General features: G+C 72.9%; 116 protein-coding genes and 3 pseudogenes (1 of these 119 running past the window's edge). 66 read left to right on the top strand and 53 right to left on the bottom strand.

The features are described from left to right. From D0D28_RS00290 to D0D28_RS00305, 4 genes are all read left to right on the top strand, one after another. Positions 1-61, top strand: the final stretch of a protein-coding gene (locus tag D0D28_RS00290) for a diacylglycerol/lipid kinase family protein (protein ID WP_116109101.1). Its footprint begins 797 nt before the window's first position; 61 of the gene's 858 nt are visible here — the last part of the coding sequence; its start codon lies off the left edge, out of view; the stop codon is at positions 59-61. A gap of 46 nt (positions 62-107) precedes the next feature. Beyond that, complete coding sequence (locus tag D0D28_RS00295; protein WP_116109104.1) at positions 108-2,858, top strand: DEAD/DEAH box helicase; 2,751 nt, start codon at positions 108-110, stop codon at positions 2,856-2,858. A 65-nt stretch (positions 2,859-2,923) separates the two neighbouring features. Next, positions 2,924-3,472 (top strand): DUF4333 domain-containing protein, encoded by a 549-nt coding sequence (locus tag D0D28_RS00300; RefSeq protein WP_116109106.1) that lies wholly within the window; start codon positions 2,924-2,926, stop codon positions 3,470-3,472. Between the two features lie 40 nt (positions 3,473-3,512). Then, a complete protein-coding gene (locus tag D0D28_RS00305) occupies positions 3,513-4,715 on the top strand; it encodes a GNAT family N-acetyltransferase (protein ID WP_116109108.1) in 1,203 nt (400 codons plus the stop codon). Between the two features lie 416 nt (positions 4,716-5,131). Here D0D28_RS00305 and D0D28_RS00315 read toward each other — a convergent pair whose 3' ends face one another. Beyond that, positions 5,132-5,887, bottom strand: a complete 756-nt coding sequence (locus tag D0D28_RS00315; protein ID WP_116109114.1) for a TetR/AcrR family transcriptional regulator — start codon at positions 5,885-5,887, stop codon at positions 5,132-5,134. Between the two features lie 85 nt (positions 5,888-5,972). Between D0D28_RS00315 and D0D28_RS00320 the strand changes: the two genes are divergently transcribed. Both D0D28_RS00320 and D0D28_RS00325 read left to right on the top strand, forming a co-directional pair. Continuing rightward, positions 5,973-6,920 (top strand): ATP-binding cassette domain-containing protein, encoded by a 948-nt coding sequence (locus D0D28_RS00320; protein WP_275895875.1) that lies wholly within the window; start codon positions 5,973-5,975, stop codon positions 6,918-6,920. Further along, the gene (locus tag D0D28_RS00325) at positions 6,917-7,702 is read left to right on the top strand and encodes an ABC transporter permease (RefSeq protein WP_116109119.1); all 786 of its coding nucleotides are present in this window, start codon (positions 6,917-6,919) and stop codon (positions 7,700-7,702) included. Before D0D28_RS00320 ends, D0D28_RS00325 begins: the two co-directional genes overlap by 4 nt. Before the next feature lie 213 nt (positions 7,703-7,915). On the opposite strand, the gene D0D28_RS00330 is transcribed toward D0D28_RS00325, so the two are convergent. Next, complete coding sequence (locus D0D28_RS00330) at positions 7,916-9,109, bottom strand: ABC transporter permease (protein WP_116109121.1); 1,194 nt, start codon at positions 9,107-9,109, stop codon at positions 7,916-7,918. After that, positions 9,106-10,020: an ABC transporter ATP-binding protein gene (locus D0D28_RS00335; protein WP_162830942.1), complete on the bottom strand. Its 915-nt coding sequence runs from the start codon at positions 10,018-10,020 to the stop codon at positions 9,106-9,108. Before D0D28_RS00335 ends, D0D28_RS00330 begins: the two co-directional genes overlap by 4 nt. Before the next feature lie 84 nt (positions 10,021-10,104). On the opposite strand from D0D28_RS00335, the gene D0D28_RS00340 reads away from it, so the two are divergent. Genes D0D28_RS00340 through D0D28_RS00350 form a run of 3 tightly spaced genes read left to right on the top strand, consistent with a single transcriptional unit; the run spans position 10,105 to position 11,839 of the window. Further along, positions 10,105-10,998, top strand: coding sequence for an SPFH domain-containing protein (locus D0D28_RS00340; protein WP_116109123.1), 894 nt, complete (start codon positions 10,105-10,107; stop codon positions 10,996-10,998). Then, positions 10,999-11,214, top strand: a complete 216-nt coding sequence (locus tag D0D28_RS00345) for a hypothetical protein (RefSeq protein ID WP_094002947.1) — start codon at positions 10,999-11,001, stop codon at positions 11,212-11,214. Then, the gene (locus D0D28_RS00350; protein ID WP_094002948.1) at positions 11,201-11,839 is read left to right on the top strand and encodes a GOLPH3/VPS74 family protein; all 639 of its coding nucleotides are present in this window, start codon (positions 11,201-11,203) and stop codon (positions 11,837-11,839) included. The genes D0D28_RS00345 and D0D28_RS00350 overlap by 14 nt, the downstream gene beginning before the upstream one ends. Before the next feature lie 331 nt (positions 11,840-12,170). Here the strand turns inward: D0D28_RS00350 and D0D28_RS00355 are convergent, their stop codons facing one another. Continuing rightward, a complete protein-coding gene (locus D0D28_RS00355) occupies positions 12,171-13,106 on the bottom strand; it encodes a 5'-3' exonuclease H3TH domain-containing protein (protein ID WP_162830943.1) in 936 nt (311 codons plus the stop codon). 52 nt (positions 13,107-13,158) lie between these two features. On the opposite strand from D0D28_RS00355, the gene D0D28_RS00360 reads away from it, so the two are divergent. Genes D0D28_RS00360 through D0D28_RS00375 form a run of 4 tightly spaced genes read left to right on the top strand, consistent with a single transcriptional unit; the run spans position 13,159 to position 15,298 of the window. Continuing rightward, on the top strand, positions 13,159-14,301 hold the full coding sequence (locus D0D28_RS00360) for a M24 family metallopeptidase (protein WP_094002950.1): 1,143 nt from the start codon (positions 13,159-13,161) through the stop codon (positions 14,299-14,301). Then, entirely contained in the window at positions 14,298-14,750 is a 453-nt protein-coding gene (locus D0D28_RS00365) for an Lrp/AsnC family transcriptional regulator (protein ID WP_017982434.1), read from the top strand. Before D0D28_RS00360 ends, D0D28_RS00365 begins: the two co-directional genes overlap by 4 nt. Before the next feature lie 31 nt (positions 14,751-14,781). Continuing rightward, the gene (locus D0D28_RS00370; protein WP_094002951.1) at positions 14,782-15,006 is read left to right on the top strand and encodes a hypothetical protein; all 225 of its coding nucleotides are present in this window, start codon (positions 14,782-14,784) and stop codon (positions 15,004-15,006) included. Beyond that, positions 14,999-15,298: a hypothetical protein gene (locus tag D0D28_RS00375; protein WP_020417852.1), complete on the top strand. Its 300-nt coding sequence runs from the start codon at positions 14,999-15,001 to the stop codon at positions 15,296-15,298. Before D0D28_RS00370 ends, D0D28_RS00375 begins: the two co-directional genes overlap by 8 nt. Here the strand turns inward: D0D28_RS00375 and D0D28_RS00380 are convergent. After that, positions 15,295-16,371 (bottom strand): GDSL-type esterase/lipase family protein, encoded by a 1,077-nt coding sequence (locus D0D28_RS00380; protein ID WP_205413149.1) that lies wholly within the window; start codon positions 16,369-16,371, stop codon positions 15,295-15,297. The genes D0D28_RS00375 and D0D28_RS00380 overlap by 4 nt on opposite strands. A 156-nt stretch (positions 16,372-16,527) precedes the next feature. On the opposite strand from D0D28_RS00380, the gene D0D28_RS00385 reads away from it, so the two are divergent. Beyond that, a complete protein-coding gene (locus tag D0D28_RS00385; RefSeq protein WP_094002952.1) occupies positions 16,528-16,761 on the top strand; it encodes a biotin/lipoyl-containing protein in 234 nt (77 codons plus the stop codon). Positions 16,762-16,800: 39 nt separating this feature from the next. Next, complete coding sequence (locus D0D28_RS00390) at positions 16,801-17,130, top strand: hypothetical protein (protein WP_094002953.1); 330 nt, start codon at positions 16,801-16,803, stop codon at positions 17,128-17,130. Positions 17,131-17,747: 617 nt separating this feature from the next. Here D0D28_RS00390 and D0D28_RS00405 read toward each other — a convergent pair. Beyond that, positions 17,748-19,118: a KamA family radical SAM protein gene (locus tag D0D28_RS00405; protein WP_116109128.1), complete on the bottom strand. Its 1,371-nt coding sequence runs from the start codon at positions 19,116-19,118 to the stop codon at positions 17,748-17,750. A gap of 98 nt (positions 19,119-19,216) precedes the next feature. Here D0D28_RS00405 and D0D28_RS00410 point away from each other — a divergent pair, with 98 nt between their 5' ends. The 3 genes from D0D28_RS00410 to D0D28_RS00420 are packed head-to-tail and all read left to right on the top strand — an operon-like array spanning position 19,217 to position 23,222. Beyond that, a complete protein-coding gene (locus D0D28_RS00410) occupies positions 19,217-20,827 on the top strand; it encodes an amidohydrolase (protein ID WP_116109131.1) in 1,611 nt (536 codons plus the stop codon). Between the two features lie 22 nt (positions 20,828-20,849). Continuing rightward, on the top strand, positions 20,850-22,424 hold the full coding sequence (gene lnt, locus D0D28_RS00415; RefSeq protein WP_116109134.1) for an apolipoprotein N-acyltransferase: 1,575 nt from the start codon (positions 20,850-20,852) through the stop codon (positions 22,422-22,424). Positions 22,425-22,451: 27 nt separating this feature from the next. Next, on the top strand, positions 22,452-23,222 hold the full coding sequence (locus D0D28_RS00420) for a polyprenol monophosphomannose synthase (protein ID WP_116109136.1): 771 nt from the start codon (positions 22,452-22,454) through the stop codon (positions 23,220-23,222). Positions 23,223-23,555: 333 nt separating this feature from the next. Here D0D28_RS00420 and D0D28_RS00430 read toward each other — a convergent pair whose 3' ends face one another. Continuing rightward, positions 23,556-23,903: an RNA polymerase-binding protein RbpA gene (locus D0D28_RS00430; RefSeq protein ID WP_017982421.1), complete on the bottom strand. Its 348-nt coding sequence runs from the start codon at positions 23,901-23,903 to the stop codon at positions 23,556-23,558. A gap of 228 nt (positions 23,904-24,131) precedes the next feature. Continuing rightward, positions 24,132-24,887: a thymidine kinase gene (locus D0D28_RS00435; RefSeq protein WP_094002958.1), complete on the bottom strand. Its 756-nt coding sequence runs from the start codon at positions 24,885-24,887 to the stop codon at positions 24,132-24,134. Between the two features lie 238 nt (positions 24,888-25,125). Between D0D28_RS00435 and D0D28_RS00440 the strand changes: the two genes are divergently transcribed. Continuing rightward, entirely contained in the window at positions 25,126-25,797 is a 672-nt protein-coding gene (locus tag D0D28_RS00440) for a transglycosylase family protein (RefSeq protein ID WP_116109141.1), read from the top strand. Here D0D28_RS00440 and D0D28_RS00445 read toward each other — a convergent pair. Then, the gene (locus D0D28_RS00445) at positions 25,794-26,597 is read right to left on the bottom strand and encodes a glycerophosphodiester phosphodiesterase (RefSeq protein WP_429727773.1); all 804 of its coding nucleotides are present in this window, start codon (positions 26,595-26,597) and stop codon (positions 25,794-25,796) included. The two genes, D0D28_RS00440 and D0D28_RS00445, sit on opposite strands and share 4 nt — an antisense overlap. Positions 26,598-26,645: 48 nt before the next feature. Here D0D28_RS00445 and D0D28_RS00450 point away from each other — a divergent pair, with 48 nt between their 5' ends. The 5 genes from D0D28_RS00450 to D0D28_RS00470 all read left to right on the top strand — a co-directional run bounded on the left by D0D28_RS00450 (position 26,646) and on the right by D0D28_RS00470 (position 30,643). Further along, positions 26,646-27,017, top strand: coding sequence for a hypothetical protein (locus tag D0D28_RS00450; RefSeq protein WP_205413150.1), 372 nt, complete (start codon positions 26,646-26,648; stop codon positions 27,015-27,017). 45 nt (positions 27,018-27,062) lie between these two features. After that, positions 27,063-27,272: a DUF4177 domain-containing protein gene (locus tag D0D28_RS00455; protein ID WP_116109339.1), complete on the top strand. Its 210-nt coding sequence runs from the start codon at positions 27,063-27,065 to the stop codon at positions 27,270-27,272. Positions 27,273-27,381: 109 nt separating this feature from the next. Further along, entirely contained in the window at positions 27,382-27,780 is a 399-nt protein-coding gene (locus D0D28_RS00460) for a helix-turn-helix transcriptional regulator (protein WP_205413157.1), read from the top strand. A gap of 10 nt (positions 27,781-27,790) precedes the next feature. Further along, positions 27,791-28,198 carry a VOC family protein gene (locus D0D28_RS00465; protein WP_116109342.1) on the top strand — a complete coding sequence of 136 codons (408 nt, stop codon included), beginning with the start codon at positions 27,791-27,793 and terminating at the stop codon, positions 28,196-28,198. Between the two features lie 54 nt (positions 28,199-28,252). After that, a complete protein-coding gene (locus tag D0D28_RS00470; RefSeq protein ID WP_116109152.1) occupies positions 28,253-30,643 on the top strand; it encodes an ATP-binding cassette domain-containing protein in 2,391 nt (796 codons plus the stop codon). A 21-nt stretch (positions 30,644-30,664) separates the two neighbouring features. Here D0D28_RS00470 and D0D28_RS00475 read toward each other — a convergent pair whose 3' ends face one another. Next, complete coding sequence (locus tag D0D28_RS00475) at positions 30,665-31,441, bottom strand: GNAT family N-acetyltransferase (protein WP_116109345.1); 777 nt, start codon at positions 31,439-31,441, stop codon at positions 30,665-30,667. Between the two features lie 377 nt (positions 31,442-31,818). Further along, positions 31,819-32,978 (bottom strand): annotated as a pseudogene (locus D0D28_RS00480) (epoxide hydrolase family protein). 81 nt (positions 32,979-33,059) lie between these two features. Between D0D28_RS00480 and D0D28_RS00485 the strand changes: the two are divergent. Beyond that, positions 33,060-33,623, top strand: coding sequence for a CGNR zinc finger domain-containing protein (locus D0D28_RS00485; protein WP_116109154.1), 564 nt, complete (start codon positions 33,060-33,062; stop codon positions 33,621-33,623). A 297-nt stretch (positions 33,624-33,920) separates the two neighbouring features. Further along, on the top strand, positions 33,921-34,100 hold the full coding sequence (locus D0D28_RS35430) for a hypothetical protein (protein ID WP_162830944.1): 180 nt from the start codon (positions 33,921-33,923) through the stop codon (positions 34,098-34,100). Positions 34,101-34,270: 170 nt separating this feature from the next. On the opposite strand, the gene D0D28_RS35435 is transcribed toward D0D28_RS35430, so the two are convergent. After that, positions 34,271-35,011, bottom strand: a complete 741-nt coding sequence (locus tag D0D28_RS35435) for a DUF6196 family protein (protein ID WP_162830945.1) — start codon at positions 35,009-35,011, stop codon at positions 34,271-34,273. Between the two features lie 62 nt (positions 35,012-35,073). Between D0D28_RS35435 and D0D28_RS36445 the strand changes: the two genes are divergently transcribed. Both D0D28_RS36445 and D0D28_RS00505 read left to right on the top strand, forming a co-directional pair. Then, entirely contained in the window at positions 35,074-35,586 is a 513-nt protein-coding gene (locus D0D28_RS36445; protein WP_116109160.1) for a CGNR zinc finger domain-containing protein, read from the top strand. 23 nt (positions 35,587-35,609) lie between these two features. Continuing rightward, positions 35,610-36,185: an AAA family ATPase gene (locus D0D28_RS00505; RefSeq protein WP_167481491.1), complete on the top strand. Its 576-nt coding sequence runs from the start codon at positions 35,610-35,612 to the stop codon at positions 36,183-36,185. Here the strand turns inward: D0D28_RS00505 and D0D28_RS00510 are convergent. After that, on the bottom strand, positions 36,151-36,540 hold the full coding sequence (locus tag D0D28_RS00510) for a VOC family protein (protein WP_094002969.1): 390 nt from the start codon (positions 36,538-36,540) through the stop codon (positions 36,151-36,153). The two genes, D0D28_RS00505 and D0D28_RS00510, sit on opposite strands and share 35 nt — an antisense overlap. Before the next feature lie 183 nt (positions 36,541-36,723). On the opposite strand from D0D28_RS00510, the gene D0D28_RS00515 reads away from it, so the two are divergent. Both D0D28_RS00515 and D0D28_RS00520 read left to right on the top strand, forming a co-directional pair. Then, positions 36,724-37,056, top strand: a complete 333-nt coding sequence (locus tag D0D28_RS00515) for a hypothetical protein (protein WP_094002970.1) — start codon at positions 36,724-36,726, stop codon at positions 37,054-37,056. A gap of 86 nt (positions 37,057-37,142) precedes the next feature. Continuing rightward, on the top strand, positions 37,143-37,823 hold the full coding sequence (locus D0D28_RS00520) for a FadR/GntR family transcriptional regulator (protein WP_116109163.1): 681 nt from the start codon (positions 37,143-37,145) through the stop codon (positions 37,821-37,823). On the opposite strand, the gene D0D28_RS00525 is transcribed toward D0D28_RS00520, so the two are convergent. Further along, positions 37,809-38,594, bottom strand: coding sequence for a putative protein N(5)-glutamine methyltransferase (locus D0D28_RS00525; RefSeq protein ID WP_116109165.1), 786 nt, complete (start codon positions 38,592-38,594; stop codon positions 37,809-37,811). The genes D0D28_RS00520 and D0D28_RS00525 overlap by 15 nt on opposite strands. Positions 38,595-38,797: 203 nt before the next feature. Between D0D28_RS00525 and D0D28_RS00530 the strand changes: the two genes are divergently transcribed. After that, the gene (locus D0D28_RS00530; RefSeq protein ID WP_116109168.1) at positions 38,798-39,724 is read left to right on the top strand and encodes a hypothetical protein; all 927 of its coding nucleotides are present in this window, start codon (positions 38,798-38,800) and stop codon (positions 39,722-39,724) included. A 48-nt stretch (positions 39,725-39,772) separates the two neighbouring features. Here D0D28_RS00530 and D0D28_RS00535 read toward each other — a convergent pair whose 3' ends face one another. Then, positions 39,773-40,129, bottom strand: coding sequence for a YybH family protein (locus D0D28_RS00535; RefSeq protein ID WP_094002974.1), 357 nt, complete (start codon positions 40,127-40,129; stop codon positions 39,773-39,775). Between the two features lie 88 nt (positions 40,130-40,217). Here D0D28_RS00535 and D0D28_RS00540 point away from each other — a divergent pair, with 88 nt between their 5' ends. From D0D28_RS00540 to D0D28_RS00550, 3 genes are read left to right on the top strand one after another with little or no spacing between them, the layout of a single operon-like run. After that, the gene (locus D0D28_RS00540) at positions 40,218-41,096 is read left to right on the top strand and encodes a LysR family transcriptional regulator (RefSeq protein ID WP_116109170.1); all 879 of its coding nucleotides are present in this window, start codon (positions 40,218-40,220) and stop codon (positions 41,094-41,096) included. 53 nt (positions 41,097-41,149) lie between these two features. Then, positions 41,150-41,860 carry a class I SAM-dependent methyltransferase gene (locus D0D28_RS00545; protein ID WP_116109173.1) on the top strand — a complete coding sequence of 237 codons (711 nt, stop codon included), beginning with the start codon at positions 41,150-41,152 and terminating at the stop codon, positions 41,858-41,860. Between the two features lie 11 nt (positions 41,861-41,871). Then, positions 41,872-42,723 (top strand): dihydrodipicolinate synthase family protein, encoded by an 852-nt coding sequence (locus D0D28_RS00550; RefSeq protein WP_094002977.1) that lies wholly within the window; start codon positions 41,872-41,874, stop codon positions 42,721-42,723. Here D0D28_RS00550 and D0D28_RS00555 read toward each other — a convergent pair. Beyond that, positions 42,713-43,282 carry a class I SAM-dependent methyltransferase gene (locus tag D0D28_RS00555; protein ID WP_094003132.1) on the bottom strand — a complete coding sequence of 190 codons (570 nt, stop codon included), beginning with the start codon at positions 43,280-43,282 and terminating at the stop codon, positions 42,713-42,715. The two genes, D0D28_RS00550 and D0D28_RS00555, sit on opposite strands and share 11 nt — an antisense overlap. A 79-nt stretch (positions 43,283-43,361) precedes the next feature. Here D0D28_RS00555 and D0D28_RS00560 point away from each other — a divergent pair, with 79 nt between their 5' ends. Continuing rightward, a complete protein-coding gene (locus tag D0D28_RS00560; protein WP_094002978.1) occupies positions 43,362-43,946 on the top strand; it encodes an XRE family transcriptional regulator in 585 nt (194 codons plus the stop codon). Here D0D28_RS00560 and D0D28_RS00565 read toward each other — a convergent pair. The 4 genes and pseudogenes from D0D28_RS00565 to D0D28_RS37535 all read right to left on the bottom strand — a co-directional run. Then, positions 43,931-44,647 carry a trimeric intracellular cation channel family protein gene (locus tag D0D28_RS00565; protein ID WP_094002979.1) on the bottom strand — a complete coding sequence of 239 codons (717 nt, stop codon included), beginning with the start codon at positions 44,645-44,647 and terminating at the stop codon, positions 43,931-43,933. The genes D0D28_RS00560 and D0D28_RS00565 overlap by 16 nt on opposite strands. Before the next feature lie 32 nt (positions 44,648-44,679). After that, positions 44,680-44,910, bottom strand: coding sequence for a hypothetical protein (locus D0D28_RS00570; RefSeq protein ID WP_094002980.1), 231 nt, complete (start codon positions 44,908-44,910; stop codon positions 44,680-44,682). 74 nt (positions 44,911-44,984) lie between these two features. Continuing rightward, positions 44,985-46,001, bottom strand: coding sequence for an MFS transporter (locus tag D0D28_RS00575; protein ID WP_430732338.1), 1,017 nt, complete (start codon positions 45,999-46,001; stop codon positions 44,985-44,987). Between the two features lie 88 nt (positions 46,002-46,089). After that, a pseudogene (locus D0D28_RS37535) lies at positions 46,090-46,269 on the bottom strand (MFS transporter); the annotation flags it as partial. A gap of 32 nt (positions 46,270-46,301) precedes the next feature. On the opposite strand from D0D28_RS37535, the gene D0D28_RS00580 reads away from it, so the two are divergent. Next, entirely contained in the window at positions 46,302-46,787 is a 486-nt protein-coding gene (locus tag D0D28_RS00580; protein WP_116109176.1) for a winged helix-turn-helix transcriptional regulator, read from the top strand. Between the two features lie 19 nt (positions 46,788-46,806). On the opposite strand, the gene D0D28_RS00585 is transcribed toward D0D28_RS00580, so the two are convergent. Then, positions 46,807-47,448, bottom strand: coding sequence for a GntR family transcriptional regulator (locus D0D28_RS00585; RefSeq protein WP_162830946.1), 642 nt, complete (start codon positions 47,446-47,448; stop codon positions 46,807-46,809). 148 nt (positions 47,449-47,596) lie between these two features. Here D0D28_RS00585 and D0D28_RS00590 point away from each other — a divergent pair, with 148 nt between their 5' ends. The 5 genes from D0D28_RS00590 to D0D28_RS00610 all read left to right on the top strand — a co-directional run bounded on the left by D0D28_RS00590 (position 47,597) and on the right by D0D28_RS00610 (position 52,984). Further along, positions 47,597-49,114, top strand: a complete 1,518-nt coding sequence (locus D0D28_RS00590) for an aldehyde dehydrogenase (protein ID WP_116109182.1) — start codon at positions 47,597-47,599, stop codon at positions 49,112-49,114. A 99-nt stretch (positions 49,115-49,213) separates the two neighbouring features. After that, positions 49,214-49,585 carry an FAD-binding protein gene (locus tag D0D28_RS00595; protein WP_275895877.1) on the top strand — a complete coding sequence of 124 codons (372 nt, stop codon included), beginning with the start codon at positions 49,214-49,216 and terminating at the stop codon, positions 49,583-49,585. 19 nt (positions 49,586-49,604) lie between these two features. Further along, a complete protein-coding gene (locus D0D28_RS00600; protein ID WP_116109187.1) occupies positions 49,605-50,900 on the top strand; it encodes an MFS transporter in 1,296 nt (431 codons plus the stop codon). Then, positions 50,897-52,045, top strand: coding sequence for a pyridoxal phosphate-dependent aminotransferase (locus tag D0D28_RS00605; protein ID WP_116109189.1), 1,149 nt, complete (start codon positions 50,897-50,899; stop codon positions 52,043-52,045). The genes D0D28_RS00600 and D0D28_RS00605 overlap by 4 nt, the downstream gene beginning before the upstream one ends. A 159-nt stretch (positions 52,046-52,204) precedes the next feature. Then, positions 52,205-52,984 carry an MBL fold metallo-hydrolase gene (locus tag D0D28_RS00610; RefSeq protein ID WP_240323028.1) on the top strand — a complete coding sequence of 260 codons (780 nt, stop codon included), beginning with the start codon at positions 52,205-52,207 and terminating at the stop codon, positions 52,982-52,984. Positions 52,985-53,323: 339 nt separating this feature from the next. Here D0D28_RS00610 and D0D28_RS00615 read toward each other — a convergent pair whose 3' ends face one another. Beyond that, positions 53,324-54,400 (bottom strand): hypothetical protein, encoded by a 1,077-nt coding sequence (locus tag D0D28_RS00615; protein WP_116109192.1) that lies wholly within the window; start codon positions 54,398-54,400, stop codon positions 53,324-53,326. A gap of 338 nt (positions 54,401-54,738) precedes the next feature. On the opposite strand from D0D28_RS00615, the gene D0D28_RS00620 reads away from it, so the two are divergent. The 5 genes from D0D28_RS00620 to D0D28_RS00640 all read left to right on the top strand — a co-directional run bounded on the left by D0D28_RS00620 (position 54,739) and on the right by D0D28_RS00640 (position 60,068). Beyond that, positions 54,739-56,148 (top strand): FAD-binding oxidoreductase, encoded by a 1,410-nt coding sequence (locus D0D28_RS00620; protein WP_116109347.1) that lies wholly within the window; start codon positions 54,739-54,741, stop codon positions 56,146-56,148. A 14-nt stretch (positions 56,149-56,162) separates the two neighbouring features. Further along, a complete protein-coding gene (locus tag D0D28_RS00625) occupies positions 56,163-57,263 on the top strand; it encodes a tyrosine-type recombinase/integrase (protein WP_116109195.1) in 1,101 nt (366 codons plus the stop codon). Between the two features lie 71 nt (positions 57,264-57,334). Continuing rightward, positions 57,335-58,204: a helix-turn-helix transcriptional regulator gene (locus tag D0D28_RS00630; protein ID WP_116109197.1), complete on the top strand. Its 870-nt coding sequence runs from the start codon at positions 57,335-57,337 to the stop codon at positions 58,202-58,204. Positions 58,205-58,281: 77 nt separating this feature from the next. Then, positions 58,282-59,136 (top strand): oxidoreductase, encoded by an 855-nt coding sequence (locus D0D28_RS00635; RefSeq protein WP_116109199.1) that lies wholly within the window; start codon positions 58,282-58,284, stop codon positions 59,134-59,136. A 47-nt stretch (positions 59,137-59,183) separates the two neighbouring features. Continuing rightward, positions 59,184-60,068 carry an SMP-30/gluconolactonase/LRE family protein gene (locus tag D0D28_RS00640; protein ID WP_116109202.1) on the top strand — a complete coding sequence of 295 codons (885 nt, stop codon included), beginning with the start codon at positions 59,184-59,186 and terminating at the stop codon, positions 60,066-60,068. 28 nt (positions 60,069-60,096) lie between these two features. Here the strand turns inward: D0D28_RS00640 and D0D28_RS00645 are convergent, their stop codons facing one another. Next, entirely contained in the window at positions 60,097-60,933 is an 837-nt protein-coding gene (locus D0D28_RS00645) for a patatin-like phospholipase family protein (RefSeq protein WP_116109205.1), read from the bottom strand. Further along, a complete protein-coding gene (locus D0D28_RS00650) occupies positions 60,930-61,109 on the bottom strand; it encodes a hypothetical protein (protein ID WP_094002993.1) in 180 nt (59 codons plus the stop codon). The genes D0D28_RS00645 and D0D28_RS00650 overlap by 4 nt, the downstream gene beginning before the upstream one ends. A gap of 25 nt (positions 61,110-61,134) precedes the next feature. On the opposite strand from D0D28_RS00650, the gene D0D28_RS00655 reads away from it, so the two are divergent. From D0D28_RS00655 to D0D28_RS00675, 5 genes are all read left to right on the top strand, one after another. Beyond that, entirely contained in the window at positions 61,135-61,647 is a 513-nt protein-coding gene (locus D0D28_RS00655) for a CGNR zinc finger domain-containing protein (protein WP_116109208.1), read from the top strand. Between the two features lie 87 nt (positions 61,648-61,734). After that, positions 61,735-62,907 (top strand): NAD(P)/FAD-dependent oxidoreductase, encoded by a 1,173-nt coding sequence (locus D0D28_RS00660; protein WP_116109210.1) that lies wholly within the window; start codon positions 61,735-61,737, stop codon positions 62,905-62,907. Next, complete coding sequence (locus D0D28_RS00665; protein ID WP_205413151.1) at positions 62,904-63,806, top strand: RNA polymerase sigma-70 factor; 903 nt, start codon at positions 62,904-62,906, stop codon at positions 63,804-63,806. The genes D0D28_RS00660 and D0D28_RS00665 overlap by 4 nt, the downstream gene beginning before the upstream one ends. A 10-nt stretch (positions 63,807-63,816) precedes the next feature. Then, a complete protein-coding gene (locus D0D28_RS00670; RefSeq protein WP_116109352.1) occupies positions 63,817-64,575 on the top strand; it encodes an SGNH/GDSL hydrolase family protein in 759 nt (252 codons plus the stop codon). Between the two features lie 123 nt (positions 64,576-64,698). Then, entirely contained in the window at positions 64,699-66,042 is a 1,344-nt protein-coding gene (locus tag D0D28_RS00675) for an MFS transporter (protein WP_205413152.1), read from the top strand. Here D0D28_RS00675 and D0D28_RS00680 read toward each other — a convergent pair. From D0D28_RS00680 to D0D28_RS00685, 3 genes are read right to left on the bottom strand one after another with little or no spacing between them, the layout of a single operon-like run. Beyond that, positions 66,014-66,226 (bottom strand): hypothetical protein, encoded by a 213-nt coding sequence (locus D0D28_RS00680; RefSeq protein ID WP_094002997.1) that lies wholly within the window; start codon positions 66,224-66,226, stop codon positions 66,014-66,016. The genes D0D28_RS00675 and D0D28_RS00680 overlap by 29 nt on opposite strands. 37 nt (positions 66,227-66,263) lie before the next feature. Then, positions 66,264-66,419 carry a hypothetical protein gene (locus tag D0D28_RS35440; protein ID WP_158224377.1) on the bottom strand — a complete coding sequence of 52 codons (156 nt, stop codon included), beginning with the start codon at positions 66,417-66,419 and terminating at the stop codon, positions 66,264-66,266. Beyond that, a complete protein-coding gene (locus tag D0D28_RS00685) occupies positions 66,416-67,447 on the bottom strand; it encodes an MFS transporter (protein WP_116109212.1) in 1,032 nt (343 codons plus the stop codon). Before D0D28_RS00685 ends, D0D28_RS35440 begins: the two co-directional genes overlap by 4 nt. Before the next feature lie 252 nt (positions 67,448-67,699). Between D0D28_RS00685 and D0D28_RS00690 the strand changes: the two genes are divergently transcribed. Beyond that, positions 67,700-68,665, top strand: coding sequence for a helix-turn-helix domain-containing protein (locus D0D28_RS00690; RefSeq protein WP_094002999.1), 966 nt, complete (start codon positions 67,700-67,702; stop codon positions 68,663-68,665). Between the two features lie 97 nt (positions 68,666-68,762). Here the strand turns inward: D0D28_RS00690 and D0D28_RS35955 are convergent, their stop codons facing one another. Both D0D28_RS35955 and D0D28_RS37540 read right to left on the bottom strand, forming a co-directional pair. After that, positions 68,763-69,020, bottom strand: coding sequence for a hypothetical protein (locus D0D28_RS35955; protein WP_158224378.1), 258 nt, complete (start codon positions 69,018-69,020; stop codon positions 68,763-68,765). An 82-nt stretch (positions 69,021-69,102) separates the two neighbouring features. Next, positions 69,103-69,150: pseudogene (locus tag D0D28_RS37540) on the bottom strand (hypothetical protein); the annotation flags it as partial. Between D0D28_RS37540 and D0D28_RS35960 the strand changes: the two are divergent. After that, positions 69,130-69,624, top strand: a complete 495-nt coding sequence (locus tag D0D28_RS35960) for a helix-turn-helix domain-containing protein (RefSeq protein WP_205413153.1) — start codon at positions 69,130-69,132, stop codon at positions 69,622-69,624. The pseudogene D0D28_RS37540 and the gene D0D28_RS35960 overlap by 21 nt on opposite strands. On the opposite strand, the gene D0D28_RS00700 is transcribed toward D0D28_RS35960, so the two are convergent. From D0D28_RS00700 to D0D28_RS00715, 4 genes are all read right to left on the bottom strand, one after another. Further along, positions 69,558-70,931, bottom strand: a complete 1,374-nt coding sequence (locus D0D28_RS00700; RefSeq protein ID WP_116109214.1) for an SPFH domain-containing protein — start codon at positions 70,929-70,931, stop codon at positions 69,558-69,560. The genes D0D28_RS35960 and D0D28_RS00700 overlap by 67 nt on opposite strands. 28 nt (positions 70,932-70,959) lie before the next feature. Beyond that, complete coding sequence (locus D0D28_RS00705; protein ID WP_094003002.1) at positions 70,960-71,391, bottom strand: NfeD family protein; 432 nt, start codon at positions 71,389-71,391, stop codon at positions 70,960-70,962. Between the two features lie 75 nt (positions 71,392-71,466). Further along, positions 71,467-72,276 (bottom strand): DUF3097 domain-containing protein, encoded by an 810-nt coding sequence (locus D0D28_RS00710; protein WP_094003003.1) that lies wholly within the window; start codon positions 72,274-72,276, stop codon positions 71,467-71,469. Next, a complete protein-coding gene (locus tag D0D28_RS00715) occupies positions 72,257-73,720 on the bottom strand; it encodes a DHA2 family efflux MFS transporter permease subunit (protein WP_116109358.1) in 1,464 nt (487 codons plus the stop codon). The genes D0D28_RS00710 and D0D28_RS00715 overlap by 20 nt, the downstream gene beginning before the upstream one ends. Before the next feature lie 199 nt (positions 73,721-73,919). Between D0D28_RS00715 and D0D28_RS00720 the strand changes: the two genes are divergently transcribed. Beyond that, complete coding sequence (locus D0D28_RS00720) at positions 73,920-74,300, top strand: winged helix-turn-helix transcriptional regulator (RefSeq protein ID WP_116109217.1); 381 nt, start codon at positions 73,920-73,922, stop codon at positions 74,298-74,300. On the opposite strand, the gene D0D28_RS00725 is transcribed toward D0D28_RS00720, so the two are convergent. From D0D28_RS00725 to D0D28_RS00770, 11 genes are all read right to left on the bottom strand, one after another. Continuing rightward, on the bottom strand, positions 74,297-74,869 hold the full coding sequence (locus D0D28_RS00725) for an alkaline shock response membrane anchor protein AmaP (RefSeq protein WP_116109220.1): 573 nt from the start codon (positions 74,867-74,869) through the stop codon (positions 74,297-74,299). The two genes, D0D28_RS00720 and D0D28_RS00725, sit on opposite strands and share 4 nt — an antisense overlap. Beyond that, complete coding sequence (locus tag D0D28_RS00730) at positions 74,866-75,396, bottom strand: DUF6286 domain-containing protein (RefSeq protein WP_116109223.1); 531 nt, start codon at positions 75,394-75,396, stop codon at positions 74,866-74,868. The genes D0D28_RS00725 and D0D28_RS00730 overlap by 4 nt, the downstream gene beginning before the upstream one ends. Continuing rightward, the gene (locus D0D28_RS00735) at positions 75,393-75,764 is read right to left on the bottom strand and encodes an Asp23/Gls24 family envelope stress response protein (RefSeq protein ID WP_116109225.1); all 372 of its coding nucleotides are present in this window, start codon (positions 75,762-75,764) and stop codon (positions 75,393-75,395) included. Before D0D28_RS00735 ends, D0D28_RS00730 begins: the two co-directional genes overlap by 4 nt. A gap of 4 nt (positions 75,765-75,768) precedes the next feature. Further along, positions 75,769-75,945 carry a hypothetical protein gene (locus D0D28_RS35965; protein ID WP_094003008.1) on the bottom strand — a complete coding sequence of 59 codons (177 nt, stop codon included), beginning with the start codon at positions 75,943-75,945 and terminating at the stop codon, positions 75,769-75,771. Position 75,946: 1 nt separating this feature from the next. Continuing rightward, a complete protein-coding gene (locus D0D28_RS00740; RefSeq protein WP_116109228.1) occupies positions 75,947-76,399 on the bottom strand; it encodes an Asp23/Gls24 family envelope stress response protein in 453 nt (150 codons plus the stop codon). A 58-nt stretch (positions 76,400-76,457) separates the two neighbouring features. Beyond that, positions 76,458-76,754 carry a hypothetical protein gene (locus D0D28_RS00745; protein ID WP_094003010.1) on the bottom strand — a complete coding sequence of 99 codons (297 nt, stop codon included), beginning with the start codon at positions 76,752-76,754 and terminating at the stop codon, positions 76,458-76,460. Next, positions 76,751-77,104, bottom strand: a complete 354-nt coding sequence (locus tag D0D28_RS00750) for an Asp23/Gls24 family envelope stress response protein (protein ID WP_094003011.1) — start codon at positions 77,102-77,104, stop codon at positions 76,751-76,753. Before D0D28_RS00750 ends, D0D28_RS00745 begins: the two co-directional genes overlap by 4 nt. A gap of 12 nt (positions 77,105-77,116) precedes the next feature. Next, positions 77,117-77,671 carry an Asp23/Gls24 family envelope stress response protein gene (locus D0D28_RS00755; protein ID WP_116109230.1) on the bottom strand — a complete coding sequence of 185 codons (555 nt, stop codon included), beginning with the start codon at positions 77,669-77,671 and terminating at the stop codon, positions 77,117-77,119. Next, positions 77,662-78,225: an RNA polymerase sigma factor gene (locus tag D0D28_RS00760; protein ID WP_094003013.1), complete on the bottom strand. Its 564-nt coding sequence runs from the start codon at positions 78,223-78,225 to the stop codon at positions 77,662-77,664. The genes D0D28_RS00755 and D0D28_RS00760 overlap by 10 nt, the downstream gene beginning before the upstream one ends. 132 nt (positions 78,226-78,357) lie before the next feature. Then, the gene (locus tag D0D28_RS00765; protein ID WP_346009470.1) at positions 78,358-79,161 is read right to left on the bottom strand and encodes an SCO1664 family protein; all 804 of its coding nucleotides are present in this window, start codon (positions 79,159-79,161) and stop codon (positions 78,358-78,360) included. 2 nt (positions 79,162-79,163) lie between these two features. Beyond that, the gene (locus D0D28_RS00770) at positions 79,164-79,742 is read right to left on the bottom strand and encodes a DUF3090 domain-containing protein (protein ID WP_020417938.1); all 579 of its coding nucleotides are present in this window, start codon (positions 79,740-79,742) and stop codon (positions 79,164-79,166) included. A 76-nt stretch (positions 79,743-79,818) separates the two neighbouring features. On the opposite strand from D0D28_RS00770, the gene D0D28_RS00775 reads away from it, so the two are divergent. The 4 genes from D0D28_RS00775 to D0D28_RS00790 are packed head-to-tail and all read left to right on the top strand — an operon-like array spanning position 79,819 to position 83,392. Then, complete coding sequence (locus tag D0D28_RS00775; protein WP_116109235.1) at positions 79,819-81,741, top strand: prolyl oligopeptidase family serine peptidase; 1,923 nt, start codon at positions 79,819-79,821, stop codon at positions 81,739-81,741. Further along, positions 81,738-82,595 carry a S66 peptidase family protein gene (locus tag D0D28_RS00780; protein ID WP_116109237.1) on the top strand — a complete coding sequence of 286 codons (858 nt, stop codon included), beginning with the start codon at positions 81,738-81,740 and terminating at the stop codon, positions 82,593-82,595. Before D0D28_RS00775 ends, D0D28_RS00780 begins: the two co-directional genes overlap by 4 nt. Then, on the top strand, positions 82,585-83,013 hold the full coding sequence (locus tag D0D28_RS00785; RefSeq protein WP_094003017.1) for a TIGR03668 family PPOX class F420-dependent oxidoreductase: 429 nt from the start codon (positions 82,585-82,587) through the stop codon (positions 83,011-83,013). The genes D0D28_RS00780 and D0D28_RS00785 overlap by 11 nt, the downstream gene beginning before the upstream one ends. A 16-nt stretch (positions 83,014-83,029) precedes the next feature. Further along, entirely contained in the window at positions 83,030-83,392 is a 363-nt protein-coding gene (locus D0D28_RS00790; RefSeq protein ID WP_143266126.1) for a hypothetical protein, read from the top strand. A gap of 590 nt (positions 83,393-83,982) precedes the next feature. Here D0D28_RS00790 and mptB read toward each other — a convergent pair. The 5 genes from mptB to D0D28_RS00815 form a co-directional block, all read right to left on the bottom strand. Beyond that, positions 83,983-85,536, bottom strand: a complete 1,554-nt coding sequence (gene mptB / locus D0D28_RS00795) for a polyprenol phosphomannose-dependent alpha 1,6 mannosyltransferase MptB (RefSeq protein WP_116109361.1) — start codon at positions 85,534-85,536, stop codon at positions 83,983-83,985. 74 nt (positions 85,537-85,610) lie between these two features. Then, positions 85,611-87,227 (bottom strand): dipeptide ABC transporter ATP-binding protein, encoded by a 1,617-nt coding sequence (locus D0D28_RS00800; protein ID WP_116109239.1) that lies wholly within the window; start codon positions 87,225-87,227, stop codon positions 85,611-85,613. Then, positions 87,224-88,120 carry an ABC transporter permease gene (locus D0D28_RS00805; RefSeq protein WP_094003020.1) on the bottom strand — a complete coding sequence of 299 codons (897 nt, stop codon included), beginning with the start codon at positions 88,118-88,120 and terminating at the stop codon, positions 87,224-87,226. The genes D0D28_RS00800 and D0D28_RS00805 overlap by 4 nt, the downstream gene beginning before the upstream one ends. Beyond that, on the bottom strand, positions 88,117-89,133 hold the full coding sequence (locus tag D0D28_RS00810) for an ABC transporter permease (protein ID WP_116109242.1): 1,017 nt from the start codon (positions 89,131-89,133) through the stop codon (positions 88,117-88,119). Before D0D28_RS00810 ends, D0D28_RS00805 begins: the two co-directional genes overlap by 4 nt. Before the next feature lie 2 nt (positions 89,134-89,135). Beyond that, positions 89,136-90,917: an ABC transporter substrate-binding protein gene (locus D0D28_RS00815; protein WP_116109244.1), complete on the bottom strand. Its 1,782-nt coding sequence runs from the start codon at positions 90,915-90,917 to the stop codon at positions 89,136-89,138. A 140-nt stretch (positions 90,918-91,057) separates the two neighbouring features. Between D0D28_RS00815 and D0D28_RS00820 the strand changes: the two genes are divergently transcribed. The 7 genes from D0D28_RS00820 to D0D28_RS00850 all read left to right on the top strand — a co-directional run bounded on the left by D0D28_RS00820 (position 91,058) and on the right by D0D28_RS00850 (position 104,087). Beyond that, complete coding sequence (locus D0D28_RS00820; protein ID WP_116109247.1) at positions 91,058-91,885, top strand: M55 family metallopeptidase; 828 nt, start codon at positions 91,058-91,060, stop codon at positions 91,883-91,885. Next, positions 91,878-93,167 carry a M20/M25/M40 family metallo-hydrolase gene (locus D0D28_RS00825; RefSeq protein ID WP_094003024.1) on the top strand — a complete coding sequence of 430 codons (1,290 nt, stop codon included), beginning with the start codon at positions 91,878-91,880 and terminating at the stop codon, positions 93,165-93,167. Before D0D28_RS00820 ends, D0D28_RS00825 begins: the two co-directional genes overlap by 8 nt. Positions 93,168-93,221: 54 nt before the next feature. Further along, positions 93,222-93,785, top strand: a complete 564-nt coding sequence (locus tag D0D28_RS00830; RefSeq protein WP_094003025.1) for a DUF3558 family protein — start codon at positions 93,222-93,224, stop codon at positions 93,783-93,785. Between the two features lie 117 nt (positions 93,786-93,902). Next, positions 93,903-97,718: a GH92 family glycosyl hydrolase gene (locus D0D28_RS00835; RefSeq protein WP_116109249.1), complete on the top strand. Its 3,816-nt coding sequence runs from the start codon at positions 93,903-93,905 to the stop codon at positions 97,716-97,718. Positions 97,719-97,849: 131 nt separating this feature from the next. Continuing rightward, complete coding sequence (locus tag D0D28_RS00840) at positions 97,850-100,942, top strand: GH92 family glycosyl hydrolase (RefSeq protein ID WP_116109251.1); 3,093 nt, start codon at positions 97,850-97,852, stop codon at positions 100,940-100,942. Beyond that, positions 100,939-103,101, top strand: coding sequence for an FUSC family protein (locus tag D0D28_RS00845; protein WP_116109254.1), 2,163 nt, complete (start codon positions 100,939-100,941; stop codon positions 103,099-103,101). The genes D0D28_RS00840 and D0D28_RS00845 overlap by 4 nt, the downstream gene beginning before the upstream one ends. Next, positions 103,098-104,087 carry a malate dehydrogenase gene (locus D0D28_RS00850; RefSeq protein ID WP_094003029.1) on the top strand — a complete coding sequence of 330 codons (990 nt, stop codon included), beginning with the start codon at positions 103,098-103,100 and terminating at the stop codon, positions 104,085-104,087. Before D0D28_RS00845 ends, D0D28_RS00850 begins: the two co-directional genes overlap by 4 nt. Before the next feature lie 55 nt (positions 104,088-104,142). On the opposite strand, the gene D0D28_RS00855 is transcribed toward D0D28_RS00850, so the two are convergent. Further along, a complete protein-coding gene (locus D0D28_RS00855) occupies positions 104,143-105,321 on the bottom strand; it encodes an MFS transporter (RefSeq protein WP_198958096.1) in 1,179 nt (392 codons plus the stop codon). Positions 105,322-105,420: 99 nt separating this feature from the next. Between D0D28_RS00855 and D0D28_RS00860 the strand changes: the two genes are divergently transcribed. Then, positions 105,421-105,999 (top strand): TetR/AcrR family transcriptional regulator, encoded by a 579-nt coding sequence (locus tag D0D28_RS00860; protein WP_116109256.1) that lies wholly within the window; start codon positions 105,421-105,423, stop codon positions 105,997-105,999. A 12-nt stretch (positions 106,000-106,011) separates the two neighbouring features. On the opposite strand, the gene D0D28_RS00865 is transcribed toward D0D28_RS00860, so the two are convergent. The 3 genes from D0D28_RS00865 to D0D28_RS00875 are packed head-to-tail and all read right to left on the bottom strand — an operon-like array spanning position 106,012 to position 108,422. Beyond that, positions 106,012-106,917 (bottom strand): NmrA family NAD(P)-binding protein, encoded by a 906-nt coding sequence (locus D0D28_RS00865; RefSeq protein WP_116109259.1) that lies wholly within the window; start codon positions 106,915-106,917, stop codon positions 106,012-106,014. 29 nt (positions 106,918-106,946) lie between these two features. Then, positions 106,947-107,903: a zinc-binding dehydrogenase gene (locus tag D0D28_RS00870; protein WP_116109261.1), complete on the bottom strand. Its 957-nt coding sequence runs from the start codon at positions 107,901-107,903 to the stop codon at positions 106,947-106,949. A gap of 39 nt (positions 107,904-107,942) precedes the next feature. Then, positions 107,943-108,422, bottom strand: a complete 480-nt coding sequence (locus D0D28_RS00875) for a MarR family winged helix-turn-helix transcriptional regulator (protein ID WP_162830947.1) — start codon at positions 108,420-108,422, stop codon at positions 107,943-107,945. Between the last annotated feature and the right edge of the window lie 199 nt (positions 108,423-108,621).

A 108,621-nucleotide genomic window follows, 5' to 3' on the forward strand; every position in this document is an offset into this window, starting at 1 on the left:
GCTGCCCGGCGGCGCGGTCACCGCCCGTTGCCACCGCGGCGCGCTCACCATCCTGGGGTGACACCCACCGCATGCGTCCCGGACACCGCATGTGACACCCTGACGAGGTGGCCCCTCGCCCTTCCGTGTCGCCGGCCGAGGCCTACCAGGCTTCCAAGCGCCGCGCCCAGTACCCCCAGCTGACCCGCTTCGCCGACGAGGCGGACTTCGGGTTCGACGACTTCCAGATCCGCGGCTGCCGCGCCCTGGAGGACGGCCACGGCGTGCTCGTGTGCGCGCCCACCGGCGCCGGCAAGACCGTGGTCGGCGAGTTCGCCGTGCACCTCGCGCTCGCCGAGGGCCGCAAGTGCTTCTACACCACGCCCATCAAGGCGCTGTCCAACCAGAAGTACGGCGACCTCGTGCAGCGCTACGGCGCCGACACCGTCGGCCTGCTCACCGGCGACACCGCGATCAACGGCAACGCCCAGATCGTGGTGATGACCACCGAGGTCCTGCGCAACATGCTCTACGCGGGCTCCTCGGCCATCGACGACCTCGGCTACGTGGTGATGGACGAGATCCACTACCTCGCCGACCGGTTCCGCGGCGCGGTGTGGGAAGAGGTCATCCTGCACCTGCCCGAGTACGTGCGGGTCGTCGGCCTGTCCGCCACCGTCAGCAACGCCGAGGAGTTCGGCGAATGGCTGGTCACCGTCCGCGGCGACACCACCGTGGTGGTCGACGAGCACCGGCCCGTGCCGCTGTGGCAGCACATGATGGTCGGCAACCGGCTGCTCGACCTGTTCGCCGACGACGGCTCCGCCGGTGAGCTGCGGATCAACCCGGGGCTGCTGCGGCGCGTCGAGGAGGTCGGGCGCATGCACGCCCCGGCGGCGCTGCGCCGGGGCCGCGGCGGCCGCCAGTACTCGCGCGGCCCCCGGTTCCGGCCGCCGTCGAGGGTGGACATGATCACCCGCTTGGACGCCGCCGGGCTGCTGCCGGCGATCGTGTTCATCTTCTCCCGCGCCGGCTGCGACGCCGCCGTGGGCCAGGTGGTCCGCTCCGGGCTGCGGCTGAACACCCCGGAGGAGGCCGCCGAGGTGCGCCGCATCGTCGACACGCGCACCAAGGACCTGCCCGAGGGCGACCTGGGCGTGCTCGGGTACTGGGAGTGGCGCGAGGCGCTGGAGAACGGCATCGCCGGGCACCACGCCGGGCTGCTGCCCGCGTTCAAGGAGACCGTCGAGGAACTGTTCGTGCGCGGCCTGGTCAAGGTCGTGTTCGCCACCGAGACGCTGGCGCTGGGCATCAACATGCCCGCCCGCACCGTCGTGCTCGAACGGCTGGTCAAGTACAACGGCGAGGCCCACGTCGACCTGACCCCGGGCGAGTACACCCAGCTCACCGGCCGCGCCGGGCGCCGCGGCATCGACGTCGAGGGCCACGCGGTCGTGGTGTGGCAGCCGGGCGTGGACCCCAAGGCCGTCGCCGGGCTCGCCTCGACCCGCACCTACCCGCTGCGGTCGTCGTTCCGGCCCGGCTACAACATGGCGATCAACCTGGTCGCCCAGCTCGGCCACGAACAGGCCCGTGAGCTGCTGGAGCAGTCCTTCGCCCAGTTCCAGGCCGACCGGTCCGTGGTGGGCCTGTCCCGGCGCATCGAGAAGAACCGCGAGGCGCTCAAGGGCTACGCCGAGGCCGTCACCGGCGACTTCGACGCGATGCTCGACTACGCCGGGCTGCGCAAGAAGATCTCCGACCGGGAGAAGGCGCTGGCGCGGCAGAACACCGCCGCCCGCCGCGCCGACACCGCGGTCTCGCTGGAGAAGCTGCGCAAGGGCGACGTCATCGCCGTCCCCGCCGGGCGCCGCGCCGGGCTCGCGGTGGTGATCGACCCCGGTCTGGACCCGGTGCGCGAGCCGCGCCCGGTCGTGGTGACCGAGGACCGGTGGTCCGGGCCGCTGTCGCTGTCCGACTTCTCCGCGCCCGTGGAGCCGCTGGGCCGGATCAAGCTGCCCCGGCACGTCGAGCTGCGCTCACCCAAGACCCGCCGGGACATCGCCTCCCACCTGCGCGACTCCGGGATCTCCCTGCCCGGCCGCCAGAAGCGGCGGTCCGGCGCCAACGAGGACGGTGAGCTGGCCGCGCTGCGCCGCGCCCTGCGCGCCCACCCCTGCCACGGGCTGGCCGAACGCGAGGCCAACATCCGCTGGGTCGAGCGCTACCACCGGCTGGCCGCCGAAACCGAGCAGCTGGAACGCCGCGTCGCCGCCACCACCCACTCGCTGGCGCGCGCGTTCGACCGCATCCGGGCGCTGCTGGCCGAACGCGGCTACCTCGCCGAGGACGAAGACCGCGTCACCGAGCACGGCGCCCGCCTGGCCCGCCTCTACAGCGAGTCCGACCTGCTCGCCGCCGAATGCATCCGCCACGGCGTGTGGGAGGGCCTGACCCCGCCCGAGCTGGCCGCGGTCGTGTCCACCCTGGTGTTCGAAGCCCGCCGCGACTCGCCCGGCGAGCCGCGGCTGCCCGCCGGCGGCGTGCCCAAGGCGTGGCAGGAGACCGCCAAGATCTGGACCGACCTCGCCGAGGACGAGCGGCGCCACCGCCTGGACCGCACCCGCGAACCCGACGCCGGGTTCGCCTGGCCGGTGTACCGGTGGGCGCGCGGCGAGTCACTCGAAAAGGTGCTCACCGCCGCCGACGCCAACGGGCAGGAACTGTCCGCCGGGGACTTCGTGCGCTGGTCCCGCCAGGTCGTCGACCTGCTCGACCAGATCAAGACGGTGCTCGGGCGGGCCGACCCGGTCGGTGACGCGGCCGCCCAGGCGGTCAAGGCGCTGCGGCGCGGGGTCGTGGCGGCGGGCGCCGAGTAGCGCGCCCCACCCAGCGTTGTGGTTGGATCGCGCTGAGCGAGGGACGATCAGCGGAGGCACGCAGCATGAGCACGCCCCACGGCGGCACCGGGCCCCAGCAGTGGAGCCAGCAGCCCGGCTACGGACAGCAGCAACCCCAGTACGGGCAGGCGCCGGGGTATCCCCAGCCCCAGCAGCCCCAGCCGCAGCAGCCTCAGTACGGGCAGCAGTACCCGCCGCCGCAGTACGGCGCCCAGCAGTACCCGGCAGCGCAGCAGTACCCCGCGCAAGGCGCCTACGGGCAGCAGCCGAAGAAGAAGGGCGCCAAGGGCCTGCTGATCGGGCTCGGCGCGCTGGTCGTCGTGGTGGCGGCGTTCTGCGTCACCGCGTTCCTGGCGCCCGGGTTCCTCAAGACCACCGTGCTGAGCCAGAGCGCCGTGCAGGACGGCGTCAAGCAGATCCTCACCGGCAACTACCAGCTCACCGACGTCAGCGACGTGCAGTGCCCGGCCGATCAGGAGGTCAGGTCGGGGGCCACGTTCGACTGCGCCGCGGTGGTCAACGGCCAGGGCAAGACCGTCACCGTGACGATCAAGGACGACGCCGCCAACTACGAGGTGGCCTACCCCCGGTAATTGGCTGGCGTGCGGCCGTGCCGTCGGCAACGATCGCGTGGTGAGTGACTACACCGTGCGCACGTTGCGACCCGACGAGCACCGCACCGCCGCCGACCTGTTCCGTCTCACCCTCCACCACGTCCCCGCGACCGACGAGACGTGGCGGCGGTTCACCGAACGCATGCTGCAGCCCGGCCGCACCCTGGGCGCCTTCGACACCGAGCTGATCGGCACCGTCCGCTCGTTCGACGCCGAGATCACCCTGCCCGGCGGCGCCCGCGCCGGGGTCGCCGCGGTCACCGGCGTCGGCGTCCGGCCCGACCGGACCCGCCGCGGGATCCTCACCGAGCTCATGCGCGCCCAGCTCACCGACATCGCCTCGCGCGGCCTGCCCTTCGCCGCGCTGCGCGCCAGCGAAGGCGTCATCTACAACCGCTTCGGCTACGGCGTCACCACACGCAGCCGCAGCTACCGGATCGACCGGCGCCGCGCCGTGCTCCGCGCGGACGTCCCGGCCGCCGGGCAGGTCGAGCTGTGGCCGCTGGACACCGCGCTGGAGCGGCTGCCCGAGCTGTACGCGTCCCTGCCGCACACCCGCCCCGGCATGATGACCCGCCCGCCGTACTGGTGGCCCGGCTGGGAACGGCACGCCCGCGAAGCGACCAGCCCGGTCGTGACGGCCGTGCACCACGGCCCGAACGGCCCGGACGGCTACGTCGTCTACACCGTCGAGCGCAAGAACTGGAACGACCCCGCGGTGCTGGAGGTCCTCAGCCTGCACACCGCGACCGGTGAGGCGTTCAACGGGCTGTGGCGCTACCTGGTGGGCGTCGACCTCGTCGACACGCTGCGCGCCGAGGAACGCCCGGTGGACGAGCCGGCCGAGCTGCTGTTCACCGACCTCCGCGCGGTGCAGGACACCGGCGGCGGGGACGAGCTGTGGCTGCGGCTGGTGGACGTGCCGGCCGCGCTCGGCGCGCGCGAGTACGCCGGTGAGCCGGTCGTGCTGGAGGTGGTCGACCCGGTGCTGGAGACCAACTCCGGGCGCTACCAGGTGTCGCCGGACGGCGTCCGCCGCACCGGCGCGGCGGCGGATCTGCGGCTCGGGGTGGACGCGCTGGCCATGATCTACCTCGGCGCGTGGCGGCCCTCGCTGCTGGCCGCCGCCGGGCGGATCCAGCCGGCGGACCCGGCGGTGCTGTTGCGGGCCGACCGGCTGTTCGCCACATCCGTTCCCGCGTGGTGTGGTACCCACTTCTGACCAGCCTGTCCTGGGGGTGATCGGTACGGTGCGCGACGCGGTCTCCCGGTTCCGAGCCGTGACCGGCTTCCTTCCCCGCCGAGCGCCGGTTCGGCGCCTTCGCCGGCGGGAAAACGGTTTCCGCGGCCGCACCATCTACGGCCGCTTCGGCTACGGCATCGCCAGCCGCGGCCGGACCCTGCGCGTCACCGGCGCGCAGGGTCCGCGCCGACGCCCCTTCCGGTGGTGACGTGCGGCTGATCGGCACCGCCTGATCGGCGAACACCAGGTCGCCGTCCACAGTGGACCGCGCGGGGACGATGGTTTCGTGCTGTTCCGCACCGAGGACGTGCGCCAGCGTCTCCGGGCCGGTGCGCAGGTCCGCGGCCGCGGTGGTGGCCCCGGCCCGGCCGGGGGTGATGCGGTAGCGGCCAGAATCAGCTCCGCGACGCGATGAGCGCCTCGACGCCGTCCAGGATGCGCGCCAGGCCGAACTCGAACGCGTGCGGATCGGCCGGTGCCTGGTAGGCCTCGCCGGCGGCGGAGCCCACCCGGGCGGCCACCGGGAACCGCTCCGGGTCGAAGATCCGCTCCAGCAGCGGCGCGTAGGACTCCCACCACTGGACGTCGTTCTGGCCGCTGCGCCGCGCCGCCTGCTCGGTCTCGATCACCCCGCGCATGGCGGTGTGCACGAACCCCAGCACCAGCGCCAGCACCTGGTCCATCTCGACGTCGGTGAGCCCGGTGCCCTCCAGCGCGCGCAACTCGTAGTCGTACTTGGCGATCACGTTCGGGCCCATCGGCGGACGGGCCGTGGCGACCTGCAGCAGCCACGGATGCCGCCGGTACACCGCCGCGTTCTCGCGCGCGACCTGCTCCAGCCGGCCCCGCCAGCCGCCCGGCACGTCCTCCGGGCGCGCGGTCTCGGCCACCACCGCGTCGACCATCAGGTCCAGCAGCTCGGCCTTGCCGGGCACGTAGGTGTAGAGCGACATCGTGCCGACGCCCAGTTCCTCGGCGACCTTGCGCATCGACAGCGCCGCCAGGCCCGCGGCATCGGCGAGTTCGATCGCGACCCGGGTGACCTCCTCGACGGTGAACCTGGCCTTCGGGCCCCTCGACGGCGGCTCCTGCAGACCCCACAGGAGCTCGAGGCTGCGTTTCGGATCGCCGCTCGCGCTGAACTCGGTCATCTCGGGAGCCATTCTGCCGGTAACGAACTCCGTACGGCGTACGATAGTTTGTCCGTACAGCATACGGAGTTGAAGGAGGCGGGTGTTGACCACCGAAAACGCCGTCGTGGCCGAGGGGCTGCGCAAGCGCTACGGCGACAAGACCGTGCTCGCGGACCTGGACCTGACGGTGCCGGCCGGGACCGTGTTCGGCCTGCTCGGCCCCAACGGCGCGGGCAAGACCACCTGCGTGCGCATCCTGGCCACGCTGCTGCGGCCCGACGCCGGGAAGGTCCTGGTCGCCGGGTTCGACGCCCGGCGCCAGGCCGCGCAGGTCCGCTACCGGATCGGGCTGGTCGGGCAGCACGCCGCGGTGGACGAGGTGCTGTCCGGGCGGCAGAACCTGGAGATGTTCGGCCGGCTCTACCACCTCGGCGCACGCCGGGCGCGGCAGCGGGCCGGGGAGCTGCTGGCCCGGATGGGGCTGGCCGAGGCGGGGGACAAGCCGGTGAAGCAGTACTCCGGCGGCATGCGGCGGCGGCTCGACCTCGCCGCCGGGCTGCTGCGCTCGCCCGAGGTGCTGTTCCTCGACGAGCCGACCACCGGCCTGGACCCGCGTGGCCGCAGCGAGGTGTGGGCCGCGGTGCGGGAGCTGGTCGCCGACGGCACCACGGTCCTGCTCACCACGCAGTACCTGGACGAGGCCGACCAGCTCGCCGGGCGCATCGCCGTGCTCGACCGCGGCGGGATCGTCGACGAGGGCACCCCGGCCGAGCTGAAGTCCCGGCTGGGCGGCGACCGGGTCGAGGTCGTGCTGCGGGACGCCGCCGATCTGCCCGCCGCGGCGGCGCTGGCGAGCCGCGTCACCGGGGCGGAAGCCGACCTGAGCGAGGGTGGCCTGAGCGTGCCGGTGTCCGACCGGGTGCGCGGCCTGACCGGGCTCGCCGCCGCCTACGACGAGGCCGGGATCGGCATCGCCGACCTCACCCTGCGCCGCCCCACGCTGGACGAAGTGTTCCTGAAGCTGACCGCACGCGAGGAGGTGCCGGCATGACCACCCTGCGGTGGACGATCGCCGACGGCTGGACCATGACCCGGCGGGAGCTGGCGCACTGGGCGCGCCAGCCCGCGCCGGTGATCGTCGGGCTGCTGTTCCCGGTCCTGACCCTGGTGATGTTCGGATACCTGTTCGGCGGCGCGATGGCCGCGCCGGGGGACTACCGCGAGTTCCTGGTGCCCGGCATGTTCGCGCTGGCCATGGTGTTCGGCATCGAATCCACCTACACCGCGATCGCCACCGACGTGGCGCGTGGCTCCACCGACCGGTTCCGCTCCCTGCCGATGGCCGCGTCCGCCCCGGTGGCCGGGCGCGCGGTGGCCGACCTGCTCAACTCGGTGGCCGGTCTGGTGGTGCTGGCCGGGTTCGGGTGGCTGACCGGGTGGCGCTGGCACCACGGCCTCGGGGCGGCCCTGGCCGCGTTCGGGCTGCTGGTGCTGCTGCGGTTCGGGATCCTGTGGCTGGGGCTCTACCTCGGGCTGGTCGCGAAAGGCCCGGAGAGCGTGGTCGCGCTGCAGATCCTGGTGTGGCCGCTGGGTTTCCTGTCCAACGTGTTCGTCTCACCCGGCACGATGCCCGGCTGGCTCGGCGCGGTGGCCGACGCCAACCCGCTGTCGGCCACCGCGGCCGCGGTGCGGGAACTGTTCGGCAACCCGGGCTGGCACAGCGGCGGCTGGTTCGCCGAGCACGCCCTGCTGCTGGCCGTGCTGTGGCCGGTGGCGCTGATCGCGGTGTTCCTGCCGCTGTCGGTGCGCCGCTACCGGCGGCTGAGCCGCTAGGCCGGGAAGCCGGGCCGCGCCGCCCGCACCGCGGCGGCGCGGCCCTTGGGCTCCTCGCTCCCGCCGTCCCAACCATTCCTCGCGCGACACGATCTTCGGCAGGTTCAACGGGACCCCCTCGTGGTGGAAGGCCGGCCCCGCCCCCAGGCGGGGCCGGCTGGCTTCCGACCCTAGGAGACGACCGGGCCGCCGGTCTTCTCCGTTCTTGCGCTCCTACGCCGCGCGCAGCGCCTCCCGGAAACCGACCTTCGCGCCGGTGCGCAGCACGGCGTTGCGGTAGATCCGCGCCGACAGCCACACCAGCACCGGGATCAGCGCCACGACCAGCCCGACCGACAGGATCGCCTCCCACGGCGCCACCCCGCCCATCGCCAGCCGCATCGGCATCAGCGTCGGCGCGAACACTGGGATCACCGACAGGATCGCGACCAGCCCGCTGCCCGGATCGTTCGGCAGCACCGAGATCCCCACGACGTACCCGGCGATGACGAAGAACAACGCCGGCGTGATCGCGCCACCCACGTCCTCCTGCCGGGACACCAGCGCGCCCAGCCCGGCGAACACGATCGAGTACATCAGGAACCCGAGCAGGTACCACACGATCAGCCACACCACCGTGCCCGCCGCGGCCGACACCGAGATCGTCAGCACCCCGGTGGCCAGCCCGGCGACGATCCCGACCACCCCGATCACCACCATCTGGATCAGCCCCACCGCGCCGATGCCCAGCACCTTGCCGGTCATCAGCTGCCACGGCCGCACCGTCGCCAGCAGCAGCTCGACCACCCGGCTGGTCTTCTCCTCGACCACGCCCTGCGCCACCGACTGCCCGTTGAGCAGCAGCGACAGGTAGATCAGCACCCCGGCGATGATCCCCAGCACCAGCTGCTGCCCGTTGTAGGGGTAGGGCTGTTCCATCGGCCGCACGTCCACCCCGGCACCGGCGACCGCCGCGTTCACCTGCGCCGGATCACCCCCCAGGCCGGTGATCTGCTGGTTGAGGGCCAGCTGGCCGGCCAGCACGTTGAGCGCGGTGCGCAGGTTGCCGTCGAGGTCCTTCTTCACCACGACCTGCACGCGCGAGCCGTCACCGACCAGCAGCGCGTCCAGATCGCCGTCACCGACCTGGGCGCGGCCCGCGGCCTCGTCGGGCACCGTCCGCACGTCGACGGCCTCGCCGACCGCCTGCCCGGCGGCCTGCAGCGGCGCGGCCAGCGCCGACGCCGGCCCGGTCACGCGCACCGTGGCGTCCGCGCCACCACCGCCGATCAGCTTCAGCACCACGGTGAACCCGACGATCACCACCAGCAGCGCCAGCGTGCTCAGCCGGTAGGCCTTCGACCGCAACCGGATGCCGATCTCCCGCGACGCGATGAGCGAGACACCCGCCCAGCCACCCTGGTTCACGCCGCCACCTCCTCGGTCGTGACGACGTCCCGGAACAGCTCGGTCAGCGACTGCCGCCGCCGCGCGAACTCGTGCACCGGCCCGCTCGCCAGCGCCGCGCGCAGCACGGCCTGGTCGTCGGCGCCCTCGGCCAGCTCCAGCTCGGTGCGGCCGTCCGACTGGCCCAGCACCGTCACCCCGGGCAGCCCGTCGGCCCACCCGGGCGGCGCGGCCGGCGCGTCGACCAGCAGCCGCACCACCGAACCGGCCTGCAGCTCGGCCACCGTGCCGCAGGCGACCATCCGGCCGTCCCGCACGATGCCGATCCGGTCGCACAACCGCTCCACCAGGTCCAGCTGGTGGCTGGAGAACACCACCGGCACCCCCTCGGCGGCCTTCTCCCGCAGCACCTGGCTCATCACGTCGACCGCGACCGGGTCCAGCCCGGAGAACGGCTCGTCGAGCACCAGGATCGCCGGGTCGTGCACCAGCGCCGCGGCCAGCTGGACGCGCTGCTGGTTGCCCAGGCTGAGCTTCTGCACCTCGTCGTCGCGGCGGGCGGCCACCCCCAGCCGCTCGGTCCAGGTCTCCACCGACCGGCGCGCCGCCGCGGCCGGCATCCCGTGCAGCCGCGCCAGGTAGACCAGCTGCTCACCGACCTTCATCTTCGGGTAGAGCCCGCGCTCCTCGGGCATGTAACCGATGTGCCGCCGGGTCTCCAGCGTCACCGGCGCGCCGTCCCAGCGCACCTGGCCGTCGTCGGCCGCCAGGACCCCCAGCACGATCCGCATCGTCGTGGTCTTGCCCGCGCCGTTGCTGCCCACGAACCCGAACAGCTCACCGGCGCGCACGTCGAACGTCATGTCCGACAACGCCGTCCGTTCCCCGTACCGCTTCGTCAGGCCGTCGATCTCCAGTTGCCTGTCCGCCACGTCGTCCCCCTTCCGTGCAGCTGAAAAAGTGATATCACTATGCTACATTCGAGCCATCGAGGCAAGGGAGTGAGGGGAGTCCCCATGGAAACGGTCGTGGACATGCCGGCGCCGCGGACGCGGGAACGCCTGGTGCGTGCGGTCAACGGGTTCGTGATGCTGGGCGTCGCGGTGGTCCTGGCGGCCGGCGGGGTGGCGCCGGTGGTCGCCAGCGGCGGCTCGGCGGCGATGATCGCCGGCGGAGTGGTCGCCGTGCTCGCCGGGATCGTGCTGGCCGGCGGGCTGACCCCGGTCGCGCCGGGCGAGGCGCGCGTGGTGCAGCTGCTGGGCCGCTACGTCGGCACGCTGCGCACCGCCGGGCTGCAGTGGGTCAACCCGTTCACCCAGCGGCGCAAGGTCTCCACCCGCATCCGCAACCACGAGACCGGGGTCGCCAAGGTCAACGAGGCCGACGGCAACCCGATCGAGATCGCGGCGGTGGTCGTGTGGCAGGTCGCCGACACCGCGCAGGCCGTGTTCGAGGTCGACGACTTCGTCGAGTTCGTCGCCATCCAGAGCGAGACCGCGGTCCGGCACATCGCCAACGCCTACCCCTACGACAACGCCGACACCACCCGGCTGTCGCTGCGGGACAACGGCGACGAGATCACCGAGAAGCTGTCGGCGGAGATCGCCACCCGCGTCGCCTCGGCCGGGGTGAAGATCATCGAATCCCGCATCACCCACCTGGCCTACGCCCCGGAGATCGCCCAGGCGATGCTGCGGCGCCAGCAGGCCGGGGCCGTGGTGGCCGCGCGCCAGCGCATCGTGGAAGGCGCGGTCGGCATGGTGGAGATGGCGCTGGACCTGCTGGCGCGGCTGGACGTCGTCGAGCTGGACGAGGAACGCAAGGCCACGATGGTGAGCAACCTGCTCGTGGTGCTCGTCGGCGACCGCGACGCGCAGCCGGTCGTCAACACCGGGACGCTGTACCAGTAGATGCCGGCCGAACGGAAGAAGATCCTGCTGCGGCTCGACCCGGCCGTGCACGACGCGCTGGCGCGCTGGGCGGGTGAAGAGCTGCGCAGCACCAACGCGCAGATCGAGTTCCTGCTGCGCAAGGCCCTCGCGGACGCCGGGCGGCTGCCCCGCGAGGTGGGCCGCATGCGCCCCCGGGGGCGCCCGAAGAAGGGGGACGAGGATGGACACGCCTGACTCGCTGGCCGCGCGGCTCTTCCTGCTGGCCTACGACACGACCAAACAGCGCCTGGTGTCGCGGTCCGAACTGGGCTACGCCCTGCGGGCCGCGGCGCTGGCCGACCTGGTGCTCGGCGGCTACCTCGCCGACCACGGCGGCAAGGCGGCCCCGGCCAGTCCCGCGCCCGGGCTGGACCCGGTGCTCGAACTGGTCCTGCTGGAGATCACCGACAGCCCGCCCCGCTCGTGGCGGCGCTGGGTGTCCCGCCGCGCCAGCCGCATCCTGCCCCTGGTGCGCGAGCACCTGGCGGCCGAGCGGGTGATCAAGGTGGACTCGCGGCGCGTGCTCGGCCTGTTCCCGGTGCACCGGATCACGCTGCGCCGGCCGGCCGAGGCCAAGCGGCTGGCCGAGGAGGTGCGGCGCGCGGTGCGCGGCGGGCAGCCGGCCGCCCGGGTGGACCCGCGGCTGGGCGCGCTCTGCGCCCTGGCCGGCACCGCCGAGCTGCGCACGGTCTTCAGCCGCGGGGAACGGCGCCAGTACAAGGCACGGCTGGCCGAGCTGGGCCGCCCGGTCGAGCCGGTGGTGAAGGCACTGCGCAAGACGCTCCAGGCTCAGCGAGCAGCAGCCTCCTCCGGCAGCTGACCGCGAGTCCCACGCTCGGGCGCGCGAGTCCCACGCTCGGAAGCGTGAGTTCTGCGTTCAGGGCCGCGAGTTTCACGCTGGGCCCGGGGAGGGTGGCCTTCGTCGGCTGCAGCACGGCGCGCGCAGTAGGAGCGTGCCTGCGCCGCCCGGCCGGGCGGCGCCGCCTTTGGCTGCGAGTTCCACGCTCAGGAGCGTGAGTTCCACGCTCGGGAGCGTGAGTTCCACGCTCGGGAGCGTGAGTTCCGCGTTCGGAAGCCCAGGTCCGTGGTCGCGAGCGTGCGGTCCGGTCCAGGCCGCGTGCGGCCGCCACCTCCTGCCCGCCGGGGCCGGGTCAGCGGACGTTCGCGGTGAGGGCCTTGACCAGGCGTGTCGCCGAGCTGCCCAGGTTCCACCGCTGCGCCAGCTCGAGCACCCGGTCCGGATCGGCCGGGGACGCCGGCACCGCGTCGGAGCCCGACACCGACACCGGCGGGCCCGCGGCCACCCGGACCACGGTCGGCGCGACCCGCAGGTACTCCTCGGCCTCGGCGAGCTTCGCCCGCGTCTTCGGCGGCACGTCCTTGCTGCCCTCGGCGGCCGCGGCGATCAGCCCGTCGAGCGAGCCGAACTGCGTGATCAGCTTCGCCGCGGTCTTCTCGCCGATCCCGGCGACACCCGGCAACCCGTCGGACGGGTCGCCGCGCAGCACGGCCATCTCTGCGTAGGCGGCGCCGGCCCCGTCGACCGGCACGCCGTAGCGCTCGGCGATCTCCGCCGGGCCCAGCACCTCCGCCTTGGCCCAGCCCTTGCCCACGTAGATCACCGACGCCGGGGTCGGCTCGGTGCGCACCAGCTGGAACAGGTCCCGGTCCCCGGTGATCACCTCGACCGGATCGTCCTTCTCCCGGGCGGTCAGCGCGCCGATCACGTCGTCAGCCTCGTACCCGGCCGCCTCCGCGGTGGCGAACCCGAACGCCTCCAGCACCTCGAGGATGATCGGCACCTGCGGGGTCAGGGTGTCCGGCACCTCCTCCTCGTTCGCGACGGCGTCGGCCACCCGGTGCGCCTTGTAACTGGGCAGCAGGTCGGTGCGGAACTTCGGCCGCCAGTCCGCGTCCAGGCACGCCACCAGCCGCGAGGGCCGCCGGTCGGTGACGATCCGGGCCAGCGTGTCGGTGAACCCGCGCACCGCGTTGACCGGCGTGCCGTCCGGCGCGGTCATCGACTCGGGCAGCGCGTAGAACGAGCGGAAGTACAGGCTCGCGGAGTCCAGCAGGGCAAGTGTCACGGAGCACAGCCTGCCAGACGCGGTCCGGGCCCGGGCCAGATACGCTGCGTGCATGTCCTCCCGTGCACCCGAGATCCCAGCACTGGCCCCGGAAACCCTGCGCGCCCGGCTCGAGCGGGCCCGCGCGGCCACCGCCGACGCCGGCACCGACGCCCTGCTCATCGCGCCGGGCTCGGACCTGCGGTACCTGATCGGCGAGGCCGGCGGCTCCTTCGAGCGGCTGACGACCCTCGTGGTGCCCGCCGAGGGCACCCCGGCGCTGGTCGTGCCGAAGCTGGAGGCTCCCGGTTACGCGGCGGTGCCCACCGAGGAACTCGGCGTCGAGGTGGTCACCTGGGTCGACGGTGAGGACCCCTACCGGATGGTCGCCGACCGGCTCGGCAAGCCCGGCCGGGTCGCGGTCAGCGACGGGCTGATCGCCCTGCACGTGCTCGCCTTCCGCGCCGCGCTCGGCACGGCTGAGCAGACGCTGGCCGGCCCGGTGATCCGCGAGCTGCGGATGCGCAAGGACGCCGCCGAGATCGACGCGCTGCGCCGCGCCGGCGCCGCGATCGACCGCGTGCACGCCCGCGTCGCCGAGTGGCTGCGTCCCGGCCGCACCGAGGCCGAGGTGGGCGCCGACATCGCCGTCGCGATCGTCGAGGAGGGCCACCTGCACGCCGACTTCGTGATCGTCGGCTCCGGCCCCAACGGCGCCAGCCCGCACCACGACGTGTCCGGCCGGGTCGTCGAGCGCGGCGACGTGGTGGTGGTCGACATCGGCGGCCCGATCCCCGAGGGCTACAACTCCGACTCCACCCGCACCTACGCGATCGGCGAGCCGCGCGACGCCGACGTGGCCGAGACCTACGCGGTCCTGCAGCGCGCGCAGCGGGCGGCAGTCGAGGCGGTGCGGCCCGGCGTGGCCGCGCAGTCGGTCGACGCCGCGGCGCGCCGGATCATCGCCGGCGCCGGGTACGGGGAGTTCTTCATCCACCGCACCGGGCACGGCATCGGCCTCGACGTGCACGAGGAGCCCTACATCGTCGAGGGCAACGACCTGGTCCTGGAGCCGGGCATGGCGTTCAGCGTCGAGCCGGGCATCTACCGGCCGGGCCGGTGGGGCGCCCGCATCGAGGACATCGTGGTGGTCACCGCCGACGGGGCCGAAGCACTCAACCAGCGCCCGCACGAGCTCGTCGTGCTCGACTCGTGAGCGGGCCGCTGGAGCCGCTGGACCAGGCGATCGCGCGGGAGCTGGCCGGCGACGGCCGCTGCTCCTTCACCGACCTGGCCGAGCGGGTGGGGCTGTCGGTGTCGGCGGTGCACCAGCGCGTGCGGCGGCTGGAGCAGCGCGGCGTGATCCAGGGGTACGTGGCGCGGCTGGACAGCGAGCAGATCGGGCTGCCGCTGACCGCGCTGATCTCGCTGACGCCGAACGACCCGGCCGCGCCGGACGACTACCCGCAGCGCATCGAGCACATCCGCGAGATCGAGTCGTGTTACTCGGTGGCCGGCGACGAGTCCTACATCCTGCTGGTGCGCGTGGCCTCGCCGCGGGACCTGGAGGACCTGCTGCGCCGGATCCGCGAGGCGGCGAAGGTGTCCACCCGGACGACGGTGGTGCTGTCCACTCCGTTCGAGGGCCGTCCGCCGACGGTGTGACAACCACCGGGCGAAGGGTACGATAAAAGGTATGGCAACTCGTAAGGTCACGCTCTCGCTGGACACGGCGGCCATCGAGTACGCCGAGCGCGCGGCGAAGGCGCACGGGATCTCCCTGTCGGCGTGGTTGTCCCGCGCCGCCCGGCGGGAGGCGGTCCGCACCGGCTACCGGGCCCCGGCCCGGCCCGACGCGGAGGCACTGGCGGCAGCCGACGAGGCGGAACTGGCCGCGGCGGAGAAGGACCTGGGTGCGTAAAGGCGAGATCTGGGCGTACAAGCCGCCCACCCAGCCGTCCCGGGAACGCACGGTGCTGCTGCTGTCCTCCGACGGCGTCAACGAGTCCGAACGGCCGTGGCTCATCGGCACCGAACTGCTGGAGGAGGACCCGCAGGACATCCTCGGCGTCGCCCTGGACAGCCGGTTCTGGATCTCGACGCTGTTCCTGACCCGCCTCTACCGCGGGTGGCTCGTCGAACGCATCGCCGAGATCGACCAGCAGACGCAGGAGCAGGTCGACATCGCCCTGCGCGCCGCCCTCGACCTCTAACCGGCGGTGACCGTCGCGGCCGGGTGGAGGTTGCCGTCCTGTCCCTTCAGGCACGCCGCCGCCGGGGCGTCGGTCGCCAGAAACTCGGTCAGGCAGCGGCCGAACTGGGCGTGCCCGTTGGCGTTGGGGTGGAACGATTCCTGAATGGCATGGCTCGCCCTGTCGGCGTCGGCCAGGTCGTTGAGCTGCAGCGTCAGCCGGCTGAACCACTCCGTGGAGGGGTCGGCGCCGCCGCTGCACGCCTCGTGGCCGAGCCCGGCGCGGGAGAGGTCCAGGAACCGGACCCCGGCCTGCGCCGCCGCCGAAGCCAGGCCGCGCGAGAGCACCGGCACGCCCTCCTCGACCACCCAGCGCAGGTCCTCGGTGCGGAACGGGCACCCGTTGAGGTTCTGCAGGTTCGCCGGGATCCCCGGGCCGATCGGCGCCGCGTAGGACTGCAGCACCAGCTGGTAGTCCCCGGGCTGGTACCCGGCCCGGGCGAGGACCGTCTTGATGTCGCCCAGCGCCGCGACCACCTTCGGCACCATCGCGTCCACCCGTTGCTGCCAGGTCGGGGCGATCGCGGTGCGGCAGGGCGCGTTGCCGGAGACGAACCACGCCTGGAAGCACTGCGAGATCAGCTGGGAGAAGTGCGGGTCGTCGTTGGCGCCCACGGCCACCACGATCGCCGCGACCCGGTGGGTCTTCACCAGCTCCGCCAGCTGCCCGGCCTGCGAGGGCTCGGTCCACTGCCGGGTGTCGCCGAGCCCGACCTGCGCGGCGGGCGCGCCGGAGCAGGCGAGGTTGACCTTCTCCACGATCCCCGGGATGTCGGTCTTCTCCACCGTCGCGTTGGGGGAGCGGTGGCACCAGTCGCCGTTGGTGCCGTTGGTGTCCGGCGTGTAGTCGCCGGCGCCTTCCCCGGACAGGGTGCTGTCGCCCATCGACACGATCGTCAGCGGGCCGGTGCCGGGCGGGCCGGGGCGGTCGACGGGCCCGGGTGGCGCGCTCGGCCCGGTGAACGCGAACATCCCCACCAGCACCAGGACGAAGAGCAGGACGCCCCCGCCGATCCACCACCGAAACCGTCGCACCGGTGGCAGTTTAGAGAAGCCGGGCCAAAGCCCTTGTGAGCCCGGTGCCCATGATCATTCGCGCCGCCCGCCCCGGGGTTCAGGACGGGTGACGCGCTTGCCAGAACCGCGTGGCGCGGCACATCCTGGACGTTCCGGGCAGGAGGTGGTCGCGCCGTGACCGACGTGCTGTTCCCGCTGCTGTCGGAGTCCGATCCCGACGCCGAGGGCGTGGTGGCGACGTGGTTCGTCCACGACGGCGAACGCGTCGCCGAGGGCGATCTGCTCGCCGAGGTCGCCTTGGACAAGGCCGACGTGGAGATCTCCGCGCCCGCGGCCGGGGTCGTGCGGCTGCTGGCGAAGGAGGGCGACGCGCTGGTGCAGGGCGCGTTGATCGCGCGCGTGGAGTGAGCGGGTTTCCCGCCCCGGCCGGCGGGGAAGACTCCGACGATGCGGTGCAGGTTCTGCGACACCCCGCCGGCGGCCGGTGAGCGCCGCGTGCCCGGTCCGTCCGGGCCGATCTGCGCCCGCTGCGTGGAAACCGGGCTCGGCCTCGTCCGCGACGGCCGCCCGCGCACCAGCCGGGGTGGCACGGAGCTGGACCGGGTCCGGGCCGGGGGAGCGCCGTGCGAATTCTGCGACCGCACGGACCGGCGCACCTTCCTCGGCTTCACCCGCGGCCTGCCGCGCATGCGCTGTGCCCAAACCGGCGCCGTGATCTGCCACGACTGCCTCGACCACAGCGGCAACCTGCTCAACCAGGCGCTGCGGCACGTGTGAGGAACCCGGTCTCGCGGCGGACCATCACCGTGCGCGCGGCCGGCGTGTCGTAACCGAGCGCCGAGGCGACCGCCGTCACGGTCGCGCCGGTCGCGAGGAGCCGGATCGCGTGCAGGACGCAGGCCCGCTGGCACCGCCGCTGGAATTCCCCTCAGGGGCGCGCAGCCGCGGTACTCCGGCTCGATGCCGACGGTGCCGAACAACAGTTCCCCGCAGCAGTGGGAAAACCGCGACGACCCGGCACCGGGCGGGAAACCCCGGCACGGCGGCGGGTTCGAGGTAGAGGCTGCGGGTGCTGACGTATCAGGACCTGGTGCGGCCTCCGCGGCGGGATGAGGACCGGCGGCCCCGGGGGCACGGTCCAGGCACCCTCGCCGCTTTCGACCGGTGATGGTGGTGAACTCCCTGGCCGCCACCGTCACCGAGGCCCGCGCCGGCCGTGTGCGCCGGGACCGCGTGTGGCCGCTGATCGCGTCCGCGCGCTCGGCGCCGTCGTCGGCTCACTGGCCGCGACCCGCCTGCCCGGAGGGATCCTGCACGCCGCGTTCGTCGCCTACCCGGCAACCACGTTCGTGGACTGCCTCCCGCGGGGCCGGGATCGCCGCGGCCTGTCCGTCTCAGCCCTGCGCCGCCCACCAGGTGCGGCCCTGCTCGGGCAGCGTGGAGATCGGGTCGTAGAACGGGTAGCGGCGGCGCAGCGCCTCGGGGTCGGCGTGTTCGATTCCGGTGCGGTAGTTCTTCGTCCAGTAGGAGATGCCGCGCTCCCGGTCGTACTCGGCGACCTGGTGCACCCACCGCTTCCCGACGTAGGGCACGTCGCACACGATGCGGGGCGTCGCGTATCCCGGCAGGTAGCCCATGATCGCGTGCTGCAGGTCCTGCGCCTCCCACACCGCCAGCCGCCAGTGCTCGGCGTTGGGGATCATGTCGCACAGGTAGAAGTAGTACGGCAGGATGTTCGCCTCACCCTGCAGCGCGAAGCACAGATCGAGCAGCGCCGCCGGGGTCGCGTTCACCCCGCGCATCAGCACCCCCTGGTTGCGCACGTCCCGCACCCCGACCTCCAGCGCGGTCCGCGCCGCCTCGGCCACCAGCGGCGTCACCGATTGGACGTGGTTGACGTGTGTGTGGATCGCCAGGTTCACCCCGCGCCGCCGCGCGGTGCCGGCCACCCGCTCCAGCCCCTCGACGATCTTGGGCTGCAGCCAGTGCTGCGGCATCCCGGCCAGCGCCTTGGTCGCCAGCCGGATGTCGCGCACCGTCTCGATGTCCAGCAGCCGCATCAGGAACGACTCCAGCTGGTGCCACGGCACGTTCGCCACGTCCCCGCCGGAGACCACCACGTCCCGCACCCCGGGGGTGCGGCGCAGGTAGCCGATCATCGCGTCCTGGCGGTCTGCCGGCTTGAGGTCCAGCTTGTGCTTGACCACCTGCTCGGTCGAGTTGCCCACCAGGTCCATCCGGGTGCAGTGGCCGCAGTACTGGGGGCAGGTCGAGATCAGCTCGGCCAGCACCTTGGTGGGGTAGCGGTGGGTCAGGCCCTCCACCACCCACATCTCGGCCTCGTGGAGCGAGTCGCGCGCCGAGTGCGGGTGGCTGGGCCACTCCGGGTCGCGGTCGCTGCGCACCGGCAGCATGTAGCGGCGGATCGGATCGGCGTAGAACGCCTCGGTCGACTCGACCGACATGGTGTTGAGCATCTGCGGCGGCACCAGCATGGACATCGTCGCCAGCTCGCGCTGGTCGGCGGCCAGGTCGTCGTAGAAGCGGTCCGCGACGAGGTCGCCCAGCACCGCCCGCAGCTGCTTGATGTTGCGCACGCAGTGCACCCGCTGCCACTGGGCGTCCCGCCACTGCGCCTCGGTCACCTCGCGCCACCCGGGGAACCGGCGCCAGTCCGGTTCGGTCAGCTCGGTGCGGCGGTAGGCGTAGGGCTGGTCGGCGACATCGGTGGTGTCGGCGGGGGAGACTTCCTGGATCGCAGTCAACTCTGCTCCTCGTCGGCGCTGTGGCGTCAAAACTTCCGGTGAAAGTGACAATACGACGTAAATGCTTTCGTCGCGACCCATCGTGCACACTCGACACCGTGACCGACGACAGCACCACGCTCCTGCTGGGCGGGCGGATCCATTCGCCCAGCAACCCCGACGCCACCGCGATGGCCGTCAAGGACGGCACGATCGTCTGGATCGGCCAGGACGGCCCCGCGCGCGCCCTCCACCCGGACGCCCGCGTGGAAGACCTCGACGGCGCGTTCGTCGCCCCCGGCTTCGTCGACGCCCACGTGCACGCCACCGCCACCGGCCTCCACCTGGCCGGGGTGGACCTCGGCGGGATCACCGACGCCGCCGGGCTGCTGGCCGCGATCCGCGCCGCCGCCCGCCCCGGCGAGGTCCTCATCGCCCACGGCTGGGACGAAACCACCTGGACCACGCCCCGGCTGCCCAGCCGCGCCGAGATCGACGAGGCCGCCGGCGGCGTGCCCGTCTACCTCAGCCGCGTCGACGTCCACTCCGCGCTGGTGTCCACTGCGCTGGTCGGACTCGCCCCCACCGCCCGCGACGCCGCCGGCTGGTCCGCCGAGGGACCCCTGACCCGCGACGCGCACCACCACGTCCGCGGCGCGGTGCGCGCCGCGCTCACCCGCGAGCAGCGACGCCGCGCCCAGGAAGCGTTCCTCCGGCTGGCCGCGGCCCGCGGCATCGTCAGCGTCCACGAGTGCGCCGGGCCCGACATCTCCGGCGAGGACGACCTCGCCGACCTCCTCGCCCTGGCCGCCGAACCCGGCCACCCCGAGGTCGTCGGCTACTGGGGCGAACTCGAAGCCGCCGGCACCGCCCGCCGCCTCGGCGCGCGCGGCCTCGCCGGGGACCTGTTCGTCGACGGCGCCCTGGGTTCCCGCACCGCCGCGCTGCACGAGCCCTACCTCGACGAACCCTCCTCCACCGGCGCCCGCTACCTCGACGCCGACGCCATCGCCGCCCACCTGATCGCGTGCACCGAAGCCGGGCTGCAGGCCGGCTTCCACGTCATCGGCGACGCCGGGGTGGCCGAGGTCGTCCGCGGCTTCCAGCTCGCCGAGAAGACCGTCGGCCAGCGGGCCCTGGCCGGCGGCCACCACCGGCTGGAACACCTGGAGATGATCGACGCCGAGCAAGCGAAGGCCCTGGCCGGGTGGGGCGTCACCGGCTCCATGCAGCCCCAGTTCGACGCGCTGTGGGGCGGCCCGGAGGGCATGTACGCCCGGCGGCTGGGCGCCGGGCGGGCCGCGGGCATGAACCCGTTCGCGATGCTCGCCGCCGAAGGGGTCCTGCTCGCCTTCGGCTCCGACTGCCCGGTCACCCCGCTGCAGCCGTGGGAGAGCGTGCGTGCCGCCATCCACCACCGCACACCCGGCTCCGGACTGTCCGCCCGCGCCGCCTTCACCGCCCACACCCGCGGCGGCCACCGCGCGGCCGGCGACACCGACGGCCTCACCGGCAGCCTGGTCCCCGGCGCCCCCGCGCACTACGCCGTCTGGGACGCCGCCGACCTCGTCGTCGCCGCACCCGACTCCCGGGTCCAGCGCTGGTCCACCGACCCGCGCTCCCGCGTGCCCGCGCTGCCGCCGCTCGACCCGGACGCGCCGCTGCCGTCCTGCCTGCGCACCGTCCGCGCGGGCGAGGTTCTCTACGACGCGTTCACCTCCGCGGCCTAGAGTTCAGCACGTGGCAGCACCTGTGGCCGAATCCGCCGGACCGTCGGCACCTCCCCGGAAGAAGCGGGCCTGGCGGCCGTGGCTGCTGCGCCTGGCGCTCGCCGCGGCGTCCGGGTTCGTCTTCTACCTCGCCTTCGCGCCCCGCGACCTGTGGTGGCTCGCGCCGCTCGGGTTCGCCGGGCTCGGCCTGGTGCTGCGGGGACGGCGGTTCTGGGGTGGCCTGGGCTACGGCTTCGTGTTCGGGCTCGGCCTGTACCTGCCGCTGCTGTTCTGGCTGCAGGACTTCCTCGGCCGCGGGTTCGGCCCGGCGCCCTGGGCCGGGCTGTCCGCCGCCCTGGCCGCCTACCTCGGGCTCGCGGCCGCCCTGTGCACCGTCGCCGCTCGGCTGCCCGGCGCGCCGGTGTGGATGGCGGCGGTGATCATCGCCAGCGAGACCCCGCGCAGCTGGTGGCCCTTCGGCGGGTTCCCGTGGGGCCGGGTCGCGTTCAGCCAGCCCGAGGGCGCCTTCACCCCGCTCGCCGCGATCGGCGGCGCGCCACTGACCGGGTTCGCCGTCGTGGTGACCGGCTTCGGCCTCGCCGCGCTGCTCGCGCACGCCGCCCGCCGCGACTGGCGCGCCGCGCGGCTGCCCGTGATCGCCACCGTGGTCCCGGTGATCGCCGGGCTGGCGTTGTGGCCCACGATCGGCACCGGCGCGCAGGCCGGTACCCGCACCGTCGCCACCGTGCAGGGCAACGCGCCCGACGTCGGCATCGACCTGATCAACGAGTCACCGGCCCTGCGCGCCAACCACCTCGCCCAGAGCGAAGTGCTGGCCGCGCGCATCCGCTCCGGCGCCGTGCCCGCGCCGGACCTGATCGTGTGGCCGGAGACCGCCACCGACCTCACCACCACCGACCCCGTGCTCGACCAGGTGGTGCGCGACCTCGGCATCCCCACCCTGATCGGCGCCCGCTACCGCGAACCCGGGCAGCGCACCCAGAACATCGAGTTCGTGTGGGACCCGGTCACCGGCCGCGGCGAGAGCTACAGCAAGCAGGAGCTGGTGCCCTTCGCCGAGTTCGTCCCCGCGCGGTCGATCGCGCGCTGGTTCACCCCGTTCGTCGACGACACCAGCGACATGCGGGCCGGGACCGCGCCCGCGGTGCTCGACATCGCCGGGACCAGGGTGGCCGTGCCGATCTGCTACGAGATCGCCTACGACTACGTCTCCCGCGACGCGGTCAACGACGGCGCCCAGCTGATCGTGCTGCCCACCAACAACGCCTGGTACGGGCACAGCGAGATGACCTACCAGCAGCTGGCGATGGCGCGGCTGCGGGCCGTCGAGCACGGCCGCGCGGTCGTGGTGTCGGCCACCAGCGGGGTCAGCGCCCTGGTCGAGCCGGACGGCACCGTGACGCAGTCGACCAGCCAGTTCACCGCCGCCTCCCTGGTCGGGGAGGTGCCGCTGCGCACACAGGCTACGCTGTCGGATCGACTCGGGGCCTCGACGGAGTACGGGCTGGTCGCAGCGGCGATCGCCGCCATCCTGGCCGGGCTCGTGCTCCGCTTCCGCACCCGGGTCACGAGCACGACGGCGACCAGGGCGGAGTGAGGTTCTCCGCGGGGGAGGAACAAGGGGATGGCGCACGCGCCACGGCCGACGCGACCGATCGATCCGGTGCTGGTGGTGATCCCGACCTACAACGAGCGGGACAACCTGCCGGTCGTCCTGGAGCGGCTGCACCGGGCGCTGCCCGCCGTGCACGCGCTGGTCGTCGACGACGGCAGCCCGGACGGCACCGGCGAGCTCGCCGACAAGATCGCCGCCGGTGACGACCGCGTCCACGTGCTGCACCGCACCGAGAAGGCCGGCCTCGGCGCCGCCTACGTGGCCGGGTTCCGGTGGGGCCTGGAACGCGACTACTGCACGATCGTCGAGATGGACGCCGACGGCTCGCACGCCCCCGAGGACCTGCCCCGGATGCTCGACGCCCTCGGCGACGCCGACCTGGTGCTCGGCTCGCGGTACGTGCCCGGCGGCAGCCTGGTGAACTGGCCCAAGCACCGCGAACTGCTCTCCCGCGCGGCCAACCTCTACTCGCGGCTCGCGCTCGGCGTGCGGATCAAGGACGTGACCGCCGGGTTCCGCGCCTACCGGCGGGAGGTGCTGGAGAAGCTGCCGCTGGAGGAGATCGCCTCGCGCGGCTACTGCTTCCAGATCGACCTCGCGTGGCGCACCGTCCGCACCGGGTTCGACGTGGTCGAGGTGCCGATCACCTTCACCGAGCGCGAGATCGGCCAGTCGAAGATGAGCGGCGCCATCATCCGCGAGGCCCTGCTGCGGGTCGGTCTGTGGGGCGCTCGCCACCGGGCCGAGCAGGTGCGGACGCTGCTGCGCCGCTTCGGCTGAGGACGGCGACCGCGATCAGCGGCACCGCCGACGCACCCTGCATCGCGGCGTACCAGACCGGGCAGACACCCGGGATCAGATCGACCGCGACGATCGCGACCGGCAGGACGGCCACCGTCGCCGGCACGACGCCACTCATCACGCCGTAGATCACCAGGCACTTGTGCACTGTCTCGTTCGTCGTTCCGGCGACGCTATGCGGGCCGCCGTGCCCGGCAGTACCGGTCCAGGCCCACACCCCGGTGGGGCTGGACCCACCGGGGCCGGCACAGGCGAAGGCCCCCGTGGCGGGAGGACACGGGGGCCTTCGGTGTGGTGGGAGAGGCAGGAGCGCTACGCCGACTTGGACGTACGCCGTCCCTTCAGCTCAGCGAGACGCTCGTTCAGCAGTTCCTCGAGCTCGGGAATGCTCCGCCGCTCGAGCAGCATGTCCCAGTGCGTGCGCGGCGGCTTGACCTTCTTCTGCTCGGGCTGCGCGCCATCGACGATCTCGGACTCGCTGCCGTGCAGGCGGCACTCCCACACCGAGGGGATCTCGGCGTCGTCGGAGAAGGGCACCTCGAACTCGTGGTTCTTCGGACACGCGTAACGCACCGTCCGGCGCGGGGCCAGATCGTGATTGCGGTCGGTCTCGTAGCTGACCGCTCCCAGCCGGCTTCCACGGAGAACACGGTCGGCCATGATGACGTCCTTTCAGTCGGCTCCGGGTCTAGAGCCAGGGTGATGCTCACCCTATGCAACGGCTACTGGCAACTGGGAATTCCCACCGCACCATGTCGTTACTCACGATGAGCTGCGTCACCCCTCGGCAACAGCTTCCTCTGTTGAGAGGTGATTCGGCGCGCGACGTGACGCGGATGTGGTGCTCTTCTCGGCATATTCCCCCGTGCGGGGGAGCGGCTGATCCGTTCAGGTCAGTCGTAGCTGACCGTGCCGTGGTGTCGCGGGCCCGAGGTCGCCGAGCCGGAAGTGGCGGCGGCATAATACTTGATAACGCAACGTAGCCACTTCCGTCTCCCAGTGTGGTGAACTTGTGTTTTCAACTACCCCCGGAACGGTGTCGGCGACCACCACCGTGTCCCCCTCCCGGAGGACCTCCCCGTCAGCCACCCGGGCGTTGAACCGCCCCGGCGCGCCGCACCAGCACAGCACCTCCACCTGCACCGGCTGCAGCTCGTCGGCCAGCTCGAACAGCCGCCGCGCGCCCGGGAAGAGCCGGCCGCGGAAGTCGGTGGCGATGCCGAAGCAGTACACGTCCAGGGACACCTCGTCGGCCAGCTCGGCCAGCTGCTCGACCTGCTCGGCGGACAGGAACTGCGCCTCGTCCACGATCAGGTAGTCCAGGTGCCGCCCGGCGACCCACTCGCGGCGGACCAGCTGCCGCAGGTCGGTGTCCGCGCCCACCTCGGTCGCCCCGCGCGTGATCCCGATCCGGCTGCTGATCCGCGGCTCGCCCGAGCGGTCGTGCCGCACCAGCAGCATCCCGCGCCGGCCCTGCCGCGCGTGGTTGTGGTCGATTTGCAGCGCCAGCGTGGACTTGCCGCAGTCCATCGGTCCGTAGCAGAACCGCAGCCTGCCCCGCGCCGGCACGCCCGAGCCGTTGCGCGAGGGCAGCGGGGACAGGGCGTCGGTCGGGTCGGGATCGGAGTCGACAGGGGTGGTCACGACCGACGACCCTATCCAGCCCCGCCGACGGCTCCCTTGATCGGGTGAAAACAGCGGAGCCGCCGCCTCCGGGTGCCGATGACAGGGGAGTGGCGCTAAGGGGAGCACTTTGTCCGGTTTTCCGGGGTGTTCGCAGGTCCGCGCGCGAGGCGGGGGCCGGCCGGCGGGTGGTGCCGGTGATGCTGATGGGCTTGTTGTGACAGTTGTGGTTCCTGATGTCCAAACTTACGGTGGCCGCATGAGAAAGCCCCGGTGGAGACCCCCGGCCCGCGCGAGCGCCGGGCTCGTGCTCGCGGTGCTGCTCGCCCTGGGGGTCCAGGTGGTCACCGCCCCGTCCGCGGCGGCCGACCCGAGCGCGGCGACCTGGCTGAAGCTGCGCATGTGCGAGTCCAGCAACCGCTACTCGGTCAACACCGGCAACGGCTACTACGGCGCCTACCAGTTCGACCTGCCCACCTGGCGCAGCGTCGGCGGCAAGGGCCGCCCCGACCTCGCCACCCCCGCCGAGCAGGACTACCGGGCGCTCTACCTCTACCGCATGCGCGGCTGGCAGCCCTGGGAGTGCGCCGGCATGCTCGGGCTGCGCAACGACAAGGACGCCCGCAGCAAACGCGTCCCCAGCTACGCCGAGAGCGCCTACATCGGCGGCGGCGGAGTCCCCGCCCCGGCGCCGGTGACCAAACCCGCCTGGCCCGGAGTCGTCTACGCCTACGGCGACTGCGCCGACGCCCTCAAGACCTTCCAGCTGCGGATGAACGCCTTCGGCTACGGCTTCACCGGCACCGGCTGCTACTACGACAAGACCCGCGACGCCGTCCTGGACCTGCAACGCGCCAACGGCATCAACGACTCCGGGCGCCTGGGCCCCAAGACGTGGAACGCGGCGTGGGAGGGCAAGCCGCCGCGCTAGGTCGCCGGTGGCCAGGCGCCGCGCTCGGTGAGCACCTCGCGCAGCACGTCCGGCCGGTCGGTGACGATGCCGTGCACACCCAGGTCCAGCAGCCGCTCCATGTGGGCGCGGTTGTTGATCGTCCAGGCGTGCACCTCGGCGCCGGCCCGCTCGGCGCTGCGCACGAACCCGCGGTCGATCACCGTCATCGCGCCCTGCCGGGAGGGCACCTGCGCCATCTCGCCCCGGCACAGGAAGCCCAGCCGCGCCCACGGCAGCCACCCGCTGGCCCACAGCACGGCCGCCGACCGCGGCCCCATCGACGTGATCAGCTTCGGCCCCGCCAGCTTGCGGATCGCGGCCAGCCGGGTGTCGGAGAACGCGGCCGCCGCGACCCGGTCGAACGCGCCCATCCGCTCGATCGTCTTCACGAACGGCACGACCGCCCGGCCGCTCTTGATGTCGATGTTGAACCGGGTCTGGGGGAGTTCCTCCAGCACGTCCTCCAGGCGCGGCACCGGTGTGCGGCCGCCGATCTTGGCCTGCCGCACGGCCTTCCACGTCTGCTTCGCGATCGGGCCGTGCGCGTCGGTCGTGCGGTCCAGCAGCGCGTCGTGGTGGACCACGACCACACCGTCGGCCGTGGCGTGCACGTCGGTCTCGACGTAGGCGTAGCCCTCGGCGGCCGCGCGCTGGAACGCGGGAAGCGAGTTCTCCAGCCCGTCCAGCTCGTCCAGGTGCCAGCCGCGGTGGGCGAACGCGCGGGGCAGGGTGCCGCTCAGGTACGGGTGGTTGATCTGCACCCGACCAGTGTGCGGCATCGGCGTGGCCGAGGCATGAGTGCGGAGTGGCCGGTTAGGGTCTGCTGCGTGAGCGGACAGGTGGACCAGATCGAGGCGGTGGCCCCACGCCGGCGGCGGGCGGGCGCCGTCCTGCACTGCGGATGGTGCGGCAGGCCGATCGAACAGGGCAGCACCGGCCGCCGGCGACGGTACTGCGGGCAGTCCTGCCGGCAACGCGCCTACGAACGCCGGGTCGCGGTCCAGCGCACCGGGCTGCCCGAAGACGCCGTCGTGCTGTCCGACACCGAGCTGACCGCGCTGCAGGACCGCCTGTTCCAGCTGCGCTGCGCCGCCGAGGACGTCGTCACCGCTGCCGACGACGGCGCCGACGCCGGTGAGCTGCGCCGCATGGCCCGCGAACTCGCCGAACCGGCCCGCGACCTGGAACGGCTGCGCTGACCCACCGGGTCGACACCACCGCCGCGGGCCGGGATGATCGTCGGCATGGCGGAGCGGTACGAGTACAAGGTGGTCGAGCTGCGCGAGAAGCTCATCGGCGGCAAGATGTCCGGCGCCCGGCTGGAGAAGGTGCTCAACGACCAGGCCGCCCAGGGCTGGCGCCTCAAGGCCATCACCACGGCGGACGTGAAGGGCCGTCTCGGGCCGGGTGGTGTCGAGGGCATCCTGGTGACCTTCGAACGGCCCGTGAGCTGAACCGCGACGGCCGGTGCGCCGATTCCGCCTCCGCGGCGGCGCCCGGTATGGCACGATTCCGCAGGTGACCAGGAGTACCGGCGAGGCCCAGCGCCTCCGCGACCTCGCGATGCTGCGCCGTGTCAAGGACCGGATCGACCGGGAGTACGCGCAGCCGCTGGACGTCGAGGCGCTCGCCCGCGGCGTGAACGTCTCGGCCGGGCACCTCAGCCGGGAGTTCAAGCGCGCCTACGGCGAATCGCCCTACTCCTACCTCATGACCCGGCGCATCGAACGCGCGATGGCGCTGCTGCGCCGGGGCGACCTGAGCGTCACCGAGGTCTGCTTCGCCGTCGGCTGCTCGTCACTGGGCACCTTCAGCACCCGCTTCACCGAACTGGTCGGCATGCCACCCAGCGCCTACCGCGCCCAGGCCGCCGACGCGACGCTGGGCATGCCCGCGTGCATCGCCAAGCAGGTCACCAGACCGGTCAGGAATCGAGAAGCGCCGCCGGCGGCCCGGAAATAGTGTGGCCGCCATGGACATCAGCATTCACGCCACCTACCTCCCGCACAACGACCGGGACGCCGCCGTCGCCTTCTACCGCGACGTCCTCGGCTTCGAGGTCCGCAACGACGTCGGCTTCAACGGCATGCACTGGATCACCGTGGGCCCGCCCGGCCAGGACGTCTCCATCGTGCTGTACCCGCCGGAGGCCACCCCCGGCATCACCGACGACGAGCGCAACGCCATCTCCGAGATGATGGCCAAGGGCACCTTCGCCAGCATCAACCTCGCCACCAAGGACCTCGACGGCGTCTTCGAACGCCTGCAGGCCCGCGACGCCGAGGTCGTCCAGGAGCCGGTCGACCAGCCCTACGGCGTGCGCGACTGCGCCTTCCGCGACCCCGCGGGCAACATGGTCCGCATCCAGCAGCTGAGCTGACCCCATCGCGTGGCCGGCGACCGCCGGCCACGCCCCACCCTCCCAGGAGACCCCATGACCAAGGCCGCCCGGAAGAACACGCAGGGGCCTGCCACGCACGCCGCCGACAGCCACGACCGCATCCGGGTGCACGGCGCGCGCGAGAACAACCTCAAGGACGTCAGCGTCGAGCTGCCCAAGCGCCGGCTGACCGTGTTCACCGGTGTGTCCGGCTCGGGCAAGAGCTCCCTGGTGTTCGGCACGATCGCCGCCGAATCGCAGCGGCTCATCAACGAGACCTACAGCGCCTTCGTGCAGGGCTTCATGCCGACGCTGTCCAGACCCGAGGTCGACGTGCTCGACGGGCTCACCACCGCGATCATCGTCGACCAGGAGCGGATGGGCGCCAACCCGCGCTCCACCGTGGGCACCGCCACCGACGCCAACGCGATGCTGCGCATCCTGTTCAGCCGTCTTGGCAAGCCGCACATCGGCTCGCCCCAGGCGTTCTCCTTCAACGTCGCCTCGATCAGCGGCGCGGGCGCGGTCACCGTGGAACGCGCCGGGCGGACCGTGAAGGAGCGCCGCAGCTTCAACGTCACCGGCGGCATGTGCCTGCGCTGCGAGGGCATGGGCCGGGTCTCCGACATCGACCTCACCCAGCTCTACGACGACAGCAAGTCCCTCAACGAGGGCGCGCTGACCATCCCCGGCTACAGCATGGACGGCTGGTACGGCCGCATCTTCAGCGGCTGCGGCTTCTTCGACCCGGACAAGCCCATCCGCAAGTACACCAAGCGCGAACTCAACGACCTGCTCTACAAGGAACCGACGAAGATCAAGGTCGACGGCATCAACCTCACCTACGAGGGCCTGATCCCGAAGATCCAGAAGTCGATGCTGTCCAAGGACGCCGAAGCGCTGCAGCCGCACATCCGCGCGTTCGTCGAGCGCGCCGTCACCTTCGCCACCTGCCCGGAGTGCGACGGCACCCGCCTGTCCGCGCAGGCCCGGTCGTCGAAGATCGACGGCCTCAGCATCGCCGACGCGTGCGCCATGCAGATCAGCGACCTCGCCGAGTGGGTCAAGGGCCTGGACGAGCCGTCCGTGGCGCCCCTGCTGGAATCCCTGCGGCACACCCTGGACTCGTTCGTCGAGATCGGGCTCGGCTACCTCAGCCTCGACCGGCCCTCCGGCACCCTCTCCGGCGGCGAGGCGCAGCGCACCAAGATGATCCGCCACCTCGGGTCCTCGCTCACCGACGTCACCTACGTCTTCGACGAGCCGACCATCGGGCTGCACCCGCACGACATCCAGCGCATGAACAACCTGCTGCTGCAGCTGCGCGACAAGGGCAACACGGTGCTGGTGGTCGAGCACAAGCCGGAGGCGATCGCGATCGCCGACCACGTCGTCGACCTCGGCCCGCGCGCCGGCACCGAGGGCGGGGAAGTGGTGTTCGAAGGCACCGTCGAGGGGCTGCGGGCCAGCGGCACGCTCACCGGGCGGCACCTGGACGACCGGGCCGCGCTCAAGCCGTCGGTGCGTGAGCCGTCCGGCAAGCTGGAGGTCCGCGGCGCGAACAAGCACAACCTGCGCGACGTGGACGTGGACATCCCGCTCGGCGTGCTGGTCGTCGTGACCGGCGTGGCCGGGTCGGGGAAGAGTTCGCTGATCCACGGCTCGGTGTCCGGCCGGGACGGGGTCGTGACGGTCGACCAGGGCGCGATCAAGGGGTCGCGGCGCAGCAACCCGGCCACCTACACCGGGCTGCTGGAGCCGATCCGCAAGGCGTTCGCCAAGGCCAACGGCGTCAAGCCCGCGCTGTTCAGCGCGAACTCCGAGGGCGCGTGCCCGGCCTGCAACGGTGCCGGCGTGATCTACACCGACCTCGCGATGATGGCCGGCGTGGCCACCACCTGCGAGGAGTGCGAGGGCAAGCGGTTCCAGGCCGAGGTGCTGGAGTACAAGCTGGGCGGGCGCGACATCAGCGAGGTGCTCGCGATGCCGGTGGCCGAGGCGCTCCCGTTCTTCGCGGACGGCGAGTCGAAGGTGCCGGCGGCCCACAAGATCCTCACCCACCTGGCCGACGTCGGGCTCGGGTACCTGACGCTGGGGCAACCGCTGACGACGCTGTCCGGTGGGGAGCGGCAGCGGCTCAAGCTGGCCACCCACATGGGGGAGAAGGGCGGCGTGTACGTCCTCGACGAGCCGACGACGGGCCTGCACCTGGCCGACGTCGAGCAGCTGCTGGCCCTGCTGGACCGGCTCGTGGACGCCGGCAAGTCGGTCATCGTGATCGAACACCACCAGGCCGTGATGGCCCACGCGGACTGGATCATCGACCTGGGCCCCGGCGCGGGCCACGACGGCGGCTCGATCGTGTTCGAGGGCACGCCGGCGGAGCTGGTCAGCAAGCGATCCACGCTGACCGGTGAGCACCTGGCCGAGTACGTGGGTTCCTGAGCGCGGGGGAGCCGGTGCCGGTTACGGCTTGTAGACGTACGGGGTCGTGGTGCCCAGAGCGGTAAAGCCGAGCCGGTGGAGGATCGGCCGGCTCTCGTCGGAGGCGTCCACCTGCACATAGCGGTAGCCGTGCTGGGCGGCGACCTCGACGCGGTGTGCAACCAACGCCCGGTAGATCCCGCGGCCGCGCCAGGCGGGTACGGTGCCACCGCCCCAGAGGCTGGCGAACTCAGTGCCCGGGTGCAGTTCCAGCCGCGGCTCGCCGACCGGCACGTCGCCGGCCATCGCGACGACCATGCTGACGGTCCCCGGGCTCTCGGCCAGCATGTCGAGCAGGCTCGGCCGTAGCCAGTCCGCGGTCGTCTCGAACGCTTCCTCGTGCGCGGACAGCATGAGCTCCACGTCGGCTGGCGTGGTCACCGGATGCAGCCGGACACCCTCGGGCAGTCCGCCGCCATCGGGCAAGTCGGCGATCCGGGCAATCATCAGGGCCTCTCCGGACCCAGCCTCGAACCCGGCCGCCAGCAGCAGCTCGCCGAGATTGTCCGGCTGGTCGTGCGAGTAGTGCTTCCACTCGAACTCGCGGCCAAGCTCAGCGAAGAACTGCACCTGCTCGGCGATCGCCGACCGCGCCGTGGCCGCGTCCAGGCCGGACCAGACGACTGCGCTCCAGCCGCCCTTAACGCCGACCTGCCGCACCACCTTGCCGACCCGCTCGATCCCGGCGCCGGGTGCGTCCGGGAGGGCATCCCGCCGCATCTGACGGTCGAAGAGAGCGAGTACTTCAGAAGCATCCATCGGGCGCATCCCAGCACGGGCGAGAGGGCTCGCCAAGCGGATTACCACCCACTTGGCGGGGAGCCGCCGCCGCAATGGGACATCACGGTCGAGTCCGGCCGCTTTGCTGTCCGACCTCGCCACCGAACCCGAACCTCACCGCGCTGTGCCCCTCTTTCCGACGTTGTCGCGGTCGCCGATAATGCACATTATGTCAAGTAGCTGCATCAGAGGCGGGCGTCGCCCCACACTCACCACCCTCAACACGCTGCGGCGCAGGCGGAATTTGAGTGCTCTGGTGAGTGCTCATCGCGGACGAATCTGGGTGGCAGACCTCTGGCCGGCCGCCCACGACATCCGATGGGAAGCACTCCACGGCTACACCGCTGGATCGGGGTTCAGCGCTGAGCGGCCAGCACTGCCGCGAGACCCTCTCGCAGGTCCTTGACGAAATACCCGGGCATCTCCAGCGATGGGAAGTGTCCCCCGGTTTCGGGTGCCCTCCATCGGACGATCTGGCGGAACCGCTGCTGCGCCCAGGGGCGCGGGTACTTCTCGATGTCGCGGGGATACACCGTGATCGCGGACGGGACGTCGACCCGCAGGTCGGGGTCCAGCGAGTTGTGGCTTTCGTAGTAGATGCGCGCCGATGACGCGCCGGACCACGTCAGCCAATACAGGGTGACGTTGTCGAGCACGCGGTCCCGGGAAATCGTTTCGAACGGGCTGTCTTCGGTGTCCGACCATTCGGCGAACTTGTCCAGGATCCAGGCAAGGAGCCCGACCGGTGAGTCGACGAGCGAGTAGCCGATCGTCTGCGGCCGGGTCGCCTGCTGCTTCGCGTACGCCGCGTGGTGGTGCCAGAAATGGTGGGTTTCCTCGGTCCACGCGCGCTCGACCGCCGTCAGCCCGTCGGCTGTCAGCCCGGGCGGCGCCTGCGCGGTCGTGGTGTGGATGCCGAGAACGTGCTCCGGGAACCGGCCACCGAGGATCGTGGTGATCACGCCTCCCCAGTCGCCGCCGTGGGCCAGGAACTCGCGGTAGCCGAGCCGTCCCATCAGCTCCGCCCAGGCGGCCGCGATCTTTTCGGTGCCCACCCCGTGGTGGCCGGCTTGTCGCTGTAACCGAACCCCGGCAGCGAGGGCACCACGACGTGGAACGCCGGCGCGTCCGCGTCTTCCGGATCCGCCAGCTCGTCCGCCACGTCGATGAACTCGGCAACGCTGCCCGGCCAGCCGTGCGTCACGATCAGCGGAGTGGCATCCGCCCGCGCGGATCGGCGGTGCAGGAAATGGATTCCCACATCGTCGATCGTCGTGCGGAACTGGCCGATCCGGTTGAGCCGCGCTTCGAACGACCGCCAGTCGTACCCGGTGCGCCAGTAGCCCACGAGCTCGGTGAGGTCGGCGAGCGGAACGCCCTGGTCCCACCGCCGCGGATCGGGCGCGGCCCGGTAGACCGTCTCGGCCTCCGGCAGCCGCGCGGCGGCCAGTCGCGCGCGCAGATCGTCGAGGTCGGCGTCGGGTGCGTGGGCTTCGAATGCTTCTACCTCGGGCATGAGACCTCCTCAGCGTCGTGGAACCGGCTAAGACGGTTCTAACAGGTCTTCGTGCCGGGGGCAACCTGCTAAGGTGGTTCCATGCCGGCTGGGTTCCCTGACTTCCGCCTCGGCCCCGTGCTGGCGACCAGCTTCACGGGAACTCTGTCGGAGCGGCACGGCAAGCCGGTGGAGCGCATTCCCGTCCCGCAACGACTCGTCGATTGGCTGGCGGTGAGCGGCCTCGCCGTGGAGTCCTGCACCACAGCCCAGCTCGAACTCGCCCGGGAACTACGGGAATCGATTCACGCCGCCGCGACAGCGGCCGCGCTCCACGACCCTCTCCCCGCGTCCGCTGTCCGAGTCATCAACGACCGCAGCGCTCAGGGCAGGGCCGCGGCTGTCCTGACGCCCGAGGGCAAGCGGCGATGGCAACTCAGCTCGGCAACCCGCGTGGAAGACGCCCTGGGCGTGATCGCCGCCGACGCGATCAGCATCATCGCCGGCGAACGGGACGGCAGGCTGGCCTTGTGCGCATCGGCGACCTGCCGGGCTGCCTTCTTCGACACCAGCCAGAGCCGCACCCGCAAGTGGTGTGACATGAACACGTGCGGGAATCGCCAGAAGAAGGCGCGCTTCAACGCCGCCCATCGCAAAAGCTCCTAGGCGTACCCGGCGGGCGCAAGCGCGGCCGCCCGTTCTGCCCGGTCCAGGATTCCCAGACGACCGGCCGGGGCGGCTCATGCGCCCGGTTTCGCCCGTGGTCGGGTCACCGTGCCCGTCCGTTGATCAGGGGAAATCCGTCTGCTCGGTCCCCTCCCCCGGCCAACCTGCTCGACGAGATGGCGCGGCTCCGGGCGCGGGCCCGGGCGGACCGGCACGCCTACGTCCCGCCGCTGATCCTGTTCGGCGTGCTCGCGCCGCTGGGGACCGCCGCCCGCCCGCCGCTGTTCGTCGTCGCGGGTGTGTGGTTCGGCGAACCTCGCAGTCGGCGGAGCCCTGTCGCTCCGCTCGAAGCTCGATAGCCGGACCGCGCGCGGCGTCACCACCGCCGCCGCGATGGTCTTCGGCCTCGTCGCGGGGCTGGTCCTGCTCGCGGGCGGCGCGGTCGCGGCGTGGCACGAGCGGCGGGCGCGCGCGTGAGCGAGCACCCCGCGGCGGGCCTGGACGAGACCGTGCACCAGCGGCACCGGCTCGGCATCCTCACGATCGCCGCCGAGGCCGGGCAGGTGGACTTCGGATACCTGCGCCGGACCCTCGCCAGGTGCCGGGAACCTGTCCCGGCACCTGGCGATCCTCGAGGAGGCCGGGGGCTACTCCTCGAGCCGGTTGGTTCCCCCACCTTCGCGGGTCGCCCAGGTGAAGTGCTCGGTGAGGCGCCACCGTCCGTCGGGCAACCGGGTCACCTCGCCCTCCGAGTGGCCGCTGTCGACGGTCCCGTCGGTCTGGATCTGCAGGTAGTGGAAGCGGGCCCGGGCGCCGTCGAGGGTGCCGGCCAGCCAGCCGTCGGCGATCCCGCCGCCGCCGTAGCGCGCGGTGATCGCCTCGCCGTTCTGGTCGAAGCAGAAGACGGTCCCGGGGCCGAGCGCCGAGCTCTCCGCCGTCGCGACGGTGCGCAGCACGACGCCGTCCAGGAAACCGGTGCCGGACAGGCGGTCGAGCAGCTCCCGGACGGGCCCGGCCGCGGCCTCGGGAACCCCGTAGTAGTCGAAGATCCCGCCGCGCTCGCTGTTCTGCCCGCAGATCACGAACAAGCCGCTCCCGGTCGAGGCCTTGACGCGAGAGGACAGCCAGCCCACGAACCCGCTGTCGTCGGCGCCCTTCGGGAGCACGACGCGGAACACCGCGAACCGCTCACCAGCTCCGGCGGCCGGGCACAGGGCGCTGGGGCGGCCTTCGTCGCGGACGAGCGCGATCGCGTCCGCACGGCGGACGGCATCCGCACCTTCGACGAAGGACCAGGCCCCGGGCAGCCAGTCGATCGTGCTCGCGCGGAACACCCGGCGCAGCCGGGCTTCGGTCTGGGCGCCCGTTTCCCGGGAGATCGTCACCATGACCAGAGGCTCGCACGAGCCGAACTAATGAGTCAACCCATTAGTTTGGTACGGTGTCGTCGATGACCGAACCCCTGGCACTGGCCTTCGCCAACACCCGGTCCTCGCCCGGGCGGGACCGGATCGCGACCGTCGAGCGGTTCCGGGCGTGGGCCCGGCCCTGGCCCGCCCTGGCCGCGTGCGTAGCCGCGATGCCGCCGGACGCGCTGCCGGAGGTTCTCGCGCGACGGGACGCCACACAGGTCGTTCTGCACCACCTCGCGGCCGGCGAAGCACCGCCGGCCGGAGAACTGGCGTTCGCCACCGCACCCGGGCTCGCCCGCGCGGAGTTCCGCGTGCGGCCCGCGGCCGGCGGTGTCGCGGTGGACGACGCCGGACCGGAGGCCGTCCCGCAGGTGCTCGGCCGCGCGGTGGTGGACTTCCTGCTCGGCCCGCAGATCGCGCACCTGCGGCGATGCCAGGGCGGTGGCTGTCACAAGGTCTTCGTCTCCGCCCGCGCCGACCGCCGCTGGTGCGACAGCAAAGTCTGCGGCAACCGCGCCCGCGTCGCCGCCCACGCACGCCGCAGCCGTTGAGCTGCCCTGTTCCGGAGGTTCTCGTGTCCCTGCCGTCCGAGCCGGCGATCGTCCTGCTCACCGGGATCCAGGCGGCCGGCAAGTCCACCGTCGCGCAGATGCTCGCCGAGCGGCTTCCCCGGTCGGTGCACGTGCGTGGTGACGGGTTCCGCCGGATGATCGTCAACGGGCGCGCCGACATGAGCCCGGACCCCTCCGCCGAAGCGGCGGTCCGGCAGCTCCGCCTGCGTCACCGCCTCACCGCGGCCACCTGCGACGCCTACTTCGACGCCGGGTTCACGGTCGTCGCGCAGGACGTCGTTCTCGGGGAACACCTCGGCGAGATGGTCGAGCTGATCCGGCGGCGGCCCCTGCTGGTGGTCGTGCTCGCGCCGCGGCCCGAAGCCATCGCCGCCCGCGAGGAGGGGCGCGGCAAGACCGCCTACGACGACTGGGCGATCACCCAGCTCGACGCGGTGCTCCGGCGTGACACGCCCCGCCTCGGACTGTGGCTCGACTCCTCGGACCAGTCCCCCGCCGGCGCGGGCGAGGAAATCCTCGCCCGCGCCTGGACCGAGGCGCGCGTCAGCTCTGCGGCAGGTTCTCCCACAGGCCGATGACGTTGCCCTCGGTGTCGGTGAAGTACGCGTAGCACCCCATGCCCGGGATCTCGGTGCGGCCCACCAGTTTGGCGCCGCCGAGCTGCTCGACCTTCCCCAGCGTCTCGTCGATGCTCGCCACGTCGATGGTGATCACCGGGCTCTTCGGGGCCGACTCCTCGCGCGCGAACATGCCGCCGTTGATGAAGCCGGGTTCGCTCGGCATGCCCTGCTCGGAGGTCGGGCCGGTGGCCACGCTGGTGTAGTTCATGTCCGGCATCTCGGTGACGTTCCAGCCGAACGCCTCGCGGTAGAAGCCGCGCGCGCGTTCGCCGTCGTCGAACGGGATTTCGAAGTGGACGATCCTGCCGCTCATCGCCGTCTCCTGCCATGGCTCGATGGGTCACCGACGCTAGGCCCGGCCACGGGGACGCGGCCAGAGGATTTGGTCCCGCTGTCACCCGGTCAGGTCGTTCTGGTGGCCCGGTCGTGTGTCAACGCCGCCGTGGGCTTCGCGGCGGCCGAGCATGGGAGGCCGGAGCGACGAAAGGACCGTGCGATGGCGACCAAGCTGCAGAGCCGCTGGCGGCGGCTCCTCGACCAGCACCCGGCCTGGGAGGACGCGGACGACCTGGACAACCTCGCGTTCGACCCGCCCCGCGAGTCCCTCACCGACCACAGCGACTGCCCCATCGCGCCCACCTGCGACGGCTGCGGCTCGACGGAGGACCTGCGGGTGGCCACGTCGGTGTTCAGCCGCCCCGACGGCTACGACGTGGCCTGCGCGACCGTGTGCGCGCGCTGCGCCGGGCGGCCGTTCCTGTTCCTGCTGACCGAACGGCAACTGCGCTGCGCGTTCGACGCGCACAGCACGCATCTCCCCCGGCCCTGACCTGCCGGATCTGCCGTGGCCGCAGGAGGACCGGGCTGCTGCTCCGCACGTGAGTCCTCAGACGTCTGCAGTGCTACCGTGCGCCCATGACGGAGCTGCGCCGTGGACCGGTCGTGCCCCAGGTCGCGAGCCTGCTGCGGCAGCGGCTCCGGCGCGGTGACTGGCGGCCCGGCGACCGGCTGCCCAACGAGGTCCAGCTCGCCGCGGAGTTCGGGGTCGGGCGCTCGTCGGTGCGGGAGGCGGTTCGCCTGCTGGTCCAGGACGGGCTCCTGGACGTCCGGCACGGCTCCGGCACGTTCGTCGCCGCCGGGACGGCCGACACCGGCGACGTGCGCCGGCTGGTGCGGCGCGCGCGGGTGCTCGAGGTGTACGAGGTCCGCCGTGCGCTCGAGGTCGAGGCGGCGCGGCTCGCCGCACGGCGGGTCCGGCCCGAGGACGTCGAGCGTCTGCGCGCCGGCCTGCGGAAACGGCAGGACGAGCGTGGCGCGGACCCGGCGGTGTTCGTCGACGCCGATCTCGCCTTCCACCGCGGCGTGGTGGAGCTGTCCGGCAACGCGCTGTTGCTCAGCCTGTTCACGGCCGCGGAGCCGGTGCTGCGCGAGATCCTGACCGACCTGGTTCGCCACGAGACGCAGCTGCCGGACTCCTCCGCCGCCCACGCCGACCTCCTGGACGCCCTCGAACGCGGCGACGCGCGTGCGGCCGTCGCCGCCACGGTCGCCAACCTCGAACCCGTGCTCCGCGGCCTCCGCTCAGCTCCCGCCTAGCCCCCGCCCCCGGCGGGCCACGAGCGCCGTGGCGTCCAGCTCGTCGGAGGTCGCCACACGCGGGACCAGTCCGGCGCCGGTGGCGGCGCGGACCAGTGCCGGCGCCTGGCGTTCGCTCGTTTCGATCAGGAGGTGCCCGCCCGGCGCGAGCCAGGCCGGGGCACCGGCTATGACGCGGCGGGCGATGTCCAGGCCGTCGGCGCCGCCGTCGAGTGCCAGCTGGGGTTCGTGCAGGCGTGCTTCCGGCGGCATCAGCGCGACAGCTTCGGTGGGTACGTACGGCACGTTCACGACCAGCAGGTCCACCCGCCCGCGCAGCTCGTCCGGCAGCGCGGCGTACAGGTCGCCTGCGAACACCGCACCGGGCACGTTCCGGCGCGCGCACCGCACCGCGGCCGGGTCGAGGTCGGCGGCGTACAGCTCGGCGAGGTCGAGTTCCGCGGCCAGCGCGGCGCCCAGCGCGCCGGAGCCGCAGCACAGGTCGACGGCCACCGGACGCGCCGGGGCGAGCCGGACCGCCTCCTCGACCAGCAGCTCGGTGCGCCGCCGGGGCACGAACACGCCCGGTTCGACGTGGATGCGCAGGCCGCGGAACCCGGCCCAGCCGAGGACCTGTTCGAGCGGTTCGCCGGCGATCCGGCGGGCGGTCAGGGTCTCCAGCTCGGCCGGGGTGGCCGCGGCGGCCAGCAGCAGCCGGGCCTCGTCTTCGGCGAAGACGCAGCCGGCGGCGCGCAGGCGGCCGGCGACGACGGTTTCGGAATCGACGGACACGAAAGAGCGCCTTTCACGGGGGAAACGGGCGCTCGCGGCTCACTCGTCGCCGGAGGCGAGCACCCGGGTTGGCGGAACGGAAACGGGTCTCACCTCCTCGGTCGGTCGTGGTGATCACCCTAGCGGAGGCGGCGGGGTACAGCACCGCGGCCGCTCTCGCGCCGGCACGGAACGGTCGGCGCGTCTGAGTAAGATCATCGCGCGTGGACGAGAATGCGCGCCTGAACGTCGTCGTTTTCCAGGTGAACGGCGACGAGGACGATCTGTTGCGGGCAGCGGCGCCGGCCCAGGCCGAGGACGCCATCCGGCAGGCCTGGCGCCAAGTCCAGCGGGAGCGGCAGGTCCAGCCGCCCGACATCACCCGCGTGCACAGCGTCTGGCAGCCCTCGCGGGTGGACCGGATCTTCCTCGCCGCGACGTTTCGCGGTGCCGAGATCACGCACGACTTCGACCGCCCCGCCGACGGCGACTGGGACACAGCCTTCGAAGCCGCCCGCGAGGAGAACACGAAGGTGCAGCTCGAGAGCCTGCGCGACGCGTTCGTGCGGGCCGAATCCGAGGGGGAATGGCTGCCCATCCTCCACACCTACGACGGTCCGCTGAAGCTCTACTACTCGCTGCCGCTGGTGGACGACCGGCTGCACCTCGGCTTCGCCAGGGCGACCGCCACGCCCGAGGGCCGGGTCGGCATGTCCCACCTGCTGAGGAACCAAGCCGATGCCTTGAGCGAGGACGAGTTCCACGAGCTGATCGACGAAGCGGTCGGCAACCTCCGGCGCGGGCTCATCGTCAAGGTCGCCCCGGACCCGGACAAGGGCCCCCTGGTCATCCTGGAGCGCGGCGACAACAGCCTGTGCGCCGCGTCCGCGGTCGTGATGGACGACTTCGCCGAGACTATCGGCGCGCACGTCGGCGAGGACCAGCTGCTGGCGGCGCTGGTCAGCCCGGACCACATCTACGTCGCCGGTGTGAGCTCCGGCTGGGCTCCGGAGCTCACCGAGTGGGTGCGCACCTCGCCCGACACGAGCGGCGACCTGGTGCCCACCCTCCTGCGGGTGGACAGCCACGGCATCCGGGAGATCATCGCCGAGCGGCCGACCGGCCGGGTCCCCGCGAGCACTTCCGTGTGATCCGGCGGGTGAGCCTGCCAGCCGGCCGAGGCCGCGGTGCGGACGACCTCACGCCGGGCGGCGGATCTCCGGCCGGTCGATGATCCGCAGCCAGGTGCCGTCCGGCTGCCGCCGCGCGACCTGCACCCGTCCCCCGGTGTCGTCGGCCGGCTTGGTCGAGCACAGCGCCAGGTCGCCGTAGTAGACGGTCGGCATCGGTTCCTCGACCTGGAACTCACCGCCCTGCTCCACCAGGCGCTCCAGCACCTCCCGGATCGCGTCGCGGCCGACCGTCTGCGAGCCGGGCGGGAACGCCAGCACCGCGTCCTCGGCGTACAGCTCGGCCAGCGCCTTCGCGTCCCGCGCGTTGGCGCGCTCCACGAACATCACGGCCAGATCCTCCGGCCTCCGGGCCTTGTCGATCATGTTTCGCTCCCTTCCTCTCCACCCAGCCTCTCGCCGCACGAGCCAGAAGTCCAAGAGCTGGTAGGTCTCGCTACTAGAATCAGCGGTTATGGAACTGCGGCAGCTCGAGTACTTCGTGACGGTCGCCGAGGAGGGCAACTTCACCCGCGCCGCCGAACGCGTGCACGTGGCCCAGCCCGGCGTGTCGGCGCAGGTCCGGCGCCTGGAGCGGGAGCTGGGGCACGAGCTGCTGGACCGCTCCGGCCGCACGGTCCGGCTCACCGAGGTCGGCGCCGCGGTCCTGCCCTACGCCCGCGCGGCGCTGACCGACGTCGCCGGGGCGCGGCTGGTCGCCGACGAGTTCCGCGGCCTGGTCCGGGGCAAGATCGCCTTCGGGATGGTCACCTCGCACAGCTTCGACGTGCCCGGCCTGCTGGCCGCATTCCACGACGAGCACCCCGGTGTGGAGATCACGCTCGTCGAAGGCCGCTCCGAGCAGCTGGCCGAGGACATCCGCGGCGGGCGCCTGGACGCGGGGATCGTCAGCCTCGCCACCGACGAACGACCACCCGGCCTGGACGTCCTGGTCCTCACCGAGCAGGCCATCACCGCGGCGGTCGGCCTGGACGACGAGTGGGCCGGCCGAGCCGAGGTCCCGCTGGCGCACCTGCGGGACCGGCCGCTGATCAGCCTGCCCGCCGGCACCGGCCTGCGCGCCCGCCTCGACGAGGCCTGCGCCGCGCGGGGCCTCACCCCGCGGATCGGGTTCGAGGCCGGGCACCCCGCGGTGCTGGCCGACCTCGCCGCGCGCGGGCTGGGCGTGGCGATCCTGCCGGAGTCGGTGGCCACGACCCGGCCCGACCTGCACGCGATCACGATCACCGATCCCCCGCTGCGCGGCTGCCTGGTCCTCGCCTGGCGGGCGGCGGGCCCGGTGAGCCCGGCGGCGCGGGTGTTCCTCGGCCGCGCCCGCGCCGCACTGCGCTGAGTACCCGCCCGATGCCGGAAAAGGATTCGCCCGGGCTGGCTAGGGTGAGGACCATGCCCGCCGAGCAGCCCGCCGCCTGGCGGCCGAGCGACACCGAGCTCTTCACCACCCACGGCGACGCGTTCGTGCCGCACCGGCGCGAGCAGATCGCGGTCGTCTGCGACCTCCTCGCCGGCATCCCGGAACCGCGCGTGCTCGACCTGTGCTGCGGTGAGGGCCTGCTCTCCGCGGAGTACTTGCGCCGCGACACCCGGGCCCGCGTCATCCTGCTCGACGGCTCACCCGAGATGCTGGACAAGGCGGCTGCCCGCCTCGCGCCGTTCCCGGGCCGGTGGGAACGGGTGCGGGCGGACATCCACGACCGGGACTGGCGGCGCGGCGCGTTCGGTGGCGTGATGACCTCGCTCGCCGTGCACCACCTCGACGGCGCCGGCAAGCGCGAGCTCTACCGCGACCTGCACGGCATGCTCGTGCCCGGCGGGGTGTTCGTCATGGCCGACCTGGTCGAACCCGCGGGCGCCCGGGCCCGCGCGGTGGCCGCCGAGCACTGGGACCGCGCCGTGCGCGACGCGGGCGGCGACGAAGCCGCCCGGGCGTTCGAGCGCGCGGAGTGGAACTACTACCGCCTGCCCGGCCCCGACCCGCTCGACACGCCCTCCTCGGTCGCCGAGCACCTGACCTGGCTCGCCGACGCCGGGTTCGCCGACGCCGACGTGGTCTGGCTGCACGCCGGCCACGCGATCTTCACCGCCACCCGCCCCTGAGAGGAACCTCCATGTTCACCGGCCTGTCCGCCTTCCCGCTCACCCCGATCACCGGCACCGGCCTCGACACCGCCGCCTACGCCCGGCTGGTCGAGCGCCTCGCCGCGGCCGGGGTCGACTCGATCGGCGCGCTCGGCTCCACCGGCTCCTACGCCTACCTGACCCGCGACCAGCGCGCCGAGGCGGCCAAGATCGCCGTCGGCGCGGCGGCGGGCACCCCGGTGATGGTCGGCATCGGCGCGCTGACCACGAGCGAGGTCCTCGCGCTGGCCGAGGACGCCCAGAACGCCGGCGCGGCCGCGGTGCTGCTCGCCCCGGTCAGCTACCAGCCCCTCACCGACGACGAGGTGTTCGGCCTCTACGAAGACGTCACCCGCGAACTGTCGGTCCCGCTGTGCGTCTACGACAACCCGCGCACCACGCACTTCCAGTTCAGCGACGAGCTGCACGGCCGCATCGCCGGACTGCCCGGCGTGGGCTCCATCAAGATCCCCGGCGTGCCCGCCGGCGCCAAGGCCCGGGTGGACGCCCTGCGCGCCCGCATCCCGGACACCGTCACGATCGGGATCAGCGGCGACCCGTTCGCCGCCGCCGGACTCGCCGCCGGCTGCGACGCCTGGTACTCGGCCCTCGCCGGCACGTTCCCGGACGCCGCCCAGGCGATCATGCGCGATCCCGCCGAGTCGGAGCGCCTGCGACCGCTGTGGGACCTGTTCGCCCGCCACGGCGGCATCCGCGTCCTCGCCGCCGCGGCCACCCACCTCGGCCTGACCGGCGATCGCGTCCTGCCCCGCCCGCTGCGCGAACTCGACGGCCCGGCGCGGGAGGAGGTCATCGCCACGCTGGCGGCGCTCAGCCTGTAGCCCGCCGCGCCCGCAGGACGGTGTCCCGCGTGTACCGGCCGGGTGTGGCGCGCGGCCGGATCTCGTCGACCAGCACGGTCCACTCCGCGGCGAGCAGCGCGGCGATGTCGGCCGGGTGGTAGTAGTCGGCCGGGTCGAACCCCTCGCGCGCGGTCAGCTCGGCGGGATCGTGACTGGTCACCAGCAACGTGCCCCCGGGCGCGACCGCGGCGAGCAGTCCGCGCAGCACGCCGGGGTCGGCCTTGGGCAGCGGGACGTAGTGCGCCGACACCAGGTCGAAGCAGCCCGCGGGTGGCGCCATGGCCGTCAGGTCGGCGTGCATCCACGCCACGCGCCCGGTGTCGTCCGCCGCGGCCGCCCGTTCCAGCGCGACGCGGGAGGCGTCGACCGCGGTGACGTGCCAGCCCCGCCGCGCCAGCCACAACGCGTCGGCCCCTTCCCCGCAGCCCGCGTCCAGCGCCTGCCCCGGCGCCAGTCCGGCGGCTTCGGCGACCAGCACCTCGTTGGGTTCGCCGCTGAACACCCGCTCGCGGCTGCGGTACATCTCGTCCCAGTCCATGACCACCACGGTGCCCCGCACGCCCGCCGGCTGACAAAGTTCTTTGCGGAATCGGCAAAGCCGCGGGCACAGTGGAGAGATGAGCGAGGAGTTCGACGCCGTGCTCGGCGCCGTCGGCCCGCGGCTGCGTGAGCTGCGCCGGCGCCGCGGCACCACCCTGACCGCCCTGTCGGAGGCCACCGGCATCCCGGTCAGCACCCTGTCCCGCCTGGAATCCGGGCAGCGCGCCCCGAGCCTGAAACTGCTGCTGCCGCTGGCCAAGGCCCACCAGGTGCCGCTCGACGACCTCGTCGGCGCGCCCGCCACCGGCGACCCGCGCGTCTACCCGCGGCCCCGGACCCACCACGGCATGACCGTCATCCCGCTCACCCGCAAACCCGGCGGGCTGCAGGCCTTCAAACAGATCCTCCCGGCCGGGCCGTCCGGGCTCGACCCCGATCCGCGCTCGCACGAGGGCTACCACTGGCTCTACGTCCTCGACGGACGGCTCCGGCTCGTCCTCGGCGACCAGGACCTCGTCCTGTCCGCCGGCGAGGTCGCCGAGTTCGACACCCACCTGCCGCACTGGTTCGGCAACGCCGACACCGGCCCGGTCGAGTTCCTGAGCATCCTCGGCCCGCAGGGCGAACGCTTCCACATCCGGGCCCGCTACCGGCCCTCCTGACCCTCCGGCGGGTTGCGCCGCACCCGGCGGCTGCGCCACTTGCTCGCCAGGCGGGAGTGCGGCTGCCACTCCAGCCCGTTGGGCAGGTTCCACCCGAACTTCACGGCCGCCAGCCGGAACGACAACGCCCCGACCACCCCGGCCACGACACCCACCAGCGGGGCGCCCAGGTAGTGGCAGATCACCATCGTGGCCGCGACGGCCGCGGCGACCGTGCCGTAGAGCGCGTTGCCGCCGAACACCGCGGGCACGCGCCGCAGCATGATGTCCCGCAGCGCGCCGCCCCCGACCGCGGTGGCCGTGCCCAGCAGGATCGCCGGCAGCCAGCCCAGCCCGGCGGCCAGCGTCTTCTGCGCCCCGGTGACCGCCCAGAACCCGATCACCGCCGCGTCCAGAGCCGTGAACAGCTTGTCCCACGCGCTCTCGCTGATCGAGATCACGAACGACAGCAGCGCACCGGCCAGCGCGGTCGGCAGGTAGGCGTAGTCGGTCAGCGCGACCGGCGTGCCGTGCTGCAGCAGCGTGTCCCGGATGACCCCGCCGCCGAGCCCGGACACGCTGCCCACCACCAGGAACCCGAACAGGTCCAGCCGCTCGCTCCGCGCGATCGCGCCGCCGAGGATCGCGCAGGCGAACACGCCGGCCAGATCGAGGTAACGCGTGACGTGGTTGATCGCCTCGACCGCCGTTCCACCCGCCATACCGGGCACCCTAGTCCGCAGTGGACGGACGATCAGGACACGGCGAGGCACTCCGCGCAGCGCGGCACCCGCTCGCCTCCGGGCACGTGCTCGATCGCCGTCCAGATGCGCCGCCGCTCACCACACCGCGCGATCCGGTAGCCCAGGTAGGGCTGCTCGTCGGCGAACAGGTGGGCCCGCCGCTCGTCGGCGAACGGGGCCGGCACGTCCGGCACGAACCACGGGAGCGCCTCGAACAGGCTGAGCTGGTCCTTCGCCTTCACCGTGGCTCCTCCACGCGTCGTGCTCCTGCGTGGACGGTACCCGCGGGGTCCGACGAGGATGCGCAGCCGGCCCCTCACTTCCCGGCGGATGCGCGGGGCGTGAGACCGAGCGCGGTGACGGCACCGAGGGCCGTGGCACCGGCGATGAACCACCACGCCGCCCGGAAGCCCGCGCCCGACCCGGCGTCGAGCGTGCCGAGCGCGGCGACCAGGACGGCCACCCCGAGCACGTACCCGAGCTGGCGGCCGGTGTTGACCACGGCGCTGCCGGTCGCCGCCCGGGCGGGTGGGAGGCCCGCCGTCGCGGCGGCGAGCATGCTGGGCAGCGCGAGCCCGATGCCGATGCCGGTCACGAGCCAGCCGGGCAGGATGTCCGTCCCGAACCGCGCCTGCGCGGAGGCGTTGCACGCCAGCATCACCGCGCCCACGCAGAACACCAGGTTGCCCACGGCCACGAGCCGGCCCACCGACAGGTACCGGACCAGCCGCTGGCCGACGACGGCGAAGATCGGGACCATCAGCGGCCCCGGCAGGATCGCGACACCGGTGGCGATGGCGCTGTACCCGGCGACGTTCTCCAGCCACAGCACGACGCTGGGGAACAGCGCCCCGAACGCCGTGCAGAACACCAGCACCGTGACGTTCGCCCAGGCGAAGGCCGGCACCCGGAACAGGGCCGGATCCACGACCGGCGCCGGATGCCGCAGCACGCGCGCGACCAGGAACGCGATGCCGAGCACCCCGGCGCCGAACGCGGCCAGCGTCGCCGCCCCGGCCCAGCCCCACTCGTCGCCCTTCACCAGCCCGAGCGCGACCGCGAGCACGACGGCGCCGAGCGGGTCGGGCAGCCGGGTGATCGAGTCGTCGCGGGACTCGGGCACCAGCCGCAGCGCCCCGGCGAAGGCCACCACACCGACCGGCAGGTTGATCAGGAACACCCAGTGCCAGGACAGCTCGACCAGCGCCCCGCCGGCGACCGGGCCGAGCGCGGCGGCGAACGAGCTGGTGGTCGCCCAGATCTTCACCGCGCCCGCGCGCCGCTCGGCGGGCAGGGCGGTGAGCAGGAGCCCGAGGCTGGTCGGCGTCAGCACCGTGGCCCCGGGGGCCTGCAGCACCCGGAACGCGACCAGCCACCAGAGCCCGGGCGCAGCCCACGCTGGCGAGGGTGAAGACGGTGAGCCCGACGAGGAAACCCGCCTTGCGGCCGTGCCGGTCCGCCAGCCGCCCGGCCGGGATCAGCAGCGCCGCGTAGACGATCGTGTAGCCGTTGAGCACCCAGCTCAGGTCCGCCGGCGACGAGCCGTCGAAGCTCGCGCCGATGTCGGTGAAGGCCACGTTGACCACGAAGACATCGAGCATGGCCGTGAACGCGGCCGAGCGAGCCCGCCGTGATGGAAGGTCCGCTCGCGGACCTCAGCTCGTGGAAGACCGACCACTGTTCGCTGGTCAAGGCCCTGGAGATCGTCGGCACGAAGTCGGCGCTGCTGATCCTGCGCGAGGCGTTCTACGGCACCACCCGGTTCAGTGCCTTCGCCTCCCGGGTCGGGATCACCGAGACGGCCGCGGCCCGGCAGCTGCGGCACCTCACCGAGGCCGGCCTGCTCCACAAGCAGCCCTACCGGGACGTGGGCGGCCGCACGCGCGACGAATACGTGCTCACCGACATGGGCCGCGACCTGCTCCCGGTCGTGCTCGGCCTGATGCAGTGGGCGGACAAGTACCTCCAGGACGGCGGGCCCCCGCTGCTCTACGTCGACCACGACACCGGGGCCCCGGCCCGGGTCGGCCTGCGCACCGACGAGGGGCACCCGGTCGAGCTGGACCAACTGGGCGTCCGGCTCAACCCCGCCTGGCGGCGGCCCCGGCCGGGCAGCTGATCCGCCGGCTCGGCGCCGGCTAGGACAACGCCGTCGCCGCCGCGTTGCGGATGTGGTCACGCCACAGGGCGCTCGCCCCATCGGCGTCCCGCGCCGCGCTGCGCTCCACGACCTCTTCGATCTCGGCGATGCTGGACCGCGGACGCCCCTGGTGGGCCAGGGACCGCGCACGCAGCTGCGCCAGGCGGCCGTGCAACAGCCGCGCCTGGGCGTGCAGCACGTCATTGCCCGCGCCCGAGTACAGCACGTCGTAGAACTTGTTCTTCGTGCTGAGCATGCGGGTCACCCGGCCGGACTCGTGCGCCGCCTTGACCTTCGCGAACGCCTCACGCAGGCGGGTCATCACGTCGTCGTCGGCCCGTTCCACGAACAGCCGCACGGCGAAGCACTCGAGCGCCTCACGCACCTCGTAGATCGCCCTGGCCTCGTCGTCGCTCAGCTGCGCGACGGTCGGGCCCTTGTGCGGCGGGATGACCAGGAACCCCTCGGCCTCCAGCTGGCGGCAGGCCTCGCGGATGGTGTTGCGCGAGACGTCGAGCCGTTCGCACAGCTCGCGTTCGACCAGCCGCTGCCCGGGTTTGAGCACACCACTGACGATGTCGGCGCGGATGGCCTCGACCGCCTGGGTGCGGACCGGCGCCGCGGCATGGACCACCTTCACGCCCGCCAGCCTAACGATTGCCCGATTGTAGGTCAAACTCTTCCGATCTACTGTGACCAAAGAAGCAGGTCATAGACTTGTATTTGACCGATTGTGGGACAATCATCTAGCGTCCTGGTCACCCGAAGACGACCAGAAAGGCGCATCCATGCCCCCGTCATCGCCGGACACCTCCGCCGAAGGTGTCACCCGCTACGGCCTGTTCATCGGCAACCAGCAGATCGCCCCGATCGACGGCGAGTACCTCGACGTCGTCAACCCGGCGACCGGCCGCGTGTGGGCCCAGGTGCCCGACGCCTCGGCCAAGGACGTCGACGCCGCGGTGGACAGCGCGCGCCGCGCCTTCGACGACGGCGACTGGCCCGCCTGGCGCGCGGCCGACCGGGCGAAGTTCCTCATCCGGTTCGGCGAGGCGATCGCGGACAACGCCGAGGAGATCGCCCAGCTGCAGGTCAACGAGAACGGCAAGCTGATCCGCGAGATGGCCGGCCAGGCCAAGCTGATGCCCGAGTACTTCAACTACTACGCCGGCCTGGCGCAGATGCCGACCGGCAGCACCAACCCGCTGCACGTGCGGCAGATGATCAACTACACGGTGCGCGAGCCGCTCGGCGTGGTCGCCGCCATCACGCCGTGGAACTCGCCGTTGCTGCTGCTGGTGTGGAAGCTCGGCCCGGCGCTGGCCGCGGGCAACACCGTGATCGCCAAACCGTCCGAGGTCACCCCGGTGTCGGCCATCCGCTTCGCCGAGCTCGCCGCCGAGGCCGGTCTGCCCCCGGGCGTGTTCAACGTCGTCACCGGCCTGGGGCACCCGTCGGGCACCACGCTGACCGGGCACCCCGGCGTGGACAAGATCGCGTTCACCGGCTCGACCGCCACCGGACAGGCCATCGCGTCCCAGGCCGGCAAGACGCTCAAGCGCGTGTCGCTGGAGCTGGGCGGCAAGTCACCCAACATCGTCTTCGACGACGCCGACCTCGACAGCGCGCTCAACGGCCTGGTCGCCGGGATCTTCGGCGCCAGCGGCCAGACCTGCATGGCGGGATCGCGCATCCTGGCGCAGGACAGCGTCTACGACCGCGTCGCCGAGGAGTTGGCGCGCCGCGCCGAGGCGATCCGGGTGGGCGACCCGCAGGACCCGGCCAGCGAGATGGGCACCATCGCCTCCCGCGCCCAGTACGACAAGGTCCTGTCCTACATCGACGTCGCCAAGGACGACGGCGCCCGGCTCGTGGCCGGCGGCGGCCCGGCGCGGGTCGAGGGCCTTCCCGACGGGTTGTTCCTCCGCCCGACCGTGTTCGCCGACGTCACCAACGAAATGCGGATCGCGCAGGAAGAGGTGTTCGGCCCGATCGCCGCCCTCATCCGGTTCACCGACGAGGACGAGGCCGTGCGCATCGCCAACGACACCCAGTTCGGCCTCGCCGCGGGCGTGTGGACCGGCAACGTGCAGCGCGCGCACCGCGTCGCGGGCCGCCTGCGCGCGGGCACGGTGTGGATCAACAACTACCGCAAGACCTCCTACGCCGCCCCGTTCGGCGGCTACAAGCAGAGCGGCCTCGGCCGCGAGAACGGCGCCGACGCGCTGCGCGAGTACACCGAGGAGAAGAGCGTCTGGGTGGACACCGGCCAGGGCGTCAAGGACCCCTTCAACCCGCGCGCCTGACACAGGAGAAGAGCATGACGACATCGGCATCGTCGCCGGACCCGGTGCCGCAAACCGGTCACCGCCGGCGCGCTCGGCGAACTGGCCGCCGCACTGGAACTGCCCGCGGACCGGCTCGCCGAGACCGTCGCCGCGTACAACGCGTCCGTTGTGGACGGTCCCTTCGACTGGCGGCGGCCGGACGGCAAGCACACCGCGGGCCTCACCCCACCCAAGAGCAACTGGGCGCTGACCATCGACGAGGCGCCGCTGCTGGCCTATCCCGTGGCGTGCGCGATCGTGTTCACCTTCGGCGGCCTGGCGACCGACGCGGACGCCCGCGTCGTCGGCGAGCGGGGCACGCCCATTCCCGGCCTGTACGCGGCGGGCGAATGCACCGGCATCTACCACGACAAATATCCCGGCGGCACATCCGTGCTGCGCGGCATGGTGTTCGGGCGGGTGGCCGGCCGCGCGGCCGCCACGGCCTGACCCGTCCGGAGGAGGGCCCATGACGGCTCCCATCTCGGTGCCAGCCACTTCGAAGGCTGGCACCGCACCCGGCACGTTCCGCACCCTGCTCGGCGCCGGCATCGGCAACACGCTTGAGTGGTACGACTGGAGCGTCTACGCCATCTTCGCCCCGTTCTTCGCCAAGCAGTTCTTCGTCGGTGGCGACGCCACGAGCGCACTGCTGTCCACCCTGGCCGTGTTCGCGGTCGGGTTCCTGATGCGCCCGCTCGGCGGATTCCTCTTCGGCTGGCTCGCCGACCGCCGCGGACGGCGGTTTTCGCTGACCACGTCGATGGTCACCATGGCGGTGGGCAGCCTCATCATCGGGATCGCGCCCACCCACGCGGCCATCGGCGTCGGCGCGGCGGTGATCCTGCTGCTCGCCCGGCTGCTGCAGGGCCTGGCCCACGGCGGCGAGATCGCCGCCTCCTACACCTACGTCGCCGAGATCGCGCCCGCCGCGCGCCGCGGACTGTGGTCGACCAGCCTCTACATCTCGGTCACCGCCGGGATCGTGCTCGCCTCGCTCATCGGCGCGGCGGGATCGAGCGTGTTCGGTGAGCAGGCCCTGCGGGACTGGGCCTGGCGCGTGCCGTTCCTCATCGGCGGTGTCCTCGGTTTCGTCGGCCTGTACCTGCGGCGCACCCTCAAGGAAACCGACGCCTACACCGAGGGCGCCACACCACGCAGCACGCGCGAGCTGGTGCGTGCGCTGGCCCGCAACAAGAGGAGCCTGGCCCGGATCCTGGGTCTGACCGCCGGTGTCACCGTCGTCTACTACATCTGGGCAGTCGGTGTGTCGGGGTTCGCCATCAGCGCCAAGGGCGTCGACGCGACGGCGGGACTGTGGGCCACGGTGGCGGCGAACGTGTTCTTCATGATCACGTTGCCGCTGTGGGGATGGCTGTCCGATCGCTTCGGCCGCAAACCGATCTTCATCGCCTACGGTGTCGCGTTCCTGGTGCTGTCGTTTCCGCTGATGACCCTGATCGACGACTCCGCGATCCGGCTCGGCGTCCTCATGGGAGTGGCGCTGTTCTTCCTCGGCGCGTTCGTCGGCATCATGCCGGCCTACTTCGCCGAGCTGTTCCCCACCGAGGTCCGCGCCTCCGGCGTCGGCGTGCCGTACTCGCTGATGGTCGCCGTCTTCGGCGGTACCGCACCCTACGTGCTGACCTGGCTGCACGCGCACCAGCTGGAGTGGGTGTTCTCCGGCTACCTCGTCGTGCTGGTCGCGATCGGACTGATCACCACCCTCCTCACCCCCGAAACCAAGGGCAGGCCCCTGACGTGAAGCGCCTGTCGTCCCGGGCGGACTCGATCCGCCCCTCGCCGACACTCTCGCTCAACGCCCAGCTCACCGCTCGCCGCACCGCCGGGGAGGAGGTGCTCAACCTCTCGGTCGGTGAGCCCGATTTCCCGATGCCCGACCGGGCCCGGGAGTACGCGGCGAAGGCGATCGCCGACGGGCGCAACCGCTACACCGACGTCGCCGGGATCCCCGAACTGCGGGAGCGCATCCGGCGCAAGCTCGCCGAGGACAACGCACTGGAGTACACACCCGACGACGTCGTGGTCGCCAACGGCGCGAAGCACGCCCTGTTCAACGCGTTCCTGGCGCTGTGCGAGGACGGGGACGAGGTCGTGGTGCCCGCGCCGTACTGGGTGACCTACCCGGAGCAGGTCCGGGTCACCGGCGCCCGGCCGGTGATCGTGCCCACCGCGGCCAAACTGACCGCGGAGCAGCTGGCGGCGGCAGTCACGCCGCGGACGAAAGCGGTGGTGCTCAACAGCCCCGGCAACCCGACCGGCGCGACCTACAGCCGGGCGGAGCTGGCGGCCCTCGCCGAGGTGGTCCTGCGGCACGACTTGTTCGTCGTGGAGGACCTGATCTACGAATACTTCCACTACGGGGACGGTGGAGTGCCCAGCATCGCCTCGCTCGGGCCGGAGCTGCAGGCCCGGACGGTGGTGGTGAACGGGGTGTCGAAGAGCTGCGCGATGACCGGCTGGCGCGTCGGTTACACGGCGGCGCCGCCGGAGATCGCCCGGCTCATCCGGCGGTTGCAGGGCCAGGCGACCTCGAACGTGTCCGTGGTCGCGCAGTACGCGGCGCTGGGCGCGATGGACGACGTGCCGTGGGACGCGATCAGGTCCTACCGGTACCGCCGCGACCTCGCCCACCGGAGGCTGACCGCGATCGACGGCGTGCGGTGCCCGTTGCCGACCGGGGCCTTCTACCTGTTCCCGGACGTCTCGGCGCTGCTCGCCGGACGTACGGCGGACGAGTTCTGCAGCGCTCTGCTGACCGAGACCGGGGTCGGCCTGGTGCCGGGCACGGGCTTCGGCGCGCCGGACCACGTGCGCCTCAGCTACGCGGTGGACATCCCCGTGCTGGACGAGGCGCTCGACCGGCTCGCGGCCTTCGCGGCCGCATGATCGTTGTTACTGTTCCGGAGGTGCATGTGAATTCTCTCGCTGATGTCGCCGGCCTCGACCCCCTCCGGCTGCGCACGCCGTCGCGCGTGCGGACCGCCGTGCTGGGGGGGCGTCAGGCTCAGCTACGTCGCCGACGGGTGGATCCAGCTCAACCCGCGGGTGTGGTTTGCCGACAGCGGCCCGGATTTCTGGGACCGCCACCGGGAATACCTCGACGACGAGGGCTTCCTGCGGGTGGGCGCGGGCGGTCTGCTCGTCGAACGCGACGGCCGCGCCCTGCTGATCGACACCGGTTTCGGGCCGCGTGAGGTGGCCGCCGACCCCGCGCAGCCGCGAACGGGGGCGGCCTGCGGTGGCCGGCTGCTCGACAGCCTCGCCGCGCGCGTCCGGGCCCCGGCCGACGTCGACACCGTGGCGATCACGCACATGCACCGCGACCACATCGGCTGGGTCGCCGCGCCGGCACCGGACACCGGGGTGCCGCCGTTCGCGCACGCCCGAGCGGTGCTGACGAAGGCCGAATGGGACCACGGCTGTTCGCGGCGGGAGGCGCCGTTCCCGGAGACGGTGGTGGCGCTGGAACCGCGGCTGGACCTGGCCGACGACGGTGACGAGGTGTTCCCCGGCGTCCGGCTCCTCGCCACGCCCGGCCACACACCCGGTCACGCCGCCTACGAGATCACGGCCGGCGAGGAGACGGTGATCGCGTTCGGGGATCTGTTCCACTCGCCGCTGCAAATCGGGCACCCGGAGTGGTCGCCGCCGGTCGACGTGGATCCCGAGACGACCGCCCGCCACCGGCGCGCCCTCGTCGACCGCCTGGCGACGCCTGGAACGTACGGTTTCGGAATCCACTTCGCCGATGTCGCGTTCGGGCGGGTGCGCCAGGACGAGGGCGGCCGGCGCGCCTGGCAACCGGTGGTCACGGAAGCGCGCTGACCTGGTCCTGGCACCCGCGGGCTCGGACGCCCGGATCCCGAGCCGGGTGCGCTCGCTCTGGGCGGGCGCCGGTGGGTTCACCTCTGATGGCCCCACCGGCCACCGGATCGGGTGGAGCTGGTCCTGGCGCCTGCGGGCTTGGAGGCCGGAGCGGCTTGGGCACTCTCGAACAGAGTCGGCTGCCTCGATCTGGAGCGGGCGCCGGTGGGAGTCACCCCTGATGGCCACCGCCCGCCGAGTCCCGCTGAACTGGTCCGAGCGCACGCGGCCTTGAATGCCCGGAGCGGCTTGGGCTCGATCCGGGGCAGGCACGCCGCCGTCCAGCAGGCACCGGTGGGGTCACCCCTCGTGGCCCTCGCCCCCCACGGGCGCCGCGGTGCCGGCGAGCAGTGCGCGGAGCCGGGCAGAAAGATCAGCCGCCGGCTCGGCCAGGGCCGTGAGCACCCCCTCCCGCAGCGCGCCGAGCCGCGCCGCGGCGGCCTCCGAGGTCCGGGCGGCCGTCCGCGCCTCGGTGGCGGCGGCCTCGGCCCGCGCGGCGGTGGTGACCAGCTCGGTGATCCGGTCGCGGGCGGCGGCCAACGCCGTCTCGTGCTGCTCGCGCAGTGCGGTGATCCGCTGGTCGTGCTCGTCGCGGGCCTGACGGTGCTTCTCGCGTTCCTCGGCCAGGGCCTGGTCGTGCCGGGCGCGCAACTGCTCGAGGTCCTCGTGGTGCTGAGTCGCCAGGTCGCGCAGGTCGGTTTCCAGCTGCCGGGCGCGGGTGTGTGCGGCCTCGGCCTCGGTGGCGCGGGCGGCGGCCGCGGCGGCGAGTTCCTCGATGCGGGCGGCGGCGGTCTCGGCGGCCTGCCGCTGCTCGGTCTCGACCTGGTCCAGGCGTTCGCGCAGCTGGCGGATCTCGCCCTCGGCGGTGAGCCGGTCGGCGATCGCGCGCTGGGCCTGGGTTCGCTCGCTCGCGGCGCGCTCCTCCGCCTCCCGCGCCCGCGCCTCGGCGGCTTCGGCCCGCTCGGCGGCCTCCGCGGCGACCACCTCCGCGGCCGCCGCGGAGGTCTCGGCCGCTGAAGCGCGCGCCTCCGCATCCGCGGCGGCGGCCTCGGCTTCCGCGACCCGGGCGCGGGCCTCCGCCACCTCCGCGCCGAGCCGCTCGTCCAACGCGGTCAGGGTTCGCTGCAGCGGCGTGATCTCCGCCAGCGCCCGGCTCACGTCCCGGCCCACCGCCGCCACGTCCAGCCCCGGCATCGCCGGTCCGTAGGCGGCGAACGAGATCTGGTCGGCCTCGTCCAGCCGCGCGCACGTCACCTCGCGGCCGCGCTCGTCGACCGCCCACACCGTCGTGCAGTACTCCCCCGGGCGCCCGCCCCGCGGGCCCGGCTGTTTGCGGGGGTGCCGCCGGCAGTACCGGCACAGCCCCGGATCGGACACGGGCTCACGACTCCCCGACGCATCCCTGCGCGGCGGTGGTGGGGGTGCTTCCTCCATAACCGCAGCGTATCAGTTCGAGTTGAAGAACCTAAACAGGCAGTTAGATTTAATAAAGTCGAACAAACAAGAGTCCACGATAATCACGGTTATCGCGGATGAGAGATCCGGCTGTCCTGGAGGGCGAAAACTGGGAGGTCGTCACCGTGACGAAACGACCCGGTAGCCCGGGGACCCCGCGACTGCACGTCCGGAAGGCCTACCGAGCTCACCCGGCCGGTGTAACCCCCCGCAGATCGAGTGCGACTTCACGGAAAGCATTCCGGACGAAGGTGATGACCATGACCCAGACGGTCGGCGGCGGAGTGGCGGACCTGCGGGCACTGCTCAACGGCCCGGTGTTCGGCCCGGAGGACTCCGGGTACGACGAAGCCCGGAAGGTGTGGAACGCCGCCAACGACCGGAGACCGGCGATGATCGCCCGCTGCGCCTCCGCCGCCGACGTCGCCGCGGCGATCCGGTTCGCCGGTGACCACGACCTGGAGATCGCCGTCCGCGGCGGCGCGCACAGCCCCTCGGGCAACTCCACAGTCGACGGCGGCGTGGTCATCGACCTCAGCGCCCTCAACCACGTCACCGTCGACCCGGACGCGAAGCTCGCCCGCGCGGGCGGCGGCGCCCTGCTGGGCGACCTGGACGCCGCCACCCAGGCACACGGCCTCGCGGTGCCCGCCGGCATGGTCAGCCACACCGGCATCGGCGGGCTGGTCCTCGGCGGCGGGATGGGCTGGTTCACCCGCAAGGCCGGGCTCAGCATCGACAACCTGGTCTCCGCCGAGGTCGTCACGGCGGACGGCCGGATCCTGCGCGCCTCGGCGACCGACCACCCGGACCTGTTCTGGGCCCTCCGCGGCGGCGGCGGGAACTTCGGCGTGGTCACCGAGTTCGAGTTCCGGCTGCACGAGGCCGGCCCCCTGGTGCAGTACGCGCTCGTGTTCTGGGAACTCGACCAGGGACCAGAAGTGCTGCGGCTGGCGCGCGAGCTGGTGCCCACGCTGCCGCTCGACCTCAGCGTGGTGATCGGCGCCCTCAACGCGCCGCCCGCTCCGTTCGTCCCCGAGCAGTACCACTTCACACCCGGCTACGCGCTTCTCGTGACGGGGTTCGGCGACCCGGGCACCCACGCCGACGTGCTCGCCAGGATCCGGCAGGCGCTGCCGCCCGCGTTCGAGTTCGTGACCCCGATGCCCTACGTGGAACTGCAGCAGCTCATCGACGAGGCCAACGCCTGGGGCCTGTACTACTACGACAAGAGCCTGTACCTGGAGGAACTGTCCGACGAGGTGATCCAGGCGGTCGTCGAGCAGGTGCCGCGGCGCACCTCGCCGATGTCGATCGTGCTGTTCTACCGGCTCGACGGCGCCTACTCGGCGGTGCCCGACGACGCCACGGCCTTCAGCGGCGGCCGCTCACCCCGGTACTGCGCCTTCATGATCGCGGCGACGCAGACCCTGGAGACGTTGCCGGCCGAGACGGCCTGGGTGCGCTCGTGCGCGGAGGCGCTGCGCCCGTACGCCCCGCACGTCGGCACCTACGTCAACGCGATGGACGACACCGGGCAGGACCGGGTCCAGGCAGCCTACGGGCCCGCGAAGTACCAGCGGCTCCGCGACATCAAGCTGCGGTACGACCCGCGCAACGTCTTCCACCGCAACGTCAACATCCCACCGGCCGACAGCGCGCCGTCGTGACATGATCGGCGGTGATGACCGTCGACCTCGCCCCGTACGAGCCCCGGCCGATGCCCGCTCGCGCCCCCGACAAGCCCGCCCTGCGGCGCCTGGTCGAGGACGCGGTGGCCGGGCTCCCGGCCTTGCCGGACGACCCCGCCGGCGCCCGGGGCCCGCGCGGGGTCACCCGCTCGTGGCTGCTGGAGATGAAGAGCCACCAGACCCGCCGCTCCTACTGGCGCGGTCTGGGCCTGTGGCTGTCCTATTGCGACTGGCACCGCGTCGACCCGCTGGCCGCGCGCCTGGCCGACGTCAAGGACTGGATCGCCCTGCTCGACCCCGGCAGCCCGGTCACCCACAACGCCCGCCTGGCCGCCGTCAGCTCCTGGTACACCGAGCTGATCAACAACCGCGTCCACGACGACAACCCGGCGCGCCTGGTCCCTCGCCACAAGCGCGACCAGGAATCCCAGACCCGCGCCCTCACCCACGGCGAACTCCTGGCCCTGCCCGGCCACGCCCGCGGCCGCGCCGAGACCGCCGGCACCGAGGCCGCGCTGCGCAACCTCGCCATCCTGGAGATCATGGCCACCACCGCCGTGCGGTCCGGCGCGATCCTGCACGCCCGCTGCGGCCCGGACGGTGACCTCGGCGTCGACCGCGGCCACCGGATCCTGCGTTACGTCAACAAGGGCGGCCACCGCAAGACCGCCGACATCCTCGGCCTGGCCGACGTCGCCCTGGGCAACTACCTCGCCGCCCGCGCCGCCCGCAAAGGCAAGCCCGTCGCCGAGCTGTCCGGCTGGTTGTTCGCCACCCGCACCGGCACGCCCCTGACCTCCCGCGACCTCGGCAACCTCCTGCGCGACGCGGCCCGCGGCGCCGGCCTGGACGTGCCCGACGACGTCGTCCCGCATTCCCTGCGGCACACCGTCCTGACCCTCGGCTACGAACAGGGCGTCTCCGTGGAGGACCTGGCCGACCTCGCCGGCCACGAAAGCGTCGCCACCACCCTGATCTACGTCCGCCGCAGCCGCCGCCGCCAGACCACCCAGATGCTGGCCGACCTCACCAGCGGCACCACCCCGGAAACCCGGGACGAGCCGCGCCACCTGCGGCTGGTCCGCGACGCCTGACACCCCTGGGTGGCCCTCGCAGGGCCACCTATCCCGTTGGCGGGCGACCACGGCGAGGTCAGACTGGAGGCATGGTCAACAAGGAACTCGGCGACTTCCTCCGCGCCCGCCGCGCCGGGCTCACCCCGGAGGAGATCGGGCTCCCGGTCGAGCCCGGCCGCCGGGTCACCGGCCTGCGGCGCGGCGAGGTCGCCCGGTTGGCCGGGGTGAGCGCCGAGTACTACACCCGGCTCGAACAGGGCCGCGCCGGACAGCCCTCCGAGCAGGTGCTGCACGCCCTGTCCGACGCCCTGCGGCTGGACGACGTCGAGCGGCGGCACCTGTTCACCCTCGCCGGCACCGCGGCCCGGAAGCCGGACCGCGGCGAGCGCTCGACGCGAGTGCGGCCGGCGATGCGCCAGGTGCTGGAGTCGATGCACCTGTGCCCGGCCTACGTCCGCGACGACAACCTCGAGATCGTCGCCGGGAACGCGCTGTGGGCACTGGTTTTCCCCGACATCGCCGCACTGCCGCGCCGGGAACGCAACATGGTCCGCTGGACGCTGCTGGACCCGCGGGCGCGCGCGGTGTGGCGCGACTGGGAGCAGGTGGCCCGCGACTACGTCCACGTGCTGCGGCTGGCCGCCGCGGCCCAGCCCCGCAACCAGCGGATCACCAACCTGATCGGCGAGCTGATGGTGCGGTCACCGGAGTTCCCGGGCTGGTGGTCCGAGCACCGCGTCCACGAACGCAGCGCCGGCCGGAAACGGATCCACCACCACCTGGTCGGTGACCTCGAACTGCACTTCGAGATCTTCACCCCGGTGGCCGACCCGGCCCTGTCGATGCTGGTCTACTCCGCCCCGCCCGGCTCCCCCAGTGAGGAGCGCCTGCGGCTGCTCGCCAGCTGGGGAAGCGAGCCTGCGGCCGCGGCACCCCACAGCGCCGACGCCGGCTCCTGACCGGCGCGGAGCCGACATCGCCCGCGCGCGGCGCTCGATCACGGCCTCGACGGCCGTCACGGAAAGGAAAACCCCTGATGAGCAAGACGTTCCTGGTCACCGGTGTCAGCACCGGGCTCGGACTGGCGATCGCCCGGCGGGCGCTGGCGGCCGGGCCCCGGGTGGCCGGCACGGTGCGCACCGAGCAGGACGCGGCGGCCTTCCAAGCCCTGGACGCCGACCGCGCCCGCGCCTTCATCCTCGACCTGACCGACGCGGACCGGATCGAACCGACCGTGCGTGCCGCCGAGGACGCGCTGGGGCCGATCGAGGTGCTCGTGGCCAACGCCGGCTACGGCGTCGAGGGCACCTTCGAGGAGTCCTCGATGGCCGATCTGCGCCGCCAGTTCGAGGTCAACGTGTTCGGCACGGTGGCGACCATGAAGGCCGTGCTGCCCGGGATGCGCCAGCGGCGGGGCGGTCACATCTTCGTGATCACCTCGATGGGCGGGATGACCACGTTCCCCGGCCTGTCGTTCTACGAGGGCAGCAAGCACGCGATGGAAGGCATCACCGAGGGACTCGCGCAAGAGGTCGCGCAGTTCGGGGTGCGGGTGACCGCGGTGGCCCCCGGCGCGTTCGCGACCGACTGGGCGGGCCGGTCACTGGTCCGCGCGCCCCGCAGCATCCCCGACTACGACGAGCTGTTCGATCCGATCCGCGCCCGCCGGCAGACGCTGGCCGGCCAGGGGATCGGCGATCCCGACCGCGCCGGGCAGGCCATCCTCACCGTGCTCGACTCCGACACGCCACCCGTGCACCTGCTGCTCGGCTCGGACGCGCTGCGCCTGGTCACGGCCGGGCGCAAGCGGGTCCAGGAGGACATCGACACCTGGCAGGAGCTCACCCTGTCCACCGATCGCCCCGATGGCGGAGCCACCGTCTCCTCCTGACGGACCCGCCTTGACACCGCCGGGCGCGGCGTGCCTGACTGTCCACTGTGACCAATGAAGTTCTGGACGGCTTCTCCTACCTCGAATGCCCGCGCTGGCACGAGGGACGCATCTGGTTCGCCGATTTCTACACCCACCGCGTGTACTCCAGCCTGGAGGACGGCGGTGACCTGCGGGTCGAGGCCGAGGTTCCGCAGCAGCCCTCCGGCTTGGGCTGGCTGCCCGACGGCCGCCTGCTCGTGGTGTCGATGCGCGACGCGCGGCTGCTGCGCCGGGAACCCGACGGCAGTCTCGTCACCCACGCCGACCTGTCCGCGTACGTCACGGGGCATCCCAACGACATGGTCGTCGACGCCCAGGGCCGCGCCTACGTCGGCAACTTCGGGTTCGACCTGATGAACGGCGCCGCGGTGGCTCCGGCGAACCTGCTGCGCGTCGACCCGGACGGCACCGTGACGGTCGTGGCGGAGGACCTGTGGTTCCCCAACGGCAGCGTCATCACCGACGACGGCGTGCTGCTGGTCGACGAGACCTTCGGCAACCGGGTCACCGCGTTCGACATCGCCGCCGACGGGTCGCTCACCAACCGGCGCGTGTGGGCGCAGTTCGGGGAGCCGCTCACCGAGCGGGAGCTGGAGAAAGCGCTTCCCGAGATCGCCGTCGCGCCGGACGGGTGCTGCCTGGACGCCGAAGGCGCCCTGTGGGTGGCCGACGGCATCGGCGGCCGGTTGCTGCGGGTCCGCGAGGGCGGGGAGATCACCGACGAGATCCAGCCGGGAACCGGGGTGTTCGCCTGCATGCTCGGCGGCGCCGATGGCCGGACGCTGTTCGCGTGCGCGGCGCCGGACTTCAACGAGCACGCCCGCAAGGACGCCCGCGAGGCGAGCCTGCTCGCCTTCCGGGTCGGCGTGCCGCGCGCCGGCCGCCCCTGAGCGCTGCCGCCGGGGCCGCGGAACTCCGCTACTCCCAGAGAGCCGCGACCTCGGCGGCCGCGCGCACGGCCTGGTCGTACCCGGCGCGTGCGGCCGCCTCGCGGACCGACGGGTCCAGCAGGTTGGGGCCGATCGCCTCGATCGCCGTCGCGTCGGGGGCGATGACCAGCACCTCGGCGCCGTCCCGTCGCAGTGCGGCGACCTGGTCGTCGAGGTCGGTGTTGCCCGGCACCTCGGTGACCCGCAGCACCAGCACCCGGTCGCAGCCCGCGGCCAGGTCGGCGTTCTCCATCGAGCGCACCCCGCCGTCGATGTAGCGGCGGCCGCCGATCGTCACCGGCGGCCAGGTGCCCGGCACCGCACAGCTGGCCGCGACCGCGTCCACGAGCGACACCCCGGACTCCACGGTGAACACCCGCTCGTCGCCGGTCGTGGCCTCCACCGCGACGATCCGCAGCGGCACCGCGGGCCACTCGTGCACGGGCAGGCGCGCCTCGATCACCTTCAGCCGCTCGGACTCCGGCACGGTCTGCGTCGCCAGCGCCAGCTCGCCGATCCGCCGCCGCGCGTCCCGGGCGTCGGTCGCCGCGCTCACCGCCGCGCCGAACATCTCCGCGATGGCCTCGGCGTCGACGTTCGCGGCGATCTCCGGCGTCTGCAGCGCCGGATCGACCTGCCGCCGGAACAGCTCCGCCAGTGCGGTGCCGCTCGTGATCTGGGCCGCCACCGTCGAACCGGCGGAGGTGCCGATGAACCGGTCCGCGCCCAGGATGTCCACTCCGGACTCCGACAAACCGTGCAACAGCCCGGTTTCCCAGGCAATTCCGGCCACCCCGCCACCGCCGAGTACGAGCGCACGCGTCATGCCTCGATCCTAGGCCCCCGCGTGGCGCCGGCGAGTGCGCCGTTGACGAGCAGCAGCCAGGTCCCGCACACGCAGCGGCGGTAGTCGAGGCGGCCGTCCGAGACGGGATGGCTCGACCCGCCGCGAAGCAGCTCGGACAGCGGCCACTGGCAGCGGGGACAACGTTCGTCGGTCATGGCCCCAGCGTGCTGTAATGGGTCAGTGCACTTCAACCCTTACGGCGGCCCGGCCGCGCAGGTCGCCGCCGGCCTGGTGAACATGCCCGGCGCCACGGCCGCCGAGCTGCTGCGGATGATGCGCGCCGCGGGCATGTCGCTGACCCGGCTCACCGCCGCCGAAGCCGCCGCGGCGCAGGCGCGGGACCGGCGGCTGCGGGCGGTGTTCGCCGAACCGGACCCGGACCGGCGGATCGACCTGGTCAACGAGCTGCTCGCGGAGACCGCGTGCCGCCCGTTCATCTCCCGCCACGACGGCCTGCCCGCCCACTTGCACTACGCCGCCGAGGACGACACCCTGACCCGCCGGATCCGGGCCTTCACCGCGGGCGGGCTGGCCCACCTGCTGGTCGAGGACGCCGGGCGGATCGGCGCCTGCGCGCGCGACGGCTGCGAGATCGTCTTCGTGGACACCTCGCGCAACGGCCGCCGCCGGTTCTGCTCCACCCGCTGCGCGACCCGCGTCCACGTCGCCGAACACCGGGCTCGCGCCACGTAGGTGCCGCGCGTCACACCGCGCCATGTCACGAACGGGCCGGCTCCTCCCATCTCGTGGTCGTCAACAGCCGATGAGGAGGCGACAACGATGACCACCCACAAGGTTCTGGTGCTGGGCGCGGGGTACGCGGGCACGGCCGCGGCGATCCAGCTCGCGGCACGCACGAAGGGCCGCGACGACGTCGGGGTGACGCTGGTGAACGCGCACGAGATGTTCACCGAGCGGCTGCGGCTGCACCTGACCGCGACCGGGCAGCCGGTCGCCGAGCTGAGCATCCCCCGGCTCCTGGACGGCACGGGCGCGCGGTTCGTGCGGGGCTGGGTCACCGCGCTCGACCCGGACACCAGGACCGTGCGCGTCGACGACGACCGGGTGCTGCATTACGACACGCTGGTGTACGCCCTCGGCGGCGTGGCCGACACCGTCACCGTGCCGGGCGTCGAGGAGCACGCGCACACCCTGAACAGCCCGGAGGACGCCGAGGCGCTGGCCGGCCGGCTGGCGCGCCTGGAACAGGGCACGGTCGTAGTGGCGGGCAACGGGCTCACCGGCGTCGAGTCGGCCGCGGAGATCGCCGAGCAGTACCCCGCGCTGCGGGTCGTGCTGCTGGGCCGGGGCGAGCCGGGCGCGGCACTGAACACCCGGGCCAGGGCACACCTCCGGGCCGCGCTCGACCACCTGGGCGTCGAGGCGCGCAGCGGCACCGAGGTGGCCAAGGTGCTCCCGGACGCGGTCGAACTGGCCGGCGGCGAGCCCGTCCCCGCGGACGTGGTCCTGTGGACCAGCGGCACCCGCGCCGCACCACTCGTGGCCGCCGCCGGCCTGACCGTCGACGACCGCGGCCGCGTCGTCACGGACCCCATGCTGCGCTCGGTCTCGCACCCCGATGTCTACGCGGTGGGCGACGCGGCCGCGATCCGGCAAGGCCACGGCGTCCTGCACGGCACCTGCCAGAGCGGCATGCCGACCGGCGTGCACGCCGCGGTGTTGATCGTCCGCGCGCGCAACGGCAAGGAGCCCAAGCCGTTCCGCTTCGGCTACTACCACACGCCGGTCAGCCTGGGCCGCCACGACGCGGTCGTGCAGTTCACCCACCCCGACGACAGCCCGCGGCGGATCTGCCTGACCGGCCGCCTGGCCACCCGGTACAAAGAGACGGTGACCGCCTCGCCCTGGCCGACCTACCTGCGCATGAAGAAGATGCCCGCCTCGGGCGCGTTCTGGCCGCGCGGCGGCCGCTTCACCCGGATCGCCCGGTGACCGGGCCCGAGGCGTTCCAGCAGCACCGCAAGCTGCTGTTCGCGGTGGCCTACCGGATCCTCGGCAGCGCCGCCGACGCCGAGGACGCGGTGCAGGACGCGTGGCTGAAGTGGTCCGCCGCCGACCGTTCCCAGGTGGCCGACCCGAAGGCCTACCTGGCGCGGATCGTGTCCAACCTGGCGCTGGAACGGCTGCGGTCGGCCCAGCACCAGCGGGAGACCTACGTGGGTCCGTGGCTGCCGGAACCGATTCTCACCACCGGCGACGGCGCGGATGCCGTCACGGGCGCGGAATCGGTGTCCATGGCGATGCTGGTGGTGCTGGAGACGCTGAGTCCGCTGGAGCGCGCGGTGTTCGTGCTCAAGGACGTCTTCGGGTTCAGCCACGCCGAGATCGCCGAAGCCGTGGACCGCACGGAAGCGGCGGTGCGGCAGGCCGCGCACCGGGCCCGCGAGCACGTGCGGGCCCGCAGGCCGAGGTTCCCGGCCGATCGCGGGAAGCAGCGGGAGGTCACCGAGCGGTTCCTCGCCGCCGCGACCGGGGGTGACGTCAACACCCTGATGGACCTGCTGTCCCCGGACGTCACGCTGTGGACGGACGGCGGCGGCAAGGTCCGCCAGGCCCTGCGCCCGGTGGCCGGCGCCGAGACGGTGGCTGCCTGGTTCGCCGCCATCGGGACCGTCACCTACCAGGGCGTCGCGCCCGCGGACATGGTCGCGGAGCTGACCGGGATCAACGGCGGCCCGGGACTGGTCTTCCGCGGCCCGGACCGGGTGATCGCCACCGTCACCTTCGACTTCGACGCCGACGGCCGCATCACCAGCCTGCACAACGTGGCCAACCCGGACAAACTCGGCGCCGTCGCGCGTGCTCTCGGGGTGCCCGGACCGGTCGCCTAAAGTGCTGAGCATGTACAAGCGTTTCGTGGCCCTCGGCGACTCCTTCACCGAGGGCGTCGGCGACGAAGACCCCGCCCGCCCGAACGGCGTGCGGGGCTGGGCCGACCGGGTGGCCGAGCAGATGGCGGCCGCCGACCCCGAGTTCCGCTACGCCAACCTCGCGATCCGGGGGCGGCTGCTCGACCAGGTCCTCGCCGAGCAGCTCGAACCGGCCCTCGCGCTACGGCCCGACCTGGTCTCGATCTACGCCGGCGGCAACGACCTGCTGCGTCCCAAGGCCGGCATCGACGCGCTGGCCGCGCGGTTCGAGAACGCCGTCGAGCAGCTCGCCAAGACCGGCGCGACCGTGCTGCTGTTCACCGGGGTCGACGGCGCCGAGGACCCGGTGTTCCGCAAGCTGCGCGGCCGCACCGCGATCTACAACGAGCACACCCGCGTGATCGCCGCCCGGCACGGCGCGCTCGTGGTGGACATGTGGGGCATGCGGCAGCTGCGGGACCGGCGCCTGTGGTCGGCCGACCGGCTGCACCTCAACGCGCTCGGCCACGCCGAGGTCGCGATCGCCGTGCTGGACGTGCTCGGCCGCCCGCACGGGCTCTCCCCCGCCGCGCTCGGGCCGCGCGAGCTGGTCGACCGGCGGCGGCAGCTCGCGGAGAACCTGCGCTGGGGCCGCGAGCACGTGCTGCCGTGGATCGGGCGCCGCCTGCGGGGCGAGTCCTCCGGCGACACCCTCTCCGCGAAACGGCCGGTGCTGCTGCCCGTGGAGTGAGCCGCGGGGAACCCTGCCGGAACCGGACAACGGGTGGTGATTCGCCCTCCGGATCTGGACATCGTCACTCCTGTGAGGGATCGTTCACCGGGAAGTGAAGCCGATCACAGGAGGCTCGGCGGCATGGTTCTCGGACGCGACGAAGCGGACACCGTTCTCCAGGCGCAGACCAGCCAGAAGTCCACCCAGGTGCGGCGCGCGGCCTTCGCCAGCGCGATCGGCACCACCATCGAGTGGTACGACTTCTTCCTCTACAACACGGCCGCGGCGCTGATCTTCCCGCAGCTGTTCTTCCCCGCTTCGTCGAGCTACGCCGGGGCGATGCAGTCCTTCGCCACCTACGCGGTCGGCTTCGCGGCACGGCCGATCGGCGCGGCGATCTTCGGGTACTGGGGCGACCGGATCGGCCGCAAGACCACGCTCGTGGTCACGCTGCTGATGATGGGCATCGCCTCCGGGGTGGTCGGCGTGCTGCCCGGCGCGGCGACCATCGGGGTCGCGGCGCCGCTGATCCTGGTGACGCTGCGGCTGATCCAGGGCATCGCGATCGGCGGCGAGTGGAGCGGCTCGGTGCTGCTCGCCATGGAATGGGGCGACCAGCGCAAACGCGGGCTGCTGGGCAGTTTCGCGCAGATCGGGGTGCCGGTCGGGCTCGTGCTCGGCACCGGCGGCATGACCCTGCTGTCCGCGGTGCTGTCGGAGGAGGCGTTCGACTCGTGGGGCTGGCGGCTGCCGTTCCTGGCCAGCCTGCTGCTCGTCGCCGTCGGGCTGCTGATCCGGCTGCGCATCCTGGAGACCCCGATGTTCGCCCAGGTCGTGGCGCAGCGGCGGACCTCCCGCAGCCCGGTGGCCGACGCGGTGAAACACCACTGGCGGGAGATCCTGCTCTCGGCCGGGCTGCGGTTCTCCGAGCAGATGCCGTTCTACCTCTACACCAGCTACGTCCTGGTGTACGTGGTCGCCGAGCACGGCTACTCGAAGACGTTCGTGCTCAACGCCGTCCTGCTCGGCGCGGCGATGGAGCTGGCGCTGATCCTGTGGTTCTCCCAGCTGTCGGACCGGTTCGGCCGCAAACGGGTGTACCTGACCGGGGCGGTGCTGACCGGGGTGCTGGCGTTCCCGTACTTCGCGGTGCTGAAGAACGGCGGCGAGGTACTGATCTTCGTCGCGATCGTGGTGTCGATGATCCCGCACGCCATGCAGTACGGTCCGCAGGCCGCGCTGATCGGCGAGAGCTTCCCGACGCACCTGCGCTACGGCGGGGCCGGGCTGGGCTACCAGCTGGCGTCGGTGTTCGCGGGCGGCCCGGCGCCGCTGCTGGCGACCTGGCTGCTGCACGCCACCGGCACGCCGTACTCGATCGCGGCCTACGTCGTGCTCTCGGCGGTGGTCACGATCGTCTGCGTGGCGCTGCTGAAGGACCGCTCCCGGGCCGACATCACCGACGACGCGGTCTACCGCCGCTGAGCCACTGGTACCAGCCGATCGCGGCCAGCACCGCGAGGGCGATCCCGTAGGGCAGCCAGTTCGACCGCGCCCCCAGCGCGCCGATCAGACCGGGCACGAGGATCGCCAGTGCCACGACGGTCGCCAGCACGGAACCCCACAAGAGGCGGCGCCGCTGCGTGGCGGGCCCGGGCTCTTCGTTCATGGGTCCAGGGTCGCATCCGCCCGCCGCGCCGTCGTCATCAGCAGCTGGGTGCAGCGGAAATGGGCGACCGGGCGCCGGCGCCGCCGGCCGTGACGGTCGCGTCCCACACCTGGGTGGTGCGGCCGGCGGAGGCGCCGACGAGTTCGATCCCCAGGTGCGTGGGCAGCCCCTCGGCGGGTGGCGGCGGGGTCATCGGGGCTCCGTGCGGGTGATCGCCCCGGTCCAGAGCGCCGTCAACGCCGCGAGCACGGCCAGGGCGATCAGGATGTGCGGCAGCGCGACGACCCGGGCCAGCAGCGCGATGAAGAACGGGCTGAGGTACCCCACGTAGGTCGCCGCCTGGTAGATCGCGACCGTGCGGCCGAGGTGCTCGGGCTCGGCGAGCCGCTGGATCTCGGTCAGGCCGCTGACCATCAGCGCGCCGTAGGCGGCGCCGAGCACCAGCGCGCCGGCCACGACGAGCGCGATCGACGACGTGCCCACGGCGGCCGCGCCGATCAGCAGACCGGCCACCACCACGGCGAGCGAGGAGAGGGTCAGCAGGCGCGACCGGTCGTGCAGACGGCGGGCGAGCGGCTGGACCAGCACACCGGCCAGCGCGGGCAACGGCGTGACCAGCCCGCTGAAGAGCATGACGTGATCGCCCAGCAGGTCGCCGACGCTGCCGGGCAGCGTGGCCAGCGCGACCGCGGCCGTGAGGAACACCCACGGCGCCACCGGCAGGACGACCAGCAGGAACCGGCGGTGCCGCCACGCGGGCGTGCACCGCCGCGCGCCCGCCGCGCCGGCAGCCGCGGGGACGCCCGGCGGAGTCCGCCAGGCCAGGACCAGCGCGGCCACCGCGAGCAGGATGTGCGGCACGTACACCGCCACCAGCGGCGCCGGCGCGTACTGGGCGAGCAGCCCGGCGGCCAGCGGCCCGAGACCGAACCCCGAGGTCATCGCGACCGCGGCGCGGCGGGGAACCCGCCCGGCGGCGCCCGCGCTGAGCTCACCGAGCCAGGCGGTGCCGCAGCTGAACGCCGCGCCACTGGCCACCCCGGCGATCAGCCGGCCCGGGTACAGCACCGCGGTGGACCAGGCGCCGGCCGCGAGCACGACGCTGGCGGCCGCCGACAGCGCCAGTGCCCAGAGCATCATGTGCCGCCGCCCGCGCCGGTCCGACAGCGGCCCGCCGAACAGCAGGCCCGGCACCAGCCCGACCGCGTAGAGCACGAACATGCCCTGCGCCTGGGCGGTGCTGACCCCGCCGCGGGGTCTCGTAGAGCGACAGCAGCGGCGCGAACTGGTTGGCGCCCCAGCCGACGGCCGTCATCGCGAAGGCGGCCACCAGCCAGGCCCGGCCGCCCGCGCCGGGAGCGGCGGTGGAACGCGGGGTCGCCGCGGTGGTGGATTTCGTCATGCCGGTGATCGTTTCCGAGCCGCCGTCCGCGCACGAGCGTCCCGAACGACACGTGCCGTACAGTTTGGGACATGACCAGGGTGGGCGTCGTGGTCGTCGAGGGCACCTCGCTGTTCGAGCTGGGGGCGCCGTGTTCGGTCTTCGGCACGCCGCGACCGGAGGTGCACGATCCGTGGTACGAGTTCGTGGTGTGCGCCGAGTCCGGGGCGCACGTCGGTGACGGCTGGCTCCAGGTCAGCGGGTCCGGCACCGCCCCGCTGGAGGGCCTGGTGGATCTCGACACCGTGATCGTGCCGCCGCTGCAGGACTCCTCCGCCCCGTCGTCGCCCGCGCTGGCGTCGCTGCTGCGGGAGGCGCACCGCAACGGCGCGCGGATCGCGTCGATCTGCACGGGGGCGTTCACGCTCGCCGAGGCCGGCCTGCTCGACGGGCTGCGGGCCACCACGCACTGGTTGCACGCCGGGCGCCTGGCGCGCGAGTTTCCCGCGGTCGAGGTCGTGGCCGACGTGCTCTACGTCGACAACGGGCAGATCCTGACGTCGGCGGGCAAGGCCGCCGGGCTCGACCTGTGCCTGCACATGCTGCGCTGCGACCTCGGGTCCGAGGTGGCCAACGCGGTCGCGCGGCGGCTGGTCGCTCCCCCGCACCGGCAGGGCGGCCAGGCCCAGTACATCGAGACGCCGGTGCCCGCCGCGGACGGGCACGGCCTGGGCACGCTGCTGGACTGGGCGCGCGCGAACCTCCACCAGCCGATCACGGTGGCGACCCTCGCCGCGCGGTTCCACGTCAGCCCCCGCCACCTGACGCGGCTGTTCCGCGCGACGACCGGCCTGACGCCGCTGCACTGGCTGCACCTGGAACGGATCCGGCAGGCGCAACGCCTCCTGGAGGACACCGACGCGCCGCTGGAGCACATCGCCGCGCGGGTCGGCACGGGCACCGCGGCCACCCTGCGACGCCACTTCACGCGCACGATCGGCACGACGCCCAGCGCCTACCGGGAGGCGTTCCGCACGCCGTCGGCCGCAGCCGGGTAGGCGGATCAGGCGGTGCGGACCTCGACCGCGGCGAAGGCGCCGCGGTCGAGGTGGGCGAGCGCGGACGGGAGATCGGACAGGGCGTACTCGGCCGCGATCACGGGGCGGAGCGCGAGGTGATCGGCCGCGCGGACGAGGCCCTCCAGCGCCCGCCGATACCCGGCCTGCAGGCCGTCGATGCGCAGCTTCTTGCGCCCCAGGTGGGCGACGGGCCGGAGATCTCGTAGCCGTCCAGGATGGCGATCAGGGAAATGTGCCCGCCGACCGCGGCTGCCTCGATCGAGCGGGCGAGGTGGTGGCAGCCGACGGTCTCCAGGATGTGGTCGGCTCCGCGATCCCGGGTGAGTTCGTACACGGCCTCCACCCAGTCCCCGGATGAGCCGGTTGACCCCGTGGGTGGCGCCCAGGTCCTCGGCGCGGGCGAGCTTGGCGTCGTCGCCGGAGACGACGATGACCTCGGCACCGTGCGCCGCGGCGATCTGCAGGCCGAAGAGCGCGACCCCGCCGGTCCCACAGACGTCGGGATCGCCTCGTACGGGGCGCGGCGCGTTCCCGGGCTCCGCCGGGAGGAACTGGCCCAGCTCGCGGGCGTGAGCGTCACCTGCTACACGCGACTGGAACAAGGGCAGAGCCACCAGGCGTCGGAGGCGGTCCTCGAGCCGCTGGCCAGGGCGCTGGAACTGACCGACGACCAGCGGGACTACCTGCACAACCTCGCCCGGCCCGCCCCGGCTCGCCCGCGCACGGCGGCACCCGCGCGGGCCTGCCACAGCACCCGCCAGCTCATCGGTTCCCTGTCCGTGCCCGCCGTCCTGGTGGGGATGCGCACCCCGGCCGCGACCGAGAAGCGAAAGGGGCCGCACCGGATCCGGTGCGGCCCCTCGGAAAGCGCCTACTGCTGCGGCGCCGCGGGTGGCGGCTGCTGCGGCGGGTACGGGGGCCGTGGCGGGGTGCCGTAGTGCTGGCCCGGGCTGCGGGTCGGCAGCTGGCCCTGCTGTCCGCCGGCCGCGGGGAACTGCGGCGTCGTCGGCGGGGACAGCGCGGGCGGTTCCGGCTGGACGGGCGGTTCGGCCGCCGGGGCCTCCTGCGCCTCCTCGGTCACCGGGGTGCCGCGCAGCGCGCTGGTCGCCTGCGGAGCCGGCGGCTGCGGCTGGTGCGACAGCGGCCCGGGCACCTCCTGGCGCGCCACCGCCTCAGCCTCGCGCACCGCCTCGGCGATCCGCGGGTCCGTGGAGGTGTCGAACCAGCTGGCGACCTCCTCGTCGTCCAGGGTGGGCGGCTCGGCGCCGTCGTTCTCGGCCGGCTCGTACCGGAACACGCCGTCGGCGTCCTGCTTGGCGAACGCGCGGGCGAACTGCTGCAGCGCGTTGCCGTAGTCGCTGGGCACCAGCCACACCTTGTTCGCGTCGCCCTGCGCCATCTGCGGCAGCGTCTGCAGGTACTGGTAAGCCAGCACCTCCGGCGTCGGCTTGCCCGCCTTCACCGCCGCGAACACCTTCTCGATCGCCTTGGCCTGGCCCTGCGCCTGCAGGTACCGGGCCGCGCGTTCACCCTGCGCCCGCAGGATCCGCGACTGCCGCTCCGCCTCGGCCGCCATGATCGTGGCCTGCTTGGCGCCCTCCGCCGCGAGGATCTGCGACTGCTTCTGCCCCTCCGCGGTCTTGATCTGCGCTTCCCGCTGACCTTCGGCGTTGAGGATCATCGCGCGCTTCTCCCGGTCGGCGCGCATCTGCTTCTCCATCGAGTCCTGGATGGACGGCGGCGGGTCGATCGCCTTCAGCTCGACCCGCGCCACCCGGATGCCCCACCGGCCGGTGGCGTCGTCGAGCACGCCACGCAGCTGGTTGTTGATCTGGTCGCGGGAGGTCAGCGCCTGCTCCAGCGTCATGCCGCCGACCACGTTGCGCAGCGTCGTGGTGGTCAGCTGCTCGACACCGACGATGTAGTTGGAGATCTCGTACACCGCGGCGCGCGCGTCGGTCACCTGGAAGTAGACGACCGTGTCGATCGACACCGTCAGGTTGTCCTCGGTGATCACCGGCTGCGGCGGGAACGACACGACCTGCTCGCGCAGGTCGATGCGGGCCCGCACCTTGTCCAGGAACGGCACCAGGAAGTTCAGGCCGGGCGAGGCGACCGACTTGAATCTGCCCAGCCGCTCGATCACCGCGGCCTGGGCCTGCGGGACCACCATGATCGCCTTCGCGATCGTCACGATCACGAACAGGGCGATGACCGCGACAACAATGATCGCTGCGGTTCCCAAGATCGCTCTCCCGGTATGTGGGTTGTGGTTACGGCTCGGGCGCCACCACGGCCGTGGCGCCCGCTATCTCTACCACGGTCACGGTCGTGCCGGGTTCGATTCGCTGACCGTCGGCGACGGACCGTGCGGACCACACGTCGCCGGCCAGCTTGACACGCCCGGAGTCGCCGTCCACAACGGACACGACCACGGCCCTGGCGCCGATCAGGGCCTCGGTGTTGGTGCGGTGACCCGTCCCGGTCAGGAACCGGCGCTTGAGCGCGGGCCGGGCCAGGAGGATCAGCGCCCCGGACGCGACCGCGAACACGACCGCGTCGATGACGATGTTGCCGGTGATCAGGGCCGCGCCGGCCCCGAACAACGCGCCGAGGCCGAGCATCAGCAGGAAGAAGTCGCCGGACAGCACTTCGGCGGCCATCAGGACGATGGCGACGATCAGCCAGACGAGCGCCGGTGTCATGCGCCCATCGTGGCAGAAAGTGACCGCTCGCGACCAGCGGACGACCCGAAGTGATCTCGGTGTGACCTGCCGGATTCAGCCTTCCGGGTCGGTCACGAAGTCGATCAGCCGCTCGACGGCGCCGATCAGCGGCGTCTCCAGGTCGCGGTAGCTGCTCACCGCGGCCAGCACGCGCTGCCAGCCCTCGTAGGTCTCGCCCCAGCCCAGCGCCGCGCACACGCCCTCCTTCCACGGCGTGCCGCGCGGCACCGAGGGCCACTGGCGGATGCCGACCGCGGACGGCTTCACCGCCTGCCACACGTCGACGTAGGGGTGGCCGGTGACCAGCACGTGCTGGTCGCGGATCGCGTTCACCAGGCGGGATTCCTTGCTGCCCGGCACCAGGTGGTCGACCAGGACACCCAGCCGCCGCCCGGGACCGGTGCCGAACTCCTCGATCGCTTCGGCCAGCACGTCCACGCCGTCCAGCGGCTCCACGACGACGCCCTCGACGCGCAGGTCGTGCCCCCACACGCGTTCCACGAGTTCGGCGTCGTGCTTGCCCTCGACCCAGATGCGCGAGTCGCGCGCGGTGCGGGCCCGCAGCCCCCGCACCTTCACCGACCCCGACGCCGAACGCGCCGAAGCCGGTGACGGCGGCGCGGCCTTCGGCCGTACCAGCGTCACCGGCTTGCCTTCGAGCAGGAACCCGGCGGGTGCCAGGGGGAACACGCGGTGGCGGCCGTGGCGGTCCTCCAGCACCACGTTCCCGTGCTCGAACCGGACCACCGCGCCGCAGAAACCGCTTCCCGGTTCCTCGACCACCAGCCCGCGCTCCGCCACGACCTCGGGGATCTTGCGTCTGCGCGGGCCGGCGAGGATGTCGTCATAGCTGTGGGAGCGCACGATCCGCGACGGTAGCGCCGGATTCACCGGTTCGTCGCGCCGCCACGCCGGGGCGCAGCATCAGCGCGGCCGCGGCGAAGGCGGCCGCCACGAGACCGGTGCCCACCCAGAAGGCGAGGTGGTAGCCGGAGGTGAGCGCCTCCTCCGGGCGCACCCCGGTCAGCGACTCGGTGCGGGTCGCGGCGAGCACCGCCAGCACCGACAGCCCCAGCGCGCCCGCCACCTGCTGTGTGGTGTTGAACAGGCCGGAGGCCAGGCCGGTGTCCTCGGCGGCGGCGTCGCGCATGCCCAGTCCCATCAGCGCGGGCATGGCCAGGCCGAACCCGACGCCCATCGCCACGGTCGGCCCGAGCACGTCGGTGGCGTAGCCGCCGTCGGCGGGCACCCGGGCCAGCCAGGCGAGCCCGGCGCCGATCAGCGCCAGCCCGGCCAGCAGCACCTTGTAGTCGCCGAAGCGGGTGGACAGCCGCGGCGAGACCACCAGCGACACCACCGCGATCGATCCCGCGATCGGGACCATCGCCAGCCCGGTCGCCTGCGCGCTCAGGCCCAGCACCTGCCGCATGTAGAGCACGACCAGGAACTGGAACCCGAACATCGCCGACACCAGCAGCGCCATCGTCAGGTTCGCGCCGGACAGGCCACGCGAGGCGAAGATCCGCAGCGGCAGCAGCGGGTCCCGGGTGCGGGCCTGGCGGACGCCGAACGCGGCCAGCAGCACCAGCGACAGGGCGCCGAAGCCGAGCGTGTGCGCCGAGGCCCAGCCGTGGGACTCCACCTCGACGATGGTGTAGACGCCGAGCATCAGCGCGGCGGTCACCAGCGCGGCGCCCAGCCAGTCGGCGCCGGCGCGCAGCCCGAGGCCGCGGTCGTTCTCCAGTACCCGCACCGCGACCGCACCGGCGACCAGGCCGATCGGCAGGTTGATCAGGAAGATCCAGTGCCAGCTCAGCGCCTGGGTGAGCACACCGCCGGCGATGCTGCCGATCGAGCCGCCCGCGGCCTGCACGAAGCTGAACGTGCCCAGCGCCTTCGCGCGTTCCGCCGGTTCCGGGAACAGCCGGACGACCATGCCCAGCGCGACCGCGGTCGAGGCGGCGCCGCCGGCGCCCTGCAGGAACCGCGCGGCCATCAGGGTTTCCGGGTTCCAGGCGAGCCCGGCCAGCAGCGAGGCCAGCGTGAACACGACCATCCCGGCGAGGAAGACGCGGCGGCGGCCGGCCACGCGACAGCGGCGCCCGGCGAGCAGCAGCAGCCCGCCGAAGGGGATCAGGTAGGCGTTGATGACCCAGGACAGGTTCGACGGCGTGAAGCCGAGGTCGTCGCGGATGGCGGGCAGGGCGACGTTCACGATCGTCTGGTCGAGCACGATCATCAGCGTCTGCGCGGACAGCACGGCGAGCGCGAGCCACCGCGACCGTCCTGCGGGCTGATCGAGGGACATGGCCTTGACCTCCAAAGGGGCACGATTTGTTACTGGGGCCATCATGTGAGCCCGTAACCGTGGCCGGAAGAAGGCAGTTCCCTGTGCCAGAGGAACACCGATGTACCACTCCTGGTCCCGCCGGTGGTGCTGTGATGCGGGTCACGATCCCCATGGAGAACGGGTGGTAACCGAGGGGCGGACGTGGAACCATCGGGGTATGGCTGCTGACACCGCTTCCCCGGTCACCGAGGCGTGCCCGATCGTCGAGGTCCTCGATCACGTCGCCGGCAAGTGGGCGATCGGCATCCTGGTCACCGCCGCGCACGGCCCGGTCCGCTTCACCGAGCTGGAGCGCGAGGTGGAGGGCATCAGCCGCCGCATGCTGACGCTGACGCTGCGCAAGCTGGAGCGCGACGGGCTGCTGGTGCGCACCGTGTACCCCACGGTGCCGCCGCGCGTGGAGTACACGCTCACCGACATGGCGCGCGAGCTGCATCAGACGCTGCTCAGCCTGACGTCGTGGGCGGAGAAGTACCGGGTCGAGATCGCCGCGGCCCGCCACGCCTACGACGCCCAGCAACCCGCGGCGATCGCCTAGATCACCCGCGCGGCCGCCTCGGCGGCGATGCGGAACTCGATCACCGTCGGCAGCTCCGTCAGGTCCAGCGCCTGCCGCAACCGCGCCACGCCGTCGGTGACGATGTGCTCCCGCAGTGCCGTCAGGTCCGTGCCCGGCTCGGCGGTCACCGTCACCAGCAGCGTGGGCCGGTCCGGCGTGCCGGACAGCGTCGCGTCCGCCGAGCGCACCTGCGGGTACGCCGCGATCTCCGACTCGAACGGCGCGACCGCCGCGTCCGCCGCCAGCTTCGTGACGCCACGGGCCGGATCGTCCTCCAGCCGCCAGGTCTGCGTCTTCGGGCGGCGCATCACCTGCGCGGCCAGCCACCGCAGGAACAGCAGCCCCAGCACCACCGCGACGACCACGGTCACGTACAGCACCCACGTCGCGGGCCGGTCGTCGCCCGGCACCAGCGGCTGGTCGCGGCCGAGCAGCCGCAGCCAGCCGAGCGAGGTGGCCAGGGCGAACCCGCCCGCGGCGAGCAGGACGAGCCCGGTCAGCGCGAGCAGGGCCCGGTTGAGCCGGGCGGGACGGTTCAGGCTGGTCATGCCGTGCTCCTCACGCGCACCTTCACCCGCGGCCGCCGGGCCGGGGCGATGCGGTCCAGCTGGTCCTCCATCGCCCGCCGCACCTGGGTGGCCACGTCGTCCGCGGCCAGCCGGCTGCCACGCACCTTCGCGGTGACGCTGCGCCACCTCAGCCGCACCTTCGCCGCCTCCACCCCGTCGGCCGACTCGGCCGCCGAGCGCAGGCTGCCGGTGATGCTGCGGCGGCTCGCGCCGGCCTTGACGGGCGCGCTGCCTCCCCCCGACAGGGGCAGCACGAGCGCGCGGCCGGACAGGACCGCCGCCAGCAGCACCACCAGTCCCACCGCGGCCAGCACGCCCCCGCCGATCGCCACGGGAAGCGCTTCCCAGCGGGTGGCGTGCAGCCGGGCGGCGACGGCGTCGTAGTCCAGCACCGGCCGCTCACCCAGCAGGAGCTGCACCGCGCTGGTCGCCACCAGCGCACACGCGATCAGCCCGGCCAGTGCCACCAGCGTGGCCGCGAGGCTGCGCCGGGACCGGCGGATCATGCCACGCTCCTCTCCCGCGACCGGTCGCTGTGCAGGGCGGTCACCGTGATGTCCACCCGCTCCACGACCAGCCCGGTCAGCTCGCCGACCTTCCGGACCAGCCGTTCCCGCGCCGCCCGCGTGGTGCGGGCGATCGGGGCCGGGTAGCCGACCGAGAGTTCCACGGCCAGGCTGACCCGGCCGTCCCGCACCCGCGCGGTGACGTTGGCCGGCTGCTCCGGATCGCCGGTGCCCAGGGCGACCCCGAGCACCCGGCGGGCGGACCCGCCCACGCCCTCCATCCCGCTGATCACCTGCTCGGCGATGCGCTGCACCGCCCGGTCGGCCACGACCGTGGTGCCGCGCCGCTCCGGCGCTTCGACGGTCACCGGCTCACCTCCGCTCGCGGCCGGTCAACTGGGACAGGTCGAGCTTGCCGTCCAGCACCCGGCCCGCCAGCAGGCCCAGCCCGCCCAGCACGGCGACGATCAGGAACGCCCCGAACCCGCCGAACGCGGCCGCCAGGCCGAGCACGAGCCCGGTCAGCAGACCGGCGATCGTGGCGTTCATGTCACTGCACCCGCGCGGCCGCGCCGTCGCCCGGCTCGTCGTCGCCGGGCAGGTGGACGTCGTTGACGGTGATGTTGACCTCGACGACCTCCAGGCCGGTCATCTGCTCGATCGCGCCGATCGCGTTGGCCCGCACCGCCTGCGCCAGGTCGGCGATGGACACCCCGTACTCGACCACGATCTGCAGGTCCACCGCGGCCTGCTTCTCCCCGACCTCGACCGACACGCCCTGGCCGACGCTGCCGCTGGCGCCCGGGATGCGCTCGCGCAGCGCGTTGAACGCCCGCGCCGCGCCGCCGCCCAGGTCGTACACGCCCGGGATCTCCCGCGCCGCCAGCCCGGCGATCTTCTGCACCACCGTGCTCGCGATCGTGGTGGTGCCCTGGCTGGTCACCAGCGAGCTCTCCGGCGCCTTGCGCACCGCGGTGGCCTTCTCCTCGGTTCCACTGCTCATCGTTCGTCCCCTTTCCGGTTGGTGTTCCCACTTCTCCGACACCGCTGCGACGGCAACGTCACGCGCCGAACGCGGATCCGTCCACATCGGTCACCACGAGCCGGATGTCCGCGTCCGCGTACGCACTTCCCACCAGGGCCTTCGCCACCGCGTCCCCGGCCAGCCGCAGCCGCGGCGGCAGCGGCAGCGCGGTGGCGACCAGGCGCACCCGCACGAGTTCCGGGGTCAGGTCGACCGCCAGCGCGGCCGGGTTCCACGACGCCACCGGCCGCACCGCCGGCGCGGCCGGGCGCAGGCCGTCCACTTCGGACAACGCGGTCAGGATCGCCTCGACCCGCTCGGCGCGCGGGGTCATCGTTCGATGTCCAGCACGGTCACCGACACCTGACCGGGCCGCACCCCGGTGTCCCTGGTCAGCCGGGCGCGCACCTCGCGCTGCACCGCCCTGGCGACCGCGGCCGCCTGCGCCCCGGCGCGGGTGGCGATGCCCACCCACACCTCGACGTCGTCCCCGGCGCGCCGGACGCTCACCCCGTCCGCGGGCGCCGGCGTGAGCCCCTTGACCTGCTGCCACCGGGTGCGGCCCCAGCCGCGCACCAGCCCCGCCACACCCGGCTCCAGCCGGGCCACGCCCGGCACCGACCGCGCGGCGTGCGCGGCCACCGACGCCACCACAGCGTCCTCGACGATCCACTCGACGTGCACCAGTTCCCCCTCTCACCGGTCGTAGAAGTCGTCGACCGTCAGATCCAGCCGCACCAGCCGCACCCCGATCCCGGACGAGCACGCGGCGCCGACCCGGTCCCGCAGCCGCGTCAGCACGTCGGCGAGGTCGTCGCGGTAGGCGATGGCGATCGTCAGCTCGGCCTCGATCCGCGTCCGCCCGTCGGCGTCCAGCCCGGCCGTGGTGACCCGGCAGCGGCGGGCGCGGACGCCGTCCATCTCGTCGGCGGCGAACCGCAGCACGGCCGCGACCGCCTGCTCGCTCACCTCGAGCGTGCCGGGCTCCGGCGCGGACAGCGGCACCATGCCGCGGTGGCGCCGCACGTCGGCGCGGACCGCGGACATGATCCGCTCGGTCAGGTCCCGCGAGGGCTCGGTCTCCTCCGCCGCCAGCTCGCGGGTCGCCTCCCGCAGGGCGAGCAGGCTGCCGCGCGCGGTCGAGCAGTGCGGGCAGGTCAGGTCGTGGTCGGTGACCGCGTCGAGGCGGTCCCACACGTCCTCCAGCGACCGGCCGCAGGGCAGGTCGTGGGTGGTCTGGTCTAGCGCCATGGCTGCATCACCTCCGCCAGTTGCGCACGGGCTCGCGCGATGCGCCCGCGGACCGCGGTGGGCGAGGTCGACACGGCCTCCGCGATCTCCTCGTAGGACCGGCCGTGCACCTCGCGCAGCAGCCAGCAGGCCCGCTGCTCCGGCGTCAGCCCGGCCAGCGCGGTGGTCAGGGCGGCCATCTGGGCGCTCACCTCGGCGGCGCGCTCGGGCCGGGCGTCGCCGCGGCGGGTCTCGGTGTCGTCCGGGTCGACGTCGGTGACCGGACGGCGGGCGCGGATGACGTTGAGGCACCGGTTCGTGACCGACCGGTAGAGCCAGCCGACGAACGCCCGGTCGTCGGCGAGCTGCTCCAGCCGCCGCCACACGGTCAGGAACACCTCCTGCACCACGTCCTCGGCGTCCCCGGCGCTGCCCAGCATCCGCAGCGCCAGCCGGTACATGCGGCCCTGGTAGCGGCGCACCAGCTCCTCGTAGGCGCGCACGTCACCGTCGCGCGCCCGCGCGACCAGCGTCGGGTCGTCCAGGACCTCGCCGAGGTGGGTCCCGGCCGTCACCGCGTCCCGCCCATGCACAGCCTCCCCGGGTTCACACTCGCTTCAGTAGCCCAGACACCGGGCAGGGCGGAAGCTCACGCACCGGCCCGTCACGAATTCGGGTGAGGGCGGTCACCGGATTGGTGGCTGCGGTCAGAACAGCGGCCAGGGGATGGCGCGCCAGTCGTCGCCGGGTTCGGGGAACACGCCGGTCGCCACGAGCATCTCGGCGCGTTCGGCGATCGCGCTGATCTCCAGCTTCGTCAGGTGCGGCGCGAGCTGCTCGCCCAGGTCGCCGCGGATCTTCTCCGGGAGGGCGCGCAGCTTGTCCAGGGTCTCGCCGGGCAGCGGGTCGCCCACCCAGCCCCACAGCACCGTGCGCAGCTTGGGCTCGGCGTGCAGGCAGATGCCGTGGTCGACGCCGTACACGGTGCCGTCCGTGCCGACCAGGACGTGGCCGCCCTTGCGGTCGGTGTTGTTGGCGATGATGTCCAGCACCGCCAGGTCCCGCATGCCCGGGTGGTCGGCGTGCGCGAGCACCGCGGGCTCCCCGGACCGGTCGTGGGCGTGCAGCACGATGCGCCAGTCGTCCGGCACGTCCTTCGGGGACCGGACGTCGATCAGCTCCTCGTCGCCGGTCTCCACCCACAGCTGCACCATGCCCTCGCCGAACGGCCCGTCGCGCAGCACGGTCGGCGGCACCCTGCCCAGCCCGGCCGCCTCGGACAGCAGGGTGGTGGCGTGGTCGCGGCCGGCCAGCGTGCCGTCCGGGAAGTCCCACAGCGGCCGCTCCCCGGACACCGGCTTGTACACCGCCTGCGCGGCGAGGCCGTCCAGCTCCACCGAGCAGAACAGGGTGACGTTGGAGGCGTCGACCAGGCGGCCTTCGACGGTCAGGCGGCCGCGGGTCAGCAACTCCCTGGCGTGAGGATCGGCGGGGCCGACCGGTGGGGCCACGTCTAGCTCTCGTCGGCCAGGTCGGTGTTGCGCCGGTAGCCGTTCTGCCGCGGGCAGATGTGGCCCTCCGGGTCCAGCGGCTCGCCGCACAGCGGGCACGGCTTGCGTCCGGCCCGCACCACCCGGTCGGCGCGCTCGGCGAACGCCCGCGCCGCGGCCGGGCTGAGGAACACGCGCACCGCGTCCGGGCCCTCCTCGGTGTCGTCGAGCACGACGGTCTCGTCGACCTCGCCCTCCGTCATCGCGAGCAGCTCGATCACGACCGCGCTGGTTTCGGCGTCCCAGCCCAGGCCCATCGTGCCGACCCGGAACTCCTCCTCGACCGGCACCTCGAGCGGATCGACGTCGACGAGGTCGTCGGGCACGGTCTCGGGCACCTCGGCGCCGAAGCGCGCGACGATCTCCTCCAGCAGCGAGGACAGGCGTTCGGCGAGCACCTGCACCTGCTGCTTCTCGATCGTCACGCTCACCGTGCGGACGTCCTCGGTGGCCTGCAGGTAGAAAGTGCGGTCGCCCGGTTCCCCGACGGTCCCTGCGACGAACCGGTCGGGCTGGCGGAAGACGTGGATTACACGAGCCATGGCACCCCCGACCCTATGCCACTGTTTCATGATCGGCATCCGCCGCCCCCGCTTGCATCTTAGTTAGAGTGCGGCGGTGGCTGAAACCGCGCCGTACGGCACCTGGACCTCCCCCATCTCCGCCGCCGACGTCGCCGCTGCGGCCGATGGCGCGCAGTGGCTCGACGTCGTCGGCGGCACCGTCTGGTGGGCCGAGGCCCGCCCCGCCGAGAGCGGCAGGCTGACGCTGGTCCGCGCTGGTCAGGACGGCGCGGAGGAGATGCTGCCCGCGCCGTGGAACGCGCGGAACCGGGTGCACGAGTACGGCGGGCGGCCGTGGCTGGTGATCGGCCGGACGCTGTTCTTCACCCACTGGGACGACCAGCGGGTCCACGCGCGCGACCTGGACAGCGGCGAGGTGGTTCCGGTCACACCGGAGCCGCACATGCCGCAGGGTGTCCGGTTCGGCGATCTGCGTCCCGGCCCGGACGGTGCGGTGTGGGCGGTGCGGGAGACGAGCACCGGGCCGCGGCGCACCGACATCCGCCGCGATCTGGTGTCGCTGTCCGGCGGCGAGGTCGTGTCACTAGGGGCCAGCCACCACTTCCTGACCGCGCCGCAGCTGTCCCCGGACGGGCGGCACGCGGTGTGGCTGGGCTGGGACCACCCGGACATGCCGTGGGACTCCACGCAGCTGTGCGTGGCCGAGGTGCGGCCCGGCGGGTTCGGCCCGCACCGGGTCCTCGCCGGCGGGCCGGGCGTGTCGGTCTGCCAGGTGGAGTGGGCGGACGCGGGCACGCTGCTCGCGCTGATGGACCCGGACGGCTGGTGGAACCTGCACCGGATCGGGCTCGACGGCACGACGGTGGCGCTCGCCCCGGGCGAGCGCGAGCTGGGCGGGCCGCTGTGGAAGATCGGGGCGAACTGGTTCGTGCCGCTGGGCGGCGGCCGTCACGCGGTGCTCGACTCGGGGCGGCTGGCCGTGCTCGACGAGCACGCCGGGACGGTCACGCCGGTCGCGGAGCACCTGACCAGCTGGACGGCCACGCTGGCCCGGCACGGGAACGGGGTCGCGGGCATCGCCGCCGGACCGCGCCACGAGAGCGCCGTCGTGCACGTGGACCTGGGCAGCGGCACGGTGACCGAGCTGACCGCGCCCACCCACCCGCTGCCGCCGGCGGAGTACCTGCCGGTGCCGCGGGAGCGGACGTTCCTGAGCCCGGACGGTGTGCCGATCCCGGCCTACGTCTACCCGCCCACCAACCCCGGCTTCACCGGCCCCGGCGGCGAACGCCCGCCCTACCTGGTACACGTCCACGGCGGGCCCACCGGCCGCGTGTCCGGCGACCTCGACCTGGACTTCGCCTACTTCACCAGCCGCGGCATCGGGATCGTCGCGGTCAACTACGGCGGCTCGGTCGGCTACGGCCGCGCCTACCGGGAACGGCTGCGCGAACAGTGGGGCGTGGTCGACGTGCGGGACTGCGCCGCCGTCGCCGAAGCACTGGCGGCCGAGGGCACCGCCGATCCGGCGCGGCTCGCGGCGCCCGGCGGCAGCGCGGGCGGCTACACCTCGGCGGCGTCGATGACGAGCGTGACCACCTACCGGGCGGCGACGATCAAGTACCCGATCCTCGACCTGGCCGGGTGGACCGGCGACGGCGGCGAGACCCACGACTTCGAGTCCCGCTACGTGCTCGGCCTGGTCGGGCCGCTGCCGGAGACCCGGGAACGCTACGTCGAGCGGTCCCCACTGCGGCACGCCGACCGCCTGGCCGGGCCGGTGCTGCTACTGCAGGGGCTGGAGGACCAGATCTGCCCGCCCGAGCAGGCCGACCGGTTCGTGGCCGCGCTCGCCGGCAGCGGCATCCCGCACGCCTACCTGACGTTCGAGGGCGAGCAGCACGGGTTCCGCAAGGCGGAGACGATGATCGCCGCGCTGGAGGCCGAGCTGTCCTTCTACGGGCAGGTGTTCGGCTTCCCCACGCCCGGGATGCCGGAACTGGAGCTGCGCTCGTGACGACCGTCGCCCTGGTCGCGCCCGCCGGGCCGGTCGCCCCGGAGCGGCTGGAGCGGGCGCTGGCGGTGCTCGGCTCGTGGGGACTGCGCGTGCACAACCTGGTCACGCCGGGGTCCCGGCCCTTCCGGTACCTGGCCGACACCGACGCGGCGCGGGCGAAGCTGTTCACCGAGGCGTGGCTGGACCCCGAGGTGGACGTGGTGCTCGCCGCGCGCGGCGGGTACGGCACCCAGCGGATGCTGGACCTGCTCGACTGGCCCGCGCTGCGCGGTGCCGGGCCGACGGTGTTCGCCGGGTCCAGTGACGTGACGGCCCTGCACGCGGCGATCCACGAGCACCTGGGGCTGCCGACGCTGTTCTCGCCGATGCCCGCGGGTGACTACTGGGACGAGGCGGGTGGCGAGCACCTGCGGCGGGCGTTGCTGGAGCCGGGACCGGTGACGCTGCCCGGGACCGAGGCGCTGGTGCCGGGCACCGCCCGGGGCCGGTTGACCGGCGGGAACCTGAGCCTGCTCGCCGCCGGCGTGGGCACGCCGGAGCAGGGCGGCGCGTCGGGTGGGATCGTGGTGCTGGAGGACGTGAGCGAGCCGGTGTACCGGCTGGACCGGATGCTCACCCAGTTGCTGCGGTCCGGCTGGTTCGCCGGGGTGGCCGGGATCGTGCTGGGCACCTGGACGCGGTGTGGTGATCCGGCGGATGTGCGGGCGCTGATGCTGGACCGGCTGGCGCCGCTGGGGGTGCCGGTGCTGGCGGGCGTGCCGTTCGGGCACGTCGAGGGGTCGCTCACCGTGCCGCTCGGGGTCTCGGCGGTGCTGGACACGGCCGGGCTGCGGGTGGTGACGGGTGCGGCTTGATGCGGCGGAGGCGCGGGCGCGCTTCGCGGCGGCGCGGGTGGCGCGGCTGGCGACGGTGTCCGCGGACGGGCTGCCGCACCTGGTGCCGGTGACGTTCGCGGTGTCCGGGGACGAGATCGTGTTCGCGGTCGACCACAAGCCGAAGTCGACGCACGCGTTGCGGCGGCTGGCCAACATCGCGGCCAACCCCGCGGTGAGCTTCCTCGCCGATGAGTACGACGAGGACTGGACCCGGCTGTGGTGGGCGCGGGCCGACGGCACGGCGACGGTCGAGGAGCCCGGGCCGGTGCCGCTGCTGGTGGCGAAGTACCCGCAGTACGCGGAGCGGCCGCCGGAGGGCCCGGTGGTGATCACCCGGGTGACGCGGTGGAGCGGCTGGGCAGGAACCGGCCAATCCGGCCCCGGCGCGGTGACCTGATCCCTACGATCGGCGCATGAGAACCTTGCGCGCGGCCGCGATGGTGCCGGTGTTCGTGCTGGCGGCGGCCTGCTCCAGCGAGCCGGAGACGCCGCACACCATCGTCTACGAGGTGACCGGCACCGGGCAGATCGCGTGGATCAAGTACAAGGCCGACGGGAAGACCTCCGTGCAGGAGGACGGCATCACCCCGCCGTGGACGAAGACCTTCACGCTGCCCGCCGAGGGGACCCAGCAGCTGGAGCTGCTGATCCAGCCGGCGGGCGAGCACGACCTGTCCGCCTCGATCGAGGTCGACGGGCAGCCGCTGACGAGCAGCGCGAGCGCCGCCTCCGACGGCGGCGGCACGATGTCGCTCACCGGCGAACTCGGGCACTAGGGCGTGCTGTCGGATGACCGGTGAGCGTTGATCGAGGACTTTCCGCCGGCGCGGACGGGTAGGCCCGGCGGCCGTTTCCGGATGCGCGCCACCACCATCCCCGCCACCACGGGGCTGGATTCGAACTACCCGAAATCCGGGATCGAGCCGGCTGACCATGCCACCGGCTGCTCCCGTGGTGGCCCGCCACCAAGATCCACCGGCTGGGCGGCGGCTGACCCCGCACCCAGCCCGACCGAGTGTGCGGCGATAGGCCTACTCCCGCACCATCCGCAACCACCTGCGCCGCTGGGCCATCCGCGCGGTCACTCCCGACCCCGCGGACCAGATCGAGCACCGCAACCGCCACGGATTCCGCGGCGACCGCCCACCCGCCTTCGACGCCCATCACCTGGACATAACCTTTGTCCGACTCGGCCCGGGGTGGTGCCCCGCGAGGTTGACCCGCTCGATGGTGGGACGCGATGGGCGGCATCGTGAGAATTTCAGCGATCCGCGGGGCCGCTCGGCGCGGCTCTCCTCCCGGCGAAGGCGTCGAGCGCCGCCTCCGACGGCGGCGGCACGATGTCGCTCACCGGCGAACTCGGGCACTAGCCCTTCGCGACGAAGTCCGGCACCTCGGGCTGGCGGCGCCACGCGCCGACCAGGCCGAGCGGGTCGGGGCGCAGCAGGGACGCCGCCGCGTAGACCGACAGCGCCAGGACCACCACGACGAACCACCAGTCGTACAGGGCCTGCTCGCCCGTCGGGTAGTAGGCCAGCACCAGGAACGACGCCACGGCGACCACGATCGCCAGGTGCCTGCGCCGCCACGGGAACGCCGAGGCGATCACGAAGCCCCAGGTCAGGTACCAGGGCAGGGTCGGCGGGGCGAGGATCGCGCCGTCCTGCAGCGCCATCGCCATCCGGAAGATCGCCTCGTTGCCGCCGTTCCGGGCCTTCCACCACTGCTGCACCATGAACGCCGCCAGCGTCAGCATCGCCAGCGCGCGCGCCACCGTCACGAACGGCGACTCCGGCACGGTGATCACCACGTTCACCAGCGTGTGCGCCAGCTGCCCCAGCCCGGTCGGGAAGTTCAGCCAGTTCGTCACCAGCGTCGGCGCCTGCAGGCCGGTGACCCAGCCGAGGTTGAACGAGCCGAGCGACACCCAGGTGCCGGCCACGAACACGATCCCGAACAGGCCGACCGAGATCGCGCCGGCCTGGAAGAAGTTGCGGACCCGGCTGGGGTGCGGCAGGTGGTTGGCCCACACCCACACCAGGAACGGCAGCGCGACCGCCGCGGTCGGCTTGATCAGCATGCCGATGGTGACCAGCACGATCGCGACCGCGTGCTTCCGTTCCAGCGCGGCGAGCACGCCGATGGTGAGGAAGCCGAGCATCAGCAGGTCGTTGTGCGGGCCGCCGACGAGGTGGATGACGGTCATCGGGCTGGCGACCGCGAGCCACACGGTGATCGGCAGCTTGCCGCCGAGGTGACGCACCAGCCGCGGCAGCGCCCACAGCATCATCGCCAGCCCGATCAGCAGCACCAGGCGGGTCACGATGACCCCGGCGATCACGTTGTCGCCGGTCAGCGCCACGACACCCTTGGCGATCAGCAGGAACAGCGGGCCGTAGGGCGCCGGGGTGGTCTGCCAGACCGGGTGCACGTTCTGCACGACGTCGCGCAGCACCTCGAGCTCGGCCGGGCCGTGCGCGTACGGGTCGAGCCCGTGCAGCAGCTGGGCGCCCTGCCCGAGGTAGGAGAACACGTCGCGGGTGAACAGCGGCGGCGAGATCAGCAGCGGCGCCATCCAGCACGCGGCGGCGACGAGGATCGGCCTGCTGCCGATGCGCCCGGCGAGCATGTAGCGGCCCAGCCGGACCCACGCCCACACCACGAGCGCGAACCCGCCGTAGAGCACCGCGTTGGCGAGCATCTGCCCGTGCCCGTAGCGGACCCAGGACAGCGGGCCGTGCCCGAGGACGGGGTCGCGGATCAGGATGCCGCCGGCCCCGAGCGCGCCGATGAGGAGCAGGAGACTGCCGAGGGTGCCCATCGCGATCGTGCGGTACGGGAACCGCGAGGGCACGCGCACGCGCGCGGCCGGGTGCGCCCGCGCGGGCGCCCCGGGAGCGGGGTCAGTGGTGGTCGCCATTTCGTCCACGGAGATTACACACCGTTCCCCTGCGGGTTCCCGCCGGGAACGTCATTTCCTTGACTTGCGGGCATTCAGGACGGTAAGGACTCGCGTGTCGTGCCGCCGGGCAGCGCCGCGAGCAGGGAGCGCGTGTACTGGTGCTTCGGGTCGAGCAGGACCTCCTCCACGGTGCCGACCTCGACCAGCTCGCCCCGGTACATCACGGCCACGCGGTCGGCGATGTTCCACGCCAGCCCGAGGTCGTGGGTGATGACCAGCACGGCCAGGCCGAGTTCGCGCCGCAGCCGCAGCAGCAGCCCGAGGATCTCGCCGCGCACCGAGGCGTCCAGCGACGCGACCGGCTCGTCGGCGACGAGCACCCCGGGCCGTAGCGCGAGCGCGCCGGCGATCACCACGCGCTGCCGCTGCCCGCCGGACAGCTCGTGCGGCAGCCGGTGCAGGAAGTGCGCGGCCGGGCGCAGTTCCGCGGCCTCCAGGGCCTCGGTCACGATCTGCCGCTCGTCGCCGGGCAGGCGGTGGATGCGCGGTCCCTCGGCGACCGCCTCGTAGACGGTGTGGCGCGGGTTCAGCGCGCTGGCCGGGTCCTGCAGCACGAGCTGGACGTGCCGCCGGTAGGCCTTGAGCGCGGCGCCCGAGGCGGGCACGGGCGAACCGTCGTAGCGGACCACGCCCGAGGTGGGCTTCTGCAACCCCAGCAGCGTGCGGGCCAGGGTCGTCTTGCCGGAGCCGGACTGGCCGACCAGCGCGACGATCTCGTTGCGCCGCACCTGCAGGTCCACCCCCGCGACGGCGTCGATGCGGGCACCGCGGCGGTCGCGGAAGGTGACCCGCAGGTTCTCCGCGGCCAGCAGCACGTCCGGCGGGGGCGGGGTGTCCGGTTCCGGCGGCAGCGGCGCGGTGGTCGCGGGCGCGAACCGGGCGGCCGGGTCGCCGACGGTGGGGAACGCGGCCGCCAGCGCGCGGGTGTGCTCGTGCTCCGGCGTGCGCATCACCTCCTGCGACGGGCCTTCTTCGACGATCTCGCCGCGGTACATCACGGCGATGCGCGAGCAGGTCGCGGCGAGCACGGACAGGTCGTGGCTGATCATGACCAGCCCGAGGCCGTGCTCGGCGACCAGGCGGCTCAGCAGGTCGAGCACCTGGGCCTGCACGATCACGTCGAGCGCGGTGGTCGGCTCGTCGGCGATGATCAGGCGCGGGCGGCAGGCCAGGGCCATCGCGATCATCACGCGCTGCTTCTGCCCGCCGGACAGCTCGTGTGGATACGCCCCGGCGCGGGACGGGGGCAGGTCCACCGATTCGAGCAGTTCCGCGACCCGCGCGTCCACGTCGGCCGCGGACGGGTCGTGCAGCCGGATCGGCTCGGCGATCTGGTCGCCGATAGTGCGGACCGGGTTGAGCGCGTGCATGGCGCCCTGGAACACCACCGACGCCTTGGCCCAGCGCACCGCGCGCAGGTGTCCCCAGCGCATGGTGGTGACGTCCTCGCCGTCGAGCAGGATCTCGCCGGTGACGCGCGCGGATCTGGGCAGCAGCCGCAGCACGCTCATCGCGACCGTGGACTTGCCCGAACCGGACTCCCCGGCCACGCCGAGGGTCTCCCCCGGCGCGAGCGTCAGGTTCACACCGCGCACCGCGTCGACGTCGCGGTAGGAGACGCGCAGGTCCTTGATCTCCAGCAGGCTCACGCGTGTTCCCCCTTCAGCCGCGGGTTGAGCACCGTCTCCAGCGCGCGGCCGGCGAGGGTGAACGACAGCACGATCACCACGATCGCCAGGCCGGGCGGGATCAGGTACCACCACGCTCCGCCGGTGACCGCGCCCGAGGACAGGGCGCGTTGCAGCATCTGGCCCCACGACGGCGCGGTGGGGTCGCCGAGGCCGAGGAAGGACAGCGTGGACTCGGCGATGATCGAGTTGCCCACCACGAGGGTGGTGTTGGCCAGCACCAGCGGCAGCACCCCGGGCAGCACGTGCTTGCCGATGACGTGCAGGTGCCCGCCGCCCAGGGCGCGGGCCCGCTCGATGTAGGGGCGGGACTCGATGGTCAGGGTCTGCGCGCGCACCAGCCGGGCCGTGGTGGGCCAGGAGGTGACGCCGACCGCGACGATGATCGTCGGCACGCCGTGCGGCAGCACGGTGGACAGCGCGATCGCCAGCACCAGCGAGGGCAGCACCAGGAAGAAGTCGGTGAACCGCATCAGCAGGCCGGAGACCCAGCCGCCGAAGTGGGCGGCGGCGATGCCGACGATCGTGCCGATCAGCACCGACAGGATCGTCGCGGCGAACCCGACCAGCAGCGACACCCGCGCGCCCCACAGGGTGAGCAGCAGGACCGAGCGGCCGTCGATGTCGGTGCCGAGCGGGAACTCGCCGCTGGGCGGCTGCAAGGGCTTTCCGGCGGCGTTGACCACGTCCAGCCCGGCCGGGTCGGTGATCACCGGCGCCAGCACGGCCAGCAGCACCACCAGCACGAGCACGCCGAGGCCGGCCAGGCCGCCGCGGTCGGCGGCGAACTCGCGCCACACGGCGGCGGCCGCGGCACGGCGGCGCTGCCAGGCGATCGCGGCCGGGGCGGTCACTGGGCACGCACCCGGGGGTCGAGCACGCGGTAGAGCACCTCGGCGATCAGGTTCATCACGATGACCGAGCCGGCCATGACCACGAAGACTCCTTGCAGCAGCGGCAGGTCCGGCACCCGCAGCGCCTCGTAGGTGAGCAGTCCCAGCCCGGGCCAGGAGAACACCGTCTCGACCGTGACGGTGCCGGACACCACCAGGCCGAACTGCAGGAACACCAGCGTCACCGTGGGCAGCAGCGCGTTGGGCACCGCGTGGCGGCGGCGCACCAGGTCCTCGCGCAGGCCCTTGGCGCGGGCGGTGGTGAGGTATTCGGCGTTCATCTCGCCCAGCAGCGACGAGCGCATCACCAGCATGTACTGGGCGTAGATCACCGCGAGCAGCGTGACGCACGGCAGCGCGAGGTGGTGGGCGACGTCGAGCAGCTGCGGGAAGAACTCCGGCGAGGTGTCCGGGGAACGCATGCCGCCGCTGGGGAACACGCCCTGCGTGGCGATGAGCAGCAGCAGGCCCAGCCAGAACTGGGGCATCGACCACAGGGTCAGCGCGATGCCGGTGTGGGTGCGGTCGAACAGGCTGCCGCGCCGCCGCGCCGCCCGCACGCCCAGCCACAGCCCGAGCGCGACGGCCAGCACGGTGGCGGTGCCGACGAGCAGCAGGGTCGGGCCGATCCGCTCCCCGATCAGCGCGCTCACCGGCCGGTTGTAGCCGTAGGAGGTGCCCAGGTCGCCGCGCAGCAGCCCGCCCAGGTGGTCCAGGAACTGCTGGTACAGCGGTTTGTTCACGCCGAGCCGCTCCCGCAGCTGCGCCAGCTGGTCCGGGCTGGTCGGCCGGTCCCGGGTCAGGGTGGTGACCGGGTCGCCGGGGATCATCCGGAACAGCAGGAAGCCCAGCGCGACCACGAGCAGCAGGCTGCCGATCGCGCCGCCGAGCTTGCCGAGCAGGAACCGGGCCGTGCCCGTGCCGCGGCGGGGCTCGTCGAGCTCCGCCGCGGCGGTGGAGACCGCGTTCGTCACGCCTACTCCTGGTCGTCGGCGGACTTGCGGCGCCGCCCGGCGGCGGTGCCCGCGATGGCCGGCGCGATCACCACCCCGGCGCCGATGGCGATCCAGGCGCCGGCGGACAGGCCACCGGCGGCGGACGAGCCGCCTTCGGCCGGGGTCGCGCCGTAGAAGCCCCAGTAGCCGCTCTGCTCCATGATCTGGCCGGTGCCGGCGGGCTGCTTGGTGAAGCTCGCGAAGTTGTCCGACCGGTAGGCCTCGAGCACGTTGTCGTAGTCCAGCACGATGCTGGGCACCTGGTTGTAGTAGCGGGCCTGGGCCTGCTTGACCAGGTCGGCACGCTTGGCCGGGTCGAACTCGGTGCTTTCGGCGGCGTAGAGGCGGTCGAACTCGGGGTCGCAGAAGAACGCGGTGCTACTGCTGCTGCCGGCCACGGCGGGCAGGGCGGCGCAGGTCTGCTTGGACAGGATGTAGTCCGGGTCGGGGCTGGTGCCCCAGCCGGAGAAGGCCAGGTCGTAGTTGCCGTCGTTGGTGCGCTCGTCGACCTCGTTGTCGGAGACCAGCTGCTTGGTGGCCTTGATGCCGATGGCGCCGAGCCAGCTGACCACGTAGTCGGAGGCGCGCTGGGCGAAGTCCTCGCTGGCGCGGCCGAGCAGCCGCAGCTCGATCGGCTTGCCGTCCGGGCCGATGCGGGTGCCGTCGGCGCCGCGCGGGTAGCCGGCCTGGTCGAGCTGGGCGTTGGCGGCCGCCGGGTCGAAGGTGTAGCGCTCGCCCGGCGAGGGCTCCCAGTGGTAGGCCGGGAAGGAGGCGGGCACGATGCCGCCGCCGGGCTGGCCGTAGCCGCCGAGCACCTTGTCCACCAGGGTCTGCGGGTCCAGGGCGCGGGCGATGGCCTGCCGCACCCGCACGTCCTTGAGGACGGGGTTGCCGTCGCCGATCGGCTGGCGGGACAGGGTCTGGGCGCCGTGGTTGATGATCAGCTCGCGGTAGCGGCGGCCGGTCGCCTGGTTGGTGGTGATGTCCTCGGCGTTCTTCAGCGTGTCGAACTGGGTCGAGGTGAGCCGGTTGACGAAGTCGACCTCGTCGTTGCGCAGCGCGTTGACCGCGGCCTCGGAGTTCTTGTAGCTGATGAACTGCAGCTCGTCGATCTTGGCGCGGCCGCGCCAGTAGTCCGGGTTGGCCTTGAGCCGGACCAGCTCGTTCGGCCGGTACTCGGTGATCAGGAACGGGCCGTCGCCGACCCCGACCACGGGCACCGAGTCGGTGGCCGGGTCGGTCATGTTCGCCTGGTTCGCCCAGATGTGCTCGGGCACGATCGGCACGTCCAGCGCGGTCATGCTGGCCTGCGGGGTCTTGGTCCTGATGACCAGCGTGCGGTCGTCGGGGGCGGTGACCGACTCGAAGTTCTCGACGTAGGTGCCGTTGGCCTCCTGCGCGTTCTCGTCGGTCATGATCCGGGTGAACGTGTAGGCCGCGTCCCGCGCGGTGACCGGCTTGCCGTCGGACCACTTGACGCCGTCGCGGATCCGGTAGGTCCAGGTCAGCTTGTCCGGCGAGGTGGACCAGGACTCGGCCAGGCCCGGCGCGGGGGTGTTGTCCTCGGCCGAGGGCAGCGTGAGGAACTCCCAGGTCATGCGGCCGACCATCGTGCTGGAGGCGAACGAGGCGAGGAACGGGTTCAGGTGGTCGATCTCCTGCACCAGCGCCACGCGCAGCACCGTGCCGCCCTGCTGCTGCGCGTGGGCGGCCGGCACGAACGGGCCGGTCACCAGCGCCGCGGCGGCCACCGCCGCACCCACGCGCGTTCGTCTCGGGAAACGCATCCCCACAGGTCCCCACCTCTCTGGCTGATTGTGGAACCGGAAAGTAACCACTTCCAAGCACGCCGAGTCAACGACTCACGGGTGGTGTTGCCGAGCCGTGACGTAAGGTCTGGACCATGCGGATCATGATCTCGGCGGACATGGAGGGCGCCACCGGCGTCACCTGGACCGACGACGTCGTCCCGGGCACCGAGCAGTGGCAGCGGTTCCGGCGGCTGTTCACCGGGGACGTGAACGCGGTGATCCGCGGCGTGTGCGCGGGCGGCGCGACCGGCGTGCTGGTCAACGAGGCGCACTCGTCGCAGCGGAACCTGATGCTGGAGGACCTCGACGAGCGGGCCCGCATGCTCACCGGGCGGCACAAGCCGCTGTCGATGATGCAGGGCATCGAGTCCGGCGTGGACGGGGTGGTGTTCCTCGGCTACCACGCCGGGGCCGGGGCGGACGGGGTGCTGTCGCACACCTACCTGGAGAACCAGATCACCGGGGTGTGGCTGGACGGGGTGCCGGCCAGCGAGGGCCGCCTCAACGCCGCGCTGGCCGCCGAGCACGGGGTGCCGGTGCTGCTGGTGTCCGGCGACGACAAAACCTGCGAGGACGCGGCGGACTACGCGCCGGGTGCCGAGCTGGTCGCCGTCAAGGAGTGCGTGAGCCGCTACGCCGCGATCTGCCTTCCCCCGTCGCGCACCGCCGAGATGCTGAGCGCGGCCGCACGGGCGAGCATGGAGCGTGCGGTGCGGACACCGGGCACGGCCGCCGCGCACCGCATCGAGGTCGAGTTCGACGCGAGCCACCTGGCGCAGGCCGCCGCGGTGGTGCCGACCGTCGAGCAGACCGGCGTGCGCCGGGTCGGCTTCGACGCGGCCACGATGACCGACGCGATGAAGGCGTTCAAGGTGGTCACGGCGATCGCCGCGGGCGCGGTGCAGGGGAAGTATGGCTAACGTCGAAAGTCTGTGCGCGCAGCTGCTGCGGTTCGACACCACCAACCGCGGCCACGGCGATGCCGAGGGCGAGCGGGACGCGGCGGAGTTCGTCGCGGGTGTGCTCGCCGGTGCGGGGCTGGAACCGGTGGTGCTGGAGTCCGCGCCGCGGCGCACGAACGTGGTCGCCCGCCTCCCGGGCGCCGACCCGTCGCTGCCCGCGCTGCTCGTGCAGGGGCACCTGGACGTGGTGCCTGCCGACGCCGCGGACTGGACGGTGCCGCCGTTCGCCGGGGAGGTCCGGGACGGGTTCCTGTGGGGCCGGGGCGCGGTGGACATGAAGGACTTCATCGCGATGGTGCTGACCGCGGTCGCGGACGGGCTGCGGCCGCGGCGGGACCTGGTGCTGGCGTTCGTCGCCGACGAGGAGGACCGCGGCGAGTACGGGGCGCACTGGCTGGCGGCCGAGCACCGCGAGCTGTTCGACGGGTGCGTGGCCGCGATCAGCGAGTCCGGCGGCTACACCTACCACGTGCCCGCGGCGGACGGCTCGGTCAAACGGCTCTACCCGGTCGGCACGGCCGAGCGCGGCACCGCCCACATGCGGCTGACCGCGCGGGGCCGGGCCGGGCACGCCTCCCGGCCCAACCGGGAGAACGCCGTGGTCCGGCTGGTCGGCGCGCTGCAGCGGATCGCGGCGCACGAGTGGCCGGTCACGCTGACCCCGACGGTGGAGGCGTTCCTGGTCCGCACCGGGCAGGCGCTCGGCGTCGAGGTCGATCTGTCCGATGTGGAGGGCACGATGGCGCGGCTGGGCCCGGCGGCGAGGCTGGTGGAGCCGACCATCCGCAACAGCACCACGCCCACGATGCTGGACGCCGGCTACAAGGTGAACGTGATCCCGAGCCTGGCTCAGGCCCAGATCGACACGCGGACGCTGCCGGGGACCGAGAAGCAGTTGCTGGAGGAGATCGACGAGCTGCTCGGGCCGGACATCACGCGCGAGTTCGTGGCGCACCAGCCGGCCGTGCAGGCGCCGGTGGACTCCCCGTGGTTCACCGCGATGGCCGACGCGCTGCGGTCGCAGGACCCGGAGGCGGTGGTGGTGCCGTACTGCATGGGCGGCGGCACCGACGCCAAGGCGTTCAGCCCGCTGGGCATCGCCTGCTACGGCTTCGCGCCGCTGTGGCTGCCCGAGGGCTTCCCGTACCGGGCGATGGCCCACGGGGTGGACGAGCGGGTGCCGCTGGAGGGGCTGCACTTCGGCAAGCGGGTCCTGCAGCACTTCCTGACGCACTGCTGACCGCTTCCTGCCGCGGCGTTCCCGGCCGGGGCGGCGGGCCCCTACCGTGACGGCATGCCGCGGTTCGATCTCCACACCCGTGCCGGACTCGTGCTCGCGGTGGGCCTGCTCGCCGCCGGGTGTTCCGGCGGCGGCTCCGGCTCGCCGCTGGTGCCGCCCGCCACCAGCACAGCGCCCACCACCACGACAGCGCCCACCACCACGACGGCGCAGCTGGGCAAGTACCCGCTGGCGGAACTGGCGCGGCAGCCGTGCCGCGCGCTCGACGAGCGCGACCTCGCCGCGCTCGGCATCACCGGCCCGGGCCGGGAGGAAGCCACCCAGTACGGGACCGCCTGCCACTGGCTGGTCGGGGACCAGAACGTCAGCCTGCACCCGGACGTGCCGCTGTCCTACGCCCAGACGATGACCGAGGGCGGGCGCACCTCCCAGGTGCCGGTCGGGCAGCGGCAGGCGGTGCAGGCGGAGTTCCAGCGCATCTGTTTCGTCTTCGTCGCGGTGGGCGGTGTCGATCACCTGATCAGCGCCACGGGCATCCCGGAGCCCGGGGCGCCGCAGGAGGGCGCCTGTCCCGCCGCGGCGTCGGTGGTCGCCGCCGCCCTGACCCACCTGGAGTGAGCGGGATAAACCTCGTCCGCTGATCGCGGTAGGGGATTCACCCGACCCTGTCCGGTTTGGGTCAGGTTTGGCGCGCCCGCTTGACGCGCCCCCGACCTGCGCGTTTCGCTGCCTGACATGGTCCGAACCACGCGTGTGCTGGCCGTCGCCCTGCTGATGACCGGTCTGGTCGCCGCGCCGCCCGCGGCCGCGCAGCCGCCGGCGCGGTTCGCGTCGTCGTTCGAAGCCGGGCAGCCCGAGCCGGACTGGGTGGACACCGTCGAGACCGGCCGGGACGGGCGCCCGCTGGCCTCCGGGGTCAACGGCGCGAACGGCTCGGCCATCCCCGGTGACGTGCGCGGCAAGGCCACCGGCGCGACCGCGAGCGCGGAGAACACCGGCGCCGGGGAGGTCGCGGTGAACGTGCTCGACGGCAGGCCGGAGTCGAAGTGGCTCGCGTTCGCCCCCACCGGCTGGGTGCAGGCCGAGTTCGCCGAGCCGGTCGCCATCACCCGCTACGGCCTGACCTCGGCCAACGACGCCCCGGAACGCGACCCGCACGACTGGACGCTGCGGGGCTCCGACGACGGCGTCACCTGGACCACTGTGGACAGCCAGCGCGGGCAGACCTTCGGCGAGCGGTTGCAGGCCAGGGAGTTCCGCCTCGCGGCCACCGCCACCCACCGCTTCTACCGGCTGGACGTCACCGCGAACAACGGCGCGGACATCGTGCAGCTCGCCGAGCTGCTGCTGGCCGACGACCAGCCGGCCCCGCCGCCGCTGCCCACCATGCGGTCCTATCCGGACAGTGGCCCGCCCGGCGGCTACACCAGCAAACCGCGCGCCGGGTTCACCGGGTTGCGTGCCTTCCACTACGGCGGCACCCAGACCGCGCGGCACGGCTACTCCTACAACAAGGTGTTCGACGTGCGGATCCCGGTGCGCGCCGACACCGAGCTGTCGTACACGGTGTTTCCCGAGCTGACCGGGGACGACCTGAAGTACCCGAGCACGCACGTCGCGGTCGACCTGGCCTTCACCGACGGCACCTACCTGTCCGGCCTCGGGGCGGTGGACCAGTACGGGTTCCCGCTCAGCCCGCGCGGGCAGGGTGCGGCCAAGTCGCTCTACGCCAACCAGTGGAACCTGGTGCGCTCCGCGATCGGCACGGTCGCCCGCGGCAAGACCGTCGCGCGCATCCTCGTCGCCTACGACAACCCGGACGGTCCCGGCTCGTTCAACGGCTGGTTCGACGACATCACGCTCGGCCCGGCCGCGCCGCAAGCCCGCGTCACCCGCCTGTCCGACCACGTGCTCACCACCCGCGGCACCAACGCCAACGGCACGTTCTCGCGCGGCAACAACTTCCCCGCCACCGCGGTCCCGCACGGCTTCAACTTCTGGACCCCGGTCACCGACGCCGGGTCGCTGAACTGGCTCTACCGCTACCAGGAGGGCAACAACGCGCAGAACCGGCCCGCGCTGCAGGCGCTGTCGCTGTCGCACCAGCCGAGCCCGTGGATGGGTGACCGGCAGACCTTCCAGGTGATGCCCTCGGCCGCCGCCGGGGTGCCGGACGGCAACCGGGCCGCGCGGGCGCTGCCGTTCGACCACGCCAACGAGACGGCCAAACCGCACTACTACGGCGTCACGTTCGACAACGGGGTCAAGGCCGAGATCACGCCGGCCGACCACGCGGCGATGTTCCGGTTCACCTTCCCCGGCGCCGACGGGAACCTGATCTTCGACAACGTCAGCGACGCGGGCGGCCTCACCCTCGACCCGGCCACCGGCACGCTGTCCGGGTTCACCGACACGCGCAGCGGCAACTCCGCCGGCGCCGGCCGCATGTTCGTCTACGCGGTCTTCGACCGCCCGGTCACCGGCGGGTCGATGCTGCCCGGCGAGGGCCGCGACCACGTCCGCGGTTACCTGAAGTTCGCCCCGGGTCGCGGCGGGGTGGTCGGGATGCGGATCGCGACCTCGCTGATCAGCGTCGACCAGGCGAAACGCAACCTCGAACAGGAGATCCCGGCGGGTACGGCGTTCGACACGGTCCGCTCCGCCGCGCAGGCCGCCTGGGACCGCAAGCTGGGGGTGATCGAGGTGGAGGGCGCCACGCGCGACCAGCTGACCACCCTGTACTCGAACCTGTACCGGCTGTTCCTCTACCCGAACTCCGGGTTCGAGAACGTCGGCACCACCCGCGCCCCGCGCCACGCCTACGCCAGCCCGGTCGCGCCGAAGGCCGGGCCGGACACGCCGACGCGGACCGGGGCGACGGTCGTCGACGGCGAGATCTACGTCAACAACGGGTTCTGGGACACCTACCGCACCACCTGGCCCGCCTACGCGCTGCTGACCCCGGACATGGCCGGGCGGATGATCGACGGGTTCGTGCAGCAGTACCGCGACGCCGGGTGGATCGCCCGGTGGTCCTCCCCCGGCTACGCGAACCTGATGACCGGCACCAGTTCCGACGTGGCCTTCGCCGACGCCTACCTCAAGGGCGTGCGGAACTTCGACGTCCAGGCGGCCTACGACGCGGCGATCCGCAACGCCACGGTGGCGCCGCCGAACGAGAACGTCGGCCGGAAGGGCCTGGAGCAGTCGATCTTCCTCGGGTACACGCCGACCTCGACCGGTGAGGGCATGTCGTGGGCGATCGAGGGCTACCTCAACGACTTCGGCATCGCGATGATGGCGCAGAAGCTGGCCGAGGAGGCCGCGCCGGACGACCCGCGCCGCCGCGAGTACGCCGAGAACGCCGAGTACTTCCGCGGCCGGGCGCAGAACTACGTGCACATGTTCGACCCGGCGGCCGGGTTCTTCCAGGGCCGCGCCGCCGACGGCACGTTCCGGGTCCCGGCCGGCCAGTACGACCCGCGGGTGTGGGGCTACGACTACACCGAGACCAACGGCTGGAACATGGCGTTCACGGTGCCGCAGGACGGGCAGGGACTGGCCAACCTCTACGGCGGCCGCGACGGGCTCGCCGAGAAGCTGGACGAGTTCTTCAGCACCCCGGAGACCGCCCGGTTCCCCGGCGCGTACGGCGGGCCGATCCACGAGATGCGGGAGGCGCGGGACGTGCGGATGGGCCAGTACGGCCACTCCAACCAGCCCTCCCACCACATCGCCTACATGTACGACTTCGCCGGGCAGCCGTGGCAGACGCAGGCCCGGGTGCGGGAAGCGCTGTCCCGGCTGTATCTGGGCAGCGAGATCGGGCAGGGCTACGCCGGGGACGAGGACAACGGCGAGATGTCGGCCTGGTACGTGTTCAGCGCGCTCGGGTTCTACCCGCTGCGGATGGGCAGCCCGTCCTACGCGGTCGGGTCGCCGCTGTTCACCAAGGCGACCGTGCACCTGGCGGGCGGCCGGGACCTGGTGATCAACGCGCCGAGGAACAGCGCCCGCAACGTCTACGTGCAGGGGCTGCGGGTCAACGGCCGGGCGTGGACGTCGACCGCGCTGCCGCACGACGTGCTGGCCAAGGGCGGCACGCTGGACTTCGCGATGGGCCCGAGCCCGTCGCGCTGGGGTGCCGGGGAGGTGCCGCCGTCGCTCACCGAGGGCGACCAGGTCCCGCGGCCGCCCGCGGACCTCACCACACCCGGCGGGCCGCTGTTCGACAACACCTCCGCCACCCAGGCCCGGCCGCTGGAGACGGTGGACTGCCCGGTCCCCGGCCCGGTGACCGCGACGTTCTACACGCTCACCTCGGCCAAGGACGGCGGCGACCCGAGCGGCTGGGTGCTGGAAGGCTCGGCCGACGGGCGGAGCTGGACGCCGCTGGACACCCGGTCCGGGGAAAGCTTCACCTGGCGGCAGCAGACGCGCGCGTTCAAGATCGCCACGCCCGGCGCGTACGCGCATTACCGGCTGCGGATCACGGGCAGCACGGGCGGCGCGGCAGGGTTGTCGGAGGTGGAACTGCTCGGCGCGAAGTGACCGCTGTGCCCGGCCGCGTGGCGGGCGCACGCTGGCGGCTGCGGCGCACCGGCGGCGCAGCTGGCGCGCAGGGGGTCGGGGCGGCGCCGCTCGGCGGGAAGTGATCGGCCCGGGCGGTTACGGTAGGCCAGGTGAGCCGGACCCACTTCTTCTCCTCGTTCGAGGCCGGGGATCCGCCGCCCCGCGCCGGTGCCGTCGTCACCGTCGGCGCGGGCCCGGACCGCGCGCCGGCGGCCAAGGCCGGCGCCGGGTTCACCGGGCTGCGCGCCGCCCGCTACACCGCGGGCGGACCGGCACGTCAGGTGCTGTTCGAAGTGGACGCCGAGCTCGGGCCGGGCACGGCACTGTCCTATGTGGTGTTCCCGGAGTCCGACGCCGGCCCGTCCTGGCGCAGCACCTTCGTGGCGCTGGCCGTGGAACTCGACGACGGCACGGTGATCGGCGGGTCGGCGCGCGCGGCCGGTGAGTCCAAGACGCTCTACCTCGACCAGTGGAACCTGGTGCGCCACGACCTGGGCGACGGCGCCGGCCGCCGGGCACGGGCGATCCTGCTGACCGTCGAACCCCCGCCCGGCGAGCCGGTGTCCGGATGGATCGACGACGTCCGCATCGCCGACGTGCCACCCCAGCAACCGCGGGACCCGGTGGACTGGGTGCGCACCACCCGCGGCACCCACTCCAGCAACGAGTTCTCCCGCGGCAACACCTTCCCGGCCGCCGCCGTGCCGCACGGGTTCAACTTCTGGACCCCGGTCACCGACGCCTCGTCGACGGCGTGGCTGTACGAGTACCACCGGCGCAACAACGCGGACAACCGCCCTGAGCTGCAGGCTTTCGCGGTCAGCCACCAGCCGAGCCCGTGGATGGGCGACCGGCACCCGTTTCAATTCCTGCCGGGAATCGGTCCGGTGACCGCGGACCGCAAGGCCCGGGCGCTGGCGTTCTCGCACGACCACGAGACCGACCGGCCGCACCACTACGGGGTGCGCTTCGACAACGGAATCACCGTCGACCTCGCGCCCACCGACCACGCCGCGCTGGTCCGGTTCGCCTTCCCCGGCGAGGGCGGCTGGGTGCTGTTCGACAACGTCAACCGCCGCGGCGGCCTGCGCCTGGACCCGGCACGCGGGGTGGTCACCGGGCACACCTGGGCCCGCAGCCGCCTGTCCGTGGGCGCGCGGCGGATGTTCGTCTACGGCACCTTCGACCGGCCCGCGACCGGTGGGCGCCGGGTGCGCTGGCCCAACACCGGGTACCTGTCCTTCGACGCGCCCCGGGTCGAGCTGCGGATCGCGACCTCGCTGATCAGCCTGGCGCAGGCCCGCCGCAACCTGGAGCAGGAGATCCCGGCCGGCACCACGTTCGAGCAGGTCCGGGAGCGGGCGCGGGCGGCGTGGCAGGACGTGCTCGGCCGCGTCGAGATCGACGGCACCCCGGACCAGCTGACCACCTTCTACTCCGGCCTGTACCGGCTGTTCCTGTACCCGAACTCGGCGCACGAGCACACCCCGCGCGGGGTGCGGCACGCCAGCCCGGTGCGGCGCCGGTGGTGGCCGAGCACCCGCACCCGGACCGGGGCGAAGGTGGTGGACGGGCCGATGTCGGTCAACCACGGCTTCTGGGACACCTACCGCACGGTGTGGCCCGCGCTCGCGCTGCTGGCGCCGCGGCGCTGCGGGGAGTTGATCGAGGGGTTCGTGCAGCAGTTCCGGGAGGGCGGCTGGATCTCGCGCTGGTCCTCCCCCGGCTACGCCAACCTGATGACCGGCACCAGCTCCGACGTGGCCTTCGCCGACGCGTACCTGCGCGGCGTGCGGGGCTTCGACGTGCACGCGGCCTACGACGCCGCGCTGCGCAACGCCACTGTCAGCCCGCCCGGCCGCAGCGTCGGGCGGCAGGGCCTGCGCGAGTCGATCTTCCTCGGGTTCACGCCGCTGACCACGCACGAGGGCCTGTCCTGGGCGCTGGAGGGCTGCCTGAACGACTTCGGCCTCGCCGCGCTGGCCGCGGCGCTGGGGCACGCCGACGACGCCCGCTACTTCCGGCAGCGGGCCGCGCAGTACGTCCACCACTTCGACCCGCACACCGGCTTCTTCCAGGGCCGGCACCGGGACGGCCGGTGGCGCTGGGCGCCGGAGCACTACGACCCGGCCCGGTGGGGTTTCGACTACACCGAGACCAACGGCTGGAACACGGCGTTTTCGGTGCCGCACGACGGCGCCGGCCTGGCGGAGCTGCTCGGCGGCCGCGCCGCGCTGGAGTCCACACTGGACACGTTCTTCACGGCACCGGAGACCGGGCGGGTGCCGGGATCCTACGGCGGGATCATCCACGAGATGACCGAGGCGCGCGATGTCCGGCTCGGCCAGTACGGGCACTCCAACCAGCCCAGCCACCACATCCCGTGGATGTACACCCACGCCGGGGCCGCGGCGAAGACGCAGGCGATCGTGCGCGAGATGCTGACCCGCTGCTACCTGGGCAGCGAGATCGGCCAGGGCTACCCCGGCGACGAGGACAACGGCGAGATGTCCGCCTGGTACGTCCTGGCCGCGCTCGGCCTCTACCCGCTGGCGCCGGGCAACCCGGGTTACGTGCTGACCGCGCCGCTGTTCGAGAAGGCGGCCCTGCGGCTGGAGAACGGGCGGACGCTCACGATCAGTGCCCCCGGCGGCGGGACGTACGTGCGGGACGTGACGATCGACGGCGAACCGCACCACTCGACGTGGCTGTCCCACGCCGAACTGGTCGCCGCCGAGCGCCTGGAGTTCGACCTGAGCGACACGCCCACGGACTGGGGTGACCCGCCGCCGTCGCTGGACGAGCAGCCGATGACCGACGTGACCGGCTCCGGCACCTGCGACGACGGCACCGACGTGACCGAGCTGTTCGCCGACACCACGGCCACGCAGGTGACGTTCCGCTCGCGCACCCCGGTGATCGAGTGCACGGTCCGGGAACCGGCGCGCGTGCCGCTCTACACCCTGACCTCGGCCGCGCGCGGCGGTGATCCGCGGGACTGGGTCCTGGAGGGCACCACCGACGGGGTGTCGTGGGTGCGGCTGGACGAGCGGCGCGGGGAACGGTTCCGGTGGCGGCGGCAGACCCGGCCGTTCTCGGTCGCCGAACCCGGGACGTACCGTGCCTACCGGCTGCGGGTCACCGCGGCGACCGGGCGGCGGACCGCGCTGACCGAATGGGAACTGCTCGGGAGCCGCGCATGAGGGTGTGGAAGGTGGCCCAGGACCGGCTGGTGGCCGCCGATCCGGGGCTGGTGCGGTTGCGGCTGGCCGGGATCGCGGTGGGCGGGATCGTGCTGTCGATCCTGGTGCTGCTCCTGCTCGGCCGCCCGATCCCGACGATGATGGTGGCCTGCATCGCGGCGATGAACTCGGCGTTCTCGGTCAACGACAAGACGCCGAAGGACCAGGCGATCACGCTGGCGCTGGTCCTGGTGTGCGGGTCCGCCTCGCTCACCGTCGCCGCGTTCGGCGCCACCGCTCCCCCGCTGGACAGCGTGCTGTTCGTGCTGCTGATCTTCGTCGCGGTCTACGCGCAGCGGTTCGCGCCGCGCGGCACCGCGATGGGTGCGCTGTCGTTCTTCATGTTCTTCTTCGCGATGTTCCTCGCGATCCACCCGCGTCAGCTGCCCGAGTACATCCTGGCGCTGGCGATCGGGCTGGCCGCGAACGCGGTGATGCGGTTCGCGGTGCTGCGGCGGCGGCCGGAGGGTGAGCTGCTGCGGGCGCGCCGCGCGTTCCGGGCCCGGATCAGCGCGGTGTTGCGCGCCGCCGCGGCGGGCCTGGCCAGCGGCGGCAGCGAGTGGCGGATCAACCAGCTGCGCAAGGCCGACACCCGCCTGCACGAGGCGGTCCTGATGATCGAGGACACCATCGGGGACCTGTTCGACGAGACCGGCACGCAGCTGCTGCGCCGCCGGCTGCTGGCCGTCGAGCTGGCCTGCCAGTGGCTGGCGATCACCGTGCGCCGCACCGCCGAGGAGGACGGGCTGCCCGAGGCGGTCCGCGACGACCTGATCGCGAGCCTGCTGCGGCTGGACTCGCTGATCGAGCGCGACCCGCGCGAGCTGCCGGTGATCAGTGACACCGAGGAGTTCAGCAAGATGCTGGTGGCCGGCAGCCGGCTCGCCGAGCGCACCGAGCCCGGTGACGAGGTGCGCCGCGCGATCGCGGAGCTGGCGCTGGCCGACGTCAACGCCCAGCGCGTGGCGGAGAAGGACTACTCGGCCGAGACCGAGCTGCCCGGGGAGGACACCGAGGAGGAGCCGGGGAAGGTCTTCGCCTACGACAACCGCACCCGCAGCGCGATCCAGGCGATGGTCGGCGGCGGCCTGGCGGTGCTGGGTGGCGAGCTGATCTCCGACGCCCGCTGGTACTGGGCGGTGCTGACGGTGTTCGTGGTCTTCCTCAACACCTCGACCGCGGGTGCGACGTTCGTGAAGGGGTTCCGCCGGGTCACCGGCACGCTGGGCGGGATCTTCGGCGGGATGCTGCTGGCGCTGCTGGTCACCGGCAACACGATCGCGACGGTCGTGCTGATCCTGGTGTGCGTGTTCTGCCTGGTCTACGTGGCGCGGGTGTCGCAGCTGCTGATGGCGTTCTTCATCACCTGCATGCTGGGCCTGCTCTACAGCCTGCTCGGCACGTTCAGCATCGAGGTGCTGTGGGTGCGGGTCGCGGAGACCGCGATCGGCGCGGCGGCCGGGCTGATCGCGGCGATCCTGGTGGTGCCGGTGCGCACCCGCACGGTCATGGTGTCCGACATCGACGCCGCGCTGGTGGACCTGTGCGAGTTCCTGTCCAGCGCCGAGGCGCTGCTGTCCGGCCGGGAGAACGTGAACGTGATCGAACTCTCCCGGGAGCTGGACCGCTCGGTGGAGAAGGTGCGCACCACGATCGAGCCGCTGACGCACCCGATCAGCCTCGCCAGCCGCCGTGACTACGGCTGGTACGTGATGAGCACCCTGGAGCGGCTGGCGTTCCGGGCGCGGCAGATCGCGGCCCGGTCCGAACCGGGCCTGCTGCCCGCGGACGACCGGCTGAGCGCGGTCGTCGAGCGGATCAGCCGCAACATCGACGTGCTGCGCGACGCGCTCGACGTGGACGAGCGGGGCAGACTGGTGCGCAACACCGCCACGCCGGAGACGCGGGAGACGGACAACGCACCGGCACGCTCCGTGCTCACCAGCCTGGGCCGTCTGGAGGCCGGCATCATCGCGCTGGGCAGGGCGTTCGAGGTGCCGGTGGCGGAGCCGGCTCGATCGGTTCAGCAGAACGTGAGGCGACGCACCGCGTCAGCGCAGGCAGAGGGCGATAGGGTCACCAGCACAAGCCAAGATTCCGTCCGCAGGAGTACGCAATGACCCAAGCCCCCGTGAACGTCACCGTCACCGGCGCCGCCGGCCAGATCGGCTACGCGCTGCTGTTCCGCATCGCGTCCGGTCAGCTGCTCGGCCCGGACACGCCGGTGAAGCTGCGGCTGCTGGAGATCCCGCAGGCGGTCAAGGCGGCCGAGGGCACGGCGCTCGAGCTGGAGGACGGCGCGTTCCCGCTGCTCGCGGGCACGGACATCTTCGACGACGCGAAGCAGGCCTTCGCGGGCACCAACATCGCCCTGCTGGTGGGCGCGCGTCCGCGCACCAAGGGCATGGAGCGGGCCGACCTGCTGGAGGCCAACGGCGGCATCTTCAAGCCGCAGGGTGAGGCGATCAACGCCGGCGCCGCCGACGACGTCCGCGTGCTGGTGGTCGGCAACCCGGCCAACACCAACGCGCTGATCGCGCAGTCGCACGCGCCCGACGTCCCGGCCGAGCGGTTCACCGCCATGACCCGCCTGGACCACAACCGCGCGGTCGCCCAGCTGGCGAAGAAGCTGAACGCGCCGGTGAGCGAGATCCGCAAGCTCACGATCTGGGGCAACCACTCCGCCAGCCAGTACCCGGACATCTTCCACGCCGAGGTGGCCGGCAAGAACGCCGCCGAGGCCGTGAACGACGAGAAGTGGCTGGCCGAGGAGTTCATCCCGCGGGTGGCCAAGCGTGGCGCGGAGATCATCGAGGCGCGGGGCGCGTCCTCGGCCGCGTCGGCCGCCAACGCCGCCATCGACCACATCTACAACTGGGTCAACGGCACCCGCGAGGGCGACTGGACGTCGATGGCCGTCCCGTCCGACGGGTCCTACGGCGTGCCGGAGGGCCTGATCTCGTCCTTCCCGGTCGTCTGCAAGGACGGCAAGTACGAGATCGTGCAGGGCCTGGAGATCAACGAGTTCTCCCGCACCCGCATCGACGCCTCGGTCGCGGAGCTGGCCGAGGAGCGCGAGGCCGTGAAGAAGCTCGGCCTGATCTGAGTCGTGGTCGGCGGAGGGCCGGTTCCCCGGGCGGGGAGCCGGCCCTCCGGTCGTGTCACCGCAGGTGCGGGGCCCGGCGGACCGTCCACACGGCGAGCCCGGCCAGGAGGAAGCAGGCTCCGGCCGGCACCAGCACGCCGCCGAGGGTGAGCGCGTCGACGATCACGCCGCCGATCAGCGCGCCGAGGCCGATCGCCAGGTTGAACACCGCCACCCACAGGGCCGAGGCGGCTTCCACCGCGCGCGGCGCGGCCTTGATCATCCAGGTTTGCAAGCTCACCGACACCCCGCCGTAGGCCAGCCCCCACGCGACCAGCAGCGCGATGCCGCCCGCCGGTGACCGGCCGGCGAGCGGGAACAGCAGCACCGTCACCGCCAGGGCGCCGGTGATCACCAGCACGGTCCGGTTCAGGCGGCGGGCCAGTGCCGCGCCGGTGAGGAAGTTCCCGGCGATGCCGGCCAGGCCGAACCCGAACAGCAGCGGCCCGACGAGGGTTCCGGGGACGCCGGAGTGGTCCCGCAGGACCGGGCCGACGAACGTGTACGCGGCGAAGTGCCCGCTCACGATCAGGGCGGTCGCCAGGATTCCCACGCGCACGCCCCGGTCCCGCAGCTGCGCGGCCAGGTCGCGGGGACGGACCGGCTGGGTCGCGGCCAGCGGCGGCAGCAACGCGAACAGGGCGATCAGCACGGCCAGCGCGAGCGCCCCGAGCGTGGCGAACGCGGCGCGCCATCCGGCGAGGTCGCCGAGGACCGCGCCGATCGGCACGCCGAACACGTTGGCGGCCCCGACGCCGCCGAAGATGACGGCCGTGGCGCGCGGTACGCGCTCGGCGGGCACCAGGCGGACGGCCAGGCCGCCGGCCACGGCCCAGAACCCGCCGATCGCGACCCCGGTCAGCGCGCGGGAGGCGATGAGCACCGCGAAGCCCGGCGCGAGCGCGGAGATCACGTTGGCCAGGGTCATCAGGCCCATCAGCCCGGCCAGCAACCACCGCCGGTCCAGACTGCCCACGAGGACCGGGACCACCGGGGCGGCCAGCCCGGCGACGACGCTGGTCACGGTCACCATCAGGCCCGCGGTGCCGGCGGAGACCGAGAGGTCCGAGCCGACCCGGGTCAGCAGCCCGACCGGGAGCTGCTCCGCGGTCACCAGCAGGAACGTCCCGAACGCCACCACGACGACGGCGAGCCACCGGCCGCGCTCCCGGGTGCGCGGCGGTTCCGTTGTCACCACTGCCGATCTCCCTCCAGTTTGGGAGCGATCGCTCCCGTATGACGGCGTACGCTAGTACGGGAACGATCGCTCCACAATCCTGGTAGGCTGTGGGACGTGCCACGGCCACGGGAGTTCGACGAGCAGGAGGTGGTCGCGCGGGCCGCCGGACTGTTCCGGCGCCTGGGCTACCACGCCACCTCGGTCCGGGACCTCAACGGCGAACTGGAGCTGACCTCCAGCAGCCTCTACCGCACCTTCGGCGACAAGCACGCGTTGTTCCTGCGCGCGCTCGACCACTACCGCGCGACGGATTCGGCGGAGGCGCAGGCCCGGCTCGATCGCGCCGGCCCGGTCCGGGAGGTGCTGCGGGATTGGCTGCTGTGGCTGGCCACCGGCGCCGGAGAGCACGCCGGGCTCGGGTGTTTCGTGGTCAACACCACGACCGAGCTGGGCACGGCGGACCCGGAGGTGCGTCAGCGCACCGAGGCGGCGTTCGAGGTCACCCGGGAGGCCATCGCGGCCGTGTTGCGCCGCGGCTGCCGGGACGGTGAACTGCCCGCGGACCTCGACGTCGAGGGGGCCGTGGAGCTGCTGTTCACCATCGTGCTGGGCCTGCGGGTCCGGGAGCGCGCCGCGCACGACCCGCGGCGGCTGGCCCGGACGATCGACTTCGCGATCGGCTCCCTCGGGTGACCGGGCGCCGCGTCAGGCCGCGGGTGCGGTGGCGCGCACGAAGTCGGTCAGCGATTGCGGCGTGACCTGCGGGTACCGGGCGTTGTCCAGGTGGTCGAACTTGGCCTTGCCGGTGACCATGCACCACTGGTACTGCAGCGCCACGTACTCGAACGGGTTCTCGGTGGCCGCGGCCCGGCGGGCGATCTCCGCACGCAGGTCGTCGGCGCTGCCCAGGTGCCGCAGCTCCAGGGTGCGGCCGGAGCCGCGCTGGAGCGCGTCGTGGAACTGGCGCATCGAGAGGACCTCACCGGCGAAGCGCAGGGTGCCGGTGGCGGCCGGGTCGAGGGCGGCGGCCGCGGTGTAGGCGGCGGTGTCGGGCACCGAGGTCAGGTCGAGCGGCTGGTCGGGGTCGCCCCAGTGGGACACGGTGCCGCGCTCCCAGTCGACGAGCCCCATGAAGCCGGTCATCACCTCGTAGAAGGCGCCGTTGAGCACCGAGATCACGTCGAGGCTGGTGGTGCGCGCGGCGGCGGCCTGACGGCGCCAGCCGATCATGAAGTTGTCGCCGTCGTCGAGCTTGGTGAGGTCGATGGCGAAGTCGGACGGGACGAACCGCCGGGCGCCGGCCTTCTCCGCGGCGCGCAGGAGGTTGGCCTGGCCGTCCACGATCACCTCGGGGCCGCCCTGGACGGCGGAGATCACCGTCGTGGCGTCGCCGACGGCTTCGGCGAGCCGCTCGGCCGGATCGGTGAGGTCGCCCTCGACCAGCTGCAGCCGGCCGGTGGCCGGGGTGGTCAGGGCGCTCTTCTTCTCGTCGCTGGTGCCGGGCCGCACCAGGGCCCGCACGGCGGCGCCCTGGTCGAGGAGGGCCCGGACGATCCGGCCGCCGAGCAGTCCGGTGGCGCCGGCGACGAAGATCGTGGGGGAATCGGACATGGTGTGGAACTCCTTCTTTTCTTGGTGGGTCAGGGAATGAGCAGGGTCTTGCCGACGGTGGCGCGCGCTTCGGCGGCCCGGTCCAGGGGGAAGCGCTGGCCGATCACGGGGGTGAGCTGTCCGGCCACGGCCAGGTCCAGGACCTCGGTGGCCAGCTCGCGGGCGAGAGCGGGCCGGTTCCAGAGGAAGCCCGCGCTGAAGCCGGTCACGGTCAGGCCGCGGCCGACCAGTTCGCCGGGCCGGACGTCCAGCGGCGTGCCGCTGGAGAAGCCGAACGTGACCTGGCGTCCGCTGCCCGGGGTGAGCAGCTCGAACGCTGCGCGGCCGAGCGCGCCGCCGACGTGGTCGAACACCACGTCCATCGGGCCGTCCGCGCGGGCCTCGTCCGTCCAGCCGGGACGCGTGTAGTCCACGACGTGGCCGGCGCCCAGTTCCCGGAGCAGGGCGAGCTTGTGCTCGCTGCCGGCCGCCGCGACGACCGTCGCCCCGGCCCGCTTCAGCAACTGGACCAGGACGGTGCCCACGGCACCGGCGGCCGCCAGCACCAGGACGCGGTCACCGGCGGTCACGCGGGCCGCCCGGATCAGGCCCTGGGCCGTGACGCCGTACCGGTAGAGGGCGAGCGCCTCGGGCAGGCCGAGGTCCTCGGCGACCGGGACGAGGGTGGCGGCGGGGACCACGGCGGTCTCCGCGTAGCCGCCCAGGCCGGTGGTGCTGGCCAGGACCCGCGTGCCGATCAGGGCGGGGTCGCCGCCGGGTCCGACCTCGGTGACCAGTCCGGCGACCTCCTTGCCGAGGATGACCGGCAGGGGCGCGCCGCCGAGCGCGCCGCGCATCGTTCCGGCGCGGATCTGCGTCTCCAGGAACTGGACGCCGGCCGCGGCCACCCGCACCGCGACCTCGCCCGCCGCGGGCGTCGGGGCGGGCACGTCCGTGACCCGCAGGTGGGCCGGTGGCCCGAATTCGTGCAGCACAACGGCACGCATGTGTCCTCGTTTCGTGGTGCGGGAGTTGACGGGCGGGCGTCAGCGGGCGTTCTTGATCGCGTCGCTGAGCGCGCCGAGGCTGGTGGCCAGTTGCTCGACGTCGGCGGTGTCCCAGTCCGCGAGCAGCTCGGCGACGGCGGCCGCGCGGGCCTTCCAGAGCTTGCCGATGGCGAGCTTGCCGGCCCGCGTGACGCTCACCAGCTGCGCCCGGGCATCGGCCGGGTCGGGGCGGCGTTCGATGAATCCGCGTTGCTCGAGGCGTTTCGCCGGCGGCGACAGCGTGGACTTGTCCACCTCCATCAGCTCCGCCAGGACCGACAGGCGCACCGGCGCGTGCACCGAGATCTGGGCCAGCAGGGTGTAGTCCCCCAGCGACAGCCCCAGGCCGGAGGACGCCATGATCCGGCGCCGGGTGGCCGGGGAGAACATCCAGTTGCCCACGGTGGCCAGGGCCGCCGCCACGTCGTCGACACCGTGCCGTGGCGCGCGCGACGGGCCGTCTTCGCCGGCGTCTGCCATCCTCGACCCCGTTCCTCGAATGGTTGGTTGGGCAAAACCAACTATGCCACGGGGTGCCGATTCATGCAAGCGCATACAACCGGGCCCGCGCCGTTGGGGAGGTCAGTGAGTGAGCTGGGCCTGGAGAGGTCGTTATGACCTTCCCCGCGATGCCCGCCGCGGTGATGTGTTCCTCGCCGCCTCCCGGTCCGCGACGCCT

It is taken from the genome of Amycolatopsis ruanii (genome assembly GCF_003385175.1).
Taxonomy (GTDB): domain Bacteria; phylum Actinomycetota; class Actinomycetes; order Mycobacteriales; family Pseudonocardiaceae; genus Amycolatopsis_E; species Amycolatopsis_E thermalba.

What these genes read in the sequence shown, in the direction of transcription:
- D0D28_RS00550 (WP_094002977.1), top strand. Translation starts at nt 41,872, where the DNA reads ATGTTCACCGGCCTGTCCGCCTTCCCGCTCACCCCGATCACCGGCACC.
- D0D28_RS00555 (WP_094003132.1), bottom strand. Translation starts at nt 43,282, where the DNA reads ATGGACTGGGACGAGATGTACCGCAGCCGCGAGCGGGTGTTCAGCGGC.
- D0D28_RS00325 (WP_116109119.1), top strand. Translation starts at nt 6,917, where the DNA reads ATGACCACCCTGCGGTGGACGATCGCCGACGGCTGGACCATGACCCGG.
- D0D28_RS00485 (WP_116109154.1), top strand. Translation starts at nt 33,060, where the DNA reads ATGCCGGCTGGGTTCCCTGACTTCCGCCTCGGCCCCGTGCTGGCGACC.
- D0D28_RS00820 (WP_116109247.1), top strand. Translation starts at nt 91,058, where the DNA reads ATGCGGATCATGATCTCGGCGGACATGGAGGGCGCCACCGGCGTCACC.
- D0D28_RS35965 (WP_094003008.1), bottom strand. Translation starts at nt 75,945, where the DNA reads ATGAACGCCACGATCGCCGGTCTGCTGACCGGGCTCGTGCTCGGCCTG.
- D0D28_RS00360 (WP_094002950.1), top strand. Translation starts at nt 13,159, where the DNA reads ATGTCCTCCCGTGCACCCGAGATCCCAGCACTGGCCCCGGAAACCCTG.
- D0D28_RS00730 (WP_116109223.1), bottom strand. Translation starts at nt 75,396, where the DNA reads ATGATCCGCCGGTCCCGGCGCAGCCTCGCGGCCACGCTGGTGGCACTG.
- D0D28_RS00535 (WP_094002974.1), bottom strand. Translation starts at nt 40,129, where the DNA reads ATGATCGACAAGGCCCGGAGGCCGGAGGATCTGGCCGTGATGTTCGTG.
- mptB (WP_116109361.1), bottom strand. Translation starts at nt 85,536, where the DNA reads ATGGCGACCACCACTGACCCCGCTCCCGGGGCGCCCGCGCGGGCGCAC.
- D0D28_RS00590 (WP_116109182.1), top strand. Translation starts at nt 47,597, where the DNA reads ATGCCCCCGTCATCGCCGGACACCTCCGCCGAAGGTGTCACCCGCTAC.
- D0D28_RS00515 (WP_094002970.1), top strand. Translation starts at nt 36,724, where the DNA reads ATGGCGACCAAGCTGCAGAGCCGCTGGCGGCGGCTCCTCGACCAGCAC.
- D0D28_RS00540 (WP_116109170.1), top strand. Translation starts at nt 40,218, where the DNA reads ATGGAACTGCGGCAGCTCGAGTACTTCGTGACGGTCGCCGAGGAGGGC.
- D0D28_RS00865 (WP_116109259.1), bottom strand. Translation starts at nt 106,917, where the DNA reads ATGTCCGATTCCCCCACGATCTTCGTCGCCGGCGCCACCGGACTGCTC.
- D0D28_RS00390 (WP_094002953.1), top strand. Translation starts at nt 16,801, where the DNA reads ATGCGGTGCAGGTTCTGCGACACCCCGCCGGCGGCCGGTGAGCGCCGC.
- D0D28_RS00845 (WP_116109254.1), top strand. Translation starts at nt 100,939, where the DNA reads ATGAGGGTGTGGAAGGTGGCCCAGGACCGGCTGGTGGCCGCCGATCCG.
- D0D28_RS00870 (WP_116109261.1), bottom strand. Translation starts at nt 107,903, where the DNA reads ATGCGTGCCGTTGTGCTGCACGAATTCGGGCCACCGGCCCACCTGCGG.
- D0D28_RS00420 (WP_116109136.1), top strand. Translation starts at nt 22,452, where the DNA reads ATGGCGCACGCGCCACGGCCGACGCGACCGATCGATCCGGTGCTGGTG.
- D0D28_RS35440 (WP_158224377.1), bottom strand. Translation starts at nt 66,419, where the DNA reads ATGACCCCGCCGCCACCCGCCGAGGGGCTGCCCACGCACCTGGGGATC.
- D0D28_RS00835 (WP_116109249.1), top strand. Translation starts at nt 93,903, where the DNA reads ATGGTCCGAACCACGCGTGTGCTGGCCGTCGCCCTGCTGATGACCGGT.
- D0D28_RS00755 (WP_116109230.1), bottom strand. Translation starts at nt 77,671, where the DNA reads ATGGCGCTAGACCAGACCACCCACGACCTGCCCTGCGGCCGGTCGCTG.
- D0D28_RS00340 (WP_116109123.1), top strand. Translation starts at nt 10,105, where the DNA reads ATGGAAACGGTCGTGGACATGCCGGCGCCGCGGACGCGGGAACGCCTG.
- D0D28_RS00670 (WP_116109352.1), top strand. Translation starts at nt 63,817, where the DNA reads ATGTACAAGCGTTTCGTGGCCCTCGGCGACTCCTTCACCGAGGGCGTC.
- D0D28_RS00685 (WP_116109212.1), bottom strand. Translation starts at nt 67,447, where the DNA reads ATGTTCGTGCTCTACGCGGTCGGGCTGGTGCCGGGCCTGCTGTTCGGC.
- D0D28_RS00725 (WP_116109220.1), bottom strand. Translation starts at nt 74,869, where the DNA reads ATGACCAGCCTGAACCGTCCCGCCCGGCTCAACCGGGCCCTGCTCGCG.
- D0D28_RS35435 (WP_162830945.1), bottom strand. Translation starts at nt 35,011, where the DNA reads ATGGTGACGATCTCCCGGGAAACGGGCGCCCAGACCGAAGCCCGGCTG.
- D0D28_RS00300 (WP_116109106.1), top strand. Translation starts at nt 2,924, where the DNA reads ATGAGCACGCCCCACGGCGGCACCGGGCCCCAGCAGTGGAGCCAGCAG.
- D0D28_RS00875 (WP_162830947.1), bottom strand. Translation starts at nt 108,422, where the DNA reads ATGGCAGACGCCGGCGAAGACGGCCCGTCGCGCGCGCCACGGCACGGT.
- D0D28_RS00565 (WP_094002979.1), bottom strand. Translation starts at nt 44,647, where the DNA reads ATGGCGGGTGGAACGGCGGTCGAGGCGATCAACCACGTCACGCGTTAC.
- D0D28_RS00370 (WP_094002951.1), top strand. Translation starts at nt 14,782, where the DNA reads ATGGCAACTCGTAAGGTCACGCTCTCGCTGGACACGGCGGCCATCGAG.
- D0D28_RS00635 (WP_116109199.1), top strand. Translation starts at nt 58,282, where the DNA reads ATGAGCAAGACGTTCCTGGTCACCGGTGTCAGCACCGGGCTCGGACTG.
- D0D28_RS00715 (WP_116109358.1), bottom strand. Translation starts at nt 73,720, where the DNA reads ATGTCCCTCGATCAGCCCGCAGGACGGTCGCGGTGGCTCGCGCTCGCC.
- D0D28_RS00745 (WP_094003010.1), bottom strand. Translation starts at nt 76,754, where the DNA reads ATGACCCCGCGCGCCGAGCGGGTCGAGGCGATCCTGACCGCGTTGTCC.
- D0D28_RS00470 (WP_116109152.1), top strand. Translation starts at nt 28,253, where the DNA reads ATGACCAAGGCCGCCCGGAAGAACACGCAGGGGCCTGCCACGCACGCC.
- D0D28_RS00770 (WP_020417938.1), bottom strand. Translation starts at nt 79,742, where the DNA reads ATGGCTCGTGTAATCCACGTCTTCCGCCAGCCCGACCGGTTCGTCGCA.
- D0D28_RS00580 (WP_116109176.1), top strand. Translation starts at nt 46,302, where the DNA reads ATGGAAGGTCCGCTCGCGGACCTCAGCTCGTGGAAGACCGACCACTGT.
- D0D28_RS00680 (WP_094002997.1), bottom strand. Translation starts at nt 66,226, where the DNA reads ATGAACGAAGAGCCCGGGCCCGCCACGCAGCGGCGCCGCCTCTTGTGG.
- D0D28_RS00720 (WP_116109217.1), top strand. Translation starts at nt 73,920, where the DNA reads ATGGCTGCTGACACCGCTTCCCCGGTCACCGAGGCGTGCCCGATCGTC.
- D0D28_RS00350 (WP_094002948.1), top strand. Translation starts at nt 11,201, where the DNA reads ATGGACACGCCTGACTCGCTGGCCGCGCGGCTCTTCCTGCTGGCCTAC.
- D0D28_RS00650 (WP_094002993.1), bottom strand. Translation starts at nt 61,109, where the DNA reads ATGACCGACGAACGTTGTCCCCGCTGCCAGTGGCCGCTGTCCGAGCTG.
- D0D28_RS00825 (WP_094003024.1), top strand. Translation starts at nt 91,878, where the DNA reads ATGGCTAACGTCGAAAGTCTGTGCGCGCAGCTGCTGCGGTTCGACACC.
- D0D28_RS00520 (WP_116109163.1), top strand. Translation starts at nt 37,143, where the DNA reads ATGACGGAGCTGCGCCGTGGACCGGTCGTGCCCCAGGTCGCGAGCCTG.
- D0D28_RS00345 (WP_094002947.1), top strand. Translation starts at nt 10,999, where the DNA reads ATGCCGGCCGAACGGAAGAAGATCCTGCTGCGGCTCGACCCGGCCGTG.
- D0D28_RS00430 (WP_017982421.1), bottom strand. Translation starts at nt 23,903, where the DNA reads ATGGCCGACCGTGTTCTCCGTGGAAGCCGGCTGGGAGCGGTCAGCTAC.
- D0D28_RS00445 (WP_429727773.1), bottom strand. Translation starts at nt 26,597, where the DNA reads ATGCCGCACACTGGTCGGGTGCAGATCAACCACCCGTACCTGAGCGGC.
- D0D28_RS00790 (WP_143266126.1), top strand. Translation starts at nt 83,030, where the DNA reads ATGAGAACCTTGCGCGCGGCCGCGATGGTGCCGGTGTTCGTGCTGGCG.
- D0D28_RS00510 (WP_094002969.1), bottom strand. Translation starts at nt 36,540, where the DNA reads ATGAGCGGCAGGATCGTCCACTTCGAAATCCCGTTCGACGACGGCGAA.
- D0D28_RS00560 (WP_094002978.1), top strand. Translation starts at nt 43,362, where the DNA reads ATGAGCGAGGAGTTCGACGCCGTGCTCGGCGCCGTCGGCCCGCGGCTG.
- D0D28_RS00830 (WP_094003025.1), top strand. Translation starts at nt 93,222, where the DNA reads ATGCCGCGGTTCGATCTCCACACCCGTGCCGGACTCGTGCTCGCGGTG.
- D0D28_RS00620 (WP_116109347.1), top strand. Translation starts at nt 54,739, where the DNA reads ATGACCCAGACGGTCGGCGGCGGAGTGGCGGACCTGCGGGCACTGCTC.
- D0D28_RS00690 (WP_094002999.1), top strand. Translation starts at nt 67,700, where the DNA reads ATGACCAGGGTGGGCGTCGTGGTCGTCGAGGGCACCTCGCTGTTCGAG.
- D0D28_RS00850 (WP_094003029.1), top strand. Translation starts at nt 103,098, where the DNA reads ATGACCCAAGCCCCCGTGAACGTCACCGTCACCGGCGCCGCCGGCCAG.
- D0D28_RS00630 (WP_116109197.1), top strand. Translation starts at nt 57,335, where the DNA reads ATGGTCAACAAGGAACTCGGCGACTTCCTCCGCGCCCGCCGCGCCGGG.
- D0D28_RS00645 (WP_116109205.1), bottom strand. Translation starts at nt 60,933, where the DNA reads ATGACGCGTGCGCTCGTACTCGGCGGTGGCGGGGTGGCCGGAATTGCC.
- D0D28_RS00675 (WP_205413152.1), top strand. Translation starts at nt 64,699, where the DNA reads ATGGTTCTCGGACGCGACGAAGCGGACACCGTTCTCCAGGCGCAGACC.
- D0D28_RS00460 (WP_205413157.1), top strand. Translation starts at nt 27,382, where the DNA reads ATGCTGCGCCGTGTCAAGGACCGGATCGACCGGGAGTACGCGCAGCCG.
- D0D28_RS00455 (WP_116109339.1), top strand. Translation starts at nt 27,063, where the DNA reads ATGGCGGAGCGGTACGAGTACAAGGTGGTCGAGCTGCGCGAGAAGCTC.
- D0D28_RS36445 (WP_116109160.1), top strand. Translation starts at nt 35,074, where the DNA reads ATGACCGAACCCCTGGCACTGGCCTTCGCCAACACCCGGTCCTCGCCC.
- D0D28_RS00475 (WP_116109345.1), bottom strand. Translation starts at nt 31,441, where the DNA reads ATGGATGCTTCTGAAGTACTCGCTCTCTTCGACCGTCAGATGCGGCGG.
- D0D28_RS00625 (WP_116109195.1), top strand. Translation starts at nt 56,163, where the DNA reads ATGACCGTCGACCTCGCCCCGTACGAGCCCCGGCCGATGCCCGCTCGC.
- D0D28_RS00660 (WP_116109210.1), top strand. Translation starts at nt 61,735, where the DNA reads ATGACCACCCACAAGGTTCTGGTGCTGGGCGCGGGGTACGCGGGCACG.
- D0D28_RS00545 (WP_116109173.1), top strand. Translation starts at nt 41,150, where the DNA reads ATGCCCGCCGAGCAGCCCGCCGCCTGGCGGCCGAGCGACACCGAGCTC.
- D0D28_RS00740 (WP_116109228.1), bottom strand. Translation starts at nt 76,399, where the DNA reads ATGAGCAGTGGAACCGAGGAGAAGGCCACCGCGGTGCGCAAGGCGCCG.
- D0D28_RS00705 (WP_094003002.1), bottom strand. Translation starts at nt 71,391, where the DNA reads ATGACACCGGCGCTCGTCTGGCTGATCGTCGCCATCGTCCTGATGGCC.
- D0D28_RS00600 (WP_116109187.1), top strand. Translation starts at nt 49,605, where the DNA reads ATGACGGCTCCCATCTCGGTGCCAGCCACTTCGAAGGCTGGCACCGCA.
- D0D28_RS00315 (WP_116109114.1), bottom strand. Translation starts at nt 5,887, where the DNA reads ATGACCGAGTTCAGCGCGAGCGGCGATCCGAAACGCAGCCTCGAGCTC.
- D0D28_RS00465 (WP_116109342.1), top strand. Translation starts at nt 27,791, where the DNA reads ATGGACATCAGCATTCACGCCACCTACCTCCCGCACAACGACCGGGAC.
- D0D28_RS00440 (WP_116109141.1), top strand. Translation starts at nt 25,126, where the DNA reads ATGAGAAAGCCCCGGTGGAGACCCCCGGCCCGCGCGAGCGCCGGGCTC.